Raw genomic sequence first — 113987 nt, forward strand, 5'->3', positions numbered from 1 at the left:
CTGCCGTCGCGCCAATGCCTTCGCGTTCCGGCTTGGGCTCGTCCACGACCACCAGCACGACATAGCGCGGATCATCCATCGGGAAGGCAGAAAGGAAAGAATTGCGGCGCTTGTTGGACACGTAGCGGCCATTCTCGATCTTCTCGGCGGTTCCCGTCTTGCCGCCCACCGTGTAGCCGGGAACGTCGGCGCGCTTTCCCGAACCGGACACCACGTTGAGGCGGAAGAGATAGCGCATGACGCGGCTGGTCTCTTCCGAAACAACGCGCGTTCCCAAAGACTTGGCCTCTTCGACGGAGCGCGGAAGGAAGGTCGGCGGTAGCAGTGTGCCGCCATTGACGAGCGCCGCAGCAGCAACTGCGGTCTGCATCGGGGTAACAGAGATACCATGGCCGAAGGAGATGGTCATGGCCGCCAGCTCATTCCATTTCGGCGGCAACAAGGGCGAGGCATTTTCCGGTAACTCGGTGGACAGCCGGCTGGTCAGACCGAGACGCCCAAGGAACTCCTTCTGGCGTTCGATCCCGGCTGCGAGCATCATCTTCGCCGTGCCGATATTGGAGGAATAGATGAAGATTTCCGGCACAGAAAGGATACGGTTTTTCCCGTGGAAATCCGAGATCGTACGTCCTCCGGCACGGATCGGCCGCGTCGCATCGAAGCTGTCATTGACCGAAACCTTGCCCGAATCGAGCGCCATGGCCGTGGTAAATGCCTTGAAGACGGATCCCATCTCGAACACGCCGCCGGTGGCACGGTTCAGGCGATCGGTCTCAAGTGCCTGGGCGCGGTCGTTGGGATCATAGTCGGGTACGGAGGACATGGCGACGACTTCGCCGGTCTTGGCATCGAGAACGATGCCCACCGCAGCAATTGCGTCGTAACGGTCCATAGCCTTGGCCAGCTCGTCCCGCACGACGTGCTGAACGCGCAGGTCCATCGCCAGCTGAACCGGCTCCATCGATCGATCGGACGCGAACCCCAGGTCCTGCAACTCCCCGAGCCATTCGCCGTCGATGTATTTTTCAATCCCTGTCAGTCCTGCATTATCGACATTGACCGACCCAACGATGTGCCCGGCGGTCGACCCGCCTGGATAGAACCGCTGGCTTTCTGACAGGAAGCCAATGCCGGGCAGACCGAGGTTGTGAACTGCATCGGCCTGATCGGGGGCGAGTTCACGCTTGAGCCAGACGAACCCGGCGCGACTGTCGAGACGCCGGCGAATAACATCGGCATTCAGGTCCGGCAGAACACTGGTCAGACCCTCGACTGCTTCATCGACATCCAGGATCCGGCGTGGCTCGGCGTAAAGCGATGCCGTCTTGATGTCGGTCGCGAGGATCTCGCCATTCCGGTCAAGCAGGTCGGGCCGGGATGCCGCAACCGAATCCTGGGCGGAAATCCAGGCAGAACTCGGCGCCTCGTCCATCTGCGCCAGCAACACAAGGCGACCGCCGATCGCAAGATAGACAAATACGAAGGCCGCCATCGCCACGTACACGCGCGATTTCACGGCACCAGCGGAAATGGAACCGGCCGTTGCCCGAGGGCGCCGTTGCCTCACCTGCAGGAACGATGTCGTCTCAGCTGCCATCGTCATGTTGCCGCCCTCACCTGATCACCGCGGAAGACCCGGCATAACCGCCGAGGGACTCATTGCCGCCAATCGGCTCCATCATCACGGGGCGCGCCGGCAACTCTTCGGGTGAAACGATCTGATGAACATCAAGGGGCTGAAGCTGCAGATACTCATTGTATCGATCGACCAGACCCTGGAGGCGCTCAGGCTGATTGAGCAGGCTCCACTCGGCCTTGAGGTGACGGATCGCCTCGCGCTCCGCCTCGATCTCACGCTGCAAATCAGCCACATGGGACGCCGATTTCTTCGCCGCCAGTTTCATATCGTAAACGGCGGCCGCCCCGACGACGACAAGAAGTATAAAAAAGATGTTGATGTAACGAACCATGGATCAGCCCCCTAGCCCGTGGAAAGCGGCGAGCCTCGGCACGCCGATGGTATGGATGTCGAGATCACGCGCGGGCGCATCCGTCCGCCGACCGGCCCTGAGCTTGGCCGAACGCGCACGCGGATTGGCCTCTGCCTCTTCCGGTGTCGGATCGACGGCCTTGCGCGACAGAAGCTCGAAGGTTGCCGGCGGCACATCTTCCTCAGGCATGTGGCGCGAACCGCCGCCGCGCGTCTTAGTGCGCTCCTGAAAGAACTTCTTGACGATCCGGTCTTCCAGCGAATGAAAGCTGACCAGGACAAGCCGGCCGCCCGGCTTCAGGATCCGCTCGGCAGCGCCAAGCGCCCGCGCGGCCTGATGAAGCTCGCCGTTGACGTAGATCCGGAGCGCCTGGAACGTTCGCGTCGCCGGGTGAATCTGCGCCTTCTTCGGATTCCGGCCGAGAACCTTCTCGATCAGCGAGGACAGTTCGATCGTCCGCGTGAACGGTTTTTCCTTGCGCGCCGCATCGATGGCATGGGCCACGCTGGTCGCACGCTTTTCTTCACCCAGAAGACCGATGATGCGGATCAGGTCGCGGACCGGCAGCTCATTCACGACATCCGCGGCCGACGGCCCGGACTGCTCCATCCGCATGTCGAGCGGCCCGTCGCGCATGAACGAGAACCCCCGCTCGGCCTGGTCAAGCTGCATGGAGGAAACGCCAAGATCCAGAACCACTCCGTCGACACCGTCATGGCCGAGGTTGCGTGCGTGATGCTCCAGATCAGCAAACTGCCCCGGCACGAGCGTCAGGCGACCTTCGAATTCACTGACCAGTCCCTGACCTCCGGCAATCGCATCAGGATCCCGGTCGATGCCGATGACAGAGGCTCCACGTTCCAGGAAAGCACGGCTGTAGCCGCCCGCGCCAAACGTTCCGTCAATGATGATTTCGCCCGGCTTCGGAGCCAGATAATCCAGGACCGGCCCCAGGAGGACAGGCACGTGGCGCACTGGTCCGCCAGCGTCCGGAGCGATGCTCTGTTCGCTGCGCGCCGTCATGCCGATCCTCCTGGCAGGGTGGTCGAGGCTACCTGCCCCGACAGCATTGCGAGCGCCCGCTTTGCGGCCTCTGCGCGGTGCTCGCGGAACTTTTCCGGCTTCCAGATCTGAAACTTGTAGCCGAGGCCGGCGAAGGTGACCTGATCAGTGAGGCCGGTGTGCTCGCGGATCATGTCGGAGATCATCATCCGGCCATCGCCGTCGATCTTCGGCGTCTCGCTGGCACCAAACAGCGCCATAGCAAGCGCATCATGGTCGGGCGATAGTTTTGCGAAGGCATCGAGACGGGTCTGGATTTCGCCAAGAAGCGCATTGCCGCCGCAATCAATTGCCGCGCAATGCGGCGAGGCGATGCAGTAGAGCCCCTCGAAACCGTCTTTCGCAAGCACTTGCCGAAAGGGCGCCGGGATCGACACGCGACCCTTGGCATCCAGCCGGTTAGTGAAATGCGAAACAAAGCCGGCCATCAAACCCCTCGTGCTCAGGCAGTGCCTGACTAAAGCCCCATTAGCCCGTTTGACGACGACGCGAAGCGCTGTGGCAATGCCGAGGGCAAAGCGGCGCAAAGCAAACCCGTCATGGGCATTTATGGGATAACATGGGATTTTATGGGCGGTCAATGGAATCTGCCGGTTTTCGGCGACCTGGAACGCCCATCCATGCCCATACGGCAGTTATGACATGCGCATGGTTAACGAAGGCTTGACACAAAAGAAGAATCGGAGTCGCAAGACCCTGTCGAAAGCACCATTGGGACTAGAGGCAGGCCCTTGTCAGTCCTTGCAAAACTGTGGACAGAGGATGGCCCTGGGGCAGGATATGTCGGTGAACGCCGACCGGATGAACCGCCATGCGCGCAGGGCGTTCGAGCTAAAACAAGAAGGATGAATAAAATGCCAGTCGGCCTATAAGCCGGGTTCTGTACGGCCCGTGTCGCCACGGACGTGACAGCCATTCATCTGGGACGCCCGTTGCCGGACGCCTCTCGCAACCTACCCGGGTGACTGGCCTGGAAACAGGCCTGGACAAGCGGTCGAAACCACTGCCCGCGCCACCCCTATTCGGTTTTGCTCCCGGTGGGGTTTACCGTGCCGCGTCCGTTGCCGTCCGCGCGGTGGGCTCTTACCCCACCCTTTCACCCTTACCCCGCGACCAAGCCGAGGCCTGAAATCCGGGGCGGTTTGCTTTCTGTGGCACTTTCCCTGGGGTTTCCCCCGCCGGGCGTTACCCGGCACCGTGTTTCCGTGGAGCCCGGACTTTCCTCCCCCGCGGCCTTTCGGCACTTGCGGCAGCGGCTGTCCGGCCGACTGGCATGCGTGCCTTATGTGGGATCGCTGCCAAGGTCAAGCAAGTCGCTCAGCAATCGGGTAAAGTCGGCAATCTGATCGGCCGTTGCAGCGGCAAACCCAACGATGAGACCGGATTGCGCCGGAGCATCCAGGAAGCACGGGCTGAGAGGCGACACCGAAAAACCACGCGCCTGCAGCTGACGTGCCAGTGCCTCATCGTCAACAGCCACCCGAAATTTCAACGCCACCTGAACATTGCCGGTCGGGATCTCCACGTCGATCAGATTGCCCAGTTGACGGCGCAGTCCGTCGACCAGGGCATGCCCACGCTCCTCGTACAGGCTGCGGATCCGCTTCAGATGTGCCCTGTATTCTCCACTTTCGATGAAGTCCGCCAGAGCAATCTGGGTATGGACATTCGCCACCCGCCCGCCTTGCCGCAGGGCACGACCGAGGTCATCGACAAGCGGATGCGGCACGACGCAGTAGGACACTCGCAAGCCCGGCAGCAAGCTCTTGGAAAAGGTGCCCATGTAGATCACCTCGCCATCTCCGGCTAGTCCCTGCAGGGCGGACACCGGACGTCCCTCGAACAGGAACTCGCTGTCATAGTCGTCTTCCAGGATCACTCCGCCCATTGACCGGGCAGCTTCGATCAATGCCAACCGGCGAGCCAGGGGCATTCGCGTTCCGAAAGGATATTGGTGTGATGGCGTGACGTAGATGAGTTTTGGCGCCGGCCCGCAACCCTGCATCGCTTCAATCGCCGCGCCTTGGTCGTCGACAGGAATTCCCTTCATCCGCAACCCGGCACCATGAAACGCCGTGCGTGCGCCAAGGTAACCAGGATCCTCCAGCCATGCCCAGTCACCCGGATCGGCCAGCGCCTCGGAGAGGCCGGACAGAATGCCCTGCATGGAGCCCGTGATCAGGATCTGGTCCGGCTCGACCCTGACCCCGCGTTGAGCCGACAGGTACTCCGCCAGAACGGAGGTCAAGGCAGGATGGCCCATGGCGTTTTCATAAAGGAGAGACGCATTCGAGGCCTTGCGAGCCGCACGACGAAGCGCCCGTCCCCAAAGGTCGTGCGGAAACACATCCAGCGCGGGTGCTCCTGGCTGCAGAGCCCCGTGGCGGAACGCCCAGCTATCGCCCCGGAGGTTCTCTGCCTGCCGCTTTCCCCGTTCGGACAACCGCGCAGTGCCCAACTTGGACTGATCGCCTATCGCGGCTCCCTCAAGAACCGCCCCCTGCGCGACAACCGGGGCGGAGCCCGGCGCAACGGTGATGATCGTCTCGGCCTGCAAAAGTTCCAGAGCAGCATTCACGGTGTTGCGCGATACGCCGAGCCGCCGTGCGATCTCCCGCGATGACGGCAGGCGCGTTCCAGGCTTGAGAGCACCACGGCTGACCGCCCCTCGCACAGCTCTGTAGAGCTGCTGACTCAGAGGGAGCGCAAGAGATCGATCCAGAGTCAAAACGCCTTCCGGCAATTCTGGTACCTTCATTTTTAAAAATCCGGATCTTCAACAGATCCAGTTTATGCCGCAATCAGGTCTCCGGCAAGTCACCTGAGAAGCAGACAAAGCAGATGAAACACGACACATCCATCCAGCCCGACCTTCCCGCATATGCCCGGATTCGCCAGATGAACCGCGGCAGCTACGACGAAGACCTCGCCTTCCAGATCCTGGACAGGGCGCTCATCGGACACATCGGCTTCATTTCCGATAACAGGCCGATGGTGATGCCAATGGTCTACGGCCGCGAAGGTCACACGCTCTACATCCACGGCGCCAGCACCACGCGGATTATCAAGGCGCAGGAAACCGGTGCCCCGGTGACCATGACCGTCACACTCCTCGATGGCCTGGTCGTGGCACGTGCTGCATTCCACCTGTCGATGAATTATCGCTGTGCCATCGTTCATGGGACGGCACGCAAGATCCTGGACGTAGACGAGAAGGAAAAGGCCATGGCACTGATCACCGATCACATGCTGCCTGGCCGTTGGGCCGAGAGCCGGCCGATGCTTGAAAAGGAACTCAAGGCAACCGGCATCCTTGCGCTTGAGATCGAACATGTGGCCACGAAAGTGCGCAATGGCCAGCCGATAGATGACAAGGAAGATCTGGATCTGGACATTTGGGCCGGCGTCATACCCCTTGCCAACGGTCTCGGGGAACCGTTCCCGGCGAGCGACATGCGAGCGGGTACTGCGGTTCCGAGTTCGGTCCGAAGCGCCAAGCAGAAATTCGGCTGAACAAAAGCTCATGTGCGGATGGAGACGCAAAAAGGGGCGCACATGGCGCCCCTTTGGAAACAGGCATCGCCCGTCTGAAGCTGATCAGCTCGATGCCAGGATCTGCTTGACCTTCTGGCAATAGCGGCGGCTGACCGGGTTCATGCGCTTTGCATAATGGCCGGCGTTGTATCGCAGGATCGTGCCGCAAACGTCGCCGGAGGCACGCTTGTGCGCGCCCGCAAGGTAACGCATACCCCATTCAAGGTTGGTCTGCGGGTCATAGAGCCCCTTGACTGAACCACGATAGCCGAGGCCGCGGGCAGTGGCCGGCTTGATCTGCATGAGACCAACCTCACCCGCACTGCCGCGGGCTCCGGGGTTGAAATTGCTTTCAACCTGGACGACCGCATGAGCGATATTGAGTGGGACGCCATGCTTGCGAGCCGCTTCCTTGATCAAGGAACTGTAGGAGCTGCGGCTCTTCGATGATTTTTTTGAAACCTTGATGGAACCAGCGGCGCGTGTTTTCGTTTTCCTGACCGAAGCATTCTTGCGAGTGCTCTCTTCAGCTTCCGGCGCACCGGACTTCGTCGATCCTGCGTTCACGGAGCGAATGATATCGCCGTTGCTGCCCTGGTTGAAATTTGCTTCGGTAGAGCCGAACGAAGCGCTCTCATCCTTGGCGGCAGGCTGGGGACGAATGATCTCTGACCCGGTGGTAGCGGCAAGTGCCGGGGCCATTGCGCCCAGAGACAGACCGATGAGGCAGATCGTGCGTGCGAGATGTCGGGGAGACTTCAACATTCAGTCGAGCCCTTATTCTTCTTGGTGATGTGTTAGGTTCGTTGCAGGGCGAGGTTTGCCCTCGCTATGGGACGAAAATCAGTCCCCTTCATTCACGAAATATTACAATTTATTTCAAGAATTGCCCTGTCTATGAGCCGGCAACTTGGCAACGGCCGCACAATTTGGCGGAAATATGTTCATGATGCGCTGCAATGCGGCAAACGCCTGACAACATCTAGATCTGTCAGCACTTTTCCTGTCCCGCACCGCAGCAACTTGTGCGAAAGAGAACCGAACATACACCTCATTCGATGACACGTCGCAGACCATGCGAGGTTCATGATCGATATGGAACTTGGTCGCGACCGCGTTTTCAGTGTCTTAAAGGCGGGGCAGCCGGGCGAGCAAGGCGTGCAGCGTTTCTATGGTCGACTGATCGACGATCCCGTCGACCTTTTCAGGCCTGAAATGGCGTTGGAAAGCCGTGACCGCGTAACGCGTGCGCGTATCGAAATGGCCGGTGATATCCACGTCATACCCGTATATCGCGAGCATGGACTGTACGGCCTCCACCGGCTGACCGCTTTCACCTTCCTGCATGAACAGACCGGTCGTCACCGGAACAGGATCGACGTAGTGTCCGACGCCGGCCTTGGCCAGCGTGGCCCACGGGAACTTCTCACCGGGATCTTCTTTGCGCTCAGGTGCAATATCTGAATGCGCAAGGACCATCCACGGATGGATGGAATGTCTGCGGCAAATGTCTGCACAAAGCTCGGCAACAGCCGCAATCTGCGCTTCCGGAAAATCGGTGTAGCCCCATTCATGTCCAGGATTGACGATTTCGATCCCAATGGAACGCGAGTTCACATCCGTCTCGCCCTTCCAGAAACTCTTCCCTGCATGCCAGGCACGACGGGCTTCGGGTACGCATTGAAGGATACGGCCGTCCTCATAGACGAAGTAGTGGGCGGACACTTCCGTACGCGGGTCGCATAGCCGTTGCAGTGCCTCTTCCGCGCTCTTCATGCCGGTGTAATGCAGCACCAGCATGTCGATCGGAGCGCCCAGCGCCCTGTCGTTGTGGTTGGGGGATGGATGAACCTTGGCCTTGACGCTCGTGTCGGTGGCTACGCTCATATGCCTCTTTCCATGCGAATTTGCGCCCATGCAGCATTAAGAGCTGCCAGTCTGTCGTTGGCAATCCGGACGAACTCTTCTGGAACCCCACGCGCGATCAGACGATCGGGATGCGTTTCCTGCACCTCGCGCCGATAACGCGCCTTCAGGTCCTCGTCACTCGCCTCTGGCCCAAGTCCGATCACCGCATAGGGATTTCCGTTTTCGCGAACATGGCGGGCCATAATCCGCTGGAACTCCGCCTCGCTCAAACCGAAAACCTCGGCGACTCGCGAAAGATACCCGATCTCGCTGTCGTGGACGACACCGTCAGCTTTCGCAATGTGAAACAAGCCATCAAGGATATCGACCAAGGTAATCCGGTCGTAGGGAAAAAGGTCAGCGAGTTTCTTGGCATAAACCTCGAAACCGGCGACGTCCTCCTGGGCAAGGTTGAAGAGCCGCGCGACATTGCGCTCCTCACCCACAGGGATATCGAACAACTCCTGAAAGGCGAGCACCTCATCAGCCGTGACGACACCATCGGCCTTCGCCATCTTCGCCGACAACGCAATCATCGCGACTGTAAAGCCGACCGTATTCGTTCCCTCGGGTCTTGAGAGAACCAGCTGTACCAGCCTGTCGACCATCTGCGCACCGCCGGAGCCTATCGCAGCAACGATACTGGCCAGATTGCTCCAAACGCTCACAAGCGGCTCCTGGGATTTTCGACGACACTTGCCTTGGAGGGGAGGTCGCGGTTTCGTCTCCAATGAATGGACAGTCTTAGCGGGCGACACCCTGTCTGGAAAGAACCAGCGAGAAAATAACCAAAGCTACCTGTGAACCCGAAAAAGAGCCGGGATTGCGCCGACTTCGGCGACGCCGATTCACGTTGGTTAAACGAATGAACGGTAGTCTGGCTTCAATTGGTATTTTTTACAGAGCCGCTGAACGAATGAAACCCTCGTCTGACCGCAGGAATATCGTGCTTTTCCTAAGCACAGCCTCGCTGGTTTTTGCGCTTGGGATCAGTGTGTTCACAGCCAACCAGTTTCTGAACAACAGGCTCCTGTCCAACAGTGTCGATCAGGTGGTCGCCAAGGTAACAGTAACTCTGACGACGACCGACACTGCAAAAGAAATAAGCGAGCTGGTGTCCGAGCGGAACAGAACCGCGAATGAGGCACTCCTGTCATCAATGCGGCTTGGAACAAAAGCCGGTGCATCCCCGGCTAGCATCTCCACTTCCCGGGAGCCCTCCCCTTCTTTGAGCTCCGCGCTTGGCGGCATCCTGGCACCGTCACGGATTCTGGCAGTCTATGTGGCGGGAAAAAGCGATCTTGTGGTCAGCGACGGTTCTGAAACAGCGCTTTCAAGTTTTGCAAGCAAGCTGTCCATGCCTCCGGGTCTTCTCCGCAATACGCTCGCGGAGCTACCGAACGCGTCCGGACCGTACACGCTGCTCGCAGCTGATTGGTGGGGTCTGAACGACAAACGGTCATTCGTCGTCATACCGTATTTCCACGCCGGAGATGCCGAGGGCGCGTTAGTCGTGGTCGCCGATCACTCCGCCCAGATCGCGAGCCTTGCGATGATCACCGGTATCGCAAGCCTCCTCGTGGCCGGCTTGTGTATCGCTTCCTTCCTGCTGGCGGCGTTCCTTTTGTGGATGCGTTTCCACCAGCAGGTGAAGACCAATCGCGACATCGAATATCTGGCCCACCACGACCCGCTGACCGGTCTACCCAACCGCGCTGTCTTCAGCGCAAAGCTGAACGAAGCCGTAAGGCTGGCCCATGCAAAGGCCAGCAACATGGCGGTGATGCTGATCGACGTCGACAAATTCAAGGACATCAACGACACCTATGGCCACGGCACAGGAGACTTATTCCTCCAGATAATCGCCGACCGCCTGCGCTCCGTCTTCGGCAATCACCTCGTGGCACGCCTGTCAGGCGACGAATTCGCCGTCATGATCACTTCTGTTTCGGATGTGGCCCGCCTGACGAGACTTGCCTCCGACATGATCTCTGCGACGAAGGCCCCTTGCAAGGTCGACGGCACCGAGCTGTCGATTTCGCTGTCGATCGGCATCGCGAGAGCGAGCGACGGCAGCTGGCGGGCCTCACGCTTGCTTCACTGCGCCGATCTGGCGCTCTACAGAGCAAAGCACTCAGGTCGATCGACCTTCGCCTGGTACACCGCCGAGATGGACGCAGATGCGCAAAAGCGCAAGGAGATCGAGCAAGGGCTGGAAAAAGCCTTGCGGCTCGATCAATTCGACGTTCTCTACCAACCGCAATATTCGCTACTGGACAACAAGCTGAAGGGCTATGAGGCCCTGATCCGCTGGGAGCACCCGTCAAAGGGAACCATCTCACCGGAAATTTTCATTCCAGTGGCGGAAGACAGCGGTCTGATCGAGGCGATCGGAGACTGGGTGCTCTTCCATGCCTGCAAAGAGGCGGCAAGCTGGGAAGATACATCACTGCGGGTCGCCGTGAACGTGTCGGCAGCACAGTTCAAGCCCGGCCGGACGGAAGCGAAGGTTGCCCAGGCGCTGCAACAAAGCGGCCTTGCTCCGGAACGTCTTGAGATCGAAATTACCGAAAGCCTTCTGATCGCCAACACCGAAGCGGTCATCGAGACCCTCAACGCAATTCGCGCCATGGGCGTCTCGATCGCGATGGATGACTTCGGCACCGGCTATTCATCTCTCAGCTACCTGAGCCGGTTTCCCTTCGACAAGATCAAGATCGACCGGTCTTTCATCAAGAAGCTCGGTCGTGACACAAATACCGACGCGGTTGTTGCCTCGATCATCGGCCTCGGTCGTTCATTGAACGTTTTGATCACCGCTGAAGGCGTTGAAAACCAGGCACAGGTTACACTGCTTCGGGCCGCCGGCTGCAATCTGGTGCAAGGCTACCTTTTCGGCCGTCCGGATTCCATCGCCGCTCATTCGACGAAATCGGTCGCCGTACCTGCCCCGCCCAAGGCTGAAACCGCCTCAAAGCCGGATCCGGATGAGACCCAAATCGATGAGAGTACGCCGGACGAGGATGCGCTGGACGAGGCACTACTCAGCCATGAACCGGCAGCCAACGACGAACGGGCCACACCGGCAAGCGCCTGAGTGCGGCCCATGAGGTCCGAAGACCTTCAGATCGCCTTTTGATTGACTCGCTTAGACAGTTCGGCAGCACTTTCCTTGCGCTCCGAATAACGGTCGACGAGGTAATCGGAACGCCCCCGGATCAGCAGCGTGAACTTCACCAGTTCTTCCATGACGTCAACGACACGGTCGTAAAGAGCGGACGGCTTCATCCGCCCGTCATCATCGAACTCCAGAAACGCCTTTGGAACAGATGACTGGTTGGGGATCGTCACCATGCGCATCCAACGGCCCAGAATGCGCATCTGGTTGACGGCATTGAAAGACTGCGAGCCGCCTGAGACCTGCATCAGGGCAAGTGCCTTTCCCTGTGTGGGACGCACTGCACCGAGGCTCAGCGGTATCCAGTCGATTTGGGCCTTCATGATGCCCGTCATTGCGCCATGGCGCTCGGGCGAGCACCAGACCTGCGCTTCCGACCAGGCGCACAGGTCACGCAGTTCCTGGACCTTCGGATGCTCCGGCCCGGTATCGTCCGGCAACGGCAGCCCCGAAGGATCGAAAATCTTCGTCTCTGCTCCGAACCATTCGAGAAGCCGTGCAGCCTCCTGGGTCAGGAAGCGGCTGTAGGATCGCTCACGCAGCGAGCCATAGAGCAAAAGGATTCGTGGCGGGTGTCCGGCATCGTCCGGGGCAAAGAGACGATCACAATCGACAGGATGCAACAGATCTTCCCGAAGCGCCGGAAACTTCGGCGCGTCACCGGTTTCAATGGTCATTCGGAAACCGCCCCCGTCACGATCTCCCCGTCCTCCTTGACGAAGCTCTTGATTGCCCCTTCCGGCATCAGCTCCAATACCTTTTCGGAAGGCCTGCACAGAGCGGCACCACGCTCGGTCACGACAATCGGCCGGTTGACCAGGATCGGATGCGCGACCATGAAGTCGATCAGCTCGTCGTCGCTCCATTTGTCATCACCCAGGCCAAGCTCATCATAGGGCGTCCCCTTCTGACGAAGCAGATCCCGAACCGCAATATCCATCCGGCCGATGAGATCCACCAAATCGGGACGGGTATACGGCGTCTTCAGATACTCGATCACCGTCGGCTCTTCGCCGGCCTCGCGAAGCATGGCAAGCGTATTGCGCGACGTGCCGCAATTCGGATTGTGGTAGATGGTCGTTGTCATTGGCTCAGTCGTCCTTTTCGACGTCAATTCGGAAACGCCGCAGATCTCCGGATGACCCGCGCAGCAGTCTTCGGAAAGAAATGCGAGCAAGCTGCGCATTCGGGAAAACGAAACGGAATAGATGATCCGCCGCCCCTCGCGCCGCGCTGCCGTCAGCCCCGCCCGTTCCAGGGCAGCGAGGTGAAACGACATGCGTGTCGGCGCGATGCCCAGACGTTCAGCCATTTCACCGGAAGCCAGCCCCTCAGGTCCTGCCTTTACCAGAAGGCGAAACGCTGCAAGACGGTCTTCCTGGGCAAGGGCGGACAGAGCAGATACGGCCTGATCATCATTCATACTTCGACATTACAAGAATATTTGTAATATTCAAGCAGCGATCTGGCGCACATGTCGTCGCATGAAAAATGCAGGGAAATGAAAACGTCTCGGCGGCTGTCGTTTCGAGCGCCTACATGGCAGCGGCAGCGCGCGCAGCCTGATCGTAATTGCCCGAGACGAGACGAAGCGTTGCCGCCAGCTTGGACAACTCGTTTTCGTCGAGTCCCAACGCCTTCATCGGCTCGACAAGAAGCGCTTCGCGCAGTCGCCGGTATTCCAGACAGGCCGTCTCGCCTGCCTTGGTGATCTCGGCCGTCTTCTCTTTGCCGCGCCGTCCGGACGAGATCAATCCGGCCTTCTCCAGCTTCTTCAGGGCGTAGGTGACGGTATGCGTGTCCTCGATATTGAGAACAAGGCAGATATCGGCGAGGGTTTTTGCCCTTCCGCGATGGTTGACCGAATGGAGCACCAGAGTGTCAAGCGCACTGAGCCCCTCGCTTCCGCTGGCCGCCATGCAGCGCACCATCCAGCGGTGATAGGCATTTACCATCATGGTGACGGCGAATTCGATTTCGGAAAGGGCGGGCATGGCCCCCGAAGCGAGATGAGCTGCCGAGACCACTGGCCCGATAGTGCGCCGCGTTTCCTCGACTTTGTCGCTCATAAGTCCGCCCTTTCCATTGTTCTTGGCCGTGCTGGGGCCTGTCCGTTGCCCTCTCCTAGCCGGATAACATGGTTTCAGGCAACCAGAGAGCTAGCCCGGGAAAAAGAACAATCAGGATCACGGCAAGGATCATCAGCAGGAAGAACGGCAACGCCATTCTCGCAACCTTGAAGATGTTGTGCCCCGTCATGCCTTGCAGAACAAAGAGGTTGAACCCGACAGGAGGAGTGATCTGGCTCATCTCGACGACCAGAACCAGGTAGATCCCGAACCAGATCAGATCCAGGCCTGCCTGTTCCACCATCGGCAGGATAACGGACGTCGTCAGTACAACGACCGAAATGCCATCGAGGAAGCATCCAAGAACAACGAAGAAGATCGTCAGTGCCGCAAGCAACTGCATGGGTGACAAGCCGAAGGAGCCGATCCAGCCCGCAAGTTCACGCGGGATGCCCGTGAAGCCCATGGCCACGGTCAGGAAGGCTGCCCCTCCAAGAATGAAGGCGATCATGCACGAGGTCCGCGTCGCCCCCATAAGCGCGTCCGTGAAGCTCTTGCGCGTCAGGGTCCCCGACATCCAGGACAGGCCGAGGGACAGGACGACCCCGATGGCGGCTGCCTCGGTCGGAGCCGCCAGCCCGGCGTAGATCGATCCGATCACACCGGCAATCAGCATGACGACCGGGAACAGGCGACGGGTTGCCATAAGACGCTCAAGGAACGGAACCTGCTCTTCCTTCTCCGGCATCTTCGAGGCATTGAGCATCGACCAGATGGCCACATAACCCATGAAAAGCACGCAGAGCATCGCGCCTGGCAGAACACCGGCAACGAACAGGCGTGCGATCGACTGCTCCGTCGCAGCGCCGTAGACGATCAGGATAATCGAAGGCGGGATCAGGAGCCCTAGCGTCCCCGACCCAGCCAGCGTTCCGATGGCCAGGACCTCGTCGTATCCACGCCGCTTCAGCTCCGGCAACGACATCTTGCCGATGGTCGCGGTTGTGGCCGCGGACGAACCGGATACCGCCGCGAAAATACCGCAGCCGAGGATGTTGACGTGCAACAGGCGTCCGGGAAGATTTCGCATCCACGGTGACAGACCCGCGAACATGTCTTCCGACAGGCGGGACCTGAACAGGATTTCGCCCATCCAGATGAACATGGGCAGCGCAGTCAGGTCCCAGGAATTGGCGGCACCCCAGACCGTGGTCGCAAGCACCGGTCCGGTCGGCGCAGATACCAGCAGCATCATGGCCCCAAGTGCAACACCGAACAGCGCGACAGCGACCCAGATACCGGTTGCAAGTGCGGCAAGCATTCCCAGGCCAAGGCAGAAGGCGACAAGCGAGAGATCCATTATTCAACTCCCTCGATAGCGTCGCCGCGCACAGCGACCGTGTAGCTCGGCGCCCTGCCGAGCAACGCACCCAGAAGGTCATCACCCAGCGAAATCGCGAAAATGACGATGCCGGTCGTCATCACGCTTTGCGGTATCCAGAGAGGAATCGGGATCATGCCGAAAGACACCTCGTCATAGACAAGGCTGTCATAGGCAAGCCAGCCCGCATGCCAGCCGAAATAACAGGCCAGAACGAATGCAACCGCCAGACACCAGACTTCGAGAAGTTTGGCGACACGCGGCGAGACATGCTGCAGAAGAATGGAAACGCGGATGTGATCGCCCATCCGCAGCGTCGCGGCAAGCGCCAGGAACGAAGCCCCAACCAGCAGGAAGCCCGCGATTTCGGCAAGCGAAGGGACAAGGAGACCTAGAGGGTCCAGTCCCATCAGTTTCCGTGCGCCATCGATCAGCCGGCAGCTGACCTGCGCAACGACCAGAAGAGCAATGGAAACGAGACACATGGCGGCAAGGCCGCCCGAGAGCCTGTAGAGGCCATCGAGAAAGGCGCGCATCGGCATACTCCGGAGCCGGTGTGGCGATCGGGAAGCGGAATGGGGCCGGCTCATACGAGCCGGCCCCTTGTCCCAGTTTACTTGGAGAAAGCCTCGACGACGGCCGCACCGTCAGCCCCGGCGCTCTCCTTCCACTCCTGCACCATGGTGGCGCCGATTTCCTTCAAGGAAGCCTGCAGCGCTTCGGACGGAGCCGCAACCGCAATGCCGTTGTCCTTCAGGACCTGAGTCTGCTCGGCAGTCTCGGTCTTGGAAGCTTCCCAACCGCGAGTTTCGGCGGCAGTTGCAGCTTCAAGAAGCGCCGTCTTTTCCGCGTCGCTCAAACCATCGAATGCCGACTTGTTGACGATCACCATGTTCTTCGGCAGCCAGGCCTGGGTGTCATAGTAGTGGTCCAGGTAGTCCCATGCCTTGGAGTTTGCACCGGTGGACGGCGACGTGATCATGGCTTCCACACGGCCGGTGGAGAATGCAGTCGGCAGATCCGGTACTTCGACCTGGGTCGGAACGGCGCCCGCCAGCTGCGCCATGCGCTCGGTCGACGCGTTGTAGGCGCGGAACTTCAAACCCTTCAGGTCCTCGATGGTGTTCAGGTCCTTCTTGGCGTAGATGCCCTGCGGCGGCCACGGCACGGTGTAGAGCAGCTGAAGTCCCTGAGCAGCAAGCTTTTCTTCGAGAGCCGGCTTGGACGCCTGGTAGAGCTTCCAGGCAAGATCATACGAGTTCGCCATGAACGGAACGCTGTCGACGCCGAAAACCGGATCTTCGTTGGACAGGCGAGAAATCAGCAACTCGCCGATCGGGGCGAGGCCCTTGCGCACAGCATTCTTGATTTCCGGATGCTTGAACAGCGAGCCGGCAGAGTGCACCTGAATGTTCAGGGAGCCACCGGTCTTGGAAGAGACTTCCTCGGCAAACTTTGCAATGTTCTGGGTGTGGAAGTTGCTGTCGCCATAAGGGGTCGGCATGTCCCACTTGGTTTCGGCGGAAGCAGCGGCGATGCCGGCGAGACCGATGGCAGCGGCGGCAACGAGCCTGACGCCCGCGAGCGAAATACGACGTGAATGCAGCATGATATTCTCCTCTTGGAAGCGGGACTTTGTCCTCATTCCGCCATCAGGAACTCTCCGTTCACAAAGACAGCTGCCTTACGCTAGACTCACAATTCAGAAACATCAACAATTTATCGACAAATTGTCATTTAACGGACAATCTAGGTAAAATCGGCAAGCAAGTCGGGAGCGCGCGCACATGACACCAAGCTACGACATACTGGTCCCCGGCTCGAGCCTGGCCTTCGAGGGCGGTTTCTTCGGCATTTCCTCAATCGTGCTGATCACAAGCGGCGAACGCCGGGCCCTATTCGACTGCGGTCATGGCACGACCCGGCGGCTGTTGCTCCAGGCCCTGCAAAGCCGTGGACTGAAGCCCTCGGACATTGACCTTCTGATCTTTTCGCATGCCCATTTCGATCATGTCCTCAACATGGACCTGTTTCCGAAGGCGAAGATCATCCTGAGCCGGGACGAACGCGACTATATCGAGCATCCCTTCGAAGATGATCCCGCAACGCCGCGCTACATGCCGGAGCTTCTGGCGAAACGTGACGTCACGTTGACTGAAGGGGAAACCGAAATCCTTCCTGGCGTAATCTCCTTCCCGACGCCCGGGCACTCCCCGGGACATATCTCTCTGGAGCTGGCGAGCGATGGAGGACCGACGGTTCTCGCTGCCGACGCGCTTAAGACCGCACGTGAAGCCCTGACCGGCATCCCTGACATGGAAATCGACCCCAAAAAACGCGGCAAGGCTTCCTTGCAGGAAGTGCTGCGCCGCGGGCGCATCATCGTCCCGGGCCACTTTCCGACACTGCACAAGGATGACAATGGCGCGTTGACCTGGACCGATGTTCAGGAGATGCCGCTCCTGATTCGCTGACCATCTGCGCTTCGACCGCTTAACCGTTCTAGGTGCCGCGATCGTCGCTTCGATGCCTGAAATGTGATTGCCATTGGGGGCAAGGCTCTGCCACTTTGCGGACCGGTGGGAGGCAGCAAGTGGCACACGAAACGGATGGAACAACGGCGACGCGAACGACGCGTGCGCAACACCTGCTGCTCGGCGGCATTCTCTTGCTTGCGGCCGCGTTCAGACTGCCCGCAATTGGCCGCACCAGCTTCTGGTACGATGAAGCCGTATCCTGGTCCCAGTCCAACGGCAGTTTGCAGCATCTGCTCTCAAGCGTTGCTGCCGACAACTACCCGCCCCTGCACAACATCGTCCTCTGGCTGACCATGAAAGTGGCCGGGGACAGCGAGACGGTCCTGCGCTTTCCGTCTCTCGTAGCCAGTCTCCTGGCAGTCTTTCTGATCTACAGGCTGGGACGGACGCTGTTCGGAACGACGGCGGGACTGCTCGCCGCATTTCTGCTGGCGACGTCGCCGTTTCACCTCTGGTACGCCAGCGAAGCACGCATGTATGCGCTTTTCGACCTCGCCGGGCTTGCGATGCTGCTGTCCATCGTTGCCGCGCTTGGAACGGGCAAGCGCAGGTCGCTGCTAGCTGTCGTTCTCACCACAACAGCCTTTCTATACACCCACATCTATGCGCTCTTCGGGGTTACCTCGGTTGGGCTTGTCCTGGTCATCATGTGCGTGTCGGCCAGACCGGAAAACCGCAAGCCCTTGATGCTGACGATCGGAGCTTTGGTCGCTGCAGGGATCCTGTTCCTGCCTTGGCTGATTGTCCTTGTCGGCCGCGCCCGCGACGTCACTGCCAACGGGTTCTGGATCGCCTATCCCGACCTGAACTTCCTGATCGTCATGGTGCGTGACATGGCCGGATCCGAATGGCTGTTCATGCTGCTGATGGTGACCGCTCTTGCCGGTCTTGCAACATCCCTCTTCCGGCAGGACCCGCCTGCCCCCGCAAGCAAGGCCGCTGCAGTGGTTGTTGTGATTGCAGCTGCTGCAGGTCCCTTCATTCTTGCCTATACCGTATCGCTAACGCTCCAGCCGATCCTCTTCGACCGTTACCTGATTGCTGCCTGGTCCGCCTTTCTGGTGCTTGCAGCCGGGGGGGCAACGCGAGTGGGCCCGCGCTTGGCCCCTCTCGCACTCGGCGCGCTGTCGATCTATCTGGCGCAGGACCGGATTGTATTCTCCCTGACCGACAAGATCAGACCGGAGTGGCGAACCGTGGCATCGGCATATCTCAGCGAAAGCTCTGAGAGCGCACCAATCGTCCTGACCAAGGCTTTTGCACGACCCGCCATCGCCTACTATGTGCGCGATGATGCCAGGGTCATTGCCACGGACCGCCCGGAGGAAATTGCACGCGTCTTCAGCGGACAGGACGAAGCCTGGCTTCTCCTTGCCCATAGCAGCCGACCTGAAATGGCTCGTGCAGTTGACGCAGTTCCGGACGGCTTTGCAGAAGACTACCGAACACACGCGTTCGGCTGGGGCGAAAGCGGCCTGACCCTGATCAAGTACTCCACCCCGTAGCCCCACAGCCGGCAAGAGATTGAACATCCACCGCAGAGCCCGCCCTCGGGGGATCACGGCATGAAAATTTTCATCGATAATTTATCGACATTTTATCATCGTTGAACTAGGGTTCGGATTACAGCCTTCCAAACCGGCGGGAATCATGCCGGAAAGACAGAGGAACAAGAAGATGACGGGCAAGTGGGATTTCTGGGTCGATCGTGGCGGCACCTTTACCGACATCGTCGGTCGCGCTCCCGACGGAAGCCTCCATCCCCACAAGGTCCTGTCGGAAAACCCGGAAGCTTATCGGGACGCCGCCATTCAGGGCATCCGCGAGCTGATGGGCATCGAAGCGGGCCAGCCGATCCCCTCTGAGCGGATCGCCACTGTGAAGATGGGCACGACGGTTGCCACCAACGCGCTTCTGGAGCGCAAGGGCGAACGTACCGCGCTGTTCATCACTCGGGGTTTCCGCGACGCCCTTGAGATCGGCTATCAGGCCCGCCCCGACATTTTCGCCAAGGAAATCATCAAGCCGGAGCTCCTCTACGAGAAAGTCTTCGAGATCGCCGAGCGTGTGCGGGCCGATGGTACGCTCGAGCTCGCTCTCGACACGGAGGGCGCCCGCGCCCAGATGCAGGCAGCCTTCGATGACGGCATCCGTTCCATCGCCATCGTCTTGATGCATGCCTATGCCTATCCGGCCCATGAGCAGGAGCTGGGCAAGATTGCACGGGAGATCGGCTTCCCGCAGATCTCCATCTCCCACGAAGCCTCTCCGCTGATGAAGCTGGTGGGCCGCGGCGACACCACCGTGGTCGATGCCTATCTGTCTCCGATCCTGCGCCGCTACGTGAACCAGGTTCAGGAAGAGCTGGGTGAGGGCCCGGCGCTCATGTTCATGCAGTCATCGGGCGGCCTGACTGCCGCCGACCTGTTCCAGGGCAAGGACGCCATTCTCTCCGGCCCAGCGGGCGGGGTCGTAGGCGCGGTCGAGACTTCGCGCATGGCCGGCTACAACAAGATCATCGGCTTCGACATGGGTGGCACCTCCACGGACGTTTGCCACTATGACGGCGACTACGAGCGCGCGTTCGAAACGGAAGTCGCCGGTGTGCGCATGCGTGCCCCGATGATGATGATCCACACGGTGGCCGCCGGGGGTGGCTCGATCCTTCATTACAAGGACGGCCGCTTTCAGGTGGGGCCGGACAGCGCAGGTGCCAATCCGGGTCCGGCCTGCTATCGCCGTGGCGGCCCGCTCACCGTCACCGACGCCAACCTGATGACCGGTAAGCTAGCGCCCGAGTTCTTCCCGAAGATCTTCGGTCCCAACCGGGACAAACCGCTCGATGAGCATTCCGTCACACGGAAGTTCGCTGAACTGGCAGCTGAAATCGGTGATGGCCGGACCCCTGAAGACGTCGCAGACGGCTTCCTCAAGATCGCCGTCGAGAACATGGCAAATGCCATCAAGAAGATCTCCGTACAACGAGGCTACGACGTTACCGATTATGCGCTGACCTGCTTCGGTGGCGCAGGCGGCCAGACCGGCTGTCTCGTGGCTGATACCCTCGGCATGAAGACCGTCATCCTGCATCCGTTCTCCGGCATCCTTTCCGCTTATGGCATGGGCCTGGCCGACATCCGCGCGAACCGTCAGCAGTCCGTGGTCAAACGCCTGGAAGAAAGCCTGCTACCCGTTCTGGCCGCCCTGCGCGATGATCTCGCCAAGGCGACTGAAAATGAGCTGGAAGGCCAAGGGGTCGCGCAGGCTCAGCGGCAGACTCGCGCCATCGCCCACCTGCGCTATGACGGAACTGACACGCCGCTGCCCGTCACGCTCGCTGGCGCGACAGAAATGCGCGCCGAATTCGAGGATGCCCATCGCAAGCAGTTCGGCTTTGCCTATGAAGAAAAGCCGGTCGTGGTGGAAGCTCTCGAAGTGGAAACCTTCGGCGGCGGCGCCGGTCTTGACGAACCGGACCTGTCGCTTGTCACCGACCCCCCTTCCCCCACCCGCGAGACCCGTTTCTACAGCGACGGCCAGTGGCATGACGGCACCGTCTACGCCCGCGACCTCTTGAAACCCGGCGTCAAGGTGATGGGCCCCGCTCTCATCATCGAACCCCACGCCACCATCGTCGTGGAGCCGGGCTGGCAGGCCGAGATCAACGCCAAGGATCACGTGATCCTGAAGCGCGTCGTGCCGCTGAAGCGCGCCGACGCCATCGGCACCCATGCCGATCCGGTCATGCTCGAGGTCTTCAACAACCTGTTCATGTCCATCGCCGAACAGATGGGCGTCACGCTCCAGAACACCGCCTATTCGGTGAACATCAAGGAACGACTGGACTTCTCCTGCGCCGTCTTCGATGCCACCGGCGCACTGGTTGCCAACGCGCCTCACATGCCGGTGCACCTGGGCTCCATGGACCGGTCCGTGGAAACGGTGATCAAGCTCAACCAGGGCAAGATCAAGCCGGGCGACGTATTTGCCCTGAACGCCCCCTACAATGGCGGCACACACTTACCCGACATCACCGTCGTCTCTCCGGTCTTCGATGACGAGGGCAAGGAAATCCTGTTCTGGGCAGCTTCGCGCGGTCACCACGCGGATGTCGGCGGTTCGGCGCCGGGCTCCATGACCCCGCGTGCCACGACAGTGGACGAGGAAGGCGTTCTCTTCGACAACTTCAAGATTGTCGATCAGGGCCGGTTCTGCGAGGCAGAACTGGTGCACCTTCTGACAGACCACAAGTACCCCGCCCGCAACCCGCACCAGAACGTGGCCGACCTCTCGGCCCAGGTCGCGGCCAACGAAAAAGGCATCCAGGAACTCCGCAAGATGGTTGCCCATTTTGGCCTCGGCGTTGTGCAGGCCTACATGGGTCACGTCCAGGACAACGCGGAAGAAAGCGTACGCCGGGTCATCTCGGCGCTCACAGACAGTGAGTACGAATACCCCACCGATCAGGGGTCCGTGATCAAGGTGAAGATCACCGTCGACAAGGCAAAGCGCGAGGCCACCGTCGACTTCACCGGCACCAGCGGCGTGAAGCCGAACAACTTCAACGCGCCCGAGCCCGTGACCCGCGCGGCTGTCCTCTACTGTTTCCGCGTCATGGTGGACGGGCACATCCCGATGAATGCAGGCTGCCTCAAGCCGATCCGCATCATCCTGCCGGACGACTGCATGCTGCGTCCCTCATATCCGGCAGCCGTGGTGGCGGGCAACGTGGAAACGTCCCAGCACGTTACCAATGCGCTGTTCGCGGCCCTCGGCGCCATGGCCAACAGCCAGGGTTCGATGAACAACCTGACCTTCGGCAACGCCACCTATCAGTATTACGAAACCATCTGCTCAGGCTCGCCCGCAGGCCCCGGTTTCAATGGCACAGACGGCGTCCACGTCCACATGACAAACTCCCGCCTGACGGATCCGGAAGTTCTGGAGTTCCGCTTCCCCGTCCTTCTGGAAGACTTCCACATTCGAAAGGGTTCCGGCGGCAAGGGGAATTGGCACGCAGGTGACGGTACGAAGCGCACCCTGCGCTTCCTGGAAGAGATGGATTGCGCAATCCTTGCCTCCCACCGGACCATCCGTCCGAAGGGCATGGACGGAGGAGACGACGGCGAAGTCGGCCGCACAGAGGTCCGCCGCCTCGATGGCAGTGTTCAAGTGCTCGAAGGCTGCGACCAGACCGTCCTGAAAGCTGGCGAGGCCGTGACCGTGATCACTCCGACAGCGGGCGGCTGGGGCAAGGCCTGATCAACAAGCACGATGGCACTCAAGCTTTGGGGGCGGATGCTGAAAGCACCGCCCCCTTTTCGTACGGAAAAACACGTAGAAAGCAGGGCGCGCCCTCTGGCAATGCGCAAGGCCGCTCGCCATATTAGCGGCGCTTAGCCCATTCCGGGCCCATTGGAGGACCCCTTATGCCCGCTGCCGCCCGCCATCTGCGCAAAACGACAGCCTTCTTGATCCTTGCACTGGCAACGATGTTCGCCGCCACCGAATTTGCCGAGGCCCGCAAAGCGGGTTTCAGCAGTTTCGGCAGCCGGGGAAGCAAGACTTTCTCTGCACCGCCAGCCACCAAGACAGCCCCGGGCACTGCCGCTCCAATGCAGCGCACCATGACGCCGCAACCCGCACAGGGACAAAAGGCAGTCCCCGGCGCATCCGCACAGCCCTCCCGCGGACTCTTTGGCGGCATGGGAGGTGCCCTTCTGGGCGGCCTGGTCATGGGGGGCCTGTTCGGCATGCTGTTTGGCGGTGGCTTCGGCGGTTTTGCCGGCTTCCTCGGTCTGATACTTCAGGTGCTTCTGCTCGGCGGCATCGCGATGCTGGCCATGCGCTTCTTCGCGGCCCGTCGCCAGCAACCAGCCGAAGTCGCCGCTGGCGGCGCACGCACGGACTTTCGTTCCCAGCCGGAAACAGGCACAAACGCCCCGTTCGGCTTTGGTGGCAATGCAGGCAGCGCCGGCATGAGTGCGCCCGCTGAAACCCCGGTCATGGCAACCCAACTCGAACTTGAAGCCTCCGATTTCGACCGTTTCGAGCAAATGCTCACAGAAATCCAGGAAGCCTATGGCCAAGAGGACTATGCCGCGCTGCGCCGTCTCGCAACGCCTGAAGCCATGTCGTTCCTTGCCGAGGAACTTGCAGAGCTCGCTTCCGCAGGCAAGCGCAACAGCGTCTCCGACGTGAAGCTGCTGCAGGGGGACCTGTCAGAGGCCTGGACCGAGGGGCAGGACGACTATGCAACGGTCGCCATGCGCTTCTCCGCGCTTGATGCCATTGTCGATCGCAATTCCGGCAGCGTGCTTTCCGGCAGCCTGGAAACGCCTGAGGAAAGCACGGAGCTGTGGACCTTCCGCAGGCAGCGCGGCGGAGATTGGCTGCTTGCTGCAATACAAGGTTCTGACTAAGGTAGAAGCGGTCCTTTGATCACCATCATGAAGCCGCCCCGTCCGGGGCGGTTTTATTTTATGCGAAGCTGCGCGGCACCCCGCAAAAGCTGTTTGACCAGGCGTTCCACGGCTCCCACTGACTATGCATTCAGAAGAAATGGAACTCCGCGAGCAGACCATCTGAAGTCCACCGAAGCTGGAGCCACAATTGCAGACATGCCCAAGCATGGTTTCAGATGAAACAATAAATCAACGCCAACCGAAGAATATAAAAGTAACGCAACGGCACATTCGTCATGAAATTTGACGTTATCTCAATTCAGCTTCAAATACACTCAAATTATAAAATCCACTTTCTCGATAACCATTATCAAAAAACGCGCCAAAAGGCAGAAATTGACGAAATTTTCCAAAAACCACCGATCCATTATATGAAAAAACTTCAAAACAGCTTCATGCAACAATGACAAAAGTTCATCGGTTGTAAATAATTGCAATTCTACCTTCTGAATATATCGATTCGATCTGATGTTGAGAAGGCATTGCCAACATGCGCATTTCCAAACTTCGTTCGGTGTCCGCCAAAATTCTTGCGCTGGTTGCTTTGATCAGTGCGGCTACGGTTGTCGTGGCAAGTTTGGGCGTTTGGCACATGTCGCAAATCGGCAAGGAACTGGACACGATTGCCGTGAACAACATCCCCCTTACCAAGGCAGTGAGTACGGTAACCGCTCATCAGCTTGAGCAGGCCATCCTCATGGAAAAAATGTTGCGCATGGCCGGGGTCGAGACCCATTCGGACCGAAGCCAACTGATACGCATCGAAGAAGATTTCATGCGCTTGGCACGCAAGGTCGGCGATGAAATCATTGGTAGCGAAAATCTCGCCAAGGCGGCCCTTGAAACGGCGCTGACAAATGACGAGCGGTTAAAGTACCAGTCGGTACTCACGAAATTGAAGGCAATCGAGACTGAACACCGCGAGTACGAGACCCACATTGGCGAGATCATCGAACTTATCGAAGCCGGAGAAATCGAAAAGGCAAGTTACCTCGCAGAGAAGGTTGAGATCGAGGAAGAAAACCTAGACCATGCGCTGATCACGCTGATGGAGGAACTCGAGCAGTTTACTCAAAAGTCGGCACAGCTGGCCGTTGAGCATGAGAAGTCCGCCATGGCACAGCTAGCGGTCGTTTCAATCGTCTCGACTATCGCCGGAGCGGTCATCGCCTTCGTTTTCGCCCAGTTCGGAATCGCCCGGCCGCTCGGAAAGGTCGCCGAAGCACTTGTCAGCCTGGCCCGCGGCGATACCAGCGTGTCGGTTGCCGTCAACTCCCGGGATGAAATCGGCCAGGTCGCCGACGCCTTCGAAAAGTTCAAGCAAACTATGATCGAGATCGAACGGTTACGGCAGGAGGCTCAGGAAGAGGAGGAGCGCATCGCTCTCGAGAAGCGCGAAGCAACCATGCGCCTTGCCGACGAGCTCGAGCGCACGGTGAAGTCTGTCTCCGATGAGATCTCCGTCGCGGTTCACGAACTCGAAGGCACCGCGAACTCCATGTCGGCGACCGCAGTTCAAACGTCAGAACGCGCGACCACCGTCGCTTCGGCAGCGACCGAAGCAGCGACCAACATTCAGACCGTTGCAGCCGCAACCGAAGAACTTTCAAGCTCCGTTCTGGAAATCAGCCGCCAGGTCAGCAGGGCAATGACGGAAACCGCAGAGACACGCGGCAAGGCCGAAACCTCGACGCAGACCGTCTCCGTTCTCTCGAGTGCCGCACAGCGCATTGGAGACGTCGTCCGCCTGATCAATGATATTGCCGAGCAGACCAATCTCCTGGCGCTAAACGCAACCATCGAGGCAGCACGGGCAGGCGAGGCCGGTAAGGGCTTCGCGGTCGTCGCCTCTGAGGTCAAGGCGCTGGCGACCCAAACCAGCAAGGCGACCGAAGATATCAGCGATCTTGTCTCACAGCTTCAGAACGGTTCGGATGAGACCTTCACCGCCTTCAAGACTGTTGTTGATGCCATTAGCGTCATAGACCAGCAGGTGACGGGTATTGCTGCATCCGTCGAGGAACAAAATGCGGTAACCGAAGAAATTGCACGCAACACGGCCGGGGTGGCCGCTGGTAGCGAGGAAATCTCCGTCAATATCACCGATGTCAGCCTCGCAGCATCTCAATCAAGCGCGAGCGCCGAACAGGTCATGTCGACCGTAGGTAACCTCTCCCGTCAGGCCCAGACTCTCGACTTGGAGCTGGGACGTTTCCTGACGACCATAAGGGCGGCCTAACCGGGTTTGATATTCGGACGAAGACGAAGCCGGGCGGAGCCCTACTCCGCCTGTTTCGCCCTTGCCTGTTTCGCTAGATCGACAAGAGCTGGGCGCAGCTTTTCCGGTTCACTCAGGGTTGATCCGAACCATAGTCGCGCGAGTTCGTCTCCTGCTTTCAGGTCGAGACCTTCCGGGTCGATCGCGATCAGCCGCCAGTTTCCTTCCGGCTTCCCAGCAAGAACCTCCGCGTAGAGCTTCACCGCGTCGGCGTGGTCTTCATTCATATGCTCGACGGCACCGGGCTCCCAATCCGCCAGTCGCACCCAGGCATCAGCCGGCAGGATCAGGTCACTCTCGGCAAGCGAATAGGCGCGGGCAAATCCGCCATTCAAGCTCGCCCGTTCGACCTTCAATCGGAAGAACGCAAAGTCACCAAAGTCGACGTAAAGTTCCGCCTTGGGATGGCGCGCAAGGTACCGCCGCCTCATGCGGTGGTGCGCTTCCCCTCCACGCTCCAGTTTCTCCGCATGACAGAAAAGCGTCACCCGTGGATGCGCAAGCGGATCGCCCTTTCCAGGTTCTCCCAGCAGCAGGGAACACCGCGGATCGCCGTTCAACGCTGCGGTGTGGCCGGAAAGGTTTGAGATCAGGATCACCGGCGTTCCGTCCATGTCCGGACACACGGCGACCCGGCTAGCAATCGGATGACCACTTTCAGGCTCGAGCGCCGCAATGGAGCCAAAACGCGCGCTGCGCAAAAGACCGCGAGCGAGCCGACGGGCTTCATCGTCGGTTTCTCGCAGAACGTCCTTTCTGGGTTTTTCTGTTTCCGGCTTGCTCATGTAAGGGCCCTTCCCTGCACCACGGCTCGCATCGCCGTAGCGCTAAAATTCTGCGTCCTTGTCGCCTGTCTCCCAATGCCATTCATATCCCCTTGCAGAACCAATGCGAAGCCTTTCGCGAACCTGAACGCCAGATGAACGTTGGTCTCAGAACCGGTTCAGTGGGGAGCTGTCATTTTGGCCTCATCAGATCGAGACCGGCTCAACGCCAGTGAGGAACAGACAGATGACCACGATGACCAACACGACAAAGCGTATCTTTGCAATCGCTCTTTCCGGCGCGCTGCTTCTTCCCGCCATGTCCGTTGCCGAGGCAGGACATCGCGATGGCTGGCGCAACAATCATGGCTGGCACGATAGTCGCCGCCCACACCATGGTTACAAAAAGAAGCGCAAGGACAATGATGTCGGTGCAGCGGTCGCCGCCGGAATTATCGGCCTGGCCGCAGGTGCGATCCTGCTCGGAGCTACCAGCCAGCCGACCTACGCGGCACCGGCTCCCAGCTATTATCCGCCCGCACCCCAGCCGGGCAATGTTTACGGCGGCAGCATCGGCTATCAGCCCTGGAGCCCTGCATGGTACGACTACTGCACTGCCAGGTACCGGTCCTTCAACCCGCGGACCGGAACCTTCACCACCTATTCCGGCGAGCAGAAGTTCTGCCAGTAAGCTGGAAGATGTAGATTGAGCAAGCGGCCCGGCATTCTGTGTCGGGCCGTTTGTCTTTAAATGGGATCTGCGTCAAGATCAGGGTTTGATCAATGGCGTCGTTTGGAGTTTAGTCCTCGCAACGACCGCTCAGGATGATCAGTAGACTTGAACCCCCTGGACCTTTGACATGACCCTGGAACTATATAGCGCCTATGTCGTTGCGACCATTGTCGTGCTGGCCATTCCCGGCCCTACCATCATGCTTGTCGTCAGTTACGCTTTGGCGCAGGGTCGCAAGTCCGCACTTGCAAGCGTCGCAGGAGTCGGCCTCGGCGACGCAACCGCAGCAATCGCCTCCCTTGCCGGCCTGGGCGCGATCCTGGCGACCTCGGCAACGCTGTTCACAATCCTGAAATGGGTGGGAGCGGCCTACCTGTTCTGGATCGGTCTCAAGATGCTTCGCAGCCGGCCATCATCGCTTGAACCTCACGGCGTGGCGGCCGCACCGGCCCGAAAGGTTTTTCTTCACGCCTATGTCGTGACAGCGCTCAACCCCAAGGGAATAATCTTCTTCATGGCGTTTCTGCCGCATTTCATAGCGCCACAGAGCCCGGCGACTCCGCAGCTGTTCCTGCTGGGGACCACATTCGTGGTTTTAGGCATCATGAATGCTGCCGTCTACGCCCTGGGAGCCTCTGCAATCGGCAGCCGGCTGCGCTCACCGTCGGTGGTCTCGCTCGTCAACAAGGTCGGTGGAGGCTTCCTGATGTCAGCGGCCGCCATGACAGCTGTCCTGCAGCGAAGCTAGTCGTTGCGCCGACGCACCCAGGGAAGATCGGATCAGGCGCTTGCAGCCTTGCCACGGCTCTTGCTTCGCATGAACGCCCCGCGCTCCTCGACCTGACCAGCTGGTTCCTCTGGCGCACCGCCTTGCGAGCCCTGGGCAATAGCCTCAAGCGAGCGCTTGGCCGCATCAATCGGAAACTGGGAATATTTCTTCATCGCGCTTTCGAGCACGGCGAAGCCGGTCTGCATACGCCGCGCGCGCATGGTCAGTATGTGCTTGAAGCAATCGTCCGAGACGCCGTTCGCCTTGCAGATGATGATCAAGGGCTTCTCTGATTGGCTATAGATCAAAGGCGACACGCCGGCGGCGGGAAGGTCACTGACCTTCGCAAGAAGAATTCCGACTTCCGCGGCCCGATCGGTCTTGGCGAAATCGGCAAGAACATCATCGAGTTTTTTCCGCCCGGCTGCGACGTCCTCGATTATGCGAATGGTTTCTTCGCGCTTCGCCTGCAGGCGGTTGGTTCTCGCCTTGACTTCCTCGGCTGCACGCTCCGCCATCACCCGCGCAAGAACGTTGTCGGAATCGAGACCTGCGACGCGTTCCTTCAATTCGTCGGTCAGAAATTCAGCAAGACATTCTGCCGCCTGCTTGGGCATGTCTTCACGGCTGACGAGCAAAGCCTGGATTTCCGGACAGGTTCGCGCCTTCTCCACGAGCCGAACAAATGCCTGATCGGCCATTCGCGCACGCTGATTGTTGGCAACGCGGTTGAGAACCTCGCGGTTGCCACGGTCAACAAGCACATCCGTCACGACCTCGGGAAGCTCGTCCCGGGTTGCGATCGCTTCGAGGTGATCCATCGAACCATCACGGGCAATGGCTGCAAGATCATCGGCGGTAAGCACAGGCGAGCGGGTCAACACGTTTTCAGCGATCTTGAACTCGTCGCTCGCAAGCGTCGTGATCAATTCGCGCGGAGCTGCGGGATGAGCGCCGACGCGCTGAGCCAGCGCCATCCTGGTCTCTTCTTCGAGCTGGCCAAGGACCTTCATAACGATCTCGCCGAACATGATGCTCACCTGCTCGGCCTGCTCATGGTCAGAAGACACAAACAGATCGGTCAGCGCGGAGACGAGGCTCTTCCGGCTTCCAGTGCTCCGGTCTCTTGCAAGCTCGGACAACTTGCTAAGGCTCAGCATTCAATTCCCTTCAAGCATTCCGCCACTCTTCGTCACGGTAATATCAGTTGCTTAACATTGAACTACCTGAATAGGGTCCCACGTTGTTTTCTATGAATAGTTAAATTTGCCAATTGTTTTTGTTAACACTCAAATCAATCAAGGGTATTTTTCAAGATATTTTTCAACTTCTACGAAGGTGGCTTTATCGCAGGGATTTCGCCAAACAATGCAATTGGTTAATCGCCTCCCGCTCAAACGGATTTTCCTGAAATCCAAAAAGAACAGTATTTCAGCGCCACAACGCGCCGCAGTGCAGCAACGTTTTTCCTTCGCAGGTCGTTCATCATCGCTTAATATCTGCCTCGGTTGGACAGGCTTCGGGAGGCCAAAATGACCCTGACACGTAACCTGAACATGATCGCATTCTTTGCCGCCTTTGCTTTTCTGGCGGCCATCGTATTGGGTTTGGTCTGAGGATATCAGATCCAAAGAATCACGACGGAACGATCGCCACCGTCCGGATAAGAGATAACAATCCAGAGGCGGATCGACGGGAATTTTGCTGCTTTGACGGTTATCGTGAAGCGAAAAAATCGCAGAGCGAATTTGAATGATCGTTCTCATTCAGAACCTGCGATCTGGTGAAGTCTTCAAAAAAATTGGGCCGCATCTGTCAACAGATGCGGCCCAATTTCTTTGATATGATGACTTCGTCACTCTGCAGCTTGAAGCCGGTGTGGGTCGTAGTTCAGGATCGGCGCCAGCCACCGTTCTGCCAGTGCTATGTCCCAGCCCTTGCGAGCGGCGTAATCTTCGACCTGATCCCGCTCGATCTTGCCGACGCCGAAGTAATGGCTTTCCGGATGTGAGAAATAGAGCCCCGAAACCGCCGAACCGGGCCACATGGCATAACTTTCGGTCAGGCTGATCCCCGTCGCCTTTTCCGCGTCCAGAAGACGGAACAGTGTCGCCTTCTCCGTATGATCCGGTTGCGCCGGATAGCCTGGCGCAGGCCGGATGCCCTGGTACTTCTCGGCAATAAGGTCGGCGTTGCTCAAGGCCTCGCTCGGTGCATAGCCCCAGAGTTCCTTGCGCACGATCTGGTGAAGCTTCTCCGCAAAGGCCTCGGCCAGACGATCTGCCAAGGCCTGGCTGAGGATCTTGTTATAGTCGTCACCAGCCTTGGCGTAGCGTGCGGCAAGCTCCTCCTCGCCGTGGCCCGCAGTCACCGCGAAGCCACCCACGTAGTCGGCGATTCCCGTGCTCTCGGGCGCAACAAAATCACTGAGAGCAACGTTGGCACGCCCACCTGCTGTCCGGCTCATCTGCTGGCGCAGGGTATGGAGCATGGCCCGTTCGGTTGAACGGCCGTCGTCTTCGAACAGAACGATGTCGTCTCCGCGGGCATTGGCGGGCCAGAAGCCCGCGACACCATGGGCCGTCAGCAGTTTCTTCTCGACGATTTCATCAAGCATCCGCCGTGCGTCGTCAAAGAGAGCCTTGGCGGCAGGACCGTATCGGTTGTCCGTCAGGACCTCCGGGTAGCGACCCTTGATTTCCCAGGTTGAGAAGAACGGCGTCCAGTCGATGACAGGAACCAGATCTTCCAGCGGGAAGTTCTCGAAGGTCTTTGTTCCAAGGAACGACGGTTTGACTGGTGGATGACCAGAGAAATCTGCCTTCAACGCATTGGCTCGGGCAGCCCCGATCGACACCCGCTGAGACGCGCCGCGCGACTTGGCATGATCCTCGGCAATTCGGACGTATTCGTCGCGAACTTCCGCGTAATAGGGCTCACGCCCGCCTTCGCTCATCAGCTTGGAGGCGACACCGACCGCCCGGCCCGCATCCGTGACGTAGATAGCCTGCCCGCGAGCATAGTTCGGATGGATTTTCACAGCCGTATGAATTCGGCTGGTCGTTGCGCCGCCGATCAGCAGCGGCACATCGAGACCCTCGCGCTCCAGCTCCGCCGCAACATGGCACATCTCGTCGAGCGACGGAGTGATCAGGCCGCTAAGACCGATGATGTCGACCTGCTCCTGCTTCGCCGTTTCAAGGATCTTAGCCGCAGGCACCATGACTCCAAGGTCGATAACTTCGAAGTTGTTGCACTGGAGAACGACACCAACGATGTTCTTGCCGATGTCGTGGACATCGCCCTTCACCGTTGCCATCAAGATCTTGCCGGCCGACGACTTGCCCGTAAGGCCCTGCTCTTGCTTTTCCTTCTCCATGAAAGGCATCAGGTAGGCCACCGCCTTCTTCATGACGCGGGCGGACTTGACCACCTGGGGAAGGAACATCTGGCCCGAACCGAAAAGGTCGCCGACGACGTTCATGCCGTCCATCAGGGGGCCCTCGATCACATGCAACGGCCGGTCGAAGTTCTGGCGAGCCTCTTCGGTGTCTTCCTCGACATAGTCGTCTATGCCGTTGACGAGCGCGTGCTCAAGGCGCTTGGCAACACCCCAGGTTCGCCATGTCAGATCGATTTCGCGCTTCTTGCCGCCCTCGCCTTTCCAGCGTTCAGCCGCTTCGAGCATGTTGTCGGTCGCGTCCGGTGTTCGGTTGAGAACCACATCCTCGCAGAGCCGGCGCAGTTCCGGTTCAAGCTTGTCGTAGACTGCCAGCTGCCCGGCGTTGACGATTCCCATGTCCATGCCCTTGGCAATCGCATGATAGAGGAACACCGAGTGCATGGCCTCGCGCACGGCTTCATTGCCGCGGAAGGAGAAGGAGAGGTTCGATACGCCCCCGGAAACATGGGCATGCGGCAGGTTCTGGCGAATCCAGCCGGTCGCCTCAATGAAGTCCACGCCGTAGTTGTTGTGCTCCTCGATGCCGGTTGCCACGGCAAAGATGTTCGGGTCGAAGATGATATCCTCGGGCAGGAAACCGACCTTCTCGGTGAGCACCTTGTAGGAGCGCTGGCAGATCTCGATCTTGCGTTGGTAGGTGTCAGCCTGTCCGGTTTCGTCGAATGCCATCACCACCACGGCGGCACCATAACGCCGGATGAGCTTGGCCTGTTGGATGAACTGCTCTTCGCCCTCCTTGAGGGAGATCGAATTCACCACACCCTTGCCCTGAATGCACTTGAGCCCGGCCTCGATGACCGTCCACTTGGAACTGTCGATCATGACCGGAACACGGGCAATGTCGGGTTCAGCCGCGACGAGGTTCAGGAAGGTAACCATGGCTTCTTCGGAATCGAGAAGCCCTTCGTCCATATTCACGTCGATGATCTGTGCACCGTTCTCGACTTGATCGCGGGCGACGTCGAGCGCGGTCGCATAGTCGCCTTCCTTGATCAACTTGCGGAAGCGCGCGGATCCCGTAACGTTGGTACGTTCGCCGACGTTGACGAAGTTGACCTCGGGCGTCACCACGAACGGCTCAAGCCCGGAAAGGCGCATGTGGCGCGGAATGTCGGGAACGACGCGCGGAGCAAGGCCATCGACGGCCTCGCAGATTGCCTTGATATGAGCCGGCGTCGTGCCGCAGCAGCCGCCGACCACGTTGACAAGGCCCTCTTCGGCAAAACCCTTGATCAGGTTCGCCATGTGCTCCGGACTTTCGTCATACTCGCCGAACTCATTCGGCAAGCCGGCATTCGGATACGCACAGACAAGCGTGTCCGCTGCGCGCGACAGCTCATCGATATGCGCCCGCATTTCCTTTGCGCCCAGCGCGCAGTTGAGGCCCACAGTAAACGGCTCGGCGTGGCGAACTGAATTCCAGAACGCCTCCGGCGTCTGGCCGGAGAGGGTGCGGCCGGAGAGATCCGTGATCGTGCCGGAGATCATCACCGGAAGCTTTCGGCCCACTTCCTCGAACACCTCGTCGATCGCGAACAGCGCCGCCTTGGCGTTCAGCGTATCGAAGATCGTCTCGACAAGGATGATGTCGGCACCGCCTGCGATCAGGCCGCGCACGGCCTCGGCATAGGAGATCCGCAGATCATCGAAGGACACAGCCCGGAAACCAGGATTGTTTACATCCGGCGAAATCGATGCCGTCCGATTTGTCGGGCCAAGGCCTCCCGCCACAAAGCGTTTTCGGCCCGGGTTCTGCTTTTCAACAATGTCACAGGCTTCCCGGGCAAGACGGGCGCTTACCTCGTTAAGCTCGTAGGCCAAGGCTTCCATGCCATAGTCGGCCTGGGCAATGGTCGTCGATGAGAATGTGTTGGTCGCGACGATATCCGCGCCGGCGTTCAGATAGTCGACATGGATCTGCCTGATCGCATCTGGCTGCGTCAGGCTCAGAAGATCGTTGTTGCCCTTCACGTCGCTCGGCCAGTCGGCGAAACGCGCACCGCGATACGCGGCTTCGTCAAACTTCAACTGCTGGATCTCGGTGCCCATGGCGCCATCGAGAACCAGAATACGCGAAGCCGCCGCCTCATTCAGGTGGGCGAATACGTCAAACTCGGTCACTTTATTTTCCTTCCGGCCGATCAGGCTGCCTGTTGTTCCGGCGCTTGCGTGCCCATGCCAAGCATGCGGCAGATCGCGTAAGTCAGATCGGCGCGGTTCATGGTGTAGAAATGGAAGTCGGTGATGCCACGGTCAACGAGGTCCATCACCTGCTCGCAGGCGACACCGGCACCGACCAGCTTCCGGGTTTCCGGATCATCATTGAGGCCGGCAAAACGGCGAGCGAGCCACTCCGGAATCGAGGTGCCGCACTTCGCGGAGAAGACCATGGTCTGTTCGAAATTGTGAATCGGAAGAATTCCGGGCACGACCGGAACATTGATACCGGCCTTGGCCAAGCGCTCCAGATAGGCTTCGAAGAGGTCATTATCAAAGAAGTACTGGGTGATGATCCGGTCTGCACCCGCATCGACCTTGCGCTTCAGGTTCTCGATCTCAGTATCCCAACCGGCGCTTTCCGGATGCCGTTCCGGATAACCGGAGACGGAGATGTCGAAATCTCCGATGGCCTTGATGCCCGCGACCAGATCAGATGCGTAGGCATAGCCTTCGGGGTGTGCCTGGTAGATCGCTCCAATGCCCTCCAGCGGATCTCCGCGCAGGGCCACAAGATGCCGTACACCCATTTCCCAATAGTCGCGGACGATTCCATCGACTTCATCGCGCGAGGATCCGACACAGGTCAGATGGGCGGCTGGCAGAAGATCGGTTTCCTTCAGGATCCGATCTACAGTCTTGTGCGTCCGCTCACGTGTCGAACCGCCCGCGCCATAGGTTACCGAGACGAAGGAAGGACGCAGCGGAGCAAGGCGCTCGACGGTGGCCCAGAGCGTTTCGGCCATCTTGTCGCTCTTCGGCGGGAAAAATTCGAAGGACGCCGTGATCGGCGGTACCGATGCCTGGCGAGAACGCCGATTGGTGAGAATGTCGGTCATGGTCAAGCAACCTCGCGGGTCGGGTCGGCCACCGGCAAATCCGTCACGATGCGCGGATCACGGGCAAGCCAGAGTGTCACAGTGAGTTTGTTTTCCTGGGTGGTCTTCGGCGCAATGTCCGCCACCTTTTCCATTTTTAGATCGAGTGCTTCTACCCAGCGCTGCATCTGGTCATGGCCGAAGCCGAGGCGCCGATGGGCGTGGGTTTCGCGCAGGAATTCAAGATCGTGCGGAGCGAAGTCGATGATCAGGAGCCGTCCGCCTGGACGCAGGGCCCGCGTTGCTTCGGCCAACGCACGGGCAGGATCATCGAGGAAGTGCAGCACCTGGTGGATCGCCACGACGTCAAAGGAACGCGGCGGAACATTCAACGCATAGATATCGCCATGGCGAACCTGTGCATGATTGAGACCAACCTTCGCCAGATTGGCGCGCGCCACTGCGAGCATGTCGTGGGAGGCGTCGATGCCAAGCGCCGACGCATAACGGTCAGACAGGAGCTCCAGCAAGCGCCCGGTACCGGTACCGAGATCAAGGAAACTCTGGAACGGCTTGTCGCCGAGTACAGCTAACAGCGCCTGCTCGACATCGTTGTCAGAAGCATGGAGAGAGCGCTCCGTATCCCAGGTGCTGGCCTTCTTGGCGAAATAAGCAGCGGCTTCGTCGGCCTTCGCCTTGCGGATGGCCTGAAATCGCTCGCGATCGGCTGCAAACACCGGGTCCGAACTGTCGATGCGGGAAACAAGGTCACGGGCGAACGCACCGGCCGCGCCGTCCGCGATACGATAATAGACCCAGCTTCCTTCCGGAAATCGCAGGATCAGGCCAGCTTCGGTCAACAGCTTCAGGTGACGGGAAATCCGCGGCTGGCTTTGCCCGAGGATCGCCGTCGCGTCTTTCACGGTCAATTCGGCCTCCGCCAGCAAGGCCATAAGACGCAAACGCGTCGTCTCACCAACAGCCCTGAGCGCGGCCAGCGTTTCCTCAACCGTCAATGTTTCGCGGCCTGTCATACGGCGCCTCGTCAAATTCTGATATAAAGATATCTTTATACCAAAAAAAATGTGCGCGCAAGATGATAGCTCGACGAGGCACTTTTCGATCGAAGCCTAAGCTCGCGACTAAAAGCAGCAAAGGTGGAACAGCTCGCGCCACCCGGAAGAGGAAGTTGGCAACGGCCTCTCCCCCAAGGCGTCAGGTGAGTTTCCAGAACCGGAATTTGGCTCGCAACAGCTTTTGTTGGATCGACCGCTTCAGCTCAAATCCGGGAGCCAAGGACAAGTCTTGTGCGCGAATATCTCCTTGCAGAAAAACCTTGTCGAAGGTCTTCATCACCGCATCCGGAGAAAACTTCGCTACCGCCAGCTTGGCGAGTTCAGCATCGATGGCATTGCTCTCATATTCGCCAAGCAGTCGAACGAGGCTGCTTTTCGTAGTGTAGAGCCATTGACGCTTGGGGGTCATCACAACGTGATTCTGATCCATTCCGCCCGCCCAGCTGAAAACCGGGCGTCCGAGCAGTAAAAACTCTGCTGTCGCCAAACCGAAGCTTTCGCCGATCTTCTTTGCATTAATTCCTGCATCACAGGTAGCAATAAAGTTCGACTTTTCCTGGGGCGCCACGATCGTTGGCAGATAGTGGACCCGCTCATGCTCAATGAAAGGCTGTGTGTTGACAAAGATGAAATGAAGATTGCTACGCTTCGCAAGAGCCTCTGCAATGCCTTTTTGGGCGAACTCTATATTAAATTGGTCGTAACCGCCGTAGCGTCCGACAACGAAGGCATCGGCAGGAATATTCAATCGAGACCGCAAGTCGCCCGTTGGTTCAGGTAACTGGACTATGTAGGGGACATGCGGGGCTGCTCCTCCGCTCATCCAATCCGCAAGCCATTCGGAGATGTATGCGTAGACATCCCCGTGCGGTTCGAAATGTCGGAACACCGCATGAATTCCAACTCTATTGGCATTCACTCCAACGCCATCGTTGCTTCCAGCGTTGGTGCGATAGCAAAAATCAAGCTTCTCTTTCTCCGATACTCTGAGAAGGTCTGCCTGACCTGAGTAGGGAACAAGGCGAAGGTTCTTTGAAAATTTCTTGACGACGTTCGGGTTACTTGAATCCGCGTCGTAGAAAACACAAACGTCATGCCCCAGGATTTCCTGTGCTCCAACGGCCGTATCGTGCAGATTTACGCACATACCACGCTCGTTCATTCCCGCCGCATCGAACCCTAAACGCATCTGGCTCTCCAAAGCCTCCTGTTGCTAGATCAACCCGCCCAAAAACACTTCTGCAGTCAGCGACATGGGATGCACCGCAAAACACAAATTGGCCCCTTCGGGCAAGTCCAGACGTCCTAGAGCGCAATCAACCCAGGAACGACAGTTACCCGAAAACCTTCATATCGGAGAAGACGGGAAGCCGAGTTCTGGGACTGCGTTGGTGCCAATTTGCGCTCACGCTACGTGTTGTTGTCTCCACCGCCCTCGCCATCTGCTTCTCCGCCGATCAAGCCTGCGGCTGCGGCACCGGCGGCTGCCTTTCTGGCGAGGTCCGGGTCGCCGTTGGCGCTTCCCTCGACATCGTCTGATGCAACCCGGACCGTCACCTGTTTGTGCGCGAACTTGATACCGTTTTGCTCAAACAGGTCCTGCAGACCGGCATAAACGACCTTGCGTAGCTCGAATTGCTTGCCCGGCTTGGTCATGAATTTCACCCGCGCGATCATGGCGGAGTCTTCCATCGCCAGTATGCCCTGGGACTTCAGCGGCTGAAGGAACATCGGACCATAATATTCGTCCGCGAGGAGCTCCTGACCGAATTTCTTGATGATCTTGCGCATCTTCTCAACATCAGTGTCATAGGTGACGCGGAAGGCGAGCTTCATCATGGCCCAGTCGCGGGAGTAGTTCTCCACGTGCTGGATTTCACCGAACGGCACGGTTGTCAGCGCGCCGCGGTGGTGACGAAGCTGCATGGATCGGATCGAGATCTTCTCCACAACACCCTTTGCACTGCCGATGTCGATGTATTCGCCTTTTCTGAAGGCGTCATCGATGAGGTAAAATGCACCGGAGAATATGTCTCGGATCAGGGTCTGTGCGCCAAAACCGACGGCCAAACCAACGACACCGGCACCGGCAAAGAGCGGTCCGATGTTCACGCCCAGTTCTGACAGCACCACCATGGCCGCAATGACCACGATGGTGATCAGGAGGAAATTCCGAAAGATCGGCAGCAGGGTCGAGATGCGGCTTTCCCCGGTACCGCCGACTTCCGCTTCTTCGTCCTTTTCCGCCGGACCTTCCTTTGCCAGCTGGCGCTCGATGGCAAGCTCTACAGCCCGATAGGCCATGTATCCGAGAAAGATGACGAGCAGGATTTCGGTCAGACTGCCGACAACGGATGCATCGTCCGTCAGGGGCGCGCCCCAAGTCCGGGCGAGCAGGGCAAATGCGCCGAACATCACGATGATCGACGCGCCGTGATCGAGCAGATCTCTGAAGGGTGACCGCTGCGCCTCGCGCTCGGCGGCTTCTGCGTGGACCTGGGCGGCAGCCCCCTCAGCATCGCCTTCATCCCCTTCCGCGACCTCGGCACGTACGATTTCCTCGGCAATCGAAGCCTGAGCCTGTGGCGTATCCAACGGGGGCAAGAGCATCTTGTCGATGATGAGGACAAAGATACCGTAAGCGACGACGGCAATTAGCAGAACCTCAAGCGGGGCGACGACAAGTCCGGTCGCATCCGGCAGATCCAGCAACACACGAACCGACGATATGCCCCACGCAACGAGAAAGTAAAGGACAGCAATCAGGTGCCAGGATTTGGCCAGGAACCGCCGCCAGATGGGGGTGTTGGCACCACCCTCTCCGCGAATGAGGTCGCCAATCACGTGGCGATAAGACAGGGCGATACTGGAGAGGATCAATGCGGAGAGAAACGCCGCACCGATCGTCATGAGCTTCAAAGGCTCTTCCGGTAGTCCCAGACGATCCATCCACCGCATCGCGGCAAAGACGATTGCCGCGAGCAAAGCCCCCGTCATGAGGCTTCTGTAAAGGCCACGCGCATTGGCGTCTGACAGGTCGACGAGGCGGTGCGCGGAGTTATCCGGCGCCAGAAGGTTCAGGAAGACAATTCTCAGAAACAGAAAGAGCGTCGTGACGGATAGGAGGCCAACCCCGGTCTTGTGCGCTGCCTCGCCTCCCTTGTTGAGAAACAGAAGCAGGAGGCCGGAAACAAGGGCAAATACGACCAGCCCGGCGATCATCACGAGTGCGCGGAAGAAAAGATAGGAAATCTTGTCCGACCGGCGCAGTACATCTTCGCGATAGAGATGTGTGAACTGGGCCCTTCCCCAGTTCGAAACAAGTCGTTGAGCGGCAAGCCCGACCGCTATGGAAATGGCGGCCACCAAAAACACTTGTCCAATCCAGTAAACGCCCTGACGCTCACTATCCGCCGAAAGTGTCGCGACTATCATCGCCGGCAATTCCGGTGCACTTCGAACAATTCCGAGAAAAGCATCGCGCGCAAGCGCTGCCCGTTGAGCATATTGATCGACCGCGCCCGCTTCGTCCGAAACTACCGCGTCATCCGATCCTGCCGTCTCGGAAGCAGACTGGGCAACGCCTTGCTCGACCGAGGTCGCGTGTCCAAACAGCCCCTTGATCCCTTGGGCAACCGCTGCATTTCGAGCATCGGAAAAAAGCAACGCGATCAGTACGAGCGCATAGACTGCTACGGATCGAACAAGAATACTGCGGCTGCCGATGGAAAAAGACGTGCTGCTCATCAGGTCTCCAAGGCTCACGAAATCGAACAGGTCCAAGGTTTCAAATTGGTCGCGCAAAGACAATAGAAAACGGCGACCCGCAAAGGCGGATCGCCGTTTTCTATTGGTAAAAGCTCTTAAGACTGGGGCGTCCTAGTTCAAGACAACATTGCTCCAGTGGGCCATTCGACGCTTCGCCTCGCCCACAGACATCGAATTGAATTTCGTCATCGCTTGGGACCGCTGGTCACTGGACAGGCGATGCCTCCACGGGCCGATCGAAAGCAGACTGCTGACCGTGATTGACGACAGCCCGCTTGCCTTTGCGATGATCAGGAACGGTTCCGGGTCAACGCGGACCATCCAGTGGCTTGTTTCCTCCACGCCGCAACGAACCAGCCACGCAAATGCGGCAACGGCCTCTGCAAACCGGTCCTCAGAAGCAAATCTGCGAAGCGCGGCTTCGTTCACCATCCCCCTTTGCGCTAGGAGCAGAATTCGATTGCGTGCGGTCTCGAAGTCATAGCGGCCGAGCCAGAATTCATTCGTCATCCGCTGGGCTGCAATATCTGCAGCTTCCGCGAGACGTGATACGTCGTCACTTTCGCCCCGCGCGATCAGCTTCCGCCGCACCTCTGCGCTCGCCACTTTGACGAGCTGACCGATGTGGTGTTCGGCGAGATCCGCGCGCTCGCTGAGGCTCATCTGCATGGTGGCATCAGAGCCGGCATCACTGATAAGGCTCAGCATGGCCGCATCCGACACCGCAGCGCCCGCATTGGCGGCGACGAGACGTTTCACAACGAGGCTACCTCGCTCGACAAGCAGGTCGGTCACCGACTCGGAAATGACTTCGCGCCTTGCGATTGCGCAACGATGGCCATCGCCCATCTCATCGGCAATCCGAACCAAGTCCGCTTCTCGCAGAACCGTCGATTTGCGCAGGACCGGCTCTGCGACTTCAATACAGTCCTTGGCCAGACGCCGAACGGTCTGCTCCGGTCCGCGGCGAAGGTCTGCCATTTTCTCGGCAATGAACTTGCGCACTTCGATCTCGACCATCCCGACAAGCCTCAAAAGCACGCTGTCGTAGGTGTCGACCTGCTCGACGGAACATCGGTCAGAAGTGAATGCAAATAGCGTCGCGACATGCCGAGCCAACTCGGCGCACCGCTTGCTGTCTGCGGTCGCATCCAGTTCGCGGAAATTGACAAGTTCGGTTTTCAACGCTTCAGCCATTTTCAATACCTGCACGAGGACTGCTTGACCTCCGAGAATGCCCCGCACCCTTAAAGAACGTTAAAACGGAAAAGGGAGGAATAAATGCGTCTTTTCGTAAAATTTGCATGCAATTTGAGGCGTATTGGCTGGGAAGAGCCCAACTCACTGAGAACGCGGTAAAATCGAGTGCCGGCAGGAGACTTCCGTCGGCTATTGGTGCGAAAATAATCCGTCTAAATCAGCTGTGGTTTTCCACCTAACCGAACCGTTCTAAGTCAGGCTTTGCCATTGATCGAAAAGGTCCGCCCCGAAATGACTGATAATTCACGGCCAGGCGAAATTGTCCTAACGGAAGATCCGGGTTTACTCCCTCCCGACGCGGGGCTCGTATACATCGGCAGCATCGAAACACCCTGGGACGACCGGCATGCGTGTCCACGCAGCGGCGGAAGGTCAAACGAAATTTGCACGATCCATGTCGACGGGCGCTTTGCTGAAGGACTGAAGTCGGTCGAGAGCTGCTCGCACCTGATCATCCTCTATTGGATGCATGAGGCACGACGGGATCTTGTCGTCCAGGCACCCGCATTCGACAGCACGACGCACGGCTGCTTTGCCTTGCGCACGCCGGTGCGACCCAACCCGGTCTCGCTTTCTGTCGTCAAACTGATCTCGGTCGATGGAGCTACCCTCACTGTCCGCGGGCTCGACTGCCTCAATGGCACGCCTCTGATCGACATCAAGCCCTATTTTCCAGCGAATGATTCGGTCCCGGACGCAACTGTCGGATGGCACGGCAGGCGCACTCATCCCGAACGGCGATCAATCGACCTGTGAGACAAATAAAAAGGGGCAACCCCTAAAGGCTGCCCCCAAGGCACCGGTTCGGTTCAGAATGACGGGAGGAAGTCATGCCGCAGGCGCCCGGAAGGTGATGGGAGGATTCCCGGGATCCAGTACGACATGAAATGTGTCATCCGAACGCGACCGGATGCTGCGTGGCCCCGCCGCATAAAAAGCAACGGGACCAGCATCTGCGTTACGCCAGGTCGAAACGGTCGGCGTTCATGACCTTGGTCCAGGCCGCCACAAAGTCCTTGACGAACTTCTCCTTGGCATCGTCCTGAGCGTAGACTTCAGCAATCGCGCGCAGGATGGAGTTCGAACCGAACACCAGATCCATGCGTGTCGCGGACCACTTGGTGGCGCCGGACTTGCGATCCTGCAATTCATAGCTGTTCTTGCCGGTCGGAACCCACTTGTTGGCCATATCCGTCAGGTTGACGAAGAAGTCCGTGGTCAGCGCGCCTTCGCGGTCGGTGAAGACGCCATGCTTGGTGCCGCCATGGTTGGTGCCAAGAACGCGCATGCCGCCGACCAGTACGGTCATTTCGGATGCAGTCAGGCCCATCAGCTGGGTGCGGTCGAGCATCAGCTCTTCCGGGCTGACAACGTAGTCGGCCTTGACCCAGTTGCGGTAACCGTCGTGGATCGGCTCCAGAACGTCGAAGCTCGGAGCATCGGTCTGGGCGTCGGTTGCGTCGCCACGGCCCGGAGCGAACGGAACGGAGACGTCGAAGCCAGCCGCCTTTGCAGCCTTCTCGATGCCGACGTTACCGGCCAGAACGATGACATCTGCAACGCTTGCGCCGTACTCGGCAGCGATCGGCTCAAGTACACCGAGCACCTTGGCAAGACGTGCCGGCTCGTTGCCTTCCCAGTCCTTCTGCGGTGCGAGACGGATACGTGCTCCATTGGCGCCGCCACGCTTGTCGGACTGACGGTAGGTGCGGGCGCTGTCCCATGCGGTCGAAACCAGCTCGGAGATGGACAGGCCGGAAGCTGCGATCTTGGACTTGATGGCGCCAACGTCGTAGTTGGTTGCGCCGGCCGGAACCGGATCCATCCAGATCAGCTCTTCCTGCGGAACGTCCGGGCCGAGGTAGCAAGCCTTCGGGCCCATGTCGCGGTGGGTAAGCTTGAACCATGCACGAGCGAAGGTGTCCTTGAAGTACTCCGGATCGGCCATGAACTTTTCACAGATGGCGCGATAGGCCGGGTCCACTTTCATGGCCATGTCCGCATCGGTCATCATCGGCATACGGCGAACAGACGGGTCGGTCGCATCGACCGGCATGTGCTCTTCCTTGATGCCGACCGGCTGCCACTGGCTTGCACCTGCCGGGCTCTTGGTCAGCTCCCATTCGTAGCCGAACAGCAGCTCGAAGTAGCCCATGTCGAACTTCGTCGGGTTGGTTGTCCAGGCGCCTTCGATACCGGAGGTGACGGAGTTGGCCGCCTTGCCGCCCATGTTCGGATTGATCCAGCCAAAGCCCTGGTTCTCGATTTCCGCGCCTTCCGGCTCGGCACCAAGAGCGCCTGCATCGCCATTGCCATGCGCCTTGCCGACGGTGTGGCCGCCAGCGGTCAGCGCTGCGGTTTCTTCGTCGTTCATCGCCATGCGGGCGAAGGTCTCACGCACCTGGGCGGCGGTCTTGAGCGGGTCGGACTGACCGTTCACGCCTTCCGGGTTCACGTAGATGAGGCCCATCTGGACGGCAGCGAGCGGGTTTTCCATCGTGTCCGGCTTGCCGACGTCTTCATAGCGTTCGTCGGACGGAGCCAGCCATTCCTTTTCTGCGCCCCAGTAGACGTCAGTCTCCGGACCCCAGATGTCTTCGCGGCCAAAGCCGAAGCCGAAGGTCTTCAGACCCATGGATTCGTAAGCGATGGTGCCGGCGAGAAGAATGAGGTCGGCCCAGGAAACCGCGTTGCCGTACTTCTTCTTCAGCGGCCACAGCAGACGGCGCGCCTTATCGAGGTTGCCGTTGTCCGGCCAGGAGTTCAGCGGAGCAAAGCGGATGTTGCCGGTGCCGCCGCCGCCGCGGCCGTCGGCCAGGCGGTAGGAGCCAGCGGAATGCCATGCAAGGCGGATCATCAGACCGCCGTAGTGACCGTAGTCAGCCGGCCACCAGTCCTGGCTTTCGGTCATCAGCGCATGCATGTCTTTTTTCAGCGCTTCGACGTCAAGCTTCTTGAGCTCGTCGCGATAGTTGAAGTCCTTGCCCAGCGGGTTGGTCTTCGTGTCGTGCTGATGGAGGATGTCCAGGTTCAGGGACTTCGGCCACCAGTCCATGACCGATGCGCCGGATTCGGTGTTGCCACCGTGCATGACCGGGCAACCGCCCGTCTTTTCCACCTTAGCGTCCATTTTACTCTCCGCTGTCCTCGTTTTATTGATGTGAGAGACCCAAAGGCCCCTCAGAACGTTGCGGGTGCTGTCTGCGACCGCATCCCGTTTCGACCCTCCGTCCAATGCCGACGGAATTCCGTCAGCATCCTGTCGCCCGTCCTGTCGCCATCGTCTTTGCCCGTTCCACTTGGCAAAATGATGAACCCGGCAGCCGCCACACTTTCCCTGAGCTGATAGCTGCGGAAACCTGGCCGTCTCGGCTGTTCGTGATGTTCCGTTATTCGAGCCGTCGCACGAATCGTCCGACGGCAAAAATCTCAGCAAATCACGGGCCCGGAGGGCTGATATCCCTGCGAACTGCGGTGAACATAGGTACGGAAGTCCATCAGGTCCAATTGTATTGATTCTAAATTACGATAAGAAAAAATTATCGTACTCCCTCCGCCAATAAAACTGGCGTGGATGGCATTCAAGGAGCCGGAGACAGGGAGCTTGCAGAAAAGCCGGGGCGCGCGTGACTGCCCCGGCTTTCGAGTTGTTCAGCCCTATTCGGCTGCGATGGTGGGGGTATGCGGATCTTCCCCTCCGGCTTCATGAGGCGTGTCACCGGTGATCGGCAGTCCGTTCGGATCATAGCCAGCCTCACGGGATTTCTCTTCCCATTTCGCTCTCACGCCGGCCTCATAGTCTGGGTGAACCTGCTTCAGATGGCCAAGCCAGCGCTCGACGATCTCCGTGGGGACACCCACCAGTGCGCCGCCCATGTTTCCATGCAGCCTGTCGCGCTCATCAGCGTTCAGCACCCTTTCATAAAGTGCCCGCGGTTGAGAGTAATCGTCATAGCCGTCGCGGTGGTCATAGCGCGTCGCATCGCCCGAGATCCGAAGCGGCGGCTCCTGTGCATCGCGCTGCTCGACCGGACCGTTGAACGAGTTCGGCTCGTAATAGGCGTTCGGATTGCCCGTCTTCACGCCGCCATAAACGTTCATTTCGCCGTCCTTGTGGTAGTGATGGACAGGACAGCGCGGACGATTCACCGGGATCTGATCATAGTGGGTTCCCAGCCGGTATCGATGCGCATCCGCATAGGAGAAGATCCGCGCCTGCAGCATCTTGTCCGGCGACCAGGAGATCCCGGGTACGATGTTCGACGGTGAGAAGGCCGCGTTTTCGATCTCGGCGAAATAGTTTTCCGGGTTCCGGTTCAGCTCGAAGTGACCGACGTCGATCGGCGGAAAATCAGCATGCGGCCAGACCTTGGTCAGGTCGAACGGATTGAACGGGCAGTTTTCCGCATCCTTCTCGGCCATGATCTGGATCTGAAACTTCCAACGCGGGAAATCACCGTCTTCAATCGCGTTGAACAACTGCTCCTGATAGCCCTCACGAGTCCTGCCGACAATCTTCTCGGCTTCCTCGTTGGTATAGGTCTTGTTGCCCTGCTCCGTCTTGAAGTGGAACTTCACCCAGTACCGCTCGCCCTCATCGTTCCAGAGCGAATAGGTGTGTGAGCCATAACCGTTCATATGCATCGGCGAGATCGGCAGACCGCGGTCGGACATCAGGATCGTCACCTGGTGGATGCTTTCCGGAGACAGCGACCAGAAGTCCCACATTGCAGTCGGCGAGCGCATGTTGGTCTTCGGATGGCGCTTCTGGGTATGGATGAAATCGGGAAACTTGTAACCGTCGCGGATGAAGAAAACCGGCGTATTGTTGCCGACCAGGTCCCAATTGCCGTCTTCGGTGTAGAATTTCAGGGCGAAACCGCGAACGTCACGTTCGTGATCGGCAGCCCCTGCCTCGCCCGCAACAGTTGAAAAACGCGCCAGCATGGGCGTTTCGGCGCCAGGCTGCAGCGCCTTCGCCTTGGTATATCGGGAAATGTCACCGGTAATCTTCAGGACACCATGCGCTCCCCATCCCTTTGCGTGGACGGTGCGCTCGGGAATGCGCTCACGGTTCTGGTGTGCGAGCTTTTCCAGAAGCTGATAGTCCTGGAGCAGCAGCGGACCCCGCTCGCCCGCCGACACGGAATCTTGATTGTTCGGCCAGGGAGCCCCGGCCGTGGTCGTCAAAATCGGCTTGTCACTCATGCTGATCTCCTTTCCTGTCGCGTTGCCTCTTTGAGAAGACGACTGGAAAAAGAGATGGTTCCGATCAGCGGCGATAGTATTGATTCGCACCGACAATAAGAATATCTAATCACTCATGATCTCATTGCGTCAGTTACGTTATTTGGAAGCGCTTGCAACGCACCTGCATTTCCGCAGGGCGGCAGATGCTGTCTCCGTTTCCCAGCCCGCGCTCTCCATGCAGATCAAGGAGCTGGAGGCCGAACTCGGCGTCAAGCTGGTCGAACGTCAGCCGAATTCCGTCCGCCTGACCCGGGAGGGCAAGGAAGTCGTCAACCGGGCCCGCAAGATCCTGACCGATGTCCGCGATCTGTTGGACTATGCCCAGCAGATGTCGAGCCCGCTCGCGGGCCCGCTGAGGCTCGGGATCATTCCCTCGATTGCACCCTATCTCCTGCCTCGCATCCTGCCGACGCTGACCAGCTCGCATCCGGATCTGAAGCTGACCATCCGCGAGACGCTGACCGAGCCAATGACGCGCGAGCTGCTCGCCGGCGATCTGGACGCGATCATCATCGCCCTGCCGGTTCACGATCCCGCCCTGACCAGCGAGGCCCTCTTCACCGACCGCTTCCTGCTGGCCCGCCAGTCCTGTCCCGAGATCGACCGGGACAAGCGGATCAGGGCAACGGACCTCGACACGGAAAACATGCTGCTGCTGGAGGAAGGCCACTGCCTGCGCGACCAGGCCCTGAACTACTGCCAGAATCTTCCCGCACCGGGCAAGAACACCCTCGGCGCCACGTCACTGGCCACCGTCATGCAGATGGTCGCCGCCGGGTATGGCGTGACGCTGCTTCCGGAAATCTGCGCCGAAGCAGAAGTCCGAGACGACCGCGTCGCCCTCCAGCGCTTCGAGGATCCCCAGCCGGCCCGCACTGTCGGCCTCGTTTGGCGCAAGTCGTCACCAAGGAAGCAGGATTTCGAGGCCCTGCTGACGACACTGCGCTCGCTGGTCGAGAAGTTCTGAAAACCCGCGGAACGGCGCAAGTTTCGCCACTCCACCATTGCCCCGAGCGTCATCTTCCCTTAAAAGACGCCGCAGATTTCTTACATCCCGACAATTCCAACTTGCGGAGAAGCGGAGCCCCATGGCGCGCCAGTTCATCTATCACATGCACGGCCTGTCGAAGGCCTATAACGGCAAGAAGGTTCTCGACAACATTCACCTGTCGTTCTACCCGGACGCCAAGATCGGTATCCTGGGCCCGAACGGCGCCGGTAAGTCGACCCTTCTGAAGATCATGGCCGGCCTCGACAAGGAGTACACCGGCGAAGCATGGGCTGCCGAAGGCGCCAAGGTCGGCTACCTGCCGCAGGAACCGCAGCTCGACCCGACCAAGACGGTCAAGGAAAACGTGATGGAAGGCGTCGCCCACAAGCAGGCGATCGTTGACCGTTACAACGAACTGATGATGAACTACTCCGACGAGACCGCCGACGAAGGCGCGAAGCTCCAGGACATCATCGACGCGGAAGACCTGTGGAACCTTGAAAGCAAGGTCGACATGGCGATGGAAGCCCTGCGCTGCCCGCCGGAAGACGCCGCCGTTGACAACCTTTCCGGTGGTGAGCGCCGCCGCGTCGCGCTCTGCAAGCTGCTCCTGTCCGAGCCGGACCTGCTGCTGCTCGATGAGCCGACCAACCACCTGGACGCCGAGACCGTACACTGGCTGGAACGCCACCTGCGCGAGTTCAAGGGCTCCGTCCTGATCATCACCCACGACCGCTACTTCCTGGACAATGTCACCGGCTGGATCCTGGAACTCGACCGCGGTCAGGGCATCCCATACGAGGGCAACTACTCCGCTTACCTGGAGAAGAAGTCCAAGCGCATGGAGCAGGAAGGCCGCGAGAACATGGCCCGCTCCAAGGCGATCGAGCGCGAGCGCCAGTGGATGGGCATGTCGCCGAAGGGCCGCCAGACCAAGTCCAAGGCTCGTATCCGGGCGTTCGAGGACCTGCTTTCCGCACAGGAAGAGCGTATGCCGTCCATCGAGCAGATCATGATCCCGGTCGGCGAGCGTCTCGGCGCCAACGTCATCGAGGTCAAGAACGTCTCCAAGGGCTTCGGCGACCGCCTCCTGATCGACGATCTCTCCTTCAAGCTGCCGCGCGGTGGCATCGTTGGCGTGATCGGTCCGAACGGCGCGGGTAAATCGACCCTCTTCAAGATGCTTACAGGCCAGGAAAAGCCGGACAGCGGTGAAGTCATCGTCGGCGAAAGCGTGCGCCTCGGCTACGTCGACCAGTCCCGCGACGCACTCAACCCGAACAACAACGTCTGGGAAGAAATCTCCGGCGGCGCCGAGGTCATCTACCTCGACGACAAGGAAATCAACTCCCGCGCCTACTGCTCGTCCTTCAACTTCAAGGGCCCGGCTCAGCAGGCAAAGGTGGGCGACCTCTCCGGTGGTCAGCGCAACCGCGTGCACCTCGCGAAGGTTCTGAAGCAGGGCGCGAACGTGCTGCTCCTCGATGAGCCGACCAATGACCTCGACACCGAGACGCTGGCAGCCCTTGAAGACGCGCTTGAAAACTACGCCGGTTGCGCCGTGGTCATCTCGCACGATCGTATGTTCCTCGACCGCCTTGCCACGCACATGCTCGCCTTCGAAGGCGACAGCCACGTGGAATGGTTCGAAGGCAACTTCGAGGACTACGAGAAGGACAAGGTCCGCCGCCTCGGCGCCCATGCCGCCGACCCGCGCCGCATCAAGTACAAGCCGCTGACCCGGTAATATGACGCGCTAAGCGCTTCTTGGGTTCCAGAGACTAAAAAAGGCGGGGCACTCGATCCGCCTTTTTTCATTGGCCGCACTTGCGCGCGGCGAGATCCGGCGACACTCTCCACCGATCATTCTCAGGATCGAAGCGGAGCCTTTCCTTGGCCAAGCAGTTTCCGGACATCGACGACCGCATCGCGGACTTCATTTCCCGCCAGCATATCTTCTTTTCGGCCACCGCCGCACCGACCGGACGGGTAAACGTCTCTCCGCGTCCCGCCACGGCTTTCAAGGTGCTCAGCCCGAACCGCGCCGTCTATCTCGACCAGACCGGGTCGAGCAACGAAGCCGCCGCCCACCTGAAGCTCAGCGACCGGATCACCATCATGTTCTGCGCCGTCGAGGGACCGCCGCAGATCCTGAGGCTTTACGGAACTGGCCGGATTATCCGGCGCGACAGTGACGAATATGCGGCCTTGCTGGCGGACACATTTGGAGGCGAAGACCTGCCCGGCGCCCGCCAGATGGTGATGATCGACGTCGATCTGGTGCAGACCTCTTGCGGCTTTGGCGTACCGCTGTTCGACTTCAAGGGCGAACGCGACTCGCTCAACCGCTGGGCGTCCGCAAAGACCCCCGAGGAACTGGAAGCCTACCAGCGGGAGAAGAATGTGGTCAGCCTGGACGGCTTCCCGACCGGTCTGTTCGAAGAGGCCTAAAGGCCCCGCGGTCTCCGGCTTTGCCTCACGTCCACGCGCCGACTGTTACGGTCACCGTGCCCGCGCTGATGGTCTGCGGCGTCTTGGAGGGCACATCCGGACCGCTGTAGGGCCCGACGGGGTTTTCGTCCATGCTGAAGCCATAGGCCGCCCCGCCATAAAAGATCGGATCCTTGCCGCTCAGCCGGGAGTCCTTGCCGTCGACGTCGCTGCAATGGAGGAACTTCGCGTAAAGGTGACACGGCCGGCCCGCGGCATACCATGCAACAGGATCGTTCCAGGCGCCTGTGCTATAGCCGGGTGATGCCGCGATCGGATCGGCAGCAGAGATGACACCATCCTGCGCCACGCCCCGGCAAAGCGCCTCCCAGATGCAATCCTGCAAGAGGCCCGCATCACCGCTGCTCCCGGCAGGGGTCAAGTCACCGAAGGCCTGCTGGAAGACGTACTGCGCGCCCGTCAGTCCCGGAGCGGCGTCACCGCTTGCGGCCAGTGGCAGGAAGAACCGATAGGTATTCGTGCCGTTGCTCAGCGAGTAGGCCAGAGAGGCAACCCCGGTCCGTGGATTGGACGCGGGGCCGGACATGCCCTCATAGATATTCGGAACACTTGCCGAGCCAAGATTGATGCTCAGCCTGTTGCCCTCCCGGAAAAATGCCCGCAGTGTTTCGTCCCAGAAATTTGCGAGTGGGTCCGCGGTGGGCGCCGTGTAGTTTTCCGTCAGTGCCGCCAGCATGTCGTTTGGATCGCACAGGCCGAAATACTGGCCGCCGACCAAAGGCGGCACATACCCCCCGGCGGCAATTGCGCCGTCAAAGAGCAGCTCCGAAAAGGCGGCGGCCGACGGCAGGGCAACTGTTTCGTTCGCTATGAATTTTTCAAAGGCAGCGCCGATCTGCTGGCGGCTGACACCGCTGCGCACTCCGAATTGCCAGCCATCGCCATTGGCATGCTCCCCCGAGAACTCCAGATTGAGCCCGAAGCCGCTGACCGCACTCAGATTGAACTGCGCATCCATGCCGAATTCGAAGATGTCGAAAGGCCCCGGCGCGGCGACGCCCGGAACAACCGTCGTCGGATATTGGGTGAAGGCAACAGGCGCCTGCCCTGCAATGGACAAGGCGTTCGGACGCGTCTTTGACACGCAGAACATAAGCCGGTCGTTGCCGTTCGTCGCCACGTCGAGTTTCACATTCGGTATGCTTGCGATGTCATGAAAGGGTACCGAGGCACCGGACGCCGGAGGGTTCGCAAACGTCCCGTCATGCTGGAGGATCTGGAAACTTTCGCCTCCGGCGTTGATCCAGCCTGAGACCCAGGTTGTCGCGACAGAGCTTTCCAGGCCCGTACAGTTCACAAGATCGATCGTGATCGCCATATCTGTCTCACTCCCAACTGGATCCTATGTGATCCCCGCAGAGAGTTGGACGATGGCCCTATGGGATTGTGAAATGAAGGAACTGGAACACGGCCGTCAAACGTGATCCAGATGCCGCATGATTTCCTGCGAGCTCTCGGTGATGTTGTTGGAGATCTTCTTGATCTCTTCCGTCAGGGCGCCGAACTCCAAGCCATGTGGCCCGGCACGATTGGCCGAAATCTTGGCGTTCAGCGCAATCATACGGGAGAACTTCGATGCCTTCTGGATCTCGCCGGCGGCCATCTTGACCAATTCCACATCCGCCGAGCGCCGCGTCCTTCGTGCGAGCATCTCATCTTCGAAATCAGCCTCAAGCGCCTCGACGATTTTCTGCAGGGTCTGGAGCACCGGGCCAAGGACGAAAGCCGAGTAATCGGACATTTGCTGCCCACCTCGCCTCCGCCCATTCGTGAGATCGACGAGAGCCGCACCGGTTTCGAGCAGGAAGCGATCAATCGTCGCCCGCCCCGAGCTGGCTTCAGATCCATTTGCGTCACTCCGACCATCAAGAACATTTGCGACACGCGCTGAAGCGAACTGCGGCAATCCTTGATCCTTGTCGCCCTGCAACAGGATGGCATAACCCAGCGTGAAATCATTCACGGCATTCTTCAGGAGCGCCGAGAGATCATCTCCGATGTCATGACCGGGCTCGGAAGTGTTGTGAAGCATCGAAATAATGAAACCGATGCGCTGGGACAGCATTCTCTGCCGACCAGCAATATTGATCAGACGGGCGAAGATATTCTCGCTGATATCGGCTTCCATCGCGACAATCCCTGACATCATCAGTCCATGTATTTATACTTCGACACAATCAGGAATTTAATATTCAAAGGATGAGCAACCTGCACATATAATGGAACGTTCACTACCAATTTTACATTTTGTTAAGTGGAAACCTGAACCGGCCACCGAAACTGATGGTTCCAATAAGCCCTTTTCATTGGAGCGCGACGATGAACTGGGTTACGGCTGAGATAACAGACAGCCGACCGGACGCCGAAAATGACTTCTTCCGACTTGACCGAAACCCTTGCAGACCTCGAAATTACCCCCGGGCGCCGTTTGTCGGGACAAGTGGTTGCCGTGTTTCAAACCACACGCAAGAGCGATTTCCGCACCCAGCGAACGGAGTGCCTGGATCTGGCTCTGGACGGACTAGCGGGAGACCGCCACGGCGGCTTTTCCAGACGCTCCGGCGGACGAGAACCCTGGTACCCGCGCGGCACTGAAATGTGCAACGAACGTCAAATCTCGATCTTGTGCGCTGATGAACTGTCAGTCGTTGCAGAGCGCATGGAGCTCGACCGGGTAGAGCCCGAATGGCTGGGTGCCAACGTCTTGCTGGCAGGACTGACCAATCTCTCGCTCATTCCGCCGCGTACGCGTCTTGTCTTTAACAGCGGCGCAGTCATCCGGGTTGATGGGGACAACGCTCCGTGCCGGGCTGCAGGAAGGGCTATTGCAGAGAACTTTCCGGAAAGAGAAGGTCTCGACCTGCTGTTTCCGAAGGTGGCCAAGCGACTGCGCGGTCTTGTCGGCTACGTCGAAAAAGCAGGGAAGATCGCCACCGATGACGGGGTAACTGCGTTCATTCCGGAACAATGGATTTACGACCCGGCATGAGACAAATGTGTATCAGTCGACGTCATCGCTCGTCCCGGCCTCAATTCGCCGAGCGCAGCCCCAGTCCTCCAGGACACGATTCATGTCTTCCATGACGAAAAATCGCGCCGCTTCCCTGTCGTAGCCCTCATCAAGAAGCAGATCATAGTCGGTATGAGCATGGCGAATGTGACTGGTAGCGGCCTGCCACAGGGCAATCGAAATTGGCAGATGCCTGAGGTGGCCGGCGAGACCCATTTGCAGGACTTGCTCTGAATCGGCGAAGGCTATGCGGGGAAACGTTGCCCGCAGCGCCTTGCGCATGTCCTTCTGCCGCTTCGTCTGCCCGGTCATTCGGTCCCCTGCATCATCCCGCCAGCCTGCAATGTAGCCAACCAGCTTGTGGGGTCTAGCGGCGATGCAGGCCTTCCATGTGCCGAAGCCGCAAACGGCGCGCAACCTCATTTTCAAAAACCTCCTCGTCCTGGATCACATCATGAAGAAGGTCGTCGGGGATACGCGAAAGCGAGCGCCGTTTCCGAAAAGCTTTCACAGTCAGAACGGCATATCCGAAGAGCAGAGATATCAGCACCCAAACGGTGCGTCGCGCGCGATATTGAGAAATGATAGACATGGCCGCTTCCTTTTAGAAAAGTTTTTTCTTTCTTTATTATCACCACCAGGATCAGACGCGCAATATGAAAAGGAAAATCTTTTTTTAAATCGCATTCCATGCTAGGAACGTGATCATGTCCGATCGTACGAAAACTCGCCTGCTGACCACCCTGAAGACCTCCGGCCCCCAGACCGCGGCCGACCTCGCCAAGCGCGAGAAGGTCACCGCCGTTGCCGCACGCCAGCACCTCGACAGCCTGGCAGCCGACGGGCTGGTCGAGTTCGAGGACATCAAGGGCGGTGTCGGACGCCCAAAGCGGCTCTGGAGTCTGTCTTCGCGTGGACACGCCCAGTTTCCGGACAATCATTCGGGCCTCATCGTCAGTTTGCTTGACGGCCTTCGCGACCTTTACGGACCGGAGGGCATCGACCAGTTGATCGCCCATCGCGAAGCAGCAACCCGAAACGCGTATACCTCGGCCCTGGAAGGCAAGGAGCATCTGCGGGACAAACTGCAGGCACTTGCCGAAATCCGGTCACGCGAGGGATACATGGCCAGCGTCACCGAGACTGATGTCGAGGGCAGTTACCTTCTGATCGAAAACCACTGCTCCATCTGCGCCGCAGCGACAGCCTGTCAGGGTTTCTGCAGGTCTGAAATGGAGTTGTTCCGAAGCGTGCTCGGAAATGATGTCCTGCTGACCCGGACCGAACATCTCCTTTCCGGCGGCAGGCGGTGCGTCTACAGGGTCGAACAGGCCGCCTGACCTAGCCATCACAGGTGAGACCATTCAATCCGGCACCTATTGCAGCTATAAATATAACAAGTTATATAACAGGATATATTAATTGGAGAATGCTGTGCAGGACGTTGTCGAAGGACTGGGTTACACGGCCCTTGGCACCCGCTTCAAACGGATTGGCGAGCGGCTACAGGCGCAGACCCTAGATCTGTCGGTGCGGCTGGCAGGCATCGACATGCCAGCAGGGCACAACACCGTTCTCGCAGCTCTTGATCGCCACGCCCCCATGCGGATTGGCGAACTGGCTGACGCACTCGGGCAAAGCCAACCGGGCGTGACCCGCATGATCGGCAACATGAAGCGTTCCGGCCTTGTCGAGATTGTCAGCGACGACAAGGATCAGCGTATCAGCAGGGTCCGCCTCACAGACGAAGGAGAACGGGTCACGCGACAGCTGAAAGAAGTTCTCTGGCCAGCCGTCGAGGCGGCCGTGACAGATCTTTGCTCGGCTCTGTCTGGGTCTCTCCTGGATCAGCTCGGGCAGATCGAGCGAGCACTTGCCGAGCGCCCTTTGAACAAGCGGGTGCGCATTCGTGTCAAAGCGCGCTGACTTCCCCCCACTGTATATCCGGACCCCATCATGGACAGTTTGTTGAATCGTCCGATCTGGACAGCTCTTGAGTCCCGCATGAATGCCTTTGCCGTCAAAAACCGGGCAGCGGCGCGATTTCATCCCGAAACCTCCCCATTCGCGTGCGCGATGGATGGAACAGCCCAGAGCTCCGACGATCTGGCGGCGCTTTTGACTGACGACACAGACAGGCTTGTCTTCTTGCAGGCCGAACCGATCCGGCTGCCCGATGCTCTGGAAACAGTGGAAGCGACCGACGGCGTTCAACTGGTTCTCCGCAAGGACCTTCCAGAGCCAAAGGCCGGGCACCTGGCGGAACGACTTGGAACTCGCGATATCCCGGAAATGATCGCACTTGCGGAACTGACAAAGCCCGGTCCCTTCAGGGCCCGCACCATCGAGCTCGGCGAATACTGGGGCATCAGGATCGATGGCCGCCTTGCCGCCATGACCGGCGAGCGGCTGACCATGCCTGGACTGACGGAGATCAGCGCGGTTTGCACACACCCGGACTTTCAGGGCCGCGGGTTCGCAGCGTCGCTCTCCGTCCACGTTGCCCGCCGGATCATCGAACGCGGCGACACCCCGTTTCTGCATGCTTTCTCGACGAATACGGGAGCCATTCGCCTCTATGAACGGCTGGGCTTTGTGAAACGCGCGAACATGAATGTCGCAGTCGTGAAGCGAGCTACCTGACGTTCTGCTTGCATGCCGCGCGAATGGCGAAGAAGTCTTGCACAATTGGATATTGATGAGCGCACCTCATGGTGTTTAGTGTCACCCCAAAATGCGCCAGGATCCAGTTGAGCGCGACGGGAGGAAAGACGGGATGACACTGCAGCTTTCAGCAAGGGATATTTTGCCGAAGGAGAGGCCCGGGCGACTGGTCGGACGGGTGTGGTCCAACGACAGACAAGGCCCCTGCCCGGTCCTAGTGGACGGCGAAAACCTTCGCGATCTCACGTCCGTCGCTCCCACGATGTCTGCCTTGCTGGAACTTGCCGACTTGAATGACCGGTTTGCTCGTGTGGATGAATTCCCGCTGCTGGGCGGTCTGGACAATTTTCTGAACGGTAGCGCGGGTGCCCTGCTGGCACCTTGCGACCTGCAGCCGGTCAAGGCTGCGGGCGTAACATTTGCCGACAGCATGCTGGAGCGGGTTATCGAGGAGCAGGCAAAGGGCGATCCCCTGCGCGCCGAGGAAATCCGTGGCCGCCTCGCGCCTGTCATCGGCACCAATCTGCGCGGCATCAAAGCAGGCTCTGAAAAGGCCGCCGAAGTAAAGAAGCTGCTTCAGGACATGGGACTTTGGTCACAATATCTCGAAGTCGGCATCGGCCCGGACGCGGAGGTCTTCACCAAGGCTCCGCCCATGTCCAGCATCGGCTGCGGGGCCGATGTCGGTATCCATCCGATCTCGGACTGGAACAACCCGGAACCGGAGGTGGTGCTTGCCATCCGTTCGGACGGCAAGATTGTCGGAGCGACGCTGGGCAACGACGTCAACCTGCGTGACGTTGAGGGCCGCTCCGCGCTTCTGCTCGGCAAGGCCAAGGACAACAACGCAGCCTGCGCCCTCGGTCCGTTCATCCGCCTGATCGACCACGACTTCACGCTGGAAACAATCGCGAGCCTCGATGTGTCCTTGTCGGTGACCGGCGAGGACGGGTTCGAAATGTCCGGCGTGTCTCACATGTCGAGCATCAGCCGCTCGCCGTCCGATCTGGCCAGCCAGACGCTGAACGCCAATCACCAATACCCCGATGGCGTCATGCTGTTCCTCGGAACCATGTTCGCTCCGACAAAAGACCGGCGTGGCGCAGGCCTTGGTTTTACCCACGAAATCGGCGATCGGGTGGAAATCTCGTCGCCGCAGCTCGGCGCGCTCATCAACCGAGTTGACCGTACCGATAAGGTGACGCCCTGGACGTTCGGCATCGGGGCTCTGATGAAGAACCTCGCCAGCCGCGGCCTACTATAGCTGGGCAATAGGCCTCAGCGGTCCTTGAGGCCGTACCACCAGTAAGCGCCCTGCAGGTAGAACTTGCGCAGTCCCGGCAGGGGAAACTTGCTGAGAGGCTTCGAAATCACCGCGGGAAGGTCACCGGGACCAATCTTTCCAAGGGCAAGCTCGGCGACTTTCTCGCCGCTGAGCGACGCCATGGCGATACCGCTGCCGTGATAGGCCAGGGACGCATAGACACCATCCATGTCCGGAACCGGTCCGACATATGCGGAAAGATCCCGCGCAAGGCAGACGTGCCCGTGCCAGCGAAACTCACTTTCCACATGGGCCCATGCCGGGAACATGCGTTCGAAATCCGCGCGTCCGCGCTTGTGAACCGCCTTCAGGCTTTCAAGAGTTTCGAAGATTCCGCCGCGGGTCCCGAAGAGGAAGCGTCTGTCCGGCATGAGGCGGAAATAGTGCAGCAGGATCCGTGTGTCCGCTGCCATTAGGTCACTGGTCCAGCCTTGCTCTTCAAGTTCGTCATCGGAGAGCGGGCGGGTCACCAAGACTGATGACATGGCGGGCATCAGCCTGCCATTCAGCCAGTCCGGTGCGCCTTCACGGGAATAGCCGTTGCCCGCAAGAATGACCTTCCGGCAGGAAACAACGCCATGACGGGTTGTCAGCTGCCAGTCTTCGCCTGATCTCGACATGGATAAAACAGGCGTATGCGCATAGATCCGTCCTCCGCCACGGCGGACCGCCTCCGCGAGCCCCAGGACATATTTCATCGGGTTCAGCGCAAACCCATAGGGCACATGCATGGCGCCATGAAATTCAGGACCGCCGAGGCCTTGCTCGCGCATGTCGCCCTGCGTCAGGATCCGGACGCCGAGACCAAACGTGTCGTTCAGAAATTTCGCCTCTTCGGAAAACCCGGCTGCATCCTTTGGCCTGTGGGCGAGATAGACCTCTCCATTGGAATGGCGATCGACATCCAGCCCCCAGTGAGAGAGACGCTTTTCGACGGTCTCGATAGCCTCGATCTGGTAGGCAAGGAACCTCTTCGCTTCGTCGAGACCAAATTTGCGGATCAACTCGGCTTCAGGCTGCTTGGTGCCACCGAAGCAGCAGAAGCCGCCATTTCGGCCCGACGCGCCCCAACCAACCCGGTTCGCCTCAAGGACACATACCGACAGTCCCGCCTCGGCAAGTTTCAGAGCTGCCGACAGGCCGGTGAACCCGGCCCCGATGACCGCGACGTCAAAACGGGCGCTACCTACAAGTTGGCGGTCTTCCTTGATCTCGCCAACACTTGCCTCCCAATAGCTGTCGACTGTAATCGCCTCGTTCTCACCGACATGGCCCATGGCTCAGATCCCGAGCTTGTCGCGCATGGAATACCAGGTCATGGCGAGCACAAGCAGCGGGTAGCGAAGCTTGTCACCACCCGGGAACGACGGCACCCTTATCTTCTCGAACGCATCGAACCGCTCGGCATTGCCGGCAATCGCCTCGGCAAGCACCTTGCCCGCAAAGACAGCCATACCGACACCGTGACCGGAATAGCCGGAGGCACTCAGGACATTGGGGTGGATCCGTGCAAAATACGGCATGCGCTTTGGGGTGATGGCAAGCGTCCCACCCCAGCCATAGTCGATCCGCACGTTCTTCAGCTGCGGGTAGATTTCCAGCATCGGCTTGCGAACAAATGACTTGATGTCGTCCGGGAAGCGGTAGCCGTAGTTCTCGCCACCGCCAAACAGCATGCGATTGTCGGCCGAAAGACGGAAGTAGTTGATGACGAACTTGCTGTCCGCCACGGCGACATTGTCCTGGATCAGGGCGCGGGCATCAGCATCCGACAGTGGTTCGGTCGCCACGATGAAGTTGTTGATCGGTAACACATGCGCAGCTGTCGTCCGGTCGATCTTGCCGAGATAGCCGTTGCACCCGAGCACGAGATGCTTCGCGCGCACCGTCCCGCCGTCCGTACTGACGGTGACGACCGCACCCGGCTCGTAGGAGAGCACCTTCGTTTTCTCGTAGATGCGCGCTCCACTCTCCGCTGCCGCAGCTCCGATGCCCAGCGCGAGATTGAGTGGATGCACATGACCTGATCCTATGTCGAGAGATCCACCGAAATAAGACGGACTTCCAACCATCTGGCGCACTTCATCCTGATCGATGAAACGCACCTTTTCATAGCCATAAGCCGTCTGGAGATGCTCGACATATTCCTTCGTTTCCGGAACGTAGTCCCGGCGGTGATCGACATGAAGCACACCCGGTGTGAAGTCACACTCGATCCCGTACTGGCGGATCAGATCAAGAGTGACATCTACGGATTCAAGTCCCAGTTCCCAAAGCAGCTTGGCGTGGTCCATGCCATGACGCTTCTCCAGGACACCCTGGTCCACCCGCTGACCGGTCCCGAGTTGTCCGCCATTGCGACCCGACGCTCCCCATCCGATCCGGTTCGCCTCGAGCAGAACAACGTCATAGCCCTTCCTGGCAAGATGCAGCGCACTTGAAAGTCCAGTGTAGCCACCGCCGATGATACAGACGTCGCACGTCACATCGCCTTGCAAGGATGGGTGGTCCGTCTGCCTTGTGGCCGTTGCAGCATAGTAGGACGGCGCATGGATGCCGAGGGTGTCGTTGGCGGAGAGCAAGTCTAGGGAGGAAAACATCAAGCAGGATCAGGTTCTGTTGCAGTGTCCCGCCAGTGTCTCGCACCAACGGGTAAGATAAGGAGTTTCTTACGGTTTTCCAAACCGCGCAAGACCAGGAAGACAGTCCTGACAGGCTCAAGCGTCAAGCAAGCCGCGCAATGCATAGCCTATGACCGCAATTGCCGCAGCAAGGGTGAGCCACCACCAGACGCGGGTCAGTCGCCTGTCCCTGGTCAGCGGGGTTTCCGTCCGCTTTCCCACACGGTCAGTCATAGCTGAACCTCTCCGAAAGGATGTGATCGCCCGGGACCCCAAGATCGAGAAGTGTCTCTTCGACCGACGTCATCATGTCCGGCGGACCGCATAGCACATAGACCCAGTCACGTCTTTCTGGCCGACCGTAGTAGCGCTCGATCAGGTCAGACGACAGCAATCCGGTTTCGCCGGACCAATTCTCTTCCGGCTCGGACAGGACATGAACGAGTTCATGCTCAGGTGTTTCCGCCCAGCGCTCCAACTCTTCTTCTGCAACGATCTGGCCCGCGTGCCGGTTCCCGTAGAGAAGTGAAACGGGCCGCTGATCACCGGCAGCCTGAAGCTGCCGCAGGATCGACAACATCGGGGCTATTCCGACACCGCCTGCAACAAGAGCGATGCCCGGCGCATTGATGCCATCAATACTCAAGTGCCCGAAAGGACCATCGACATAGGCGCGCGTCCCTTCTGCCACCTGGTCCAGGGTACTTGTAAAGTCGCCAAGTTCCTTGATGACGAAGCCTAGCCCTGCTTTTCCGGCCGGTGCCGAAGCAAGCGAGAACGGGTTCTCAGCCAGCGAAAACGCACTGTGACCGATGTTCAGCCAGACAAACTGCCCGGCCTTGTAAGTCATGCCGTCGTGCCCCTCCGGCGCAAGCTCGACACTCCAGGTCCGGTCTGCAACCTTCTCAACTGTCGTCACCCGCCATGGGCGCAAGCTTTGGAAAAGCGGCCTGACCACGTAGACCGAGACCAGCGAAAACAATGCAACGATCAGCGAGGCCGTCCAGAACCAGTAGACCGCCGGATCGGCTGAATATCGACCGGCCTCTGTTGCATGGTACCAGCTTGCTCCGGCTATCAGGGCGGCCCCCAGACCATGGCCCAGGCGCCAGTTCTCGTACCTCTTGAACAGATCGGAACGCGCTATGGAGACCAGTACGAAGGCGGGCAGGAGAACCCAGGCAAGCGCACCCGCTGCCAAGGCGATGCCAGGTTGAGCCAGCGTCAGTTCCCGCGTCGGGTCGAACGGCAGCGCCCATCCGAATGGGGAGGAATATAGAAATGGGTGAACGATGACGAAGGCCAGAGCCGAACGGGCGAACAACTGGTGCATGCGCATTGTAACGTCCATGCCGACCCCGCCCGAAATTGCCCGGAAGCGTCCGGATAAGAGAAACTCGGCAAGCAGGATGGAGAAGGCAATCATCCCGGCGCCGGTTCCAAGTTCATCAAGAAATGATCTTGGCGACCGCCCGGAAAATGCAGCAAGTGCAAGTGGCAAGAAAACCAGGCAAAGATAGGCTGGGATCAGCCAACGACCGCTCATTCACTACTCCGTCCATCATCAATCGCCCATCTCGCGGCGGGCGATACTCATTCTGAACGCACAGGCATGATGACGGCGATGACTTCAATCAATCGCGAAAACTCTTTAGCCATCCAAGCCCCTCCTCAACCCGCCCCTTTGGCCGATACTCCGCGCCGATAAAGCCATCGTAGCCAAGGTCTTGGAGGGCTTGGAACAGATACCGATAGTTGAGCTCACCGCTGTCAGGTTCCTGGCGCGATGGAACGCCGGCGATCTGGATATGTCCGATGCTGGCAAGGTTTCGCTCCAGCGTGCGGGTCAAGTCGCCCTCCATGATCTGCATGTGATAGCAGTCGAACATGAGCTTGACGTTTGGCCGATCGAGGTCCGAGATCATCTCCATCGCCTGCTCCGTACGGCTCAGGAAATATCCCGGCACATCGCGCGTATTGATCGGCTCGATGAGAATCGTGAGCCCCGCCTCCTCAGCCAGGTCGGCCGCAATGGTGAGTGCCGAACGGAACGTCCGATATGCCTCCCTGCCGTCGGCCTTGCCGGCCATGACATGCACCGATCTGCAGCCAATCGCCTCGGCGTACTCGATGGCATCGGAAATGGCTTCCCGCGCCTCCGCTTCGCGACCAGGAATCGCGCAAAGGCCGAAGTCCCCAACCCCGACATCTCCAGGCCGTGTATTGAGCCCGACCATGGGCAGACCGGTTTCGATCAGGGCTTTCCGTACGTCAGCCCGATCGAAAGCGTAGGGGAAATGGCACTCGACACCATCAAAGCCTGCCACTGCTGCGGCCCGGATGGCGTCAGGAAGCGCCCGGTCGTTCCAGAGGAACCCAAGATTTGCTGAGAAACGCAACTTCCCTCCCGACAACCTGATTAACTGGTCGAATATAACAAAGCAGACGCCATTTGCCGCAGATCAATTCGTCTCCGTCCATTCCGAAGTTCAATCGCCCGCAGACAGACACTGCGACACCAGCGACCTGAATGCACCAGAGAGCTGGAAATTACTGGAGACCGGAATCATGCCTTACCGCTTTAAATTGACGCGATCAGTTCTTGCAAGTTCACTCGCCCTTTGTGCGGCACTCGCACTTGCCGGATGCGAAACGTCACGGACCCTTCCGGGGGGATCGGGCGCTGCGCAAGCCTCTGGGCAGTCGGCCTCGACGACCGGGACGCAAACGACCGATAGCCAGGGTCAGGGCAACACCAACCAGAACCAAAATCAGAACCAAAATCAGAATTCGAACCGCAATCGCGGATACTGATGAAAATCCGGGACTTTCCAAAAAGCAGATGCACCTGGCCGACAAGAGCCGGGTGCATCTTGCCGTAAAGTGGGATAAACCTGCCGCATTCACAACGCGGAGGCGAAATGACCTCGGATTCCCAGCACCCTTTTTTCCGACCGCTTTGGCGGCGCATCGCAATTGTTGCATTCTGCGCCAGCTGGGCAGCTTTCGAATTTTACAACGGCAACGAAACCTGGGGCTGGATCACCTTGGCCATCACGGCGTATGGCGCCTGGACCTTTCTCTTCGCCTATACGGCACCCGAGGATAAATCCGACACATCCGACGGCTAGGCAACTTCGAACCATGTGTTCATGCCGGCTGCCGCGTGCTCGAGCATGTGGCAATGGAACAGCCATTTGCCGGGATTGTCGGCAACGAAGGCGATACGCACCCTTTCTCCGGCATCGACCAGAACCGTATCCCGGAAGAAACCGGTATCCTCGACCAGGGCTCGCGACTGTTCGAGGATCTTGAAATGGTGTCCGTGCGAATGCATGGCATGGGCAAAGGCCGTGTTGTTGACCACGTCCAGAATGATTGTCTCGCCGCGACCTGCTTGGAAGAAAGGCTCATCCGCCAGGTTCGCCGTGCCGTTGAAGGCCCAGAGTTGGCCGGTTTCCCTCATCAGTTCGCGTGTCAAAGGCTGCCCCTTGTAGACCATGTCACCCATCATGCCCATTGCGCCGCCGGTCATGTCGAGCTTGAGCACGCGAGCCGAAGCCAGGTCTGGCTCGGGCACATCGTTGGGCTGTAAAGCGTACTTCGCAGACATGGGCGCGCCACTGCCCCCCGGAACAATCCTGAAAGTGGCGATATCAAAAGGATCGCCGGAGGATACTTCCTTCAGCGCCCAATCACTGCCTGTTTCCGGAGTGATCATGATATCGGCGCGTTGCGCCGGCCCCAGCAGAAAGCCTGCCTCAGCAATTGGCGCTGGCTCACCGACCGACTGCCCGTCCAGCGCCAGGAGTTTCGCGCCGAGCCCGGCCAGGTCCAGTTCCAGGATACGGGCGTTCGAGGCATTGATCAGCCGGACCCGGTAGGACGCGCCGGCAACAAGATCGAATGATGGCAGGCTCATCCCGTTAACGGTCAGCCAGTTGCCGAGGCGCCCCGCATGCGACCAGTCCATCAGCGAGCCGAAACTCGCCTCATGCAGCTTTCCGCTCTCATCCAGCCGCCAGTCATCCAGCATCAGCGTCAGGTCATGCTCAACGTCGAACGCCTCGTCATCGCCTTCGATGATGAGCGGTCCATACAACCCGCGCCCGACCTGGTTCCAGCTCTTGTTATGTGCATGGTACCAGAAGGTGCCGGCATCGGGACTTGCGAAGTCATACTCGAAGCTCTCGCCGGGGGGCACCGCCATTTGTGTCAGGCCGGAGACACCATCCATGGCATTCTCGATCCGAATGCCATGCCAATGGATCGATGTCGCCTCCTCCAGTTTGTTGATCAGGCGAACCTTGATCCGCTCGCCGCGCCGAGCCCGGATTGCAGGACCGGGAAGACTGCCATTGTAGGTCCACAAATTGGAAGCGGCCGCTTCGTCACGGTACAGCTTGTGCGCCGATGGACCCGCTGTGATCTCGAGAAAACCGTCATTCGCCTTGGCGGCACGAAATGCGATCGGCGAGAGCCCGGCAGCAAGTGACGCAAGCGCGCCTTGGGCAAATCTGCGTCGGGAAATCATCGGGAAACGTCCCATGGCACAATCCTTCCTCACCCGCGACCAGGAGACTTGCTGACCGTCCGTCTTCAATAAATACCATTCGCCTTTTGAAGTTCACGGACGTAGGCGACGATCCTGACCACCTCATCTCGCGTCACGCCAGGAACCGGGGGCATGTCACCGAACGGCCAATGGTGCGCGCGAACGCCCTTCAGCGCCGCAATGACGAACGCGCCATCTCCGTGATGGCCCGGCTCGTAGATCCTGTGAACCAGCGGCGGGGCAACGCCTTCCTGCCCGGCGGCATTCTTGCCATGGCAGGTCGCGCAATTCGCATCGAACAAAGCCTTGCCCACCAGCGCAGCTTCAGTCAGCGGGGGAACCACGACCTCTGCTATCGCTGCGCCGCCCTGGTTGTCGTCCAGCCTCCATTGGGCCTCGATGAAACGCCAGGTCAAACCTCCAAGCAGAAGCGCTCCCGCGATGCCTGCGGCCAGATATCTACGCGCCATGTTCGCCTGCCAGATCATCGATGATGGGACAATCCGGGCGCTGGTCGCCCTGGCAGTTGCAGGAAAGTTCGGTCAACGTCACGCGGAGGCCCTGAAGTTCGGCGATCTTCCTGTCGACTTCGGCAATCTTGGCTTCGGCAATAGCCTTGACGTCGGCACTCGCCCGGTTCTTGTCATGGTAGAGCGACAGCAGCAAACGGCACTCGTCAATCGTGAAGCCGAGACTGCGTGCCCGTTGCAGGAACTTCAACTGGTGGACATCCCGGTCGGAATAGTCCCGGTAGCCATTATCGGCGCGCGTCGGCCGGATCAGGTCGATGTCTTCGTAGTAGCGGATTGTCTTCGCAGGCAGTTTGGCCTTTTCCGAAGCTGCTCCAATATTCATTGAACCTTCCTCATGCCCTCAAGGCGGCAGCCGTTCAACGCTACCGCTTCCTGAAATAGAGGTTCCACCTACTGGAAGGTCAAGGTCGAAACGCGCTCAACCGCGCAAGGGAGCCCGGCTAAGACTGTTGCCGGCGTCGGTCGCTTTCCTGAGAAGGGTGAGCATCTGCTGCGTTTCCTCCTCGCTCAACCCGCCAAGAATATCGCTTTGAAGTGCCCAGACGATCGGCGTGATCTCATCGACGAGCTGCATTCCTGCCTCGGTCAGCCGTAACTGGCGCGCGCGGCGATCTGACGGACTGACCCGCCTGTCGATCAGCCCCTTCTGCACCAGCCTGTCGACCACACCGCCTATCGTCGCACGATCATATGCAATCTGCCCCGCCAGTGTCGCCTGATCGACACCGGGCATGGCGTTGACGGCGGACAGGGCCGCGAATTGGACGGACGTAATGTCATGCCCCGCAGCAGCCATCCGGTCTGCGAAGATCGATACCGAGATCTGATTGAGCCGACGGATCAGGTGTCCGGCCATTCCCTGAATTTCAAGCATGGTCTTTCGAAGGTTGTTTCACGAATCCGATAATAGATCCGAGTTCCGTTCATGCATATCGTCGAAAAGACTAAGACAGAGCCGAAATAGGCAGATTTCTTCCGATCCAAAGGATCCTTGTATATTCCTTGTTCTGTCGAGATCACTCTCGTGGACTAAACCACAAGCAGTCCATCTCAAATCATGAACTATTCCGTCATCATCTTCCAGAAGATCTATGGAAGAATCCATTCAGCGAGCGTGAAGACTTTTTGCAGCGCACTCAGCGAGTGCTGCCAGCCGCGCCTTGGAAACGAACCACAAATAACGTGAACAACAAAAGAAAGGAAATGGTGGGCCCGGAGGGACTCGAACCCCCAACCAATCCGTTATGAGCGGACGGCTCTAACCAATTGAGCTACAGGCCCCTGACGCATCGTGAAATCGTGCAGCTTCCGAGTGCGACGCTCATGGTTCCTACACCAAAGCCTCGGGAAGCCGCAAGGGCCTTTGCCTCCCCCTCAACAAGCCACGAAAAGGGGAACGAGGTGGGCACAGTCTCGCGAACAAGGCCACGTCGTCAGAACGGGCCGCAACGCACCTCCCTGTGCCGAAAAGAGAGCTGGGCACAGAGCCTGTCCGGAGAGCGACCTTCCAGCAACGCGATTGCCTCGCGGCCTCGGTCGCCACCGCGCCCCTTGAACCGGGACACCTCCCGGAATCATCGGTGAGCGACCCGTCGAAGGCACTTGGGTCAGCCAGGCGTTGCGCAAGACCCGAGTGCCTTCAGGCCTTGCGCATCAACACCTCACGACTGAGAGGCGGGTTCAGTCGGCTTCTTGGAGAGCATGTCCCAGTTCTTGTAGAAGATGCGGTTCACGCCGGAGAGCAACAGGTTGAAGATCTTCACGACAACATTCTGCAGGCGCGTGAAGGCGCTTGGCCGCAGGACATCGACAAAGACACAGGCGCGCAGTCCATCCTCGCCATTCACCGAGCGGTGCTGAACAGTGTCGTCGAAGATGAACAGCGGGTCGTCATGCCAGAAATGCTTCTCGCCGTTGACCTCGATGAAGACCTTCTCGCTCTGGCGCGGCGTCAGGTTGTAAAGCAGGCGGATCGTCAGGCGCAGCGGGCCGAAGTGCAGCGAGGTCTTTTCCTGGCCATTGAACAGGGACACGCCGATGGTCTTGACGTACTTGAAGTTCCGATTGAACTCGGGAACCGACTGATCCATGGCTTCGTCGTACCAGCGGTAGAAAACCATGCCGCGCGCCTTGCCTTCCATGCGCTGGCGCATGTCCGCCATGATTTCCTCTCGCCGGTCATCAAAGACCCTCAGCATGTTCTCGATTTCGACCCGTTCTTCGGTCGGAAAATCTTCAAGATGCATGCGGTAATGGTGCCGCTTGCTGATCAGGTCGAAGAGAAGGTTGATCGGCGACAAAACCCACGTCAGCATGCCGTTGCCGGAGAAATACTTGGCGAGCAGCGCGCTGTCGAAACGCTTGTGACGCGCTACGTCAATCAGCCCGCAGACAATGAACAGACCGGCTATCCAGGGAACCAGCCAGAACAGGATCGCCAGAGGTACGACAACACGGAGCGTCCGACGGATGCCCTTGGAATTCATGACTGCACTCCACATAACGGCAGCACCGGTATCTTGATCCGGGGCCTGCCACCTTTTGCGCGTCAGGGGCAATATCCCCGAAGCGCTTCAAAATCCTTTGACAACTCGGGCGCCTTTTTACGCCGTCGCAATTCCACCCGCTATCCATAGCGGCTGGCGGTTCCGGAAAAAAGCCCTTTCATCCTCTGGAAGACGGTTGAGCCGCCACCGCTTGGCACCTTTCAAACGATATTCAGAACGTGTAGGCCTAGGGATGATGCAAAGCGCCATCAGGAAGGGATTTCCATGCGGCCATCGCTGTTGAGCGTAACCTCCAGCCTCGTCCTCGTCTGCCTTGTCGGCTGGCTCCTCGTGACCGGGCGCGCCCTTCTTCTGCCGTTCGTCATTGCCCTGATCGTCTGGTATCTGATCAACGCGCTTTCCCACGGCATCCAGATGATCCCGCTCGGGCCGGTCCGGCTTCCGGGCTGGATCGCATTTCCGCTTGCCCTGGTGTCAATCTTCCTTGCGGCAACCTTCGTGTTCGACATGGTGGCCGTCAATCTGACACAACTCGCCCGCGACGCGCCCGTCTACCAACAGAGGCTGGAGGAGATCTTCGCGGACCTTGCCAGAATGGTCTCCCTGTCGGAGCCGCTGGAGCTGAAAGACTTCCTGCCGGACGCCATCGTGCCGAGGATGGTCACGGCCGGCGCCGGCTTCGTCACGACCGTCGCCGGATCCGCGTCGCTGGTTTTCATCTATGTGCTCTTCCTGCTGCTCGAGCAGTCGACCTTCGATAGGAAGTTCGCGAAACTGTTTACGGATCCCGAGCGAGCCAAGGCCGCCTTTGCAATCAGGTCGGAAATCAACGCGTCGATCCTGCACTACTTCGGCATCAAGACAGCGGTCAGTATCGTAACCGGGCTCCTGACGAGCCTCATACTCAGCCTGCTTGGCCTGCCCTATGCTGCCCTGTTCGGCTTCATAGCGTTCCTCCTGAACTATATCCCGACCATTGGCTCCCTAGTCAGCGTCATTTTTCCCGCGCTTCTGTCGCTGGTCTACTTTGACACTCTCGCCCCCTTTGCGGGCATCTTGATCGGCCTCGGCCTGATCCAGTTCACCATCGGCAACCTGATTGAGCCGCGGCTGATGGGCTCAAGCCTCAACTTGTCAGGCATCGTCATCTTGCTCTCACTGGCGTTCTGGGGAGCGATCTGGGGCGTCGTCGGCATGGTTACATGCGTCCCTCTCACGGTCTTGATCCTCATCGTCTGTTCCAAATTCGAGACCTCCCGGCCGATCGCCATCCTCCTGTCCGCCAACGGAGACATAGGAGAGCCCGTTGCAGCGGTGAGCGGTGCCGGCAAGAGCTGAACGGCGAATGAACCAGGACGCCATCGGCCTGCCCCAATCGGCGTGGATGATTTTCACCTCGGGCATCGGACCGGATGCGCGAAAAAAATTCGAGGTCAAAAGAGATACATGTTCAAGTCATTCATTCCATTCACCACCGTCACGCAGCGCCGTTCCCTGACGACCAGGAACGCCCTCGCAGTGGCCCTTGTTTCTCTTGCCCTCCCCTTCGCGGGCGCCGGAGCCTTGAAGGCGAGCGAAACCTCTTCGCCCGGCTCGATCACCATGAGCGGTGAAGGCACGGCTTCGGTCGCCCCCGACATGGCCGTTGTCACCACCCGGGTTGTTACCATGGCAAAGACAGCTCCGGACGCACTCGGCCAGAACACGAAGGCGATGACCTCGGTGATCGACGAGATAAAGGCAGCCGGAATCGAAGCGAAAGACATCCAGACCAGCGGTTTTTCGATCTATCCGCGCTACGATGACCGCCGTGAAAACCCGAGCCAGACGCCTGAGATCGTCGGCTATGAGGTTGCAAACGGGGTAACCGTCCAGATCAGGGACCTTGCCAAGCTCGGCACGATCCTCGATACGGTCGTGCGCTCGGGCGCCAATCAGGTCAACGGCATCAGTTTCCGCGTCAGCAACGCGGAAGAGAAACTGCAGGCAGCGCGCAAGGGTGCAGTCGAAAACGCCAAGGCCAAAGCGGAGCTCTATGCCGCGGCCGCCGGCGTAAAGCTGGGCCGTGTTCTCAGCATCAGCGAAGCGGGAATTTCAATTCCACGTCCATACGCCGTTCGCGCTGAAAAGATGATGATGGCCGACAGCGCCCCGGTCCCGATCGAGACTGGCGAGGAAACCCTCTCCGCCAATGTCACGATCACCTGGGAGCTGTCTCAGTAATCTGGGCAAACGAAAATTGCCGGCAAGTCTCGCAACGCAGACGGCCGGCAATTTGTATCAGATCGTCGCAGCGCATCAGATCAAGGATTGCTGCCCCGTTCATGTGTCAGAGCTGACGCATCCAGACTTGCATCGGCTTTTCCGTTTCCGTGTCTCCGCCGACATCGGTCCATGGGAAGTGAACAATGCCGCCTGCAAGCTTCTCGTAGCCGCGCTTGCGCCAGAAGCCGTCGAGCGGCGAATAGTCGTCCGGTTTCAGCGGATGGTTGTCCGGCCGGATCACCGCGCAAAATGCTGCTGCCGAAAAGCCCAGGCCTCTCGCATGGGCCTCGCGCTCGTCAAAGAAACGATGTCCGATCCCCTGCCCGCGATAGGCGGGATCGAGAACCGATTCAGCCAGGTAAAAGATTTCCTTTGGGTCGAGCCCCTTGTCCTCGAACGGAGCACGGAACTGGATCACCTCCTGCTCCAGCGGCTCCCCAGTTGCTGCGCCGACCAGACGATCGCCGTCATAGGCCCCGACGATGACCGCCCCTTCCGTTTTTCCATAGCGCGCGAGATAGCGTTCCTCATATTCCATGGTGCCCTCATAGAGATACGGCCAGTCGCGAAACACCTTGATCCGAAGCTTCGCCAGATCCTTCAGTGCCGCAGTCAGCTCGTCTCCCTTGAGAACCCTGATCTCGATTGCCATGCCTAACTCCCACTAACATCCGAGGGCACAAGATCACGGCCTCGCCCCGAAAAATCAACCGCGGGAGGCGCGAAATGACACGACGTGTTCGAGACACCTTGCGACAAATTCCGCAAACGCCTGTCAAGAAAGCTCGATAGGGTGCCGGTGAGGGGCTCATCAAACGAAACCGATACAGGAAGGCCAGCCATGTCATCCAGCCAGCCAGCCCAATACGGCAAGTCGCAGATCTTGCTCCATTGGACCATCGCCGCTCTTATCGCTTTTCAGCTCATCTTCGGCGAAAGCATCGAGGAACTGGGCGAAGCCCTGCGCGAGGGTGAAGCACCGGACTTCGTCACCACTGTCATCGGCAATGCCCATATCTGGGTCGGCATATCCGTCCTCGCCCTGATGGCGGTCCGGATCGCGCTCAGGCTTGTTCATGGAGCGCCCGCCCCTCTCCCCGGGCCGCGCTGGCAGCACGTCGCCGCCGCATCGGTCCACGGGCTCCTCTATCTCCTAATGATCATCGCGCCGGTCACTGGCCTCGTCGCCTGGTACCTGGGCGTCCATCTTGCAGGCGAGGTCCATGAGGTCATGAAACCGCTCTTCATCGTGTTGATCGCCGCGCACGTCCTCGGCGCACTATGGCATCAGTTCATTCTGAAGGACCGCACCTTGGCGCGCATGCAGCTCAAGAAGGCCTGAATGGCTGGTTCCGGACGGAGGCCTCGGCAGCCGTCCGGCCCTGCCTGCTACAGCGATCAATCCCGCGCTTCGAGCCAGATGCGTGCGGTGTCAACCTTGTTCTCAAGAAGCCCGGATGCGATCCGGCGACCGATCGCAGCGCCGAACTTGTAGCCGTGGCCCGAGCAGGCGGATACTGCGACGGCCTTGCCGATCTCCTTGACGAAGAAATGCTCGTCGGCCGTGAAGGTATAGGCACAGGTCGCGACGTCCTCGACCGCATATTCCTCAATCCGACCGAAGGGCGGAGAAAAGTGATTTCGCAGTGTCTCTCCTTCTCCCGGAGCTGCTACCCGGTCGGTATCTGGTCCGCTTTTACGCTTGTGAATTCCCGCGCCGAACTTGAGCCCGGTACCGGCGGCCGGCGGAAGGACATAGCCGTCGACCGTTCCGCCGACGTCGAGGATGGTGGGGCCGTTTTCCCACGCCGTCCTAAGGTCTTTCGGCGGACGCAGGTAAACCACCGCGGTCCGGTAGGTTGTCAGCGACACGGACAGTTGCGGCAATAGCCCAAGAACCCAGGCGCCTGCGGTTACAACAACACGATCGGCTGTAAGCTCTTCGCCGTTTTCCAGACGAACACGCCCCTCGGTCGGCTCCAGCGAGGTGACTTTCGACTTCTCGCGAACATCAACGTCGTTTGCGCGCAACCAGTCGCGCAGGTCCGCCGCGATCTTCTGACATAGCAGGACACCACCCTCGGGGCTGAAGGCCCCAAACCGGATGGTCTTGCCATCGACAAAGGGAAAGCGCTGCTCTGTCTCCTGCGGCGTCATCTGGTCGAAGGCATACCCCCCCTCGATCAGGCCGTCGCGGTACTCCTCACCCTCGTCCCCCGGAACCTGGGAAAGAAGTAGAAAGCCCGTGTCCACCAGATGCTTTGCGCCAATGTCGGACCACATCTCGTCCCAGGCGTCATAGGCCTCGCTGATGCGTTTCTGATATCCGCCCTTGCCGCCATAGGCCCGGCGAATGATCCGGTGCTGGTCCCCGGATGCTGACAAGGGATTGGGGATCGGCCCCTGCTCCAGAAGCGCGACCACAGCGCCCTTCTTGGCGAGGGCCCAAGCGGTTGAAAGACCGGCAATTCCGGCACCTATGACAATGATATTCATGGGAGAACTTTCTGACGGACGACAGCAGTGAGACTAACCCGCCATACGCTCCATTCAAGTCACATCAGGTGATGGGATCATTCCGTTGGGTCCCGAAGTTCACCCGCCTGCTCAGGATCCGGTCGCATCAAACGATGTACTGGAAGATTACCCCTGCAATGACCGCCCCGAAAATGCCCAGCCCGAGATAGGTGGCAAAGACGAGGGGACGAACGAGCGACCACACCGCCGCCATTGCCGGAATGGAACTGACAGCACCGGCAATCATGAAGGCCATGGCCGCCCCGGTGCTCATTCCCTGTTCGATCAGGCCCGCCAGAAGCGGAGGCGCGACATAGCTGTTCAGATACGCCGGCATGCCGACGATCGCCGCTGCAACGATCGGGACGACGCCCTCGCCTCCGACCGTCCGCGCGATCAGCTCCGCCGGAACATAGGTTACCAGAACTGCCTCGAGCACATATGCGAGAGCCAGCCACTTGATCAGGAATAGCGCATTGAGCTTCAGCTCCTGAGAGAAGACTGCACGGCGCTGTCCCTCCTGCCAGAAACGCCAGACCGGCTTGCCCCGAAAACCGGACGGCCCGCACCCGCAGCCACCGGAACCGACTTGCTTCAACGGAGTCGCAAAGGCCCCGCCAGCCAGCATCATCTTCACCGCAAACCCGCCGAACAGACCGAGGGCCACGGCAGCGACCGCCTTTCCAATGGCAAAGGGCCAGCCGAGAGCCGCCGCAGTGATCAGGAGCGTCGGCGGATCGATCAGGGGCGACGATAACCAGAAGGCCATCACCGCAGAAAGAGGCGTACCGACGGCCAGCAGCCCGGCGATGAACGGAATGACCTGGCAGGAACAGAAGGGCGCAAGACCACCGAAAAGGGCAGCCAGCACAATCGCCTCCGTTTCCCGGCCCTCAAAGGCCCGACGGATTGCGCTCTCGGCCCCAGCAGCCTTCAGAAGGGCAATCAGCAGCACGGCAAAGATCAGGTAGGGCAAGGTCGACAGGAATGCCTTGATTGCAAATACGCTCAGCGGCAGTGCCTGTGACCGGTCGAGGAGCAGGACCAATACCGGGACGAGAAGCGTTATGGTCCACGGTGTCCTAAGAACCTTCATATAGTCTTTTGGCTTCGGCTTGGCAGCACAGCATGGGCTGCCCTCCGGGGTACTGCAACAGCCGCCCGAAGTGGTGGTGATGTCCATCCCGCTCATGCGCGTTCCTCCTTGGCCTGCGTGCAGCACGCCGCGATGTCGACTTCGTCGGAGCAGCATTCCTTCAGGATGTAGCCGGCGAGCTGCTCCAGATGGCGGTAGGCCGCGCGGTTGATGACCGCCCGTCCCTGTTTCTCCTGTTCGACCAGTCCGGCCGAGGCCAGAAACTTCAGGTGATGGGCAAGGGTTGATGCGGGCATTTCCGTCCGCGCCTGAATGTCTCCGACCTGGAGACCCGCCTTGCCTGCCTTCACCAGGGTGAGAACCACCTGCAGGCGTGCTTCCGATCCGAGGGCCGCAAAACCCTGTGCCGCCAGTTCGAGTTCCATGAGCTTCTCCAAATAACTATAAAACTAGTTATATCGTTATATTGAAGCTGGCAAGCCTGTTTCTGACGGTGTCCCTGATCGCGCACCCGCAAGCGGCCGTGGAAACGAAAAAAGCGCGGAGCATTGCCCCGCGCCTGATGAGGTCTCTCTTGAGAAATAGCGGTCTTCTCAGGCCTTGCCGAGAATCCGGTCGACGCTGATCGGTCCCGCACCGGCGGCGGCCAGGAACAGAAACGCGAAACAATAGACCAGCGCCAATTCACCGCCATTGTTGATCGGAAAAAAGTCGCGCGGTGCATGCTTGAGGAAGTAGGCAAAGGCCATGGTACCACTGGCGAGGAATGCTGCAGGACGCGTGAAAAGTCCGGCCACGATCAACGTACCGCAAACCAGCTCGATAACGCCGGCAGCGCCGCTGAGCGACATGGGAGAAATCCCCGACATCTTGGTTGCCGGGAAATGAAGTAGCTTCGTGGTTCCGTGTTGCAGGAAAGCGAGACCGACCATGATGCGGAACAGGCTTTGCAGATATCCCGAGTAAGGCTTCAGTAGATTCATTTCCATCCCCCCTTGCGGTTGTTTGACCGGCAAAGACGATCACGCACCGATCGACACCGCAAGGAGAGATGGAAGTAAAATTAAGAAAAAGATACGCTTATCACGAAATAATTGAAAATCGAAAACAACAACTTATTCAAAAATCACAAAACTTATGCAACAGGCAGGGACGCCAATATATTTGACGACTTATCCTCCCGCTGAGACCTGGGAAATCCAGTCCTCGAGATTATAGTAAGTCGTTATGCGGCTGATCTTTCCTCCAGCCACATCGAAGAAGGTGCCAGCCGGCAAGCGATAGGTCTGTCCTGCAGCCTCCGGGAGCCCCTCATCCGTGGCAAGATAGCTTCCATTGACAATAAACTCGGCGGCAGCGCGCGTACCGTCATCGCTCGCGAAGATGACGATGTCGGTCAGTTCTTCCTTGTAGCAGCGGGTCATGTGATCGTTGAACTCCGCGAACAACGCCTTGCCGGAACGGCGTCCGCCCTGGTTCACGTCATGGGCAACGTTATCGCTGACCATGGAGAGCATCGCGGCTGTGTCGCCAGCATTGAAGGCGGCATAATAGGCTTCGATCAGGGCGCGGGTCGTCTGGCTTGTCATGTGGAACCACTTCAGATGGGCGAAATCATGGGACTAGCCGGCAAAATGTAGCCTCTCGCCAGCATCGGCAAGCCCCTACAAGGTCTCGGTTTTTACGTCAATCAGCATCCGTTGCCCAAGAAAAGGAACCTCTGCTCTGGCCGATCCATGCTTTGGCAACTACCTTAAGGTAACAATCGACTTCGATTTAGTCGCAATGGAAACCGGAGCGAAGTCTACTTGCTGCAGGAAGACCACCAGATTGGAAAGCTGTCTCACGGCATGCGGCCGGTCGGTTCATCACCGAGACACGCGCGTACCCTCGGGCGCATTGCACCCCTTGTCTTTGCCGCAGCAACCCTGATCCCCGCTTCAAACGCATCGGCCTACGGCCTCGCCGGATCCATCGACCTGAGCGAAAGGGAAACGGCCTGGTGCGTTTCGAAGGTTGCGATGTTCGGAAAGGCTCCCGTCCTCGATCATCCGGACGGAACCAACGTTCTATACCGCCTAGACCTCGGCCGTTGCGACATCAGGATCAATGGAGCCTGCCAGGGCCTTTGGTGCCGGGTTTCCTTCAAAGGCGGCAAGGGCTGGATGTTCCGCTCATTCCTGAGCGAAGACCGCAGCTGAGCAGCGACAACGTTCAAAGTAACTTTCAGAAGCTCGGCAACCCGCGTTCCGCCCATTGTGCCGGCGGAATCGGAGGCCCGACCCGGAAGTCGAAGGTTTTGACCTCTGTCACATCCGCATCCGTCTGGCACCGGAAGGCCAGGTCAAACCACTCCCCACGCGAGCGGTAGGCCGCGCGGACCGGCTCAAGCACGGTGCCTGCTTGCGGCCTGAACGTCGGCAGCATTTCAGGTGGCCTGTTCGGGTAGAACGTAACCAGCTGGGCTCGCAGTTCCGTCATGCACAAGAGGTTCAGGCGTTCGGCAGGTCCCATGCCGCGCATCGCTGTCTGCGTCCGTACATCGGAAAGGATCGAGCTGGAGAAGAGTTCTCGTGCACGGGCAAGCGGTGGACCGTCCCGACGTGGCCGCGCAGGCTCGGCGGCGCTCTCTGCCGACCGCCGGACCGGTGGTGCAGGTTTTGGGGCCGGTGCTACATTGGCAACGATCGGCCCGACTACACCGAAGTCTTCGGGAGTATCCGCGATTTCGTCCGGCCCAGCGGGATCAATATCCGCAGCTTCCGGATTGCCTGGTTCCTCCACTGCAGTTTCGTCGGGCTGAACCTCCGCTTCGGAGACCTCGGCCGTTTCTTCAGTGGGAGGTTGGTCGCTTGGCTCTTCCTGTGTCGGTGTTTCGGTTGCCGCTAACTCGGGCGCAATCTCGTCCGGTGCAGTTTCCTCGGGTGCCGGCTGCTCTTCCAAGGGCGCGTCTTCCTCCGGCTGGACCTCGGCAACGACCTCCTCGACCGGAACCTCAGAACCGGCCTCAGGCTCCGCTGCATTGCCATCGGCCGACGTCTCCTGCCCACCGTCGGTCTCGCCAAACTTGACCACCGGTTGCAAAACACTCTCCGACGGCGCCGGGGCCTCGTCGGCTTCTCGTGGTTCCTCGGGAACCTGTTTTTCTGTCGTTTCTGGCTCTGGCTGTTCCTCAGGCGGAGCCTCTGCGACCTCAGGTTCTTCCACCTTCTCCGGTTCAGGCTCTGGCTGCTGCTCCTCGCTCAACTCAAGTGGCGGAACAAGTTCGACCTCGACAGGAGTAACCACAACCGTTGCCTCGAGTTGATCCGGTGTGTGCGGCAGGAACGCAACGGCGACCAGGCCGTGCAGGGCAACCGAGACTGCCAGAGCGATGACCCACACCGGGTTGCGACGCCCTGCCTCCGGTTGGGTTCGCGGTCCTGCCACCAGAGGCATGGAAGCCAATGCCGCTTCGTCCGCACCGTCACCGGCAACCGGATCAGCCTGGTCGTGCGTATCGGTCTCCAACATCATTCCCGTCTGCGAGGGGCCCGTCACAGCCTATGTCGGCAGCGGGGCAAAAGGAACCACGGCCACTCGCCGCAATCATAGAACACTTGATGATGAACTGCGGCCAAATGACGACGCGATCACACTTGTCATCACCGTCAAGCCCATCACCGATCCGCTCGCAGCTCATAGCGCGAGCAAGCCTGAAAAAACAAAAAACCCGGCGCCAGGGCCGGGTTTTCGCAATCACAGATTTCCTGACGCTTAGCTGTCGAGGAACGAGCGCAGCTTGCGCGAGCGGCTCGGGTGCTTGAGCTTGCGCAGCGCCTTGGCCTCGATCTGGCGGATACGTTCGCGGGTAACCGAGAACTGCTGTCCGACTTCTTCCAGCGTGTGGTCGGTGTTCATGCCGATACCGAAGCGCATGCGAAGGACACGCTCTTCGCGCGGCGTGAGCGAGGCGAGAACGCGGGTCGTGGTCTCGCGCAGGTTCGACTGGATCGCCGCATCGATCGGAAGGACTGCGTTCTTGTCCTCGATGAAATCGCCGAGATGGCTGTCTTCCTCGTCGCCGATCGGGGTTTCCAGCGAGATCGGCTCCTTGGCGATCTTCAGAACCTTGCGGACCTTCTCAAGCGGCATCTGCAGCTTTTCGGCCAGCTCTTCCGGGGTCGGTTCGCGGCCGATCTCGTGCAGCATCTGGCGCGAGGTGCGGACGATCTTGTTGATCGTCTCGATCATGTGCACCGGAATACGGATCGTGCGAGCCTGGTCGGCGATCGAACGGGTGATCGCCTGACGGATCCACCACGTCGCATAGGTGGAGAACTTGTAACCGCGGCGGTATTCGAACTTGTCGACCGCCTTCATCAGACCGATGTTGCCTTCCTGAATCAGATCGAGGAACTGCAGACCGCGGTTGGTGTATTTCTTCGCGATTGAGATAACGAGACGCAGGTTCGCCTCGACCATTTCCTTCTTGGCGATACGCGCTTCACGCTCGCCCTTCTGCACCATGGCAACGATGCGGCGGAATTCGGTGATCTCAAGGCCCGTCTCGGTCGCCAGCGTCTGGATTTCCTGACGCAGCTCGCGAACGGTTTCCTTTTCCTTGGCGATGAAGTTCTTCCAGCCGCGGGTCGACAGGTTGGCGACCTTGCGCAACCAGTTCGGATCAAGCTCCGCGCCCTGGTACTGCTTCAGGAAGTCCGTACGGTCGACGTTGTAGCTGTCGGCCAGGCGCAGCAGACGGCCTTCGTAACCCATCAGGCGCTTGTTGATGTCGTAGAGCTGGGCGACCAGGGCGTCGATACGGTTCTGGTTCAGCGACAGGCTCTTCACATCAACGATGATGTCTTCCTTGAGCTTCTTGTAGCGGCGCTCCTGTGACGGCGACAGGGTCTTGTTGGCGAGCTTGTTCTCGACCAGCTGGTCCTGCAGCTTGCGCAGCTTCTTGTACTCGTCGGCGATGCGGTCGAAGGTTTCCAGGACCGCCGGCTTCAACTCGGCTTCCATGGCAGACAGGGAGACGTTGGACTCGAACTCGTCGTCGTCCTCTTCGCCATCGCCCTCGCCTTCCTCGGCCTCGTCGCGAGCCTCTTCGTCTTCCGGACGGGCTTCCGATTCTTCGTCATCGTCGTTGGCGCTTTGCGGACCAGCCTTCGCGTCCGGTCCGGCATAAGTCGCTTCCAGGTCGATGATGTCGCGCAGCAGAACCTTGGCTTCGTTCAGCTCGTCGCGCCAGATGATGATGGCCTGGAAGGTCAGCGGGCTTTCGCAAAGCCCGGCGATCATGGCCTCGCGGCCAGCCTCGATGCGCTTGGCAATAGCGATTTCACCTTCGCGCGACAGCAGCTCGACGGAGCCCATTTCGCGCAGGTACATCCGAACCGGATCGTCGGTACGATCGGCAGGTTCCTTCGTCGTGGTCGTCTTGGTAACTGCCGTGCTGGCGGCAGTGACGAGCTCGCCGCCATCAACTTCGTCAGGCGATCCTTCCTCGGCTTCTTCCGCCTCGACCACGTTGATCCCCATGTCCGACAGCATGGACATGATGTCTTCGATCTGCTCGGAGGAGAATTGTTCGGAAGGCAGAACTTCGTTCAGCTCGTCATAAGTCACATAGCCGCGCTTCTTCGCGGCCTTGATCATCTTCTTGACGGCGGCTTGTGACAGATCCAACAGCGGGCCGTCGGGGCCCTCCGCATTGGTTTCCTGATTGTCGTCTGCCTGTGTCGCCTTGGCTACCATATTTTGCTCCAGAATCGCGGTTCACTGGAACCGCGCCGCGCCTGAAATTCCTACATCCCGAACCGTCAGCGGCGCGCAAGGCATCGAATGCTGCGCAAGCACTTTGACGGATAAGTCTGATTCGGGTTGTAAGCCGTGTCCCTTAAGTCCCGATTAACCGTGAAAATTTTTGCCCGAGCACGGATGCGCGCGACCAAATCGACACGGAGTACCGACTGCGGTGATGAATAAACATCGCCGCTGATGTTTCATACGGATTATGCAGCGTCGTGTTCAAGACTTCTCGCCCTAGGCTCATTGGCCTGCTGAGGCGTATCGCGCTGGTATTCCTCTATTTAGCTCGACGTTTCCGATTCGCAAGTGTGATTCGGGTCCGGTCAATCAAAAACCGCCAGAAACTTGCCCAAATTGGTAAATTCGAAGGTTCTTCGAGGTCAAATTCGCCGGATCAGCCGACCACCGCTGCTGGCGCCATCACCACAGGAGGCGCGATCTTGATCTTCTTGGCGCGCTCTGCAAGGTCAGCTTCATCCCGGGCACACTCCTCCCGGCGACGCGTCAGGTCCTGGGTCAGCGCCTGCACGCGCACCCATGTCATCTCGTCGAGATCCTCTTCAGCGGACTGCATTTCGCTTTCAAGCTCGGTCTCGAGTGCCTGCAGCTCCAACACGTCAAGAAAATGAACAAAGACTGCCTCGATGAAATCCTCCGGCGGATTTGACTTCAGCAGCGGGAAGCGATGGTTGAGAGCCGAGAACTCTGCCCGCTTTTGTTCCTGAAAACCGATCGTCTCCAGCAGCATCTCATTCATGACGTCGCGCAGCGGCTCTTCAAGACCGCCCGTCAGCTCGGCGATTGGCGTTTCCTCCAGATCGTCGACGATCCGGCAGATGACGTCCCGCATCTTCTGGTGCAGGTCATTGGCGAACGGCAAACGCGAAAACCGCTCGAAATTCCGATCGAGCAGGTGCGGAAAGCGGACCGACAACCCGAGCAACAAGCGTTCATTGCCGAAATCGTCACTGGCGGAAACGCTTTCCCTGGCAATCCTTGCGCCCGGCAAGCCAGCCGCCTTTGCCGCTCCTGCGGCACCAGCTGCACCACGCCCCTGCCGCGCCTGCTGAAAGAACAGGTTCGACAGCTTGAACTTCAAATCCAGTTGGTAGCGACGCCGAACCCGCTCGTCCTTTATCGCGGCGACGAGATCGTCGAAACGCTTTTCAAGCGCGGCCTTGCGTTCAGGAGTATCGAGCCGTGCGACTGAGATTTCCCGGTCCCAGACCGCGTCGAACAGGGACTGCGCCTTGGCTGTCTCGGCATGGAAGCCTTCAAGGCCGCGCTGCTTGAGAAGATCGTCCGGATCCATGCCGTCGGGCAAGAAGGAGAACTGGAAGGAATAGCCGCTGCGCAGGATCGGGAAGATCCGGTCGATCGCACGGTGGGCCGCAGAAACGCCCGCAACGTCACCGTCGAAACAGACCACCGGCTCAGGCGCCAGCTTCCATAAGCGCATGACCTGATCTTCCGTGAACGCCGTCCCGAGCGTTGCGACGACATGATGAACCCCTGCCTGCCAAAGTGCGATGGCGTCCATATACCCTTCCACGACCACGGCCTGACCCGACTTGAAGGCTGGCTCTCGTGCGCGGTGCGCGTTGAACAGCATGACCCCTTTGTGGAACAGCGGTGTTTCGGGAGAATTCAGGTATTTTGGCTGACCTTCACCGAGGATACGACCACCGAAAGCAACGACCCGTCCGCGCTCGTCGTGGATCGGGATCATCAAACGTCCGCGAAAGCGATCGTAACCGGGCCGTCCGTCTTCGGGCTTGATGATTAGCCCCGCCTCGACCATGTCGGCCTCCGGCACACCCTGCTGCGCGAGATAGGACTTCAGCGCATCGCGGCTGTCCGGAGCAAAACCGAAGCGGAACTCGGACAGGGTCTGCGCGCTCAGCCCGCGCCCTTGCGTGTAGGTGCGGGCATGCTGGCCGCGTGGCCCGGCAAATTCAGATTGGAAAAAACGGGCAGCCATCTCGCAGACCTCTGCGAGACTTGCGCGCTTCTTTTCCCGTCGTGCCGCTTGCGGGTCAGGGGCCGGCAAGGGAACGCCCGCCTGCTCGGCAAGCCGTTCGACCGCCTCGGGAAAGCTGAGGCCTTCGGTATCGGTCAGAAAGCGGAAATGGTCACCAGAGGCTCCGCAGCCGAAACACTTGTACCGATTGCGCCGGTCGTCAACGTGAAAGCTCGGGCTCTTTTCCTGATGAAACGGGCAACAGGCCCAGAAATCGCCTTTCCCCGGCTGCGTCTTTCGACGGTCCCATGTCACCCGCCTTCCGACCAGATCGGAAAGGGAGATCCGCGCGCGGATTTCATCTAGCAGGCGGTTGTCGAAACGCATCAGTCTTAGCCGGTGGCCCTGAAGGTCAGGCGCATGTTGAAGGATCTTGGAAAGTCGTCCGAGGCGTCAGCCGTTTTCCGGCCCTGACGCTGGTCGCCCGTCAGCCATATAGGATAGCAGCCAAGCGGGAGCCATATCCAGACAGCAATACGAAGAAAGACAGAAATCCGGCTACCATCCCGCCGTCCGTGGATAGGCTTGGGATAACTGCCGTCGCTTTTCCGGCCGATTTACTCGCCCGCTTTGGCCTCGGACCTCGGCTCGGAACGCAACAGATCCTTGACGACACATGAGGCTTGGACGAAATCCATCTGACCAGGATAGCGCGCCTTCAATTCCGACATGCAACGGCCGATATCCCGCAACCCGGCGGCCTTGATATCCTTGACCGTAGCCTCGCACAGACGCCGCATTTCCTCGCCGTTGATCTGCTCGGGCAAAAACTCCCTGATGATGTCGGCTTCCCGTTGCTCCTGTTCGGCCAGATCAAGCTGTCCCGCCTCTTCGAATTCGGAGGCGGAAATGTCTCTCTGCCGGACCATTTTCTGCAGGATATCCAGAACATCTTCGTCGTCGACGCCATCGCTTCCGGCATCGCGCGCGGCACTGTCACGGTCCTTGATGGCGGTCTGGACCAGCCTCAAGGTTGCCAACCGACGTTTGTCTCCGGACGCCTTCGCGTCCTTGAGTGCCATTCCGATTCTGTCGCGCATGTCTTTCAAACCCCGCCCCGACACAGGCGCCGGACAGTAGTGGTCTTCGGGCAAGCTTGCAACCCACACACAAGCAAGCCATTGATTGGTAATGACTTTTTTTCGAGTGATCGATGTTGACGATTCTGACCGGTTCCCATAGAGTCCAGCGCTTAATGCAGACGGCATTCTGTCGGGATTGATCCCCGCGCGCTCAAGCCTTACCTGCAGCGCATGATGTCACCAACAAAACCTGGACACAAGACATGACGACTGCCGACGCATGGTCGATAAAACCAGCGACCGCCCTCCTTGTACTCGCCGACGGAAGCGTGATTGAAGGAGAGGGACTGGGCGCTACTGGAGAAGCAGTTGGCGAAGTCTGCTTCAACACCGCAATCACCGGCTATCAGGAAATTCTGACCGACCCGTCCTACGCCGGTCAGATCATCACCTTCACTTTCCCGCATATCGGCAATGTCGGCGCCAACGATGAGGATGTCGAAACTGTCGACATGTCCTCCAGCACCGGCATCCGCGGTTGCGTTCTCAATGCCAGCGTGACCGCACCTGCCAACTACCGGTCGTCGAAGAACCTCGACCAGTGGCTCAAGGACCGTGGCCTGATCGGCATTTCCGGGGTCGATACGCGCGCTCTTACGGCTCTCATCCGTGAGAAGGGCATGCCGCATGCGGTCATCGCACACAATCCGGAAGGCAAGTTCGACATCGACGCCCTGAAGAAGATGGCAGCGAGCTGGTCAGGTCTGGAAGGGCTGGATCTTGCCAAGGACGTGACGACCCACGAAACACACGGCTGGGACGAAACCACCTGGGCCTGGGACAAGGGTTACGGTCACTCCGAAGCTGCCGAGTTCAACGTCGTTGCCCTCGACTTCGGGGTAAAGCGCAACATCCTGCGCCTTCTGAAAGATGCCGGCTGCAACGTCACGGTGCTTCCGGCAAACGCGACCGCCGAGCAGATCCTCGCACTCGATCCCGATGGCGTCTTCCTGTCCAACGGTCCGGGCGACCCTGCCGCGACCGGCGAATACGCCACCAAGGCGATCAAGACCGTTGTCGACAAGGGCATTCCGACCTTCGGTATCTGCCTCGGTCACCAGATGCTGGCCCTCGCTCTCGGCGGTAAGACCGTCAAGATGCACCAGGGTCATCATGGAGCGAACCATCCGGTTCATGACCACACAACCGGCAAGGTCGAAATCACCTCGATGAACCACGGCTTTGCCGTCGATTCAAAAAGCCTGCCGGACACGGTCGAGGAAACGCATGTTTCACTCTTCGACGGTTCGAACTGCGGACTGAAACTCAAGGGCAAGCCGGTCTTCTCAGTCCAGTATCATCCCGAGGCATCTCCCGGCCCGCGCGACAGCCATTACCTGTTCAAGCGGTTTACCGACTACATGCGTGAAGCAAAGTCGGCCTGAGCCGCGCGCGTTCAACGCGACCTGATGAAAAAACGAAAAAGCCCGCAGCATGCTGCGGGCTTTTTTATTGCGGCCGGAGGATCCCGGTAACACTGCTTTCACCAGAGCGGCCAGCCTGCCAAAGCAGCCTGGCCGGATCGCTTCTAGCCCGCCGTAACGAGAGCGTTCAGCGAATTCAGAACCTGGTCCACTTCTGCGACCTGCTCATCGAGCATGGCCTTCTGTTCCATCAGGATCTTCTGCTGGCCCTGGCAGATCGATTGCAACTCCACGAACTGATCGTTTCGCGGTGTATTGCTTTCCACCAGCTTGATGACACGGCGGATTTCGGCAAGCGTCAGCCCGATCTTCTTGGCCTGCAGGATCACGCGCATGCGCCCGACATCCTGAGCGCTGTAGAAGCGGCGAGCACCACGACGTACCGGGTTCAACAGCCCCTTTTCTTCATAGAAGCGAAGCGTTCTCAGAGTTACGCCGAAAAGTTCCGACATTTCCGAAATCGCAAGGACCTTGCCTTCGCTGCTTTCGTCCTGAACTGGTCCCGCGATGTCCGGCACGACGACCATGTTCGTAGCTACACTATTCATTATTTTTGCCCGATATTTTCGTTTTGTTTAGCGCACTTGGGGAAATGACGGCCAACCGGCAGATGCGGCCCACCTCCGCAAAAATCGGTTCCCACCTGACTGTCAAAAGTTGCAATTTGCCCAACACACGCGTTAAGCGCAGAAAAGCAAACAACAACTTCCTCATCACGCAAAGTTCAGTATGACATCAAACAGAACCTTTGTGGTTCTCAATCGACGCCATTTTTTATGCTTTTCGTTCAATACACATATGAACTTGACGTCACAATTCAATATTCACGTTTCCTGATCAAATCACAGGATGGAAAAAGCCCTTAATACAATTGAATTTATGCAAAGTAGATTTGCAACATAAATTCCAATATTTATTATCGATAATTTTATACAACAGATAAAGCCAGGTGATACACTTTGAGACACCACAGAAAATATGAAGATTTGAGAAGACAATTCACGAATATGATTCGGGCTAATCAGCGCAAATCACGAATGCAATTCAGACCTAGGTAGGTAATTGCGGACCCAGGCCCGACAGCGCGGCAGTGTGACGGCAGAGATTCGCGAATGGATCAGACCTGCAATCGACGCCATTGCTTTGGCGGAAGGCCGAACCAGCGTTTTGCCGCGCGTGAGAAATTACCTGTCGCCGAAAACCCGACCCTGTAGGCAATCTCCGAAATCGGGACACCGGTGTTGCGCAGGAGCTCGCTCGCCAGCTCGCGGCGAACCCGATCGTGGATTTCCTGGAAGCTGACGCCGCTTTCGGCAAGCCGTCTTTGAAGCACCCTTGTGCTGATCCCCAGATCCCGGGCCACCATGTCCAGATTCAGGTCGGCGGACGAGATCCGTTTGGAAACGACTTCCTCGACAATTGACGAAAAATCGCCCGTCTTTCTGCTGTCCGCAAGGCGGCGCTCGCATAATTCGACAAGCGCGTTGAAGACCTCAGGATCGTGCAGCGGATTAGGTTCCAGCATCGTCGCCATGGAATAGAAGATGCGATTGTCGTCGCAGCCGAACTCCACCGGACAACCGAAATCGCGCCTATGGACACTGACGTCGTGCGGCGCCGGCCGCGCGAGTTGCACCTTTACGGGCAGAACACCCTTGCCGCCAAAGCCACGTTTGAACCGCGACACGATAATGGCTGCAAAACGATCATTGAACTGCCAGGGGTTCACCACGAGGGGAGACAGTCCCCAAGAGTAGCAGGCGACATCATCCCGGCAAGTGAGCGTGCAGTGATCAAGATCCAGCCCGATGCTGGCAAACCGGCTCATGATCTTGAGCGCATCGACGGGAGAAGGGGCAAAGCGGGCAGCCAGAGCGATTGGCATCATCCCGCCATCGCTCGAGTCACGATTCCAGTTCAGTGCGAAATGAGGATCATCCAGAATGACGGATAGGCGCTCAAGGAAGACAGAATAGGCCGGGAGGGAAATATATCTGGAACCGACATCTTCCATGGATCCCAGGGTCAGCCTGCTGCCCCTGGCGAGCGCTGAAATGTCATGCCCTATCGAGGCAAGATATTGCCCCAACCCGATGGCGACGCTGCCATGTATCCGAATATTTCCGATGCAATCGCTCGACATTTTCCTACACGCGACACAATGGCCGCCTATCCCATTCAAGGCGTCCCTAGACATCAGGCCCGGCGAACCCCTGGCACGTCCATTGGAAATTTGTCTGATGTCTGATCAGGCTGAACCCATTCTCGCCATTCCTATACCTCAGCGCTCCCTGCAAGGTCACATACCGAGATACCGAGCAAGGTGATTATTTGCCCCTATGGTTATCACGCAAGCTATTGGAACTCTGACGTTATTGCAATTTCTACCTATTTCTTCGAGACAACCGCATTCAAAGCAAGGCGACCGGTCCCCACCGGGATTGACAAGCACGGGCGATCCCGATTTCTGTGGTGCCGACGGAACAAACACGCGCCAGGCGTCACACGCATCACAGGCAATGGTCACCTGCTGGACGAGATGACAGACGAAAAAACCAAGGAACCGGAGTCCATCATGACCCCCGGCCAATTTCGAGAATGGCGCCGTTCCCTCGGTCTGAAGCAGAAGGACGCCGCCGAGCAGCTCGGTCTGAAAAAGCGCATGATCCAGTATTATGAAAAGGGCAAGCGCGACGGGCGGCCGGTTGAGATCCCGAAGTCGATTCGTCTGGCCTGTTATGCCCTTTCTGAAGGTATCGAGGATTTTGACGGCACAACGGTGCGTACGGGCCGCCGTCGTGCGCCGGAATCGTGACGAGATCAGCTGTTTTTCCTAACGCTTGCCCCATTCATTGATGTTTCTGGCAAATAAGCGCCCCGGCGGGGTTCCTTATCCGGCGTCTTTTGCCTATAAGACGCGCTCAGCCGACATTGTCATTCATCAAGGAACGAGCCGACCCGGCAGGCCTGCGCCTGTGCGGTAACGGCCGCTGCGAGCCCCGATGCCAAAACGTACTGACATCTCCTCCATTCTCATCATTGGCGCCGGCCCGATCGTCATCGGCCAGGCCTGTGAGTTCGACTACTCCGGAACGCAGGCTTGCAAGGCCCTGCGAGAAGAGGGCTACCGCATCATCCTGGTGAACTCCAACCCGGCAACGATCATGACCGATCCGGACCTGGCCGATGCCACCTACATCGAGCCGATCACGCCGGAGATCGTCGCCAAGATCATCGAGAAGGAGCGCCCTGACGCCCTTCTGCCGACCATGGGTGGCCAGACCGCCCTGAACTGCGCCCTCGATCTGGAAAAGATGGGGGTCCTTGAAGAGTTCGGCGTTCAGATGATCGGTGCACGCGCCGAGGTGATCGACAAGGCAGAAGACCGCGAGAAATTCCGCAAGGCCATGGACAAGATCGGCCTTGAGAACCCGCGCGCCGCGATCGCTTCCTCTCCCGAGATCCGCAATGAAAAGGGCAAGATCGTCGGATACGACCGCAACGCCGGATATCTGGAGGCGATGAAAGCCCTCGATGATATCGGCCTGCCTGCCATCATCCGCCCGGCCTTTACCCTTGGCGGGACCGGCGGCGGCGTCGCCTACAATCGGGAAGAGTACGAGACCATCGTGCGCTCGGGCATCGATGCCTCTCCGGTCGGCCAGGTGCTGATCGACGAGAGCCTGCTCGGCTGGAAGGAATACGAGATGGAAGTGGTCCGCGACAAGGCGGACAATTGCATCATCATCTGCTCCATCGAGAACGTCGACCCCATGGGCGTTCACACCGGGGATTCCATCACTGTCGCTCCGGCTCTGACGCTGACCGACAAGGAATACCAGATCATGCGCGACGCCTCGATCGCGGTTCTGCGCGAGATCGGAGTCGAGACGGGCGGCTCCAACGTCCAGTTCGCGGTCAACCCGGACAATGGCCGCCTGGTCGTCATCGAAATGAACCCGCGCGTGTCACGTTCTTCGGCGCTGGCCTCCAAGGCGACCGGCTTCCCGATCGCCAAGATCGCGGCGAAATTGGCCGTCGGCTACACGCTGGATGAACTGGAAAACGACATCACCGGCGGCGCGACCCCGGCGTCCTTCGAACCTTCCATCGACTATGTTGTCACCAAGATCCCACGCTTCGCCTTCGAGAAGTTCCCGGGCTCCGAACCGACGCTGACAACGGCCATGAAGTCGGTCGGTGAGGTGATGGCCATTGGCCGCAACTTCCAGGAAAGCCTGCAAAAAGCCCTTCGCGGTCTCGAGACCGGCCTCAACGGCCTGGACGAAACCGAGATCCCGGGCCTTGGTCAGGGCGACGACACCAACGCAATTCGTGCAGCGATTGCGATCCCGACACCGACGCGTCTCCTCAACGTCGCGCAGGCCATGCGCCTCGGCATGGGCCTCGACGACATCTACAGCGCCTCGGCAATCAATCCCTGGTTCCTGGAACAGATCCACGACATCGTCGAAATGGAAGCCAAGGTTCGCGAACACGGGCTGCCGGACAACGCCGTCATGCTGCGCAAGCTGAAGTCCATGGGCTTCTCCGATGCGCGCCTTGCCTCGCTCGCCGACATCGATGCTTCCGACGTTGCCAAGCTTCGGTCCGATCTTGACGTGCATCCGGTCTACAAGCGTATCGACACTTGCGCTGCCGAGTTTGCCTCCCCGACTGCCTACATGTACTCCACCTATGAAGCCCCCTTCATGGGCAAGGCCGCCTGCGAGGCTGCGCCCTCGGATCGCAAGAAGGTTGTCATTCTGGGTGGTGGCCCGAACCGTATCGGCCAGGGCATCGAGTTCGATTACTGTTGCTGTCACGCAGCCTTCGCGCTTGAAGATGCCGGTTACGAGACCATCATGGTCAATTGTAACCCGGAGACGGTCTCGACCGACTACGATACGTCCGACCGCCTCTACTTCGAGCCGCTGACTGCAGAAGACGTTCTGGAAATCATCCGCAAGGAACAGGAAAACGGAACGCTTCACGGCGTCATCGTTCAGTTCGGCGGCCAGACCCCGCTCAAGCTGGCGCAGGCATTGGTCAAGGCTGACGTGCCGATCCTCGGCACCTCGCCGGACATGATCGACCTGGCGGAAGACCGCGACCGGTTCCAGAAGCTGCTGATCAAGCTCGGCTTGAAGCAGCCGGAAAACGGAATCGCCTATTCCGTCGAGCAGGGCCGCCTCATCGCCGCCAAGCTCGGCCTGCCGCTGGTGGTCCGCCCGTCCTATGTTCTGGGTGGCCGCGCCATGCAGATCATCCGCGACGAGGAAGCCCTCAACTCCTACCTTCTCGGCACCCTGCCCGAACTGGTTCCGGCGGAAGTGCGCGCCAAGTACCCGAATGACAAGACCGGCCAGATCAACACGGTTCTGGGCACCAACCCGCTGCTGTTCGACCGCTACCTCGAAGGGGCGATCGAGGTCGACGTCGACGCGCTCTGCGACGGCAAGGACGTCTTCGTTTGCGGCATCATGGAGCACATCGAGGAAGCCGGCATTCACTCCGGTGACAGCGCCTGCTCCCTGCCGCCTTATTCCCTGTCAGCAGACCTGATCGAGGAACTGAAGCGCCAGACCAAGGCGATGGCGCTCGCTCTGGAAGTCGGCGGCCTGATGAACGTCCAGTACGCCATCAAGGATGGCACGATCTACGTTCTGGAAGTCAATCCGCGCGCGTCGCGGACGGTCCCCTTCGTCGCCAAGACCATAGGTGACCCGATTGCCAAAATCGCCAGCCGCGTCATGGCCGGCGAGAGCCTGGCCTCCTTCGGCCTGAGCGAAAAGACGTTGAAGCACGTCGCGGTGAAGGAAGCCGTGTTCCCGTTCGCCCGCTTCCCGGGTGTCGACACGATCCTCGGCCCGGAAATGCGCTCGACCGGTGAAGTCATGGGCCTAAACGGCAAGTTCTCCGTCGCCTTTGCCAAGTCCCAGATCGCGGCCGGCACCGACGTACCCGAGCAGGGAACGGTTTTCGTTTCCATGCGCGACCAGGACAAGGCTGGCGTGGTCGAGGCCGTTCGTTCGCTCGAGCAGGCAGGCTTCAAGATCATCGCCACCGACGGCACCCAGAAGTATCTCGGCGAACAGGGGATTGCCTGCGCCAAGATCAACAAGGTGCTTGAAGGCCGCCCGCACATCGTTGATGCTATCAAGAACGGTGAGGTTCAGCTCGTCTTCAACACGACGGAAGGCGCGCAGGCCCTCGCAGACAGCCGATCGATGCGCCGTGCAGCTCTGTTGAACAAGGTGCCCTATTACACCACGCTCGCCGGATCTGTCGCCGCCGCCAAGGGAATTGTTGCCTACAAGTCCGGCAGCCTTGAAGTCAGGCCTTTGCAATCCTACTTCGCCTGAGGCTAAGATTGTTATGGACCGACCGGGAAGGCGATACCTTCCCGGTCGGGTTGTTTTTGTGACGGTTGGTCCTTCGAGAGGGGACCGAACAAGTTGAAGGTCTGTGACCCATGGAAAAAGTTCCGATGACCTCCGCCGGTTACGCGATGCTTCAGGCAGAGCTGAAGGAACGCACCTCGGTCGAACGCCCGCGCATTGTCGATGCCATTTCCGAAGCACGCGCCCATGGCGACCTGTCGGAAAACGCCGAATACCATGCTGCGAAGGAAGCCCAGAGCCACAATGAAGGCCGGATCGCCGAGCTGGAAGACAAGCTGTCGCGCGCCGAAATCATTGATGTCTCAAAGCTTTCCGGAGATGTCGTCAAGTTCGGGGCCACAGTTACCCTGATCGACGAAGACACCGAGGAAGAAAAGAAATACATGATCGTCGGCGACGTCGAGTCCGACGTGAAGCAGAGCAAGATCTCGATTTCTTCCCCGATTGCCCGTGCCCTGATCGGCAAGACAATCGGCGACAGCGTTGACGTCACCGCCCCAGGCGGCGCGCGCTCCTACGAGATCGTCGACGTCAAATTCATCTGATCCAGACCCACCCCGGTTTGACGCGCGCCCGTATCAGTCTAGACTGACTACTTGGGATTGCGTTTCGACCGGGGAACGGGATGGATATTTTCAGCCGAATCAGTCTGCTGCTCATCCTGCTGTCGATCCCTTTATGGGGCTACAGGACAGTAATTTATGCTCGTCTGGCAGCACGAGAGCAGTCGATTATCGATAGGGTAATTGCACGTCACGAGAGCGCATTTGCCTTCGGCAGGCGAGTCTTCGGCTTCCTGATCATCTTCTCGGGAATAATCTTTGCCCTGATCTATGCCCTCTCCTACCTGAAGAGCGGTGATCTGAAGCTCAGATCATTCAGGGACACATTTCCACGCCGGATCTATTCCGGTCTCGAGGAGATCGACAGCCATATTGACGCTTTCCTCTACGACCAGATCCTGCCGGTGATGGTTCTCGTCACCGTACTCATGTTGAGTGTCAGCTTCACCGTCTTGATGACCGCCGTGAGGGATATCCGGATAATCCGGCGCCTGAAGCGGCGGGTGTCGAGGATCAGGGACCGTCTGGCTACGGCGTGATCATTCTTCTTCGATAGGGACGACCGGTTCGTCCTTCGTCCGCCGGATGGTCAGCGCAGTGCGCACGCTATCGACGTTATGGGCAGCCGTCAGCTTCTGGATCACGAAGTTCTGAAAGGTCTGGAGGTCCGGAGCGACGCATTTCAGCAGGAAGTCGACCTCTCCGGACAGCATGTAGCTCTCGCGAACGATCGGCCAGTCCTTCACCGTTTTCTCGAACGCCATCAGATCGGCTTCTGTCTGACTGTGGAGGCCAACCATTGCAAAGGCGGTCACGTCATAGCCAAGCTGCTTTTCGTCCAGCAGGGTCCGATACCCGCGGATCAGCCCCGCCTCCTCGAGAGCACGGACACGGCGCAGGCAAGGCGGTGCGGATATCCCGACACGACGGGCGAGCTCGACGTTGGTCATGCGACCGTCGTCCTGCAATTCCTTGAGAATATGCCAGTCGATGCTATCAAGCCGAGCTTTCACTGCTGTCTCCTTTGCATGAGGGCGAGGCTGTGCGATACCGGCACACCGCCTGTTCCGCTCTCATGGGTACTCCTGAGGACCCGGATCGGGTCATAAAATTTTACGACGCATTATGATTTTTTGCGCGTCTGTGCAAGAGTATAACAAAATCACGCATGAATCGGAAAGATTCCCAAAGGGAACCCCATGTAGGGGAAATAAGATTGTGAGTGCCGCGACCGCAACCTGCTGGATCATCACGGACGGAAAGGCCGGCGATGAAACCCAGTGCATCGGCGTCGCCGAAGCGCTCGACATTCCCTACGAGATTCATAGGGTCAAGCCACGGGCACCCTTCACATGGGCTATGCCGCGCGGGCCGATCGATCCGCGCGAACGTCCATCGGCCAAAAACAGCCCCATCGCTCCTCCCTTCCCGGACATTGCAATCGGGTCTGGAAGGCGTGCCATTCCGTATCTCCGCCACGTTCGGAGCGCAAGCGGCGGCAAGACCTTCACGGTATGCCTGAAGGACCCGCGAACTGGCCCCGGGACGGCGGATCTCATCTGGGTTCCCGAGCACGATCCTCTTCGCGGTGGAAATGTCCTGACCTCGCCGACCTCGCCGCACCGCTATTCGGCATCCCGACTTGAAGAGTTGCGCCGCGAGGCGCATTCCGTCATCGATGTGCTGCCTGCACCCCGCATTGCCGTGCTCGTCGGCGGCAACAGTCGTCACCACTCCTTTTCCGACAGCGACTGCGAGCGCTTCGTCGCAGGCCTTGAGCAACTTGCCAGGGACAGCGGTGCCGGCCTGATGATCACACTCTCCCGCCGCACCCCGGAAGCATTGAGTGACAGGATATCCTCGTTTGCGGACGACGAAGGCCACTATCTTTGGGACGGCAATGGTGACAATCCACTCGGCCAGATGCTGGCAAAGGCGGATGCATTTGTCGTAACGGCCGATTCAACCAACATGATCGGCGAGGCCTCCGCGACCGGCAGGGCCATACATGTTTTCCACCCATCCGGCGGGCACCCGAAAATTGACCGCTTTTTGGGGACTTTGGCGCGCCTTGGCGTCATTCACCCCTTTCCCGGACCGCTGAAAACCACTACCTACGAGCCTCAGGATCCAACGCCCATGATTGCCGCGGCCATTCGCAAGGCCTTGGCGGCGAGAGCAACCGGGCGGCAGGGACAAGAGTGACGCATCAGGACTAAAGGCGCAGCGCATATGACGACAGAGCACACCAAGCTTCTTATCATCGGCTCCGGCCCGGCAGGCTACACGGCGGCTGTTTACGCGGCGCGCGCCATGATGGAACCGACGCTCATTGCCGGCATTCAGCCGGGTGGCCAGCTGACGATCACCACGGAAGTCGAGAACTACCCGGGTTTCGCCGACCCGATCCAGGGTCCGTGGCTGATGGAGCAGATGCAGAAGCAGGCGGAAAACGTCGGCACCAAGATCGTCTATGACACGATCACCAAGGCAGACCTTTCCAAGCGCCCGTTCGTCATGGAAGCCGACAGCGGCACCACCTACACCGCTGATGCAGTGATCATCGCGACCGGCGCCCAGGCCCGCTGGCTCGGGCTGCCGTCCGAGGAAGCCTTCATGGGCGCCGGCGTCTCGGCCTGCGCAACCTGCGACGGTTTCTTCTATCGCAACAAGGAAGTGGTCGTGGTCGGCGGCGGCAACACCGCGGTCGAGGAAGCCCTTTACCTGGCCAACCTCGCCTCCAAGGTTACGCTCGTTCATCGCCGAGACACCCTGCGGTCCGAAAAGATCCTGCAGGAGCGCCTGTTCAAGAACCCGAAGATCGAGGTCATCTGGGACCACGCCATTGACGAAATCCTCGGCGGCGGCATGCCGAAGGCAGTCACGGGCGCACGGTTGAAGAACACCAAGACCGGCGAAACCCAGGAAATCACGGCTGACGGTGTTTTCATCGCAATCGGCCACGCTCCTTCGGTCGAGTTGTTCCGCGGTCAGCTGGAGCTTAAGGCCGGCGACTATCTGGTCACCGAACCCGACAGCACCAAAACCTCGATTCCCGGCGTCTTCGCTGCTGGTGATGTGACCGATGATGTCTATCGTCAGGCAGTTACCGCTGCGGGAATGGGCTGCATGGCGGCGCTTGAAGCAGAGCGGTTTCTGGCAGAACATGAACTGACCGAATCCCAGGCGGCTGAATAGCGCCTGGCGAATTGCCGGCGGCACTGCACGGAGGCGCCACATGGACTGGGATAAACTGCGAATCTTTCACGCTGCTGCACAGGCGGGCAGTTTCACCCATGCCGGTGACACTCTGAACATGAGCCAGTCGGCGGTCAGCCGGCAGGTAAGTTCGCTGGAACATGATCTGGGCGTGCCGCTGTTTCACCGGCATGCCCGCGGTCTCCTGCTGACCGAACAGGGCGAGTTGCTTTATCGCACCGCCCGCGACGTGTTGATGAAGCTTGAGGCGGTACAGAGCCGTCTCACCGACAGCAAGGAAAAGCCTTCCGGCGTGCTGAAGGTGACGACCACAGTCGGCCTGGGCTCGACCTGGCTGACATCGCGCATCAACGATTTCGTCGATCTCTATCCGGATGTCGAGCTGCAGCTCATCTTCGATGACGACGAGCTCGACCTTGGCATGCGAGAGGCAGACGTTGCCATTCGCCTGCGCCAGCCCACGCAACCCGATCTGATCCAGCGCAAGCTGTTCACTGTGCATTTCCACGTCTACGCTTCGCCGACATACCTGAAGCGCTTCGGCACTCCGGTCGCGATCGAGGAGATCGACAAGCACCGGATCATCACATTCGGCGAGCAGGCGCCGGCCTATCTGCGCGACATGAACTGGCTGGAAAAGGCCGGACGACCGGCTCTGGATACGCGTAAATCGGTTCTCAAGGTGAACAACCTCGTCGCCATCAAGCGCGCTGTCCAGGCGGGTGTCGGCATCGCGATCCTTCCCGACTACATCATCGAGAAAGACACAAACCTGGTGCAGGTGCTAAGCGAACTGGAAGACAAGGTGCCGTCCTTCGACACCTATTTCGTCTATCCCTCGGAGCTGAAGAATACGGCCCGCATAACCGCCTTCCGGGAGTTTCTCGTAACAAACGCCGAGAACTGGGCTTTCTGACGCCGCTCAGGCGGCCCCGCACCGCAGCATATCTGACGCAAATGAGAGCATGGACGAGCCCTTTTGCCAGCCAGAAATCCAGTTTCACACGGGCATTCCGAGCCTCAAAAACTCATCTAATGGTCGTAGCCAAATCGGCTAATATCGAAAAATAATAATATATTTCAAATATTTGCCTCTACGCCATGCAAGCTATTAACTTTTTGCATACCAGCCCTGCACAGCTGCCTCTTGTTTCATCAGCTTGTGCACTGCATATAAGCATCACTGTTGGTTTTCTGGCGTCGCATCTTCCTCCCAGTGACGCCGTCTTGCCAGCTGTTCCCCTCTGGAAGGTGATTCCACTGCTTCAGCAGTGAATCGAACAAACTGCCGGATCCTCAGGATCCGGCATTTTTTTTTGCGCCTGACCAGGAATTGCCGCTTCGGACATCGCGAACATTAAACTTTGTCCATGAAGTCATTTCCTGATCTTCAGGCTATGGCAAATCCAGAAGCACACACCACATCAGCATTGCGGATGATCATTCCGCGCCCCTCCACAAGGAGATGCGCTTCCCCCCGGCGCGTCTCAAATAAAGGGCCGGTTGTCAGAAGACACCGGCCCTTCTTTTTGACTGGTTTTTCCGCGGGCCGTTTCCGGCTCTCCAGCACTACATGTAAAGCTTCTCGCCCTGCAGATCCTTGTAGAGACCGGCGACCTGTTCAGCATAACCATTGAACATGAGCGTATCGCGATGTTCGCCAGTCCCTAGCACCCGTTCGCTTGCCTGGCTCCAACGCGGATGCGGCACACCCGGATTCACGTTTGCCCAGAAGCCGTATTCCTTGGCCTGGATCGCTTCCCAGAGCCCGACCGGACGTTCCTTGGTGAAGGAGATCCGGACGACCGACTTGATCGACTTGAAGCCGTATTTCCACGGCAGGGCAAGCCGTAGCGGTGCACCGAACTGTTTGGCCAAAGGCTTGCCGTAGACACCGGTCACCATGAAGGCCAGCTCGTTGGTCGCTTCGGCAAGGGTCATGCCTTCGACGTAGGGCCATGGATACCAGCTTTGCTTCTGGCCCGGCGCCACGTCAGGATTGTTGAAGGTCTCGAACCTCAGATACTTGGCATCCGACTGGGGTGACGCCAGTTTGACCAGCTCGGAAAGCGCAAAACCGGACCACGGCACGGCCATCGACCAGGCCTCGACGCAGCGGAAACGATAAAGCCGCTCCTCAAGCGGCATCTTGGCAAGCAGCGCATCGATGTCCAGCGTCTGCGGATTGTCCACCAGCCCGTCGATGACCACTGTCCAGGGCCGGATCGGAAGCGCTTGCGCCGCACGAGCAATCTGCTTGTGAGTGCCGAACTCATAGAAGTTGTTGTAGGTCGAGGCGACTGCTTCTTCAGTCAGCTCCCGGTCCAGCTTGAAACTGTCGTTTCGCGGAACCGGATAGAGGCCCGCGCTGGGATCATCGCTTGCGTTCGCAGTGCCACGCAGACCGCCAAACGCGGTCAGACCGATCGCCCCGCCGGCAATACCGGTCATGAACTTGCGGCGGTTCCAGAACATATCCTCCGGCGTCGCCTCGCTCTCGGGCAGCGCCCAAGGCTTCCTGCGTATAACATTCATCACACAGCTCCCGTGCCACATCTTCCTATCTGAGCGTTCACAGAACAGTAGAGATCATTCAAGTTCAAATAACGCCGGAGTGACCGGAATCAATTCACCTTGGTCAGGACGTGCCCCGCGCAGGGTCACAGGAGATGCTTCCCTTCCGCCGCCACTTCCCATGTTCGGGCGGCAACGGCGGAAGGGCTCCCGGGAGGAAGCCCGGGAAACTCGGACGCAGGTCAGGCCGCCTTGCTGGCGACCCGTTTCAGTACATCGTCGGCCGCCTTGCCGCTAAGCTCTGCCATATGGTCAAACGTTGCAGCGTAGCTTGCGACGCCCGCCGTCGCGGATCGAAGTTCAACGATGAGATCTCCGACTTCAGCCTGGGGCATAAGCGCCTCGACCTCGTCCCATCCAGCCCAACCCTGGCGCTGGTCAAAACCGAGAATCTGGCCGCGTCGGGCGGCCACGATCGCGTTGATCCGGGCTGTTGCGTCATTTGGGCAGTGGATTGTCACCTTCATCACCGGCTCCAGAAGAACCGGCCTGCACTCAGGCAAACCTTCGCGCATCGCCGTGATCGCGGCCATCTTGAATGCCTGGTCCGAACTGTCCACCGAATGATAGGAGCCATCTGTCAGACACACTGACAGGTCAATCACGGGAAAACCCAGAGGCCCACATAGTGCGGCCTCGAGAACCCCGTCGCGGACCGACGAGATATATTGCTTGGGTACGACACCCCCTGTGATCCGGTCGGAGAACTGAACGCCCTCCCCGCGTGGCAATGGGGCGATTTCCAGGACCACATCTCCGAACTGGCCGTGGCCACCGGACTGCTTCTTGTGCCTACCGCGAACCGTTGTGCCTGCCCGGATGGTTTCCAGGTACGGAACCATGGCATTGCCGGTTCGCACGCTCAGCCCGTATTTGCCCTGCAGGCGCTCAAGCGCGACCCGCAGATGCATTTCTCCCTGTCCGTGGAGGAGCGTCTCGCCCTGATGCTGGCCGTGCGACAGGCTGAGACCTGCATCCTCCTCAAGAAGTTTTCTGAGTGCGGACGACAGCCGCACCTCTTCCTGCCGCCGATCTGCGGCGACGGCTATCGACAAGACCGGTGCAATCCCCGCCCCTCCCGATGTGGCGGTGGCAGGAGCGCCTTTCGCAAAGGCTAGGGTCTCCCCGGTCGCGACATCATCCAGACGGCCCAGACCGACTATTGCGCCTGCTTCCGCCGACGTGCCTTTGACAGCCTGCTGCCCGAACACCGTATAAAGGCCGGAAACCTTGACATCCCGCCCATCCGCGCGGTGGAGAGTATCACCATCGGTCAGCGTACCGCCGAGAACGCGGCCTATGGAAACCTTGCCGCCATGGGGCGTGTGCAACGTTTTCAGAACTCGAATGGAAACGCCGTCGCCATCGGCACCGAGCCTTTCGCACGTCGTCTCGATTGTGGGCGTCTCATGACGCAGGGCCTTCAGCAGACGCCCGACTCCAAAACCGTGTTCAGCGGATCCGAAGAAGACCGGGCAGATGACCCCCTCCTCCATTTCGCGGGCGAGGTCCGCAAAAACCATCTTCAGGTCCGGCTGGGAATCGTCGAGCAAGGCTTCCATCAGATCGTCATCGTGATCTGCCAGGGTTTCGAGCATGGCATATCGCGCTTCAAGTTCCCGGGCCTTCTCCTCGTCCGGAATGTCGATGACCGTGCTCTGTTTCTGCTCGCAATAGACATGCGCGCGCTCAAGAGCCAGATCGATATATCCGGTGGCAACACCGTCCTTCCAGATCGGGATCTCTCGCAGCACGAGAGGCACTGCAGAGGCGGGCTGCAGGACTTGCAACACTTCGCGCAAGCGGCGTGTGCTCTTGTCGATCTTGTTCAAAAACAAGACCCGCGGAACACCACGGGCCTCAAGCGACTTCAGGATAAGCTGGAGAGCCGGAACCTTGCGCTCATCGTCCTCGGCCACAACGACCGCAAGATCCACTCCCCCCAGGACGTTTTCCATCTCGGAAAGAAACTCGACCGACCCCGGACAATCGATCAGAGAGAACTGATCGCCGAGGAACTCTATATTGGCGAAGTTGGCCTCGACGCTCATTCCGTGGGCGCGGGCCTCAGGCGAGGCATCGCCGACGGTATTGCCTTCCGAGACAAGTCCCTGCCGGGTGACGGCACCGGTTCGCGCCAGAATTGCTTCCAACAAACTGGTCTTGCCGCTTCCAAAGGGACCAACGATCGCGACGGTACGCGCACCGGGGTCGGATCGTCCGGCCCCGCCGGTCTCCGTACCGTTTCTATCTGCCTTTTTCGCTTCTGCCATGGCTCGCCTCCCGTTGGTTGTCACCAGCGCGCCTCAGCCAATCGTTGAAACGCGGCCGGCCGCGCTTCGCCCCGCCAGGGGCGGAAAGGACCATGGTCGCGCCGAACCGGCACATGACGCAAGGGAATCTTGTGCGGCAGCGCAGCAAACCGGCATAAACACTCTGAGTTCCAGAGATAAAAGTTTACCTAGCGTTCATAATTACCTAGGCTTTCGACTACTGAAGTTTCTTACGATGGTGAATTGCTCTTGTTGAGGTGCCTTACGCCAATAAAAGCTGCCTTCTGTCTGTCGCTGATTTTCGCGGTTGGCGAAGGAAAAGCCGAAGAAACCCAACCGGACAGCCCATCAGCTAAACCGCTCCTGAGCCGGCCGTCTCTCTTAGCGGGCCCAGGCGGTCCTAAGGAGTATCTAAAGGACAGGGGTATCGGCTTCGACCTGCGGTGGACCGGCTTCAATCAGGGCGTGGTCAAGGGTGATGGCGACAAGAGCTGGCGGTTTGGCGGCAAGGTCGATCTGCTGTTCCTGATCGACGCGCACAAACTGGGCCTTTGGGAAGGTCTCTCGGTCTCCTTCCATCAGGAATGGCTGCATGGCCACGATGCCAACACACAGGGCGAAGGCGCTCAAATTCCGTCAAACACCGCATTCGCCTTTCCCAGCCTCGGCGGATACGATTACGATACCTCGATCACGGTCACGCAAGCTTTCGGCGACAATGCTTCTCTGACGCTCGGCAAATTCAACATGCTCGATGCCGCGGCAAGAACACCGCTTCTTGGCGGCGGCGGCCTCGACACCTTCATGAACCTTGGGCTCGCCGCCCCGATCAGCGGCGTCACCCCCGCCTATCTCCTCGGTGGCCTGTTCAGCTACAAGACGGCACCCGCCACCTTCAACCTCTTCATCTACGATCCGCGGAATGCCCAGGATTGGGACGTCATCAGGAACCCCTTCGCGGAAGGCTTCACCACCAGCCTGTCTGCAACCGTGCCGCTCACGGTCGCCGGACGGAGCGGTTTTCACACGTTCCGTGGTGTCTATTCCACTCAGGAGGGCTATGACCTCAGGGATATTCCCCAGCTCGGCCTGCCGCCGGAGCTGCAGGACGAGCCGCGCAAGAAGGCCAACCCGTGGTACCTGTCCTACGCCTTCCAGCAGTACCTGTTCCACGATCCCGACAACCCCGGCAAGGGCTGGGGCGTCTTCGGTGAGGTTGGATTATCGAATGGCAATCCCAACCCGGCCGAAAGCCACTTCTTCATAGGCTTCGGCGGCGACAGCTTCCTGCCAGGACGTTCGGAAGATCGATGGGGCATTGCCTATTTCCGTTACAAGGTCGACAGTGACCTGAGCCAGGCAGCCCGCGACGACCTGGGCTTCGACCTGACCACGGAGTCAGGGATCGAGGCGTACTACAATCTCGCAGTCACGCCGTGGTTCCGGGTCACGGGCGACATCCAACTGATTGACCCGTTCCCAGCAAACAAGGAGCGCGCCATCATGGCTGGAATGCGCACCCAGATCCGCTTCTAGCCCAATGGCCTGTCAGAAAATTCTCTCAGGTCAAACGGCCACCACAAACTCGCTTCTATAGTGCTCTATGGATTCGGCGATGCGATCGCCGCAAGTTGAGGAATTCACGATGACCCGCGACGTCTACGACTGCCCCTGCTGTTCCGGAAATTTCGGCAAGTTTTTTGCCGGCAACCCTGCGATCGCGAAACTGGTTGCCGCATCAGCCGGATCTCAAACTGCGGGTTTTTCCTGCGAGGCCGTCATTGACCGGCGAGACTTCGTCAAGGGTGGCGCCGCCGCCATCGGCGCGCTTGGAATGCTTGGGTATTCTGGCGGAAACGCGAAAGCCCAGGCAGCTCCGGCGAGGGTCTATACCGGTGGGACGATCCTCACCGTTGACGCTGACTTCTCCGAAGCCGAAGCCATCGCCATCCGGGGCAACAAGATCCTTGCCGTCGGCAAGGAAGGTGACGTTCGCAAGGCGGCTGGCGACGGCGCAGAGACAGTCGATCTCGCGGGCAAGGTCATGCTGCCGGGCTTCATCGATCCTCATACGCATATTGTTAGCGGCAGCCTGCTCGCCAGCCTGATGGACTATGTAGGCGTGGCGCGCTTCTCAAAGGCCTCTGAAGTTCTCGACTACCTGACCCAAAAAGCTGCGTCGGCAGCCCCGGGCGAATGGATTTCAGCTCGCAACTTTGATCCGTCCATTCAAGAGGGACCGGAGGCTCTGACATTTAAAGAGTTGGATGCTGTCTCCAAGGACAATCCGGTTTTCGTCATGAATGCATCCGGTCATCTTGCCTATGCCAACTCGAAGGCATTCGAGGTCGCCGGAATACCGGCGGATATCGAAAATCCTCCAGGCGCAGAATATGTCCGCGACGACAACGGCAAGCTGAATGGGACAATGAAGAACCAGGTCGCGTTCCAGCCGATCTTCCAGGCGAACCCTGCGATGGCAACAGCCAACCCGGTCCAGGGCCTGATCGACTTGACGAACGATTGGAGCAAGGTCGGATTGACCACCGTAAGCGACCTTGGACTGGGAGCGCTGTCCAGCGGCTACGCGGATGCGGAACTGCTGTTCGCGGCGGCTGCAACCGGGAAACTTGCGGCCCGGGTCCGCGCCTATCCCTTTTACCCCTATGACGAAGCCTGGGACGCCTCTCCGATCCACTTCGGACAAGGCGACGAGATCGTCCGCATAGCAGGCTACAAGCTCGTGGCAGATGGCTCCAACCAGGGGTTCACGGGGCTACAGCGTGAGCCATATGTTGGCACCGACAACTACGGCATCGCCTACACGGAACCGGACGAGCTCAAACGCCTCGCGATCAAGCGTGCTGGTCAAGGCTGGCACCTGTCCATCCATGGAAATGGTGACGCAGGCATCGACAATATTCTGGACGCGCTCGACGCCGCACGTGATGCAGGCATCGACCTTTCCAGGGTCCGCCCCCGTATCGAACACTGCTCCATCCTGCATGATGACCAAATTGCCCGCATGAAGGACCTTGGCGTTCAGGCAAGCTTCCTGATCGGCCATGTGCATTTCTGGGGCGTGGCCATGCGCGACGACGTATTCGGCGAAGACAAGGCCAAGCTGCTCGACCGCGCCAAGGCCTGCGAGGACGCCGGTGTCGGCTTCACCCTGCATTCCGACTTCCCCGTCGTAGACCCCGATCCGCTGCACATGATCGAGATGGCAGTCACGCGCAAGACCTGGAAGGAACCGGACTACGTCCTCGCTCCGGAAGAGCGCATTTCGGTCGAAAGCGCGATCCGCGCGGTCACGATCAACGCCGCCTGGCAAATGGCATCCGAGCATGAGGTCGGCAGCCTGGAGGCCGGAAAATTCGCCGACTTCGTCATTCTCGAGGCCGACCCGCGCAAGGTCGCCCCTGACACGATCAAGGACATCAAGGTGCTGGAGACCTGGATGAATGGCCAGCAGACCCACTCGGCCTGACAATTCCCTTTCGCTGGCTTCATGGCTTCTGAGCGCGGCCTTAGCTGCGCTCTGCACGGTTGGCGTGTCCGATGCGCGCGCCCAGTCTCACCAGCTCCGTGGGCTGCCCGATGACCCGCGGGCCAATCTGCCCTCGGCGCGACAGCAGCTGGATGACAATCGGACCAAGCAGCTGAACAGCTTCTCGGTCCAGCGCCAGCTCGAGCAAGACAGGAAGCGGCAAGAGATGCAGCAGCTCCACGACAATGCTGCAAGATGCGTCGAAACTTCACCGGGCTCCTGCCCAGATGTTCCGGCGCCATCGACGCCATCCGTCGATTGAAGCCGTAATCCGGTGTCGCCAGAGCCTTTCAGCTCGACGCTCCAACAGAAAAAGGGCCGGCAAACATGCCGGCCCAGTTCTCACGGGAGGACTCTCAAAGAGAGCTGAGGGATCAGTTGATCGGCTTCAGGGTCAGCTGGCTGACACCAAGGGTAATGTTGGTGCCCGTCTGACTTTCGACACTGAACGGGTTCAGAGCGATCGACTTGTCGAAGCCGCCAACCAGGGCGTTGGCTTTGATACCTGCACCAACGCTGGCACCAGCGGTCACGCCGCCGTAGCTACCGGCCAGTGCACCCGGCTCCATGTCGGCACTCGGCGCGACAACACCCCAGACAAGGGTTGCCTTTTCGGTCGTACCGATATCGAGACCATACTCATCGACCGAACCGGTGTAATACTCGACCGGACCGTCGCCTGCCGGCTGGTAGTTGCAGCCCAGCGTCGCCGTGGATCCGACAATGAAGTTGGTTTCACCTTCGACGTTACAGGTCAGCGTGCCGATTTGGACGCCGGCCGTATCCGTCGGCCGTACCTTTTCCTCGGCCAGCCCGGGTGCTGCGACGGCCGTGGTTGCAAGCATGGCAAGGGCAATCTGTGCAGCGCGTTTCATTGTGTTTCTCCTGATACGTCAGATCGGAATTTCTGTTATCCGGCAGCGAAAACCCGACCTGGTTTCGTTGCCGGCCCACCTGGCATCAACTGCGTGGCGGGGACAGGAGGAGAACACCCCGCCGCCGGGTTTGGTTCCCGGAAATTTTTGTTGGCGTGAGCTGCGGGGAACAAAAAAGGGCGGATTTCTCCGCCCTTTCGACCGACCAAAAAGTGTCTAAGCTTATTTCAGATTGCCGCAGAAGCGCTGGATGCGCGTACCCGCCGAAGTGCCGATCGATAGGTGTCGGCCGGCCCGCTGATCAGCCAAAGCCATTGGCTGCAAAACTGACCTGCGAACCGGTGATCTGACTGATCTCGCTGCCGAGATTGATTGCACTGTAGATGGGTCGCGGCGGGCGGGCTTCGGGATTCACCCGGCGCTGAACCCAATGCCTGTCTTCCATCGACTGGAGCGACTGAGACAACGCCCGGTCGGTAATTGTCGTCAGATTCCGCCGAATTTCCGTGAACTGTTTCGGTTGGTACAGCGACGATAGAACCGGAAGCGTCCATGATCGGCGCAGCAGTACCAGGTCATCGGCTTCTGCCACTGTCTGGATCTTGTACGCCATTGCTGCTGCGTCTTTTCCCGCCGGTGTCAGGCGAAACTCGGGTCGGAGCGGATGGCCATGGCCGGGATTGCGCTCCAGAAATCCGGACCTGATTAAGTGATCCATGCTTTGGGCAAAAGCTGTTCGGCCGGCGCCTATGGCACTCAACAAGGGCGCTTGCCGGCCCGGCACACCGTCATGAAGGCATGACAGGATCGGAAGCGCCCAGGCGCGGGAGGTGAGATTGACAAACGCCGTAATGTCCATAAAGTATAGTTAGTATATTTTATGTCAGAAGGGAAGATCATGCCGCTTGTTTCGCTGGAAAACACCATCACCATAGCTCTTTCGGTCTCCGATCGGCACGCAAGCGCCAGATGGTACGAAGGGATGCTCGGGTTCGAACCCATCTATCATGCGGACGAAGCCGGCTGGTCGGAGCTCAGGACCAAGACACCGAATGTCACTCTAGGGCTTGGCGAGCATACAAAGCCCGCCCCTGGAAATTGCGTTCCGGTGTTCGGAACATCCGATCTGGACACGGCAAGACACAAGCTGGAAGCGGTCGGAGTGCGTTTTGACGGCGAGACCGATGTCGTGGACGGCATGGTCAAAACCGCAACCTTCTATGATCCCGATGGGAATGCCCTGATGCTTGCCGAGGATCTGACCGGCGAAGCGTAAGGCAGGGCAAAGACACGACAAAAAAGGGCGACCCGAGGCCGCCCTTCAAAGATCCGGTAGTGTCGAAGCTTATTTCAGATTGCCGCAAAAGCGCTGGATGCGCGTGCAGGCTTCTTCAAGCGCTTCGGTCGAGGTCGCATAGGAGATGCGGAAGTTCGGGCCTAGTCCGAATGCCGAGCCATGGACGACGGCAACGCCTTCGGTTTCCAGAAGTTCGGTGACGAAATCTTCGTCGCTCTCGATCTTCTTTCCCGACGGAGCGGTCTTGCCAATCGTACCTGCGCAGGACGGGAAGACATAAAACGCGCCTTCCGGGACCGGGCATGAAATGCCATTGGCCTGGTTCAGCATGGATACCACGAGATCGCGGCGCGCCTTGAACACTTCGTTGTTCTTCGGAATGAAGTCCTGCGAGCCGTTCAGGGCCTCGACGGCTGCCCACTGGGCAATCGAGCACGGGTTCGAGGTCGACTGGGACTGAACCTTCGCCATGGCCTTGATCAGGTCAGCCGGGCCGCCTGCATAGCCGATACGCCAACCGGTCATGGCATAAGCCTTGGAGACACCGTTTACAGTCAGCGTGCGGTCGTAAAGCGACGGTTCGATCTGCGCCGGGGTCGTGAACTCGAAATCGTCGTAGACCAGATGCTCATACATGTCGTCGGTCATGATCCAGACATGCGGGTGCTTGACCAGGACGTCGCAGATCGCCTTCAGCTCGTCGCGGGTATAGGCAGCACCGGACGGGTTCGACGGCGAGTTGAAGATCAGCCACTTGGTCTTCGGCGTGATGGCTGCGTCGAGCGATTCCGGCGTGATCTTGAAGGTCGACTTATCGGCCTCGACGATAACCGGCTCACCTCCGGCCAGAAGCACCATGTCCGGGTAGGATACCCAGTACGGCGTCGGGATGATGACTTCGTCGCCCGGGTTGATGGTGGCGATCAGGGCGTTGTAGAGCACCTGCTTGCCGCCGGTACCGACCGTGATCTGGTTCGGCTTGTAGTCGAGTCCGTTTTCCCGCTTGAACTTGGCGCAGATCGCTTCCTTCAGTTCCGGAATGCCGTCGACGGCGGTGTACTTGGTCTTGCCCTCATTGATCGCAGCAATGGCGGCTGCCTTGATGTTCTCCGGAGTGTCGAAGTCCGGTTCACCGGCACCCAGGCCGATGACGTCGCGGCCGGCGGCTTTCAGCTCGCGCGCCTTGTTGGTTACGGCGATCGTTGCAGATGGTTTCACGCGCGCCAGCGCGTCGGCGATAAAGCCCATTGTGCCCTCCATGGCAAAGGGGAAAATCCAAGCGCGCGGACCGTAGTCCTGACGAAGCGACTTCGCAAGTGCAACAGGAGGTGAACCGGCAAAAAAGCGGTCTGGGATTTCGGAACTTTCGCCAGGCTTTTGAATGGCACTGAAACAGCGCTTAGGAACGCGCCTCGAGCACAAGTTTGGGGGCCTTGTCGTCCGCGAGCAGGACCGCCTTCATACGCTTCTTCTTGGTCTGGCCGTTCAGGCTGTTGACCACCGTCGACTGGGCAACATCAGATTCCTGTTCCGCAGCCTGCAACAGGGCAGCGTAGCTTTTCGGATGCAGCAAGGTCTCCGTGATGGTCTTGGCTTCCATGATCTCGGTGGTCAGGTGATAGGCCTTCATGGCCGCCTTGTTGGCAGCGACAATCATGCGGGTCTTGGTGTTGATCACGAGCATCGGCGAGCTGCAGATCGAGAAGATCCTGGCGAAATCGACATCTCCGCCGGCGAGGCCGCCGGAGAACAGGACGCCGCCGAACGTGCCGGCGATCTGGAAATACATGGCGTTGTAGGCCAGCTCCAGCGTATCGCCGGTGGCCAGCAGGAACTTGCCTCGCCCCGTAGCGCTTGCCCTACGGGTGAGGGCCGCGAGCACCAGCGACACCATGGTTCGCCCGATACGCTTCTGGATATGGGCGATGTTCCGCCCCATGATCAGCTTCGCATCGGGAATACCGAAGCTTTGGATAAAGCCCTCGCTGGCAAAGCGCACATAGCCGAAATTGTCGACGAGCAGCACGGAACGGTTCGAATTCGACACGAAGTGCTGCAGGATCGGGGCAAGGCCCAGCGCGATGTTTCCCGGATTGGAATCGTCTTCCCCCATGGAGGGGAAACAGACGACGATCAAGCGGCCGTCCTGCAATTCATAGCGGTAGGCCATCAACGGGATACCGGGGATCCGGTGATCGGCACCGCCGCCCACATCGAAAGGTCCGGCCTTGCCGTCACGAATGGCGCCCTGGATAAGGCGCAGGATATTCTTGCGGTCTTCCTGTGTCAGCAGCCGCAAGGCTTCCGATGACGGCGCCTCGCGCAGATCCTTGATCTGGCTGTCGAAGCTCTGCGATCCGCTTTCGTGCCAGACGATCGTTTTGCGGCTGATATCGGCGAAGAAAAACTGCAAACCGGCAAGCGTCAGCGCCGGGTGCTCCGCGGGAGTGGTTTTCTCCGGAGGTGCTTCGGTCTCGGCTGCGGGCGCTTTGCTCACCGCATTACTCTGGGCCACTCGCACATTCATTATTCGCAAAACCCGCTATTTCCGGACCGTCTCCCACGAACATCAGCATCGCCCAGAAAAGCAAAAAAGTTATGAATCCAATGGCTCCAATGTTTCGTAATCACAGGCTTTTTCATGCTCGCCTTGCCAAGCTCCTCGTTTGAAGAAGGCCGCCACAATCTGGTCACGAAAAGACACGCGAAACGCCAGAAAGCCGTCCCTGACCAGACCAATTCCTCAGACACCATCCTGACGTGGGAAATGTTGGGACGGCCAGACAGCTTGCAACGAGCGCCAACTGGTCATCTGGAGGATCGAAATCATGCAAGGACATCCAGCTATCAGCCTGTCGCACCGGCAACACTCCAGGTCGAAGGCGTTCGACCGTAGTCTGCTGATCGCCTCGGGCTTCGCGCTTTCCGCATTTGCCGGCCTGGCGATTGCAACCGTCGGCGGTCTCGACATGGTTCTGCCTGCCCTATGCTCCGCCTTCAGCGCCATGCTGATCGCCACGTTCTATCTGGGCGACCAGATGCTGAAGCGACTGGCTTTGATCGACACCAGCCCCCGCCCCGATGCCAATCATTCTTCATACCACGACGCCATCGGAACCATCTTGCGCAAATGATCAGAGATACATTCGACCGCCTCGCGACCCTTTTCCGTTCGCGCTCAAAAGAAATCGAGGCAGGGATTCCCCAGGATACGTCGTGGCGCAATAGATCGGCCCGCAAGAAGGAACGGTCCGATGCCAAGGCCCTGCTGGGCGCAATTGCGCTCGGGCTCGTGTTTGCCCTGGTGCTGACAATTGCCGCCTCCTGGGCACCTGAATCCTTTGCGCGCAGACATCAGGGCGCACCGAGCGCTCCGCAATTTCAGAATGATCTTGTCGGCCACAACGATCCCTCGGACGCGGGTTGATCGCTCAGCCAAGCTTCGACGCCACAATCTCCGGTTTCTCTGTCGAAACGACGGGCGCTACCGACCAAAAGGCCATTGCGCCTGGCTCAATGGCGGCTGATAAATAGGGCATCAATTTCTGGGGGAACCGAGCCATGGACGTGAATCTCACCCTTTCCGCCGACACTATCCGAATGCTCGCCCAAAAGGCCCGCGCCGTCTCGACCGCACTCGAGGACACGTTTGAAGACGGCCACGAGGGCGAGGTCGAGTTCGATGAGGACACGCTTTCGGACAGCCATGCTCATGACGGCCTCGCCGAAGAGGAAAATGACGACATGTCCGACGAGGAACTGCGGGAGCTGATTGACGATCTGAACGTCGATGAAGCCGCCGAGCTCGTCGCGATCGCATGGATCGGCCGAGGTGACTTCGAAGCAGGTGACTTCGAGCAGGCCGTAGATGAGGCCAAGGAGCGGGCCGTCGGATCAACTGCCGACTACCTGATCGGCATGCCGCTGCTACCCGACTATCTCGAAAACGGTCTCGACGCCCTTCAGGTCTGAAGCAGACTCCTCGGGAAAATTGCGAGCGAGAAGATTGAGTATGGCGTCTTCGTCGAATTCAGCTTTCCCTTGCCGTTTATCCACCACAAGCGAAAGTCTCATGTGCTTTCCTTTGGAAAACGACCTTAAACATTGGTTTACCATCTTTCGCTGACCGCTTCGGTCAGTCACGCTCTCCTTGCTGCTACACGGGATTGCCCCTTGGCGAGGAGACATCGGACACATGCTGCACGATCAGTCGAAGCGCGATGCATTTTCAATCGACCGGCCATCACCCTGGCCCCTTGTCGCCGGCTTTCTGGCACTCTCTGCAATCCTCAGCACTCTGGTCGTCGCCTTCGGTTCCTGATGCCGTTCGCCCGTCCGCTTTGGTCTGAAGGCGGACATACCACATGACCCTGCAACGCATTCTCGCTCTGGACGCCCTGCGCGGCATTGCCGTCGTCGCGATGGTTATCTACCACCTGTCGTGGGACCTTTCATGGTTCGGGCATGTCGAATGGAACGTCGCAGGAGGGGCCGGCTGGCGGGCATTCGCCGCCTTGATCGCCGGGACATTCCTCTTTGTTGCCGGCATCTCCCTTTCGCTGGCTCACCATGACGCTATCCGCTGGGGGCCCTTTTTGAAGCGGGAAGCGGTGATCGTCGCCGCTGCGGCTGCGGTTTCCGTCGCAACCTTCTTCGCATTCGGCGACACGTTCGTGCGCTTCGGCATTCTCCACGCCATCGCGGCCGCCAGCTTGATCGCCTTGCCCTTCACCAGACTTCCGGCAATTTTTGCAGCAGCTGCTGCTGCGTTTGCGGCCACGCTTCCCCTCTGGGCCTCCGGCCATGTCTTCGACGGGCAATGGCTGCTCTGGACCGGCCTTGGCCAGCCAACCTACGGTGCGGTCGACTATGTGCCGCTTGCGCCCTGGTCCGGGGCAACGCTTCTCGGCGTCGCTGTGGGGAAAATCCTGATTGCCCACCCTGATCGCGCAAAGGCAAGCAACGAACAGCTGACAGGCCCCGCCGGTCGGGGCATTCGCCTGGCCGGACGTCATTCGCTTGCAATTTATCTCCTGCACCAGCCCCTGCTCTATGGCCTGTTCTGGGGCCTCAGCGTGAGCGGTCTGACGCCTGATCGCAGTGTTGCCATCTTTGAGCGGGACTGCACAGCCTCCTGCACGGCGACCTTTGGCGACGAAGCGGTCTGCCGCGCGTCCTGTGCCTGCACGGCGCAGGGGCTTCAGGATCAGGGCGTCTGGCAGGATCTGGTCGCAAAGCCGCAGGACCCTGACCTGCGACTGACGCTCAACCAGACCTATTCGCAATGCCTTCGCGACACCCCGGCGGATCCGCTATCCAACTAGCGCAAGAGCCCGTTTGATGCGCCCATCCGCAAAGGCGGCGAAATCATCTGCGTCATTGCCCTGAGCCAACTGCGCCAGGGCCCAGAGCGCAGAGATCACATCACAGTTCAGCCTGTAGACCTTCAATTCCAGAGGATCGGGGACAAGCCCACCGGCTTCACCATAGGTCTTGAGCAGTTCGCGTTCCTGCAGCGCATCGAAGCCGTGCTCGAGCACCGCATAAGCTAGATCCCAGGCTGCATTCGCCATGGCGGCATATTCGAAGTCGATCAGGATCAGGCTCTCGCCCTGCGGCAGGATATTGCCGGGCGACAGATCGAAATGACAGGGCACCGAACGGCTCTGGGCGAGACCTTCAAGCCCGCCGCGCAAATGCCTGCAGAGGAATTGCAGCCGTTCCGGCAAGGGCCCGCTGCGCCGCGCCTCCGCTTCGCACTCCTCCAGATAGGTGACAGGCTCCCGATTCCGGCTGAACGTCACCTGACTTCCATGCAACGTGGCAAGACAGCGGCCGAGAGCTGGCGCAGTCGTTTGCCCTGATGTCGCCACCTCGGGCAACAGGATGACCCCACTCCCCGGGTCGCCGTAGAGCGGTCGCACTGCAACACCGATGTCGGCAGCCTTCAGGAGGTCTTGCCATTCGGCTTTCCGGTCGATCTTGCCGTCCATTTCCGGTCTTGGCACCCGGAGAACGAACGTTCCGCGGTCAGTAGCCAAACGGAAAACCCGGTTGGTCAGCCCGGGCAGTCGCGTTGCCTCAAGGATCTCGCCGGCGATTGTTCCTGCCTCGGGATGGGCAGCCAGTACGCTCTTGCAAAAGCAGCGGGTATGACGTTCCCTGCTAATTTCGGAGTCAAATACTCCGATTTCAGAAGCGACAGTGCCATCGAAATGTGTCACAACCGGCCAGCCTACCAAGTTGGTTTCCTGTCAGTCACGGATCGCGCCCATGACCAGTTTCAACGGTCCCCATATCATCATCACCTATTGCCGCCAATGCGGCTGGCTCCTGCGCTCCGCATGGATGGCCCAGGAGGTGCTCTCGACATTTTCCGAGGAGATTGGCGCCGTGACGCTTGTCCCGGGCACCGGCGGCATATTCACGATCACCTGTGACGGGCACCCGATTTGGGAGCGCAAGGAAGATGGCGGCTTCCCGGAGGCAAAGATCCTCAAACAGCGCCTGCGAGATTACGTCTGGCCGGAGAAGGACCTTGGCCACTCGGACGGTCACAAGGCTCCCGACGCCTGATCCCGGCGCTGGGCAGACGTCGCGCCATACGAAGAGAGCACTTTCGCGGCACTATATATCAAGAGCACCAAGTAGATCTAGGTAGTTTAATCATGACTACTCAAGCAGCTCAATTCAGGGCAAGGTGTTTATTATGCGACATTTCATCAGGCTCGTGGCAATTATTGGGTTGGGTAGCGGTATCATCGCCGCTGCTGTTGCAATGTTTGCGGAGCCGTTTTTCGAAGAGCTTTATTCGCAGCTTGGAGTCGACACCTCAAGGTGGGTCACACCAGCGCTGAACTTTATTATTAGCGAGTCAGGAAAATTAACAATCGCGCTGGCAATTGGGTTTGGAGTTGGTGTTCTAGCGCATTGGCTTGCAACTAAGTGGGATCGGTATCACTCCAGAGATAGTGGTAAAAACACGAAACCAGGATCGCCGAGAAAAGTGCTGGCCGTTACCCCCGGAGGAAGCCCGCCTAGAATCGCTCGTATCGATGCCAAGAAACTCCAAGCAATTGAAAATGTTCTGGATATTGTCGGGTATGATCGTGCATTGCATTCTGCAACACAATCATTCCTGCGGTTGCGGGGGCAGTGGAAGGAAAAACTGCAAGCCGGAGAACTCGGTTCATACTTGCCGCAACTGCACGCCGCACATGATGCAATATTGACCGCCCAATACGAATCGGAGCGCGTTGCCAAGACTAGTGAACGCTATGCTGATATTCAGGAGCTATTGTATCCTCTTTCCGATAGAAATCGGGTATATCCCATTGGTGAATTCATAGATAATTTGAAACGCCTCGATACGGACACGCCAGCTAAAACACTGCAGCTTTTTGAGCCGTACGCTGCTAACTGTCGCAAGGTGTTGATTGAGTTAGACGCAGACAGAGATAATGCAGTTAAAGCGCTTCTCGGCATGCGTAACGGCTAGACCACTCTTAAATCCACCGTTCCGATTGCTTCAAAACAAGCCAGCATAAAAGCAGCAGTGAACTTCCCCCGGCTGAGCTTGTTCCTGATATTCGGCTCTTTCTCATAAATGCCTATCTCTGCCAGCCTATCGACAAGTTGAGCATAGGTAACACCCTTGCGTTTTAATTCAGCCTTCAGGAGGTTGGCTGCGCGGGCTTCCCAGTCCGTTTTTTCTGCCATGACATATCGCCTCTGATGCAAAAAGCATCATATTCAATACATATATCCTTCTATTCGATACATCAATAATCTATAGGATGCATTGGTATCGGAAATAGTACGTTATGGCACAGCATATCCTCCTTTCAGCTCAAGCACGGACCCTCTTCCTGAAGTCCATGTAGCAAGGCGGAGAGGAAAAGGCTTGCAGCAGGTTCCGCGCCATCCGCTGACACGAGACGGATGGAGAAGCTGTGTGCCCGCGTTGCGGCTGCTGCGAAACCTATGACATTCCGACACGTCCCAAGTTTAAGTGTGCAGCCTGTCACCACTAGTTCTCGGTAAAGAGCGGTACGATCCTCGCCAGCCGGAAGCAGTCCTTCACCGATCTTTTCGCCGCGATCTGCATCTTTGTGAACTCTGCAAAGGGTATCAGCGCCGTGAAGCTCTCTCGTGATCTTGATTGCCAGTACAAGACGGCTTTCGTCCCGTCGCACAAACTACGCGAAGCAATAGCTGCTGAAATCAAGGGTCATACACTGGACGATGAAGTCCAAATCGACGGCGCATACTTCGGCGGCCATATCCGCCCGGAGAACATGAGGGTCGCAAAGACCGCCGCTCGGCTCGCTACCAGACCGGCAAGCGCCGCGTTGTCATCGTCATGCGGAAACGCCAGGTCCGCACACTTACCATTGTTGCGCGTCATGAAGGCGAAGGCGTTGACCATGCTAAGCGTTTTGTGGACCGGGACGCGATCATGTACGCCGATGAAGCCTCGCACTTGGACGCTCTACATGATGGCTGGAAAACCTATCGCATCAACCACAGCGAGCCTTACGCAATCGATCACGTGTCAACGAACCAAGCCGACAGCTTCTTCTCTCGCCTACGTCGCATGGTGCGCGCGGCCAGCACCACCATGTAAGCCCGCGTTATCTGCATCACTAAGGAGGCCATGCCGTATGGCTCGAGGATCATCGCAGGGAGAGCAACGGCGAACTGGTAGGCCGTGCGCTTGTATTGGCGATGGATCATCCAGTTAGCCGGGAGTGGAAAGGTATTGGCAGAGAGCAAATTAGAAACTGTTTTCTGGCCCCGGAAATTCATAATCAGATGGTGCAATTTTGATCATGTCAGTAATCAATTTCTGAACTGCCCACTGATCGCAATAGCCATCCTCTTCAACTGGAACGGTGAAAGGAACTCCACCCCACGGCCATCGCCACCATTCCGCGGTGTTTAAACGGCCTAGCCCATCAAGAGGGCAGCAGCCATAGTAACGTAGCTTCTTTTCCCACTCGTCACGTGGTAGCCGCCTTACTGAAATCATTAAGCTGCTGCGTAGGTTACGTACTCAAAAATTCCGCTCTCTGTCTTTGGGGCTTTTTCTCCAAGCTGAGTTTTTAGATTATCCCTCAGAGTTTCGAGACGTGACACCGATATCTGTCTGCCAAGCATACTGGTTAGTATAACGCTTAAAGCAGGCTCGACATCGGCGAACAGGGCTTCTCTGTTCTTATGTGACAGTACGAATCCTGGCACATCATCACTGTACGCACGCACTCCGCCGTCTGAGCGATCTTCAAATATCACCGATATCTTGGTAAATGAGTGAGAATGCATTTGATCCGTCATGATCGATCCCCCACTACGAAACTATAACCAATGGATACGATTTCCGTTAATAAAAAGTTAATAAGCGCACTGAGTGCATCGATCAATTAACAAAACTTTAACGTCGTCGCCACAACTGCAAACCCTTTCCATTCCCCTCTGAAACAACCCGCCCATGCGAACGGAAATTCCCTAAGAGGCGCGAAACGGCATTCCTAAGCCGAACCATATGGTTGTGGTCGTTTGGGTTCTCTCCACACGCTCGGCTAACTACAAAGCGATCTGACGACTTGTAAGGGGCTCCGTAGCCGTCCTGAGTACGTTTAATACGTGCCTACTGATCTCTCCTTGCTTGTAGCGTCGTTTTCCGGCACTGGCAGGCATGAGAGCGTCATAGTCAGCATCAAAGCCTAGGATGCATAAAGAGCGGCCATATCGCTTTCCAAAGCAGCAAGTTCAGATCGCAATTCCTTTACCTCGC

General features: G+C 59.0%; 102 protein-coding genes, 1 tRNA gene, 1 other RNA gene and 2 pseudogenes (1 of these 106 running past the window's edge). 44 read left to right on the plus strand and 62 right to left on the minus strand.

The genetic code is table 11. The annotated features are described in order from the left end of the window. The 6 genes from ACN0SY_RS08165 to ACN0SY_RS08190 form a co-directional block, all read right to left on the minus strand. Positions 1 to 1603, minus strand: the 5' portion of a protein-coding gene (locus ACN0SY_RS08165; RefSeq protein ID WP_417686199.1) for a peptidoglycan D,D-transpeptidase FtsI family protein. The gene continues 110 nt to the left of window position 1, outside the view; only the first 1603 of its 1713 coding nucleotides appear in the window; the start codon lies at positions 1601 to 1603; its stop codon lies off the left edge, out of view. A 10-nt stretch (positions 1604 to 1613) separates the two neighbouring features. Then, positions 1614 to 1970: a cell division protein FtsL gene (gene ftsL / locus ACN0SY_RS08170; protein WP_417686201.1), complete on the minus strand. Its 357-nt coding sequence runs from the start codon at positions 1968 to 1970 to the stop codon at positions 1614 to 1616. Between the two features lie 3 nt (positions 1971 to 1973). Next, positions 1974 to 3014 carry a 16S rRNA (cytosine(1402)-N(4))-methyltransferase RsmH gene (rsmH, locus tag ACN0SY_RS08175; protein ID WP_417686202.1) on the minus strand — a complete coding sequence of 347 codons (1041 nt, stop codon included), beginning with the start codon at positions 3012 to 3014 and terminating at the stop codon, positions 1974 to 1976. After that, positions 3011 to 3481 carry a division/cell wall cluster transcriptional repressor MraZ gene (locus tag ACN0SY_RS08180; protein WP_417686203.1) on the minus strand — a complete coding sequence of 157 codons (471 nt, stop codon included), beginning with the start codon at positions 3479 to 3481 and terminating at the stop codon, positions 3011 to 3013. Before ACN0SY_RS08180 ends, rsmH begins: the two co-directional genes overlap by 4 nt. Before the next feature lie 425 nt (positions 3482 to 3906). Continuing rightward, an RNA gene (gene rnpB, locus ACN0SY_RS08185) (RNase P RNA component class A) lies at positions 3907 to 4325 on the minus strand. A gap of 10 nt (positions 4326 to 4335) precedes the next feature. Continuing rightward, positions 4336 to 5811 (minus strand): PLP-dependent aminotransferase family protein, encoded by a 1476-nt coding sequence (locus ACN0SY_RS08190; RefSeq protein ID WP_417686205.1) that lies wholly within the window; start codon positions 5809 to 5811, stop codon positions 4336 to 4338. Between the two features lie 83 nt (positions 5812 to 5894). On the opposite strand from ACN0SY_RS08190, the gene ACN0SY_RS08195 reads away from it, so the two are divergent. Beyond that, entirely contained in the window at positions 5895 to 6566 is a 672-nt protein-coding gene (locus tag ACN0SY_RS08195; RefSeq protein ID WP_417686207.1) for a pyridoxamine 5'-phosphate oxidase family protein, read from the plus strand. 84 nt (positions 6567 to 6650) lie between these two features. On the opposite strand, the gene ACN0SY_RS08200 is transcribed toward ACN0SY_RS08195, so the two are convergent. From ACN0SY_RS08200 to ACN0SY_RS08210, 3 genes are all read right to left on the minus strand, one after another. Further along, on the minus strand, positions 6651 to 7289 hold the full coding sequence (locus ACN0SY_RS08200; RefSeq protein ID WP_417687193.1) for a lytic transglycosylase domain-containing protein: 639 nt from the start codon (positions 7287 to 7289) through the stop codon (positions 6651 to 6653). A 426-nt stretch (positions 7290 to 7715) separates the two neighbouring features. Continuing rightward, positions 7716 to 8474 (minus strand): N-acetylmuramoyl-L-alanine amidase, encoded by a 759-nt coding sequence (locus ACN0SY_RS08205; protein ID WP_417686209.1) that lies wholly within the window; start codon positions 8472 to 8474, stop codon positions 7716 to 7718. Beyond that, on the minus strand, positions 8471 to 9163 hold the full coding sequence (locus ACN0SY_RS08210) for a TerB family tellurite resistance protein (protein ID WP_417686211.1): 693 nt from the start codon (positions 9161 to 9163) through the stop codon (positions 8471 to 8473). The genes ACN0SY_RS08205 and ACN0SY_RS08210 overlap by 4 nt, the downstream gene beginning before the upstream one ends. Before the next feature lie 278 nt (positions 9164 to 9441). Between ACN0SY_RS08210 and ACN0SY_RS08215 the strand changes: the two genes are divergently transcribed. Further along, the gene (locus ACN0SY_RS08215; protein ID WP_417686213.1) at positions 9442 to 11592 is read left to right on the plus strand and encodes a putative bifunctional diguanylate cyclase/phosphodiesterase; all 2151 of its coding nucleotides are present in this window, start codon (positions 9442 to 9444) and stop codon (positions 11590 to 11592) included. A 26-nt stretch (positions 11593 to 11618) separates the two neighbouring features. Here ACN0SY_RS08215 and arsH read toward each other — a convergent pair whose 3' ends face one another. The 7 genes and pseudogenes from arsH to ACN0SY_RS08250 all read right to left on the minus strand — a co-directional run bounded on the left by arsH (position 11619) and on the right by ACN0SY_RS08250 (position 16732). Beyond that, positions 11619 to 12350, minus strand: coding sequence for an arsenical resistance protein ArsH (gene arsH / locus ACN0SY_RS08220; RefSeq protein WP_417686215.1), 732 nt, complete (start codon positions 12348 to 12350; stop codon positions 11619 to 11621). Beyond that, positions 12347 to 12760 carry an arsenate reductase (glutaredoxin) gene (arsC, locus tag ACN0SY_RS08225; RefSeq protein ID WP_417687194.1) on the minus strand — a complete coding sequence of 138 codons (414 nt, stop codon included), beginning with the start codon at positions 12758 to 12760 and terminating at the stop codon, positions 12347 to 12349. Before arsC ends, arsH begins: the two co-directional genes overlap by 4 nt. 99 nt (positions 12761 to 12859) lie before the next feature. Then, positions 12860 to 13096 (minus strand): annotated as a pseudogene (locus ACN0SY_RS08230) (ArsR/SmtB family transcription factor); the annotation flags it as partial. 112 nt (positions 13097 to 13208) lie between these two features. After that, on the minus strand, positions 13209 to 13742 hold the full coding sequence (locus ACN0SY_RS08235) for a winged helix DNA-binding protein (RefSeq protein WP_417686217.1): 534 nt from the start codon (positions 13740 to 13742) through the stop codon (positions 13209 to 13211). A 55-nt stretch (positions 13743 to 13797) separates the two neighbouring features. After that, positions 13798 to 15102 carry a TRAP transporter large permease gene (locus tag ACN0SY_RS08240; RefSeq protein WP_417686219.1) on the minus strand — a complete coding sequence of 435 codons (1305 nt, stop codon included), beginning with the start codon at positions 15100 to 15102 and terminating at the stop codon, positions 13798 to 13800. Further along, complete coding sequence (locus ACN0SY_RS08245) at positions 15102 to 15659, minus strand: TRAP transporter small permease (protein WP_417686221.1); 558 nt, start codon at positions 15657 to 15659, stop codon at positions 15102 to 15104. Before ACN0SY_RS08245 ends, ACN0SY_RS08240 begins: the two co-directional genes overlap by 1 nt. 77 nt (positions 15660 to 15736) lie before the next feature. Then, the gene (locus tag ACN0SY_RS08250; RefSeq protein ID WP_417686222.1) at positions 15737 to 16732 is read right to left on the minus strand and encodes a TRAP transporter substrate-binding protein; all 996 of its coding nucleotides are present in this window, start codon (positions 16730 to 16732) and stop codon (positions 15737 to 15739) included. Positions 16733 to 16910: 178 nt separating this feature from the next. On the opposite strand from ACN0SY_RS08250, the gene ACN0SY_RS08255 reads away from it, so the two are divergent. The 5 genes from ACN0SY_RS08255 (at position 16911) to ACN0SY_RS08275 (ending at position 26363) form a co-directional block, all read left to right on the plus strand. Continuing rightward, positions 16911 to 17597, plus strand: a complete 687-nt coding sequence (locus ACN0SY_RS08255; RefSeq protein ID WP_417686224.1) for an MBL fold metallo-hydrolase — start codon at positions 16911 to 16913, stop codon at positions 17595 to 17597. Between the two features lie 119 nt (positions 17598 to 17716). Continuing rightward, on the plus strand, positions 17717 to 19165 hold the full coding sequence (locus tag ACN0SY_RS08260) for a glycosyltransferase family 39 protein (RefSeq protein ID WP_417686226.1): 1449 nt from the start codon (positions 17717 to 17719) through the stop codon (positions 19163 to 19165). 172 nt (positions 19166 to 19337) lie between these two features. Then, complete coding sequence (locus ACN0SY_RS08265) at positions 19338 to 22922, plus strand: hydantoinase B/oxoprolinase family protein (RefSeq protein WP_417687195.1); 3585 nt, start codon at positions 19338 to 19340, stop codon at positions 22920 to 22922. A gap of 167 nt (positions 22923 to 23089) precedes the next feature. After that, the gene (locus tag ACN0SY_RS08270) at positions 23090 to 24082 is read left to right on the plus strand and encodes a TIM44-like domain-containing protein (protein ID WP_417686228.1); all 993 of its coding nucleotides are present in this window, start codon (positions 23090 to 23092) and stop codon (positions 24080 to 24082) included. 532 nt (positions 24083 to 24614) lie between these two features. Continuing rightward, positions 24615 to 26363, plus strand: a complete 1749-nt coding sequence (locus ACN0SY_RS08275) for a methyl-accepting chemotaxis protein (RefSeq protein WP_417686230.1) — start codon at positions 24615 to 24617, stop codon at positions 26361 to 26363. A gap of 41 nt (positions 26364 to 26404) precedes the next feature. Here ACN0SY_RS08275 and ACN0SY_RS08280 read toward each other — a convergent pair whose 3' ends face one another. Continuing rightward, complete coding sequence (locus tag ACN0SY_RS08280) at positions 26405 to 27187, minus strand: HugZ family protein (RefSeq protein WP_417686232.1); 783 nt, start codon at positions 27185 to 27187, stop codon at positions 26405 to 26407. Positions 27188 to 27413: 226 nt separating this feature from the next. Between ACN0SY_RS08280 and ACN0SY_RS08285 the strand changes: the two genes are divergently transcribed. Together ACN0SY_RS08285 and ACN0SY_RS08290 are read left to right on the plus strand one after the other, a co-directional pair. Beyond that, positions 27414 to 27857, plus strand: a complete 444-nt coding sequence (locus tag ACN0SY_RS08285) for a BA14K family protein (RefSeq protein WP_417686234.1) — start codon at positions 27414 to 27416, stop codon at positions 27855 to 27857. A 169-nt stretch (positions 27858 to 28026) separates the two neighbouring features. Further along, positions 28027 to 28647 (plus strand): LysE family translocator, encoded by a 621-nt coding sequence (locus ACN0SY_RS08290; RefSeq protein ID WP_417686236.1) that lies wholly within the window; start codon positions 28027 to 28029, stop codon positions 28645 to 28647. Between the two features lie 32 nt (positions 28648 to 28679). On the opposite strand, the gene ACN0SY_RS08295 is transcribed toward ACN0SY_RS08290, so the two are convergent. The 8 genes from ACN0SY_RS08295 to ACN0SY_RS08330 all read right to left on the minus strand — a co-directional run bounded on the left by ACN0SY_RS08295 (position 28680) and on the right by ACN0SY_RS08330 (position 41207). Next, complete coding sequence (locus ACN0SY_RS08295) at positions 28680 to 29828, minus strand: DUF2336 domain-containing protein (protein ID WP_417686238.1); 1149 nt, start codon at positions 29826 to 29828, stop codon at positions 28680 to 28682. A gap of 138 nt (positions 29829 to 29966) precedes the next feature. Further along, positions 29967 to 30434, minus strand: a complete 468-nt coding sequence (locus tag ACN0SY_RS08300) for a hypothetical protein (RefSeq protein WP_417686240.1) — start codon at positions 30432 to 30434, stop codon at positions 29967 to 29969. 89 nt (positions 30435 to 30523) lie between these two features. Next, positions 30524 to 34252 carry a methionine synthase gene (metH, locus tag ACN0SY_RS08305; RefSeq protein WP_417686242.1) on the minus strand — a complete coding sequence of 1243 codons (3729 nt, stop codon included), beginning with the start codon at positions 34250 to 34252 and terminating at the stop codon, positions 30524 to 30526. Between the two features lie 20 nt (positions 34253 to 34272). Next, a complete protein-coding gene (gene metF, locus ACN0SY_RS08310; protein WP_417686244.1) occupies positions 34273 to 35187 on the minus strand; it encodes a methylenetetrahydrofolate reductase [NAD(P)H] in 915 nt (304 codons plus the stop codon). 2 nt (positions 35188 to 35189) lie between these two features. After that, positions 35190 to 36200 (minus strand): ArsR/SmtB family transcription factor, encoded by a 1011-nt coding sequence (locus ACN0SY_RS08315; protein WP_417686246.1) that lies wholly within the window; start codon positions 36198 to 36200, stop codon positions 35190 to 35192. A gap of 181 nt (positions 36201 to 36381) precedes the next feature. Further along, the gene (locus tag ACN0SY_RS08320) at positions 36382 to 37431 is read right to left on the minus strand and encodes a hypothetical protein (protein ID WP_417686248.1); all 1050 of its coding nucleotides are present in this window, start codon (positions 37429 to 37431) and stop codon (positions 36382 to 36384) included. A 221-nt stretch (positions 37432 to 37652) separates the two neighbouring features. Then, on the minus strand, positions 37653 to 39989 hold the full coding sequence (locus ACN0SY_RS08325) for a mechanosensitive ion channel family protein (RefSeq protein ID WP_417686250.1): 2337 nt from the start codon (positions 39987 to 39989) through the stop codon (positions 37653 to 37655). 132 nt (positions 39990 to 40121) lie between these two features. Further along, positions 40122 to 41207, minus strand: a complete 1086-nt coding sequence (locus ACN0SY_RS08330; RefSeq protein ID WP_417686251.1) for a DUF2336 domain-containing protein — start codon at positions 41205 to 41207, stop codon at positions 40122 to 40124. 294 nt (positions 41208 to 41501) lie between these two features. On the opposite strand from ACN0SY_RS08330, the gene tsaA reads away from it, so the two are divergent. After that, positions 41502 to 42026: a tRNA (N6-threonylcarbamoyladenosine(37)-N6)-methyltransferase TrmO gene (gene tsaA / locus ACN0SY_RS08335; protein ID WP_417686253.1), complete on the plus strand. Its 525-nt coding sequence runs from the start codon at positions 41502 to 41504 to the stop codon at positions 42024 to 42026. 202 nt (positions 42027 to 42228) lie between these two features. Here tsaA and katG read toward each other — a convergent pair whose 3' ends face one another. Together katG and ACN0SY_RS08345 are read right to left on the minus strand one after the other, a co-directional pair. Then, complete coding sequence (gene katG, locus ACN0SY_RS08340) at positions 42229 to 44400, minus strand: catalase/peroxidase HPI (protein WP_417686255.1); 2172 nt, start codon at positions 44398 to 44400, stop codon at positions 42229 to 42231. 527 nt (positions 44401 to 44927) lie between these two features. Continuing rightward, positions 44928 to 46478 (minus strand): catalase, encoded by a 1551-nt coding sequence (locus tag ACN0SY_RS08345; RefSeq protein WP_417686257.1) that lies wholly within the window; start codon positions 46476 to 46478, stop codon positions 44928 to 44930. A 115-nt stretch (positions 46479 to 46593) separates the two neighbouring features. Between ACN0SY_RS08345 and ACN0SY_RS08350 the strand changes: the two genes are divergently transcribed. From ACN0SY_RS08350 to ACN0SY_RS08360, 3 genes are all read left to right on the plus strand, one after another. After that, positions 46594 to 47487 (plus strand): hydrogen peroxide-inducible genes activator, encoded by an 894-nt coding sequence (locus ACN0SY_RS08350; protein ID WP_417686258.1) that lies wholly within the window; start codon positions 46594 to 46596, stop codon positions 47485 to 47487. 121 nt (positions 47488 to 47608) lie between these two features. Then, positions 47609 to 49258 (plus strand): energy-dependent translational throttle protein EttA, encoded by a 1650-nt coding sequence (gene ettA / locus ACN0SY_RS08355; RefSeq protein ID WP_417686259.1) that lies wholly within the window; start codon positions 47609 to 47611, stop codon positions 49256 to 49258. A 146-nt stretch (positions 49259 to 49404) separates the two neighbouring features. Next, entirely contained in the window at positions 49405 to 49962 is a 558-nt protein-coding gene (locus tag ACN0SY_RS08360) for a pyridoxamine 5'-phosphate oxidase family protein (RefSeq protein WP_417686261.1), read from the plus strand. Positions 49963 to 49987: 25 nt separating this feature from the next. Here the strand turns inward: ACN0SY_RS08360 and ACN0SY_RS08365 are convergent, their stop codons facing one another. Then, complete coding sequence (locus ACN0SY_RS08365; protein WP_417686263.1) at positions 49988 to 51340, minus strand: hypothetical protein; 1353 nt, start codon at positions 51338 to 51340, stop codon at positions 49988 to 49990. Positions 51341 to 51436: 96 nt separating this feature from the next. Next, positions 51437 to 52150, minus strand: coding sequence for a type IV pili methyl-accepting chemotaxis transducer N-terminal domain-containing protein (locus ACN0SY_RS08370; RefSeq protein ID WP_417686264.1), 714 nt, complete (start codon positions 52148 to 52150; stop codon positions 51437 to 51439). Between the two features lie 240 nt (positions 52151 to 52390). Here ACN0SY_RS08370 and ACN0SY_RS08375 point away from each other — a divergent pair, with 240 nt between their 5' ends. Beyond that, the gene (locus ACN0SY_RS08375; RefSeq protein WP_417686266.1) at positions 52391 to 53011 is read left to right on the plus strand and encodes an MOSC domain-containing protein; all 621 of its coding nucleotides are present in this window, start codon (positions 52391 to 52393) and stop codon (positions 53009 to 53011) included. 12 nt (positions 53012 to 53023) lie between these two features. On the opposite strand, the gene ACN0SY_RS08380 is transcribed toward ACN0SY_RS08375, so the two are convergent. After that, positions 53024 to 53455 (minus strand): DUF2293 domain-containing protein, encoded by a 432-nt coding sequence (locus ACN0SY_RS08380; RefSeq protein ID WP_417686268.1) that lies wholly within the window; start codon positions 53453 to 53455, stop codon positions 53024 to 53026. Between the two features lie 31 nt (positions 53456 to 53486). On the opposite strand from ACN0SY_RS08380, the gene ACN0SY_RS08385 reads away from it, so the two are divergent. The 5 genes from ACN0SY_RS08385 to ACN0SY_RS08405 all read left to right on the plus strand — a co-directional run bounded on the left by ACN0SY_RS08385 (position 53487) and on the right by ACN0SY_RS08405 (position 56960). Next, a complete protein-coding gene (locus ACN0SY_RS08385) occupies positions 53487 to 53729 on the plus strand; it encodes a hypothetical protein (protein WP_417686270.1) in 243 nt (80 codons plus the stop codon). A 10-nt stretch (positions 53730 to 53739) separates the two neighbouring features. Next, complete coding sequence (locus tag ACN0SY_RS08390) at positions 53740 to 54372, plus strand: helix-turn-helix transcriptional regulator (protein ID WP_417686272.1); 633 nt, start codon at positions 53740 to 53742, stop codon at positions 54370 to 54372. Positions 54373 to 54454: 82 nt separating this feature from the next. After that, positions 54455 to 54958, plus strand: a complete 504-nt coding sequence (locus ACN0SY_RS08395; RefSeq protein ID WP_417686274.1) for a MarR family winged helix-turn-helix transcriptional regulator — start codon at positions 54455 to 54457, stop codon at positions 54956 to 54958. Between the two features lie 30 nt (positions 54959 to 54988). Beyond that, positions 54989 to 55675 carry a GNAT family N-acetyltransferase gene (locus ACN0SY_RS08400; protein WP_417686275.1) on the plus strand — a complete coding sequence of 229 codons (687 nt, stop codon included), beginning with the start codon at positions 54989 to 54991 and terminating at the stop codon, positions 55673 to 55675. A gap of 133 nt (positions 55676 to 55808) precedes the next feature. Beyond that, the gene (locus tag ACN0SY_RS08405) at positions 55809 to 56960 is read left to right on the plus strand and encodes a fumarylacetoacetate hydrolase family protein (protein WP_417686277.1); all 1152 of its coding nucleotides are present in this window, start codon (positions 55809 to 55811) and stop codon (positions 56958 to 56960) included. Positions 56961 to 56974: 14 nt separating this feature from the next. Here the strand turns inward: ACN0SY_RS08405 and ACN0SY_RS08410 are convergent, their stop codons facing one another. The 5 genes from ACN0SY_RS08410 to ACN0SY_RS08430 all read right to left on the minus strand — a co-directional run bounded on the left by ACN0SY_RS08410 (position 56975) and on the right by ACN0SY_RS08430 (position 62040). Beyond that, positions 56975 to 58297, minus strand: coding sequence for an NAD(P)/FAD-dependent oxidoreductase (locus ACN0SY_RS08410; protein ID WP_417686279.1), 1323 nt, complete (start codon positions 58295 to 58297; stop codon positions 56975 to 56977). A gap of 3 nt (positions 58298 to 58300) precedes the next feature. Then, positions 58301 to 59620 (minus strand): NAD(P)/FAD-dependent oxidoreductase, encoded by a 1320-nt coding sequence (locus ACN0SY_RS08415; protein ID WP_417686281.1) that lies wholly within the window; start codon positions 59618 to 59620, stop codon positions 58301 to 58303. A gap of 117 nt (positions 59621 to 59737) precedes the next feature. Then, on the minus strand, positions 59738 to 59875 hold the full coding sequence (locus tag ACN0SY_RS08420; RefSeq protein WP_417686283.1) for a hypothetical protein: 138 nt from the start codon (positions 59873 to 59875) through the stop codon (positions 59738 to 59740). Continuing rightward, on the minus strand, positions 59868 to 61187 hold the full coding sequence (locus tag ACN0SY_RS08425) for a ferric reductase-like transmembrane domain-containing protein (protein WP_417686285.1): 1320 nt from the start codon (positions 61185 to 61187) through the stop codon (positions 59868 to 59870). The genes ACN0SY_RS08420 and ACN0SY_RS08425 overlap by 8 nt, the downstream gene beginning before the upstream one ends. An 88-nt stretch (positions 61188 to 61275) precedes the next feature. Beyond that, positions 61276 to 62040 (minus strand): hydroxypyruvate isomerase family protein, encoded by a 765-nt coding sequence (locus ACN0SY_RS08430; protein WP_417686287.1) that lies wholly within the window; start codon positions 62038 to 62040, stop codon positions 61276 to 61278. Positions 62041 to 62562: 522 nt separating this feature from the next. On the opposite strand from ACN0SY_RS08430, the gene ACN0SY_RS08435 reads away from it, so the two are divergent. Beyond that, on the plus strand, positions 62563 to 62772 hold the full coding sequence (locus ACN0SY_RS08435) for a DUF3329 domain-containing protein (protein WP_417686289.1): 210 nt from the start codon (positions 62563 to 62565) through the stop codon (positions 62770 to 62772). On the opposite strand, the gene ACN0SY_RS08440 is transcribed toward ACN0SY_RS08435, so the two are convergent. The 6 genes from ACN0SY_RS08440 to ACN0SY_RS08465 all read right to left on the minus strand — a co-directional run bounded on the left by ACN0SY_RS08440 (position 62769) and on the right by ACN0SY_RS08465 (position 67215). After that, positions 62769 to 64190: a multicopper oxidase family protein gene (locus tag ACN0SY_RS08440; RefSeq protein ID WP_417686291.1), complete on the minus strand. Its 1422-nt coding sequence runs from the start codon at positions 64188 to 64190 to the stop codon at positions 62769 to 62771. The genes ACN0SY_RS08435 and ACN0SY_RS08440 overlap by 4 nt on opposite strands. 50 nt (positions 64191 to 64240) lie before the next feature. Continuing rightward, positions 64241 to 64666 carry a c-type cytochrome gene (locus tag ACN0SY_RS08445; RefSeq protein ID WP_417686293.1) on the minus strand — a complete coding sequence of 142 codons (426 nt, stop codon included), beginning with the start codon at positions 64664 to 64666 and terminating at the stop codon, positions 64241 to 64243. Further along, on the minus strand, positions 64656 to 65051 hold the full coding sequence (gene cueR, locus ACN0SY_RS08450) for a Cu(I)-responsive transcriptional regulator (protein ID WP_417686295.1): 396 nt from the start codon (positions 65049 to 65051) through the stop codon (positions 64656 to 64658). Before cueR ends, ACN0SY_RS08445 begins: the two co-directional genes overlap by 11 nt. Before the next feature lie 96 nt (positions 65052 to 65147). After that, a complete protein-coding gene (locus tag ACN0SY_RS08455; protein WP_417686296.1) occupies positions 65148 to 65603 on the minus strand; it encodes a MarR family winged helix-turn-helix transcriptional regulator in 456 nt (151 codons plus the stop codon). A gap of 330 nt (positions 65604 to 65933) precedes the next feature. Next, positions 65934 to 66010, minus strand: a tRNA-Ile gene (locus tag ACN0SY_RS08460). A 380-nt stretch (positions 66011 to 66390) separates the two neighbouring features. Beyond that, positions 66391 to 67215: an aspartyl/asparaginyl beta-hydroxylase domain-containing protein gene (locus tag ACN0SY_RS08465; protein WP_417686297.1), complete on the minus strand. Its 825-nt coding sequence runs from the start codon at positions 67213 to 67215 to the stop codon at positions 66391 to 66393. A 285-nt stretch (positions 67216 to 67500) separates the two neighbouring features. Here ACN0SY_RS08465 and ACN0SY_RS08470 point away from each other — a divergent pair, with 285 nt between their 5' ends. Both ACN0SY_RS08470 and ACN0SY_RS08475 read left to right on the plus strand, forming a co-directional pair. After that, on the plus strand, positions 67501 to 68574 hold the full coding sequence (locus ACN0SY_RS08470; RefSeq protein WP_417686299.1) for an AI-2E family transporter: 1074 nt from the start codon (positions 67501 to 67503) through the stop codon (positions 68572 to 68574). A gap of 108 nt (positions 68575 to 68682) precedes the next feature. Then, positions 68683 to 69459: an SIMPL domain-containing protein gene (locus tag ACN0SY_RS08475; RefSeq protein ID WP_417686301.1), complete on the plus strand. Its 777-nt coding sequence runs from the start codon at positions 68683 to 68685 to the stop codon at positions 69457 to 69459. A 106-nt stretch (positions 69460 to 69565) separates the two neighbouring features. On the opposite strand, the gene ACN0SY_RS08480 is transcribed toward ACN0SY_RS08475, so the two are convergent. Then, on the minus strand, positions 69566 to 70153 hold the full coding sequence (locus ACN0SY_RS08480; RefSeq protein WP_417686303.1) for a GNAT family N-acetyltransferase: 588 nt from the start codon (positions 70151 to 70153) through the stop codon (positions 69566 to 69568). Positions 70154 to 70342: 189 nt separating this feature from the next. Between ACN0SY_RS08480 and ACN0SY_RS08485 the strand changes: the two genes are divergently transcribed. After that, positions 70343 to 70843: a cytochrome b gene (locus tag ACN0SY_RS08485; RefSeq protein ID WP_417686305.1), complete on the plus strand. Its 501-nt coding sequence runs from the start codon at positions 70343 to 70345 to the stop codon at positions 70841 to 70843. Between the two features lie 56 nt (positions 70844 to 70899). Here the strand turns inward: ACN0SY_RS08485 and ACN0SY_RS08490 are convergent, their stop codons facing one another. The 5 genes from ACN0SY_RS08490 to ACN0SY_RS08510 all read right to left on the minus strand — a co-directional run bounded on the left by ACN0SY_RS08490 (position 70900) and on the right by ACN0SY_RS08510 (position 74703). Next, on the minus strand, positions 70900 to 71997 hold the full coding sequence (locus ACN0SY_RS08490; protein WP_417686306.1) for an NAD(P)/FAD-dependent oxidoreductase: 1098 nt from the start codon (positions 71995 to 71997) through the stop codon (positions 70900 to 70902). Between the two features lie 127 nt (positions 71998 to 72124). Continuing rightward, positions 72125 to 73210, minus strand: a complete 1086-nt coding sequence (locus tag ACN0SY_RS08495) for a permease (protein WP_417686308.1) — start codon at positions 73208 to 73210, stop codon at positions 72125 to 72127. Further along, a complete protein-coding gene (locus tag ACN0SY_RS08500) occupies positions 73207 to 73539 on the minus strand; it encodes an ArsR/SmtB family transcription factor (RefSeq protein WP_417686310.1) in 333 nt (110 codons plus the stop codon). The genes ACN0SY_RS08495 and ACN0SY_RS08500 overlap by 4 nt, the downstream gene beginning before the upstream one ends. A gap of 168 nt (positions 73540 to 73707) precedes the next feature. Then, positions 73708 to 74097, minus strand: a complete 390-nt coding sequence (locus ACN0SY_RS08505; protein ID WP_417686311.1) for a DoxX family protein — start codon at positions 74095 to 74097, stop codon at positions 73708 to 73710. Positions 74098 to 74286: 189 nt separating this feature from the next. Then, positions 74287 to 74703, minus strand: a complete 417-nt coding sequence (locus ACN0SY_RS08510; RefSeq protein ID WP_417686313.1) for a ketosteroid isomerase-related protein — start codon at positions 74701 to 74703, stop codon at positions 74287 to 74289. Positions 74704 to 74922: 219 nt separating this feature from the next. On the opposite strand from ACN0SY_RS08510, the gene ACN0SY_RS08515 reads away from it, so the two are divergent. After that, positions 74923 to 75315: a hypothetical protein gene (locus tag ACN0SY_RS08515; protein ID WP_417686315.1), complete on the plus strand. Its 393-nt coding sequence runs from the start codon at positions 74923 to 74925 to the stop codon at positions 75313 to 75315. Positions 75316 to 75340: 25 nt separating this feature from the next. Here ACN0SY_RS08515 and ACN0SY_RS08520 read toward each other — a convergent pair whose 3' ends face one another. The 4 genes from ACN0SY_RS08520 to ACN0SY_RS08535 form a co-directional block, all read right to left on the minus strand. After that, on the minus strand, positions 75341 to 76630 hold the full coding sequence (locus ACN0SY_RS08520; protein ID WP_417686317.1) for a DUF930 domain-containing protein: 1290 nt from the start codon (positions 76628 to 76630) through the stop codon (positions 75341 to 75343). 240 nt (positions 76631 to 76870) lie between these two features. Then, a complete protein-coding gene (gene rpoD, locus ACN0SY_RS08525; RefSeq protein WP_417686319.1) occupies positions 76871 to 78856 on the minus strand; it encodes an RNA polymerase sigma factor RpoD in 1986 nt (661 codons plus the stop codon). Positions 78857 to 79304: 448 nt separating this feature from the next. Continuing rightward, complete coding sequence (gene dnaG, locus ACN0SY_RS08530) at positions 79305 to 81257, minus strand: DNA primase (RefSeq protein WP_417686321.1); 1953 nt, start codon at positions 81255 to 81257, stop codon at positions 79305 to 79307. Positions 81258 to 81487: 230 nt separating this feature from the next. Further along, on the minus strand, positions 81488 to 81970 hold the full coding sequence (locus ACN0SY_RS08535) for a GatB/YqeY domain-containing protein (protein WP_417686323.1): 483 nt from the start codon (positions 81968 to 81970) through the stop codon (positions 81488 to 81490). A 245-nt stretch (positions 81971 to 82215) separates the two neighbouring features. On the opposite strand from ACN0SY_RS08535, the gene carA reads away from it, so the two are divergent. Continuing rightward, positions 82216 to 83397, plus strand: a complete 1182-nt coding sequence (gene carA, locus ACN0SY_RS08540) for a glutamine-hydrolyzing carbamoyl-phosphate synthase small subunit (RefSeq protein ID WP_417686325.1) — start codon at positions 82216 to 82218, stop codon at positions 83395 to 83397. Between the two features lie 143 nt (positions 83398 to 83540). On the opposite strand, the gene ACN0SY_RS08545 is transcribed toward carA, so the two are convergent. After that, the gene (locus tag ACN0SY_RS08545; protein WP_417686327.1) at positions 83541 to 83984 is read right to left on the minus strand and encodes a MerR family transcriptional regulator; all 444 of its coding nucleotides are present in this window, start codon (positions 83982 to 83984) and stop codon (positions 83541 to 83543) included. A gap of 569 nt (positions 83985 to 84553) precedes the next feature. Beyond that, positions 84554 to 85579 carry an AraC family transcriptional regulator ligand-binding domain-containing protein gene (locus ACN0SY_RS08550; protein ID WP_417686329.1) on the minus strand — a complete coding sequence of 342 codons (1026 nt, stop codon included), beginning with the start codon at positions 85577 to 85579 and terminating at the stop codon, positions 84554 to 84556. A 180-nt stretch (positions 85580 to 85759) separates the two neighbouring features. Between ACN0SY_RS08550 and ACN0SY_RS08555 the strand changes: the two genes are divergently transcribed. From ACN0SY_RS08555 to ACN0SY_RS08570, 4 genes are all read left to right on the plus strand, one after another. Further along, a complete protein-coding gene (locus ACN0SY_RS08555; protein WP_417686331.1) occupies positions 85760 to 86251 on the plus strand; it encodes a helix-turn-helix domain-containing protein in 492 nt (163 codons plus the stop codon). 187 nt (positions 86252 to 86438) lie between these two features. Continuing rightward, on the plus strand, positions 86439 to 89801 hold the full coding sequence (gene carB / locus ACN0SY_RS08560; RefSeq protein WP_417686333.1) for a carbamoyl-phosphate synthase large subunit: 3363 nt from the start codon (positions 86439 to 86441) through the stop codon (positions 89799 to 89801). A 110-nt stretch (positions 89802 to 89911) separates the two neighbouring features. Continuing rightward, positions 89912 to 90385, plus strand: a complete 474-nt coding sequence (greA, locus tag ACN0SY_RS08565) for a transcription elongation factor GreA (protein WP_417686335.1) — start codon at positions 89912 to 89914, stop codon at positions 90383 to 90385. Positions 90386 to 90465: 80 nt separating this feature from the next. Continuing rightward, positions 90466 to 90942 carry a hypothetical protein gene (locus ACN0SY_RS08570; protein WP_417686337.1) on the plus strand — a complete coding sequence of 159 codons (477 nt, stop codon included), beginning with the start codon at positions 90466 to 90468 and terminating at the stop codon, positions 90940 to 90942. Here the strand turns inward: ACN0SY_RS08570 and ACN0SY_RS08575 are convergent, their stop codons facing one another. Continuing rightward, positions 90943 to 91416: an Lrp/AsnC family transcriptional regulator gene (locus ACN0SY_RS08575; protein ID WP_417686339.1), complete on the minus strand. Its 474-nt coding sequence runs from the start codon at positions 91414 to 91416 to the stop codon at positions 90943 to 90945. A 205-nt stretch (positions 91417 to 91621) separates the two neighbouring features. Between ACN0SY_RS08575 and ACN0SY_RS08580 the strand changes: the two genes are divergently transcribed. The 3 genes from ACN0SY_RS08580 to ACN0SY_RS08590 are packed head-to-tail and all read left to right on the plus strand — an operon-like array spanning position 91622 to position 94538. Beyond that, a complete protein-coding gene (locus ACN0SY_RS08580) occupies positions 91622 to 92608 on the plus strand; it encodes a mitochondrial fission ELM1 family protein (RefSeq protein ID WP_417686341.1) in 987 nt (328 codons plus the stop codon). 27 nt (positions 92609 to 92635) lie between these two features. Beyond that, positions 92636 to 93601, plus strand: a complete 966-nt coding sequence (gene trxB / locus ACN0SY_RS08585) for a thioredoxin-disulfide reductase (protein ID WP_417686343.1) — start codon at positions 92636 to 92638, stop codon at positions 93599 to 93601. 40 nt (positions 93602 to 93641) lie between these two features. Beyond that, complete coding sequence (locus tag ACN0SY_RS08590; RefSeq protein ID WP_417686345.1) at positions 93642 to 94538, plus strand: LysR family transcriptional regulator; 897 nt, start codon at positions 93642 to 93644, stop codon at positions 94536 to 94538. Between the two features lie 653 nt (positions 94539 to 95191). On the opposite strand, the gene msrP is transcribed toward ACN0SY_RS08590, so the two are convergent. Both msrP and ACN0SY_RS08600 read right to left on the minus strand, forming a co-directional pair. Next, positions 95192 to 96157: a protein-methionine-sulfoxide reductase catalytic subunit MsrP gene (gene msrP / locus ACN0SY_RS08595; RefSeq protein WP_417686347.1), complete on the minus strand. Its 966-nt coding sequence runs from the start codon at positions 96155 to 96157 to the stop codon at positions 95192 to 95194. A gap of 221 nt (positions 96158 to 96378) precedes the next feature. Beyond that, positions 96379 to 98469 carry an elongation factor G gene (locus ACN0SY_RS08600; protein ID WP_417686349.1) on the minus strand — a complete coding sequence of 697 codons (2091 nt, stop codon included), beginning with the start codon at positions 98467 to 98469 and terminating at the stop codon, positions 96379 to 96381. A 249-nt stretch (positions 98470 to 98718) separates the two neighbouring features. Here ACN0SY_RS08600 and ACN0SY_RS08605 point away from each other — a divergent pair, with 249 nt between their 5' ends. The 3 genes from ACN0SY_RS08605 (at position 98719) to ACN0SY_RS08615 (ending at position 102281) form a co-directional block, all read left to right on the plus strand. Further along, positions 98719 to 100005 carry a carbohydrate porin gene (locus ACN0SY_RS08605; protein WP_417686351.1) on the plus strand — a complete coding sequence of 429 codons (1287 nt, stop codon included), beginning with the start codon at positions 98719 to 98721 and terminating at the stop codon, positions 100003 to 100005. Positions 100006 to 100114: 109 nt separating this feature from the next. Beyond that, entirely contained in the window at positions 100115 to 101959 is a 1845-nt protein-coding gene (locus tag ACN0SY_RS08610; protein ID WP_417686353.1) for an amidohydrolase, read from the plus strand. Beyond that, entirely contained in the window at positions 101934 to 102281 is a 348-nt protein-coding gene (locus ACN0SY_RS08615) for a hypothetical protein (protein WP_417686355.1), read from the plus strand. Before ACN0SY_RS08610 ends, ACN0SY_RS08615 begins: the two co-directional genes overlap by 26 nt. A 112-nt stretch (positions 102282 to 102393) precedes the next feature. On the opposite strand, the gene ACN0SY_RS08620 is transcribed toward ACN0SY_RS08615, so the two are convergent. Further along, positions 102394 to 102894 carry a DUF992 domain-containing protein gene (locus ACN0SY_RS08620; protein WP_417686357.1) on the minus strand — a complete coding sequence of 167 codons (501 nt, stop codon included), beginning with the start codon at positions 102892 to 102894 and terminating at the stop codon, positions 102394 to 102396. Between the two features lie 301 nt (positions 102895 to 103195). Then, positions 103196 to 103507, minus strand: coding sequence for a winged helix-turn-helix transcriptional regulator (locus ACN0SY_RS08625; protein WP_417686359.1), 312 nt, complete (start codon positions 103505 to 103507; stop codon positions 103196 to 103198). 285 nt (positions 103508 to 103792) lie between these two features. On the opposite strand from ACN0SY_RS08625, the gene ACN0SY_RS08630 reads away from it, so the two are divergent. After that, the gene (locus tag ACN0SY_RS08630; protein ID WP_417686361.1) at positions 103793 to 104170 is read left to right on the plus strand and encodes a VOC family protein; all 378 of its coding nucleotides are present in this window, start codon (positions 103793 to 103795) and stop codon (positions 104168 to 104170) included. Positions 104171 to 104239: 69 nt separating this feature from the next. Here ACN0SY_RS08630 and ACN0SY_RS08635 read toward each other — a convergent pair whose 3' ends face one another. Together ACN0SY_RS08635 and ACN0SY_RS08640 are read right to left on the minus strand one after the other, a co-directional pair. Further along, positions 104240 to 105439: a pyridoxal phosphate-dependent aminotransferase gene (locus ACN0SY_RS08635; RefSeq protein WP_417686363.1), complete on the minus strand. Its 1200-nt coding sequence runs from the start codon at positions 105437 to 105439 to the stop codon at positions 104240 to 104242. A gap of 151 nt (positions 105440 to 105590) precedes the next feature. After that, positions 105591 to 106688, minus strand: a complete 1098-nt coding sequence (locus tag ACN0SY_RS08640; protein ID WP_417686365.1) for a hypothetical protein — start codon at positions 106686 to 106688, stop codon at positions 105591 to 105593. A gap of 331 nt (positions 106689 to 107019) precedes the next feature. On the opposite strand from ACN0SY_RS08640, the gene ACN0SY_RS08645 reads away from it, so the two are divergent. From ACN0SY_RS08645 to ACN0SY_RS08665, 5 genes are all read left to right on the plus strand, one after another. Further along, a complete protein-coding gene (locus tag ACN0SY_RS08645; RefSeq protein ID WP_417686367.1) occupies positions 107020 to 107325 on the plus strand; it encodes a hypothetical protein in 306 nt (101 codons plus the stop codon). Then, positions 107322 to 107618, plus strand: coding sequence for a hypothetical protein (locus ACN0SY_RS08650; RefSeq protein ID WP_417686368.1), 297 nt, complete (start codon positions 107322 to 107324; stop codon positions 107616 to 107618). Before ACN0SY_RS08645 ends, ACN0SY_RS08650 begins: the two co-directional genes overlap by 4 nt. Positions 107619 to 107752: 134 nt before the next feature. Continuing rightward, positions 107753 to 108163 carry a DUF3775 domain-containing protein gene (locus ACN0SY_RS08655; RefSeq protein ID WP_417686370.1) on the plus strand — a complete coding sequence of 137 codons (411 nt, stop codon included), beginning with the start codon at positions 107753 to 107755 and terminating at the stop codon, positions 108161 to 108163. A 223-nt stretch (positions 108164 to 108386) separates the two neighbouring features. Beyond that, positions 108387 to 108512, plus strand: a complete 126-nt coding sequence (locus ACN0SY_RS08660) for a hypothetical protein (RefSeq protein WP_417686372.1) — start codon at positions 108387 to 108389, stop codon at positions 108510 to 108512. Between the two features lie 43 nt (positions 108513 to 108555). Beyond that, a complete protein-coding gene (locus tag ACN0SY_RS08665) occupies positions 108556 to 109515 on the plus strand; it encodes a heparan-alpha-glucosaminide N-acetyltransferase (protein ID WP_417686374.1) in 960 nt (319 codons plus the stop codon). Here the strand turns inward: ACN0SY_RS08665 and ACN0SY_RS08670 are convergent. Continuing rightward, the gene (locus tag ACN0SY_RS08670) at positions 109504 to 110415 is read right to left on the minus strand and encodes a choline/ethanolamine kinase family protein (protein ID WP_417687196.1); all 912 of its coding nucleotides are present in this window, start codon (positions 110413 to 110415) and stop codon (positions 109504 to 109506) included. The two genes, ACN0SY_RS08665 and ACN0SY_RS08670, sit on opposite strands and share 12 nt — an antisense overlap. A 49-nt stretch (positions 110416 to 110464) precedes the next feature. On the opposite strand from ACN0SY_RS08670, the gene ACN0SY_RS08675 reads away from it, so the two are divergent. Both ACN0SY_RS08675 and ACN0SY_RS08680 read left to right on the plus strand, forming a co-directional pair. Then, entirely contained in the window at positions 110465 to 110767 is a 303-nt protein-coding gene (locus ACN0SY_RS08675; RefSeq protein WP_417686376.1) for a SelT/SelW/SelH family protein, read from the plus strand. 133 nt (positions 110768 to 110900) lie between these two features. Further along, entirely contained in the window at positions 110901 to 111689 is a 789-nt protein-coding gene (locus ACN0SY_RS08680) for a hypothetical protein (protein ID WP_417686378.1), read from the plus strand. Here the strand turns inward: ACN0SY_RS08680 and ACN0SY_RS08685 are convergent. After that, positions 111686 to 111910 carry a DUF6471 domain-containing protein gene (locus ACN0SY_RS08685; RefSeq protein ID WP_417686380.1) on the minus strand — a complete coding sequence of 75 codons (225 nt, stop codon included), beginning with the start codon at positions 111908 to 111910 and terminating at the stop codon, positions 111686 to 111688. The genes ACN0SY_RS08680 and ACN0SY_RS08685 overlap by 4 nt on opposite strands. A 203-nt stretch (positions 111911 to 112113) precedes the next feature. On the opposite strand from ACN0SY_RS08685, the pseudogene ACN0SY_RS08690 reads away from it, so the two are divergent. Beyond that, positions 112114 to 112971: pseudogene (locus tag ACN0SY_RS08690) on the plus strand (IS1595 family transposase). The last annotated feature ends 1016 nt before the right edge of the window (positions 112972 to 113987 follow it).

This window comes from Roseibium sp. (assembly GCF_048261595.1).
Lineage (GTDB): Bacteria > Pseudomonadota > Alphaproteobacteria > Rhizobiales > Stappiaceae > Roseibium.

What these genes read in the sequence shown, in the direction of transcription:
- ACN0SY_RS08665 (WP_417686374.1), top strand. Translation starts at nt 108,556, where the DNA reads ATGACCCTGCAACGCATTCTCGCTCTGGACGCCCTGCGCGGCATTGCC.
- ACN0SY_RS08265 (WP_417687195.1), top strand. Translation starts at nt 19,338, where the DNA reads ATGACGGGCAAGTGGGATTTCTGGGTCGATCGTGGCGGCACCTTTACC.
- ACN0SY_RS08520 (WP_417686317.1), bottom strand. Translation starts at nt 76,630, where the DNA reads ATGATGTTGGAGACCGATACGCACGACCAGGCTGATCCGGTTGCCGGT.
- ACN0SY_RS08650 (WP_417686368.1), top strand. Translation starts at nt 107,322, where the DNA reads ATGATCAGAGATACATTCGACCGCCTCGCGACCCTTTTCCGTTCGCGC.
- ACN0SY_RS08405 (WP_417686277.1), top strand. Translation starts at nt 55,809, where the DNA reads ATGACACTGCAGCTTTCAGCAAGGGATATTTTGCCGAAGGAGAGGCCC.
- ACN0SY_RS08500 (WP_417686310.1), bottom strand. Translation starts at nt 73,539, where the DNA reads ATGGAACTCGAACTGGCGGCACAGGGTTTTGCGGCCCTCGGATCGGAA.
- ACN0SY_RS08280 (WP_417686232.1), bottom strand. Translation starts at nt 27,187, where the DNA reads ATGAGCAAGCCGGAAACAGAAAAACCCAGAAAGGACGTTCTGCGAGAA.
- ACN0SY_RS08205 (WP_417686209.1), bottom strand. Translation starts at nt 8,474, where the DNA reads ATGAGCGTAGCCACCGACACGAGCGTCAAGGCCAAGGTTCATCCATCC.
- ACN0SY_RS08445 (WP_417686293.1), bottom strand. Translation starts at nt 64,666, where the DNA reads ATGGCGCGTAGATATCTGGCCGCAGGCATCGCGGGAGCGCTTCTGCTT.
- ACN0SY_RS08635 (WP_417686363.1), bottom strand. Translation starts at nt 105,439, where the DNA reads ATGGGCTTTATCGCCGACGCGCTGGCGCGCGTGAAACCATCTGCAACG.
- ACN0SY_RS08465 (WP_417686297.1), bottom strand. Translation starts at nt 67,215, where the DNA reads ATGAATTCCAAGGGCATCCGTCGGACGCTCCGTGTTGTCGTACCTCTG.
- ACN0SY_RS08615 (WP_417686355.1), top strand. Translation starts at nt 101,934, where the DNA reads ATGGCCAGCAGACCCACTCGGCCTGACAATTCCCTTTCGCTGGCTTCA.
- ACN0SY_RS08550 (WP_417686329.1), bottom strand. Translation starts at nt 85,579, where the DNA reads ATGTCGAGCGATTGCATCGGAAATATTCGGATACATGGCAGCGTCGCC.
- ACN0SY_RS08320 (WP_417686248.1), bottom strand. Translation starts at nt 37,431, where the DNA reads ATGCGTTTAGGGTTCGATGCGGCGGGAATGAACGAGCGTGGTATGTGC.
- ACN0SY_RS08370 (WP_417686264.1), bottom strand. Translation starts at nt 52,150, where the DNA reads ATGGAAGCCGATATCAGCGAGAATATCTTCGCCCGTCTGATCAATATT.
- ACN0SY_RS08285 (WP_417686234.1), top strand. Translation starts at nt 27,414, where the DNA reads ATGACCACGATGACCAACACGACAAAGCGTATCTTTGCAATCGCTCTT.
- tsaA (WP_417686253.1), top strand. Translation starts at nt 41,502, where the DNA reads ATGACTGATAATTCACGGCCAGGCGAAATTGTCCTAACGGAAGATCCG.
- ACN0SY_RS08620 (WP_417686357.1), bottom strand. Translation starts at nt 102,894, where the DNA reads ATGAAACGCGCTGCACAGATTGCCCTTGCCATGCTTGCAACCACGGCC.
- ACN0SY_RS08625 (WP_417686359.1), bottom strand. Translation starts at nt 103,507, where the DNA reads ATGGCGTACAAGATCCAGACAGTGGCAGAAGCCGATGACCTGGTACTG.
- katG (WP_417686255.1), bottom strand. Translation starts at nt 44,400, where the DNA reads ATGGACGCTAAGGTGGAAAAGACGGGCGGTTGCCCGGTCATGCACGGT.
- ACN0SY_RS08195 (WP_417686207.1), top strand. Translation starts at nt 5,895, where the DNA reads ATGAAACACGACACATCCATCCAGCCCGACCTTCCCGCATATGCCCGG.
- ACN0SY_RS08245 (WP_417686221.1), bottom strand. Translation starts at nt 15,659, where the DNA reads ATGCGCGCCTTTCTCGATGGCCTCTACAGGCTCTCGGGCGGCCTTGCC.
- trxB (WP_417686343.1), top strand. Translation starts at nt 92,636, where the DNA reads ATGACGACAGAGCACACCAAGCTTCTTATCATCGGCTCCGGCCCGGCA.
- ACN0SY_RS08505 (WP_417686311.1), bottom strand. Translation starts at nt 74,097, where the DNA reads ATGAATCTACTGAAGCCTTACTCGGGATATCTGCAAAGCCTGTTCCGC.
- ACN0SY_RS08365 (WP_417686263.1), bottom strand. Translation starts at nt 51,340, where the DNA reads ATGGCGATCACGATCGATCTTGTGAACTGTACGGGCCTGGAAAGCTCT.
- greA (WP_417686335.1), top strand. Translation starts at nt 89,912, where the DNA reads ATGGAAAAAGTTCCGATGACCTCCGCCGGTTACGCGATGCTTCAGGCA.
- ACN0SY_RS08415 (WP_417686281.1), bottom strand. Translation starts at nt 59,620, where the DNA reads ATGTTTTCCTCCCTAGACTTGCTCTCCGCCAACGACACCCTCGGCATC.
- ACN0SY_RS08325 (WP_417686250.1), bottom strand. Translation starts at nt 39,989, where the DNA reads ATGAGCAGCACGTCTTTTTCCATCGGCAGCCGCAGTATTCTTGTTCGA.
- ettA (WP_417686259.1), top strand. Translation starts at nt 47,609, where the DNA reads ATGGCGCGCCAGTTCATCTATCACATGCACGGCCTGTCGAAGGCCTAT.
- ACN0SY_RS08495 (WP_417686308.1), bottom strand. Translation starts at nt 73,210, where the DNA reads ATGAGCGGGATGGACATCACCACCACTTCGGGCGGCTGTTGCAGTACC.
- ACN0SY_RS08570 (WP_417686337.1), top strand. Translation starts at nt 90,466, where the DNA reads ATGGATATTTTCAGCCGAATCAGTCTGCTGCTCATCCTGCTGTCGATC.
- ACN0SY_RS08470 (WP_417686299.1), top strand. Translation starts at nt 67,501, where the DNA reads ATGCGGCCATCGCTGTTGAGCGTAACCTCCAGCCTCGTCCTCGTCTGC.
- rsmH (WP_417686202.1), bottom strand. Translation starts at nt 3,014, where the DNA reads ATGACGGCGCGCAGCGAACAGAGCATCGCTCCGGACGCTGGCGGACCA.
- ACN0SY_RS08480 (WP_417686303.1), bottom strand. Translation starts at nt 70,153, where the DNA reads ATGGCAATCGAGATCAGGGTTCTCAAGGGAGACGAGCTGACTGCGGCA.
- ACN0SY_RS08350 (WP_417686258.1), top strand. Translation starts at nt 46,594, where the DNA reads ATGATCTCATTGCGTCAGTTACGTTATTTGGAAGCGCTTGCAACGCAC.
- ACN0SY_RS08270 (WP_417686228.1), top strand. Translation starts at nt 23,090, where the DNA reads ATGCCCGCTGCCGCCCGCCATCTGCGCAAAACGACAGCCTTCTTGATC.
- ACN0SY_RS08545 (WP_417686327.1), bottom strand. Translation starts at nt 83,984, where the DNA reads ATGAATAGTGTAGCTACGAACATGGTCGTCGTGCCGGACATCGCGGGA.
- ACN0SY_RS08535 (WP_417686323.1), bottom strand. Translation starts at nt 81,970, where the DNA reads ATGCGCGACAGAATCGGAATGGCACTCAAGGACGCGAAGGCGTCCGGA.
- ACN0SY_RS08680 (WP_417686378.1), top strand. Translation starts at nt 110,901, where the DNA reads ATGCGACATTTCATCAGGCTCGTGGCAATTATTGGGTTGGGTAGCGGT.
- ACN0SY_RS08390 (WP_417686272.1), top strand. Translation starts at nt 53,740, where the DNA reads ATGTCCGATCGTACGAAAACTCGCCTGCTGACCACCCTGAAGACCTCC.
- ACN0SY_RS08330 (WP_417686251.1), bottom strand. Translation starts at nt 41,207, where the DNA reads ATGGCTGAAGCGTTGAAAACCGAACTTGTCAATTTCCGCGAACTGGAT.
- ACN0SY_RS08425 (WP_417686285.1), bottom strand. Translation starts at nt 61,187, where the DNA reads ATGAGCGGTCGTTGGCTGATCCCAGCCTATCTTTGCCTGGTTTTCTTG.
- ACN0SY_RS08455 (WP_417686296.1), bottom strand. Translation starts at nt 65,603, where the DNA reads ATGCTTGAAATTCAGGGAATGGCCGGACACCTGATCCGTCGGCTCAAT.
- ACN0SY_RS08295 (WP_417686238.1), bottom strand. Translation starts at nt 29,828, where the DNA reads ATGCTGAGCCTTAGCAAGTTGTCCGAGCTTGCAAGAGACCGGAGCACT.
- ACN0SY_RS08655 (WP_417686370.1), top strand. Translation starts at nt 107,753, where the DNA reads ATGGACGTGAATCTCACCCTTTCCGCCGACACTATCCGAATGCTCGCC.
- ACN0SY_RS08290 (WP_417686236.1), top strand. Translation starts at nt 28,027, where the DNA reads ATGACCCTGGAACTATATAGCGCCTATGTCGTTGCGACCATTGTCGTG.
- ACN0SY_RS08240 (WP_417686219.1), bottom strand. Translation starts at nt 15,102, where the DNA reads ATGGATCTCTCGCTTGTCGCCTTCTGCCTTGGCCTGGGAATGCTTGCC.
- ACN0SY_RS08345 (WP_417686257.1), bottom strand. Translation starts at nt 46,478, where the DNA reads ATGAGTGACAAGCCGATTTTGACGACCACGGCCGGGGCTCCCTGGCCG.
- ACN0SY_RS08435 (WP_417686289.1), top strand. Translation starts at nt 62,563, where the DNA reads ATGACCTCGGATTCCCAGCACCCTTTTTTCCGACCGCTTTGGCGGCGC.
- ACN0SY_RS08660 (WP_417686372.1), top strand. Translation starts at nt 108,387, where the DNA reads ATGCTGCACGATCAGTCGAAGCGCGATGCATTTTCAATCGACCGGCCA.
- ACN0SY_RS08600 (WP_417686349.1), bottom strand. Translation starts at nt 98,469, where the DNA reads ATGGCAGAAGCGAAAAAGGCAGATAGAAACGGTACGGAGACCGGCGGG.
- ACN0SY_RS08410 (WP_417686279.1), bottom strand. Translation starts at nt 58,297, where the DNA reads ATGGGCCATGTCGGTGAGAACGAGGCGATTACAGTCGACAGCTATTGG.
- ACN0SY_RS08400 (WP_417686275.1), top strand. Translation starts at nt 54,989, where the DNA reads ATGGACAGTTTGTTGAATCGTCCGATCTGGACAGCTCTTGAGTCCCGC.
- ACN0SY_RS08235 (WP_417686217.1), bottom strand. Translation starts at nt 13,742, where the DNA reads ATGAGCGACAAAGTCGAGGAAACGCGGCGCACTATCGGGCCAGTGGTC.
- ACN0SY_RS08200 (WP_417687193.1), bottom strand. Translation starts at nt 7,289, where the DNA reads ATGGCCCCGGCACTTGCCGCTACCACCGGGTCAGAGATCATTCGTCCC.
- ACN0SY_RS08610 (WP_417686353.1), top strand. Translation starts at nt 100,115, where the DNA reads ATGACCCGCGACGTCTACGACTGCCCCTGCTGTTCCGGAAATTTCGGC.
- carA (WP_417686325.1), top strand. Translation starts at nt 82,216, where the DNA reads ATGACGACTGCCGACGCATGGTCGATAAAACCAGCGACCGCCCTCCTT.
- carB (WP_417686333.1), top strand. Translation starts at nt 86,439, where the DNA reads ATGCCAAAACGTACTGACATCTCCTCCATTCTCATCATTGGCGCCGGC.
- ACN0SY_RS08180 (WP_417686203.1), bottom strand. Translation starts at nt 3,481, where the DNA reads ATGGCCGGCTTTGTTTCGCATTTCACTAACCGGCTGGATGCCAAGGGT.
- ACN0SY_RS08315 (WP_417686246.1), bottom strand. Translation starts at nt 36,200, where the DNA reads ATGACAGGCCGCGAAACATTGACGGTTGAGGAAACGCTGGCCGCGCTC.
- ACN0SY_RS08630 (WP_417686361.1), top strand. Translation starts at nt 103,793, where the DNA reads ATGCCGCTTGTTTCGCTGGAAAACACCATCACCATAGCTCTTTCGGTC.
- ACN0SY_RS08190 (WP_417686205.1), bottom strand. Translation starts at nt 5,811, where the DNA reads ATGAAGGTACCAGAATTGCCGGAAGGCGTTTTGACTCTGGATCGATCT.
- cueR (WP_417686295.1), bottom strand. Translation starts at nt 65,051, where the DNA reads ATGAATATTGGAGCAGCTTCGGAAAAGGCCAAACTGCCTGCGAAGACA.
- ACN0SY_RS08420 (WP_417686283.1), bottom strand. Translation starts at nt 59,875, where the DNA reads ATGACTGACCGTGTGGGAAAGCGGACGGAAACCCCGCTGACCAGGGAC.
- ACN0SY_RS08685 (WP_417686380.1), bottom strand. Translation starts at nt 111,910, where the DNA reads ATGGCAGAAAAAACGGACTGGGAAGCCCGCGCAGCCAACCTCCTGAAG.
- ACN0SY_RS08385 (WP_417686270.1), top strand. Translation starts at nt 53,487, where the DNA reads ATGAAGAAGGTCGTCGGGGATACGCGAAAGCGAGCGCCGTTTCCGAAA.
- rpoD (WP_417686319.1), bottom strand. Translation starts at nt 78,856, where the DNA reads ATGGTAGCCAAGGCGACACAGGCAGACGACAATCAGGAAACCAATGCG.
- msrP (WP_417686347.1), bottom strand. Translation starts at nt 96,157, where the DNA reads ATGAATGTTATACGCAGGAAGCCTTGGGCGCTGCCCGAGAGCGAGGCG.
- ACN0SY_RS08675 (WP_417686376.1), top strand. Translation starts at nt 110,465, where the DNA reads ATGACCAGTTTCAACGGTCCCCATATCATCATCACCTATTGCCGCCAA.
- ftsL (WP_417686201.1), bottom strand. Translation starts at nt 1,970, where the DNA reads ATGGTTCGTTACATCAACATCTTTTTTATACTTCTTGTCGTCGTCGGG.
- ACN0SY_RS08275 (WP_417686230.1), top strand. Translation starts at nt 24,615, where the DNA reads ATGCGCATTTCCAAACTTCGTTCGGTGTCCGCCAAAATTCTTGCGCTG.
- ACN0SY_RS08475 (WP_417686301.1), top strand. Translation starts at nt 68,683, where the DNA reads ATGTTCAAGTCATTCATTCCATTCACCACCGTCACGCAGCGCCGTTCC.
- ACN0SY_RS08250 (WP_417686222.1), bottom strand. Translation starts at nt 16,732, where the DNA reads ATGCTGCATTCACGTCGTATTTCGCTCGCGGGCGTCAGGCTCGTTGCC.
- ACN0SY_RS08440 (WP_417686291.1), bottom strand. Translation starts at nt 64,190, where the DNA reads ATGGGACGTTTCCCGATGATTTCCCGACGCAGATTTGCCCAAGGCGCG.
- arsC (WP_417687194.1), bottom strand. Translation starts at nt 12,760, where the DNA reads ATGACAACGACCATCTACCACAATCCGAATTGCGGCACGTCGCGCAAT.
- ACN0SY_RS08645 (WP_417686367.1), top strand. Translation starts at nt 107,020, where the DNA reads ATGCAAGGACATCCAGCTATCAGCCTGTCGCACCGGCAACACTCCAGG.
- ACN0SY_RS08490 (WP_417686306.1), bottom strand. Translation starts at nt 71,997, where the DNA reads ATGAATATCATTGTCATAGGTGCCGGAATTGCCGGTCTTTCAACCGCT.
- ACN0SY_RS08255 (WP_417686224.1), top strand. Translation starts at nt 16,911, where the DNA reads ATGACACCAAGCTACGACATACTGGTCCCCGGCTCGAGCCTGGCCTTC.
- ACN0SY_RS08300 (WP_417686240.1), bottom strand. Translation starts at nt 30,434, where the DNA reads ATGAGAACGATCATTCAAATTCGCTCTGCGATTTTTTCGCTTCACGAT.
- ACN0SY_RS08375 (WP_417686266.1), top strand. Translation starts at nt 52,391, where the DNA reads ATGACTTCTTCCGACTTGACCGAAACCCTTGCAGACCTCGAAATTACC.
- ACN0SY_RS08380 (WP_417686268.1), bottom strand. Translation starts at nt 53,455, where the DNA reads ATGAGGTTGCGCGCCGTTTGCGGCTTCGGCACATGGAAGGCCTGCATC.
- dnaG (WP_417686321.1), bottom strand. Translation starts at nt 81,257, where the DNA reads ATGCGTTTCGACAACCGCCTGCTAGATGAAATCCGCGCGCGGATCTCC.
- ACN0SY_RS08590 (WP_417686345.1), top strand. Translation starts at nt 93,642, where the DNA reads ATGGACTGGGATAAACTGCGAATCTTTCACGCTGCTGCACAGGCGGGC.
- ACN0SY_RS08510 (WP_417686313.1), bottom strand. Translation starts at nt 74,703, where the DNA reads ATGACAAGCCAGACGACCCGCGCCCTGATCGAAGCCTATTATGCCGCC.
- arsH (WP_417686215.1), bottom strand. Translation starts at nt 12,350, where the DNA reads ATGACCATTGAAACCGGTGACGCGCCGAAGTTTCCGGCGCTTCGGGAA.
- ACN0SY_RS08485 (WP_417686305.1), top strand. Translation starts at nt 70,343, where the DNA reads ATGTCATCCAGCCAGCCAGCCCAATACGGCAAGTCGCAGATCTTGCTC.
- metF (WP_417686244.1), bottom strand. Translation starts at nt 35,187, where the DNA reads ATGACCGACATTCTCACCAATCGGCGTTCTCGCCAGGCATCGGTACCG.